Below are 115,343 nucleotides of genomic sequence, written 5' to 3' on the forward strand. Positions count from 1 at the left end.
CGTGACATCATCGACGGCGCGGACATGATCCGCCTTGCCGAACGCGAGCTCATGACCCCGCTCGATCAAGAAGCGCGCCGGCTTATTTCGAGCGCTGCGCAGCGGGTCTCCATCGTCACGGCGGTCAGCCCCGGAGCGATCATCGATGTCCTGTTCGTGCTGGCGGCAGCACTGCGTCTCGTCCGTCAACTCGCCAGGCTTTATGGCGGCCGGCCGGGCACGCTCGGCCTTATTCGCCTGATGCGGCATGTGATCGCGCATCTTGCCGTCACCGGCGGTATGGCAGCCAGCGACAGTCTGATCCAGCAGGTGTTGGGGCATGGCATCGCCGCGAAGCTCTCCGCGCGGCTCGGCGAAGGCCTGCTCAACGGATTGCTCACAGCGCGGCTCGGCCTCGCCGCCGTGGATGTAACGCGCCCCCTGCCATTCGCGGTCCTCCCGCGCCCAATGCTGTCGGATCTCGCGAAGGACCTGCTCCGCCGCGTTGGCGACGACGAGACAAAATCCTGAACTTCCTGACGAACGTCGTTCGGCAGAGTGCTCCAAGGCTCTCCGCAGACGTGAACCCATGCCGATGGCAGCGCGACCAATTTGCGGTGGTGGATATCGGCAATTCAGCGCGGCCAGCGCATCGTTCAGGAGAAGACCATGCTTCGCACACTCGCTCTTGCCCTTGCCGCCTCCGCTTCCCTTGGAGCGGCCGCTCTGTCCCCGACCGCGGCTTCAGCTCACGGCTGGCACGGCGGCCACTGGGGACATGGCTGGGGCCATCACTATCAAGGAGTGGGATTTGGCTTCGGCCCGGTCTACGTAGATCCCCAATATGTTGATAACGGCTGTTATGTGACCCGCCGCGTCCGCACCGCTCGCGGCATTCGCCTGCGTACAATCAACGTCTGCGATTGATTCCTCGCCTCCCTGCAGACCTTAAATCGCCGGTCGTGGCCATGACCGGCGATTTGCTTTGGCCCGTCAGGCTGCTCACTGAACGCCCATGACGGCTGCGGCTCCTGTCCGCGGGCGAGCCATTTATCAGGTCGAAAGCACCACATTATGAGCCTGACCCAAGGTTTCGCGGCTGCAACAGCCTCAGCGCGGCAATCTGCACAATTAAATCACGTGATTTAGACTACCAAGGCGCAAATATACCGCGTAGCTTATTCTGCGTTGGATACGCCATCTGCGGAGCCGACTGTTTAAAACCGTTCTTATTTCTGGAGACTCATTAATGGCTAAAGGCACTGTGAAATGGTTCAACCCGACCAAGGGGTACGGATTTATCCAACCCAGCTCCGGCGGGAAAGACGTCTTTGTTCATATTTCCGCAGTGGAGAAAACAGGGCGTACGACACTGAATGAGGGACAGGCCGTCGAGTATGAAGAGATTGCCAATCGCGGCAGGACTTCTGCAGAAAATCTCAAACTTTAATTATTAAAACTCTCATCATATTGCGAAGCTCTCAGGCGCGTTTGTATCAAGCTTCGATAAGTGTCCCGGCGGCCGCAAGGTCGCCGTTTTTTTCGCTTTCCCAAATCTTGCCCTTTCCAGACGGCATCATTGAAAAAGGTGCAAGGCTCGTAATACCCACACGCCTTCGCGGATCACGCCGATTTCTATCGCAACCCGAGACGGTGTCGCGCGTCCGTGATCGCGATCCATCAGATGACGCTTGAGCTCGCCGCCTGAATCGCGCTTCAATTCGTCTGCTTAATCGCAACGACAAGAATCAATATCGGGAGGCTATCATGAGGACGCTCGCAGCGGTGCTGTGCGCTTTAACGCTGTTCGCAACCGGCGCGCAGGCGCAAACCGTCAAGGACTTTCTGGCGCAGGTCACCAAGAAGTGGACCACGCCCTTCGAGCCGTTCCACATGATCGGCAACATCTACTACGTCGGCACCGACGGCATTGCCGTGTACATCATCAAGACGTCGCAAGGCCTGATCCTCATGGACACAGCGCTTCCGCAGTCCACCGGCATGATCAAGGACAACATCGCCAAGCTCGGCTTCAAGCTGAGCGACATCAAGTACATCCTGAACACCCATGCTCACTTCGATCACACCGGCGGCTTGGCCGAGATCAAGAAGGAAACCGGCGCTCAGCTGGTTGCCGGCGAACGGGACAAGCCGCTGCTCGAAGGCGGATATTATCCGGGCGATGAGAAAAACTCGGATCTCGCTTTTCCGGCCGTCAAAGTCGACCGCGCCGTTAAAGAGGGCGACAAGGTCAACCTCGGCGACACAACGCTGATCGCGCATGCGACACCCGGCCATTCTCCCGGCTGCACAAGTTGGGAGATGACCGTCAAAGACGGCAATCAGAATCGCGATGTGCTGTTCTTCTGCAGCGGAACGGTTGCGCTGAACAAGCTGGTCGGCCATCCGACCTACGCCGGCATTGTCGACGACTATCGGTCAACCTACGCAAAGGTTAAGGCGATGAAGATCGACGTGCTGCTTGGGCCGCATCCGGAAGTATACGGCATGCAGGCGAAGCGGGCGCAAATGAAGGACGGCGCGCCGAACCCATTCGTCAAGCCGGACGAACTTGCAAGCTATGTGGCAACGCTCGAACAGGATTTCGACAAGCAGCTCGCCAAGCAAACAGCTGCCCTGCAAAAGAGCAATTAGCCGCGAATGTTTGATTTGCGACGCGCGCCGAACGCGCGCGTCGTAAACGACTGGTGGTCCGATCTAACCCCAAGGACCACGCGGCCTGCTGCCGGCGGCTTGGGCCTGAGTGTTCGGAAAACCACCGCGCGATCCGAACTCACCCGCAAGGCGCTGCAACTCGCGGACACGGTTTTCCGTCGAAGGGTGGGTCGAGAACAAATTGTCCACGCCATGGCCCGAAAGCGGGTTGATGATGAACATGTGCGCGGTCGCGGGGCTTCGTTCAGCCTCCATGTTGGGGATCTGGTGCGCGGCATTATCGATTTTGACCAACGCTGACGCCAGCCACATCGGCTGACCGCAAATCCGCGCACCGAGGTTGTCCGCGGAATATTCCCGCGTCCGGCTGATCGCCATCTGCACGATCATCGCAGCCAGCGGCGCCAGAATCATCATCGCCAACGAGCCGACGATACCCGGACCGCCGTTGTTACCGCGATGACCGCCGAAAAACATCCCGAATTGCGTGACCATGGAAATCGCGCCCGCGATGGTCGCGGTCAGCGTCATGATCAGCGTATCGTGGTTTTTGATATGCGCGAGCTCGTGCGCGATCACGCCGGCCAATTCCTCCCTGCTCAGCATTTGCACGAGGCCAGTGGTCGCCGCCACCGCAGCGTTCCGCGGATTCCGTCCCGTCGCGAAAGCGTTGGGCTGCGGATTGTCCATGAGATACACCTTCGGCATCGGCAGGTTCGCGCGCGCGGCCAGCTCAGCCACCAGACGCACCAACTCCGGGGCCGACCGTTCATCGACCTCCTGCGCGCCGTACATCGACAGCACCATCCGGTCGGAATTCCAGTACGCAAACAGGTTCGTCGCCGCAGCAACGACCAATGCGATCATGGCGCCGCTTGAACCGCCGATGAGATAGCCAACGCCCATGAACAGCGCTGTCAGACCTGCGAGCAAAATCGCCGTTTTGAAGTAGCTCAAAGCCGCCTCCTGCCACCCTCAGACCAGGGAATACACCCTTAAATGGTGAGCATGCCCCGGGCGGTTCAAGACCGAATGCTGCGTCGCGGCGTCGCGTCAAACACGCGTTGCGACAGGAGGCTTGACCTGTCTGACGTCAAAAGGCCGTCGGCAAAGCCTTCAACAGCGGCCAACATTTGTTTGATTGTATGATACTCGTCATATAAAAGGTCATCCGAGAGGGCTTTTCAATGACGATCCAGAATCTGAGCCGGAACGAAACACAGGCGCGGCGGACCCCGGCAATCTCGACGCGGATCGTGGTGCTTGCCGCGCTTGCCTCGGTCGGGTCGTTCGCGACAAGCATTTTGCTGCCATCGCTGTCATCAATGGCAAAAAGCCTGAACGTCTCTACTGCTGACGTTGCCTCCGCAATCAGCATCTATCTTGCGGTGTTTGCAGTGGGGCAACTGATTGTCGGTCCGTTGTCCGACCGCTACGGCCGATGGAAGCCGGTCATTGTCGGACTGCTGATCTTCGTTGCAGGCAGTCTCTGGTGTGAATTCGCCACCGACCTGCCCATGCTATTGGTCGGCCGGGTCATCCAGGCATTCGGCGCATGTGCCGCGTCCGTCCTGTCGCGGGCCATCGCCCGCGATCTGCTGAGCGGCGAAGACCTCACGCGGGCGCTGGCCTTCATCATGGTGGCGATGTCCGCCGCGCCCGGTTTTTCGCCGCTGATCGGCGGCATGCTTGAATCAACCTTCGGATGGCGCTCCGAATTTTTCGTCGTCGGCATCTTCGGCGCGATCGTTGCCCTCTGCTTCTTGAAATATGTCGGCGAAACCCACCGTCCGGACGGCAGGGTCTCGATTCAACCAACCGCTATTCTCAAGGCCTATGCCGGCTTGCTGACGGACATGCGCTTTCTCGCGCCGGCCGGCACCATTGGGCTTTTCATGGGCGCGTTGTTCGCGATGTTTTCAGGAACACCGCGTGTGCTGATCGATGGCCTCGGACTGTCGCCGATCCAGCTCGGCCTGTTCTTCGCCGGCACCGTGTTCGTGGTCTTCGCGTCCGGCATGTTGGCGCCGCGTCTCGCGATCAAGATCGGACATGGGCCAGCAACCGTCATCGGTATCGTCATCGCGACGGCCGGCGGCACTGCCCTCTTGGCGGCCCATTGGGCCGATCACTCCGTCTGGAGTTATCTCCTGCCGGTCATCGTGTTTCTGGCGGGTTTCGGATTGGTGAGCCCATTGGCAACCGCGACCAGCCTGCAGCCTTTCGGCGACAGGGCTGGTCTTGCATCGGCGCTTCTCGGATTTTTGCAGATGGCCGGCGCCGCGGTCGGCACCATGATGGCGGCTTCCATCGCCAGCGCAACGCTGGCGGTCGGCGTTGTCCAGGCATCGTTAACGATACTTGGGCTTCTTCTCTACCTCATGGGCAGGCGCTCGGCAGAGGCACGCTGACGGATTGTCAGCAGGACGCCTCCCAGCCTTTTGGAAACGGGATCATCGGCCAGGCTGCAGATCCGGAACAATCGGACGCCCTGTCACCCGGTTCCAGCACGCCACCGCAATACGGACAGGGGTTGTCGTTGGCCGCGCGCGGGAAATCGCTGGAGGTCTCGGCGACCTCGTGAGCGAAAAAGTTAACGACATTGCGACGCGGTTTCAGTCGATCAACGGGCATGCTCAATCCTCTTCATCAGAGATTGCATCATGCCAGCGAGATCATGCTGGTCCGTTCAACTGAACGCTCAAATTTTAGCATTAGATCACGCGGTTCCGAATGTCCGGCCGCGCGAAATTGTTAACGTGCGACGATCAGTCCGCGGCTGGTGACGACAACCCAGCGGCCATCCTGGCGGCGGATCGCATCGACCCGGCCAACACCGGGAAGCGGATCACCGGGAATAACCTCGAAGATGCCCTGGCGGCCCTGCACCGTGGCGGCGCCATCCAGAACCTGGCGCAGCACCCAGCCATCGACGATCGGAAGCCGGTTCGGCTGGGCCGCGGGCGCTGGGGCCGGCGTTGGCGCAACCGAGGCCGTGGCTTCCGCCGCGCGGAGCTTATCAACCGCCTCACTCAATTTTGCCAGCTTCGCGGCCGGTTCGGCCTGCGCCTTCTCGACCTTTTCGACGCGGTCGGTCAGCTTTTCAATGCGATCGGCAAGCTTTCCGGCCTGCGTGCTGTTACCGGAGTTACCGGACTTGAGCGACGATATGTCGGCGTTGAGCTTGGCGATCGCGTTTTCGATCGTTTTGCTATGCTCCGCAGCGGCGCTCGCAACAGCGACCTGCTTCTGGTCATCCTTCAGGAATTGGCCGACGCCGACGGTCGCCAGGGCGCCACCGACCGCACCGACCGAAGCAGCAATCGCGACCACTGCGGCCATTGACAGCGAACGACGCGCTGGAGCCGCTGCGGCTGGTGCAGGTTCCGCATCAAAGGTTTTCTCGCGCTCAGATTCGTTATAGACGAAATCTTCCCATGAGCTGTTTGACGACAACCGCTGCAGCACGATGTCCTTGGGCAGACGAACTGCATCAGCCTTATGGTCTGCCGACGGCTTGTCGGCGCTACCTTTTGACGGATGCAAAACCATGTCCGTCGAATCCGGAACCAACGATGCTTCATTCGCATCATTGTTGTGGGCACTGATCTCGCCGTCGGCGTTGTGGTCGGTCATGGCACTGGTTCCAAAGGGAGTTTGACCATTTGGTAACCACGATTGCTTGAGAAATCGTTACTGTTTCATGATCGGTGCGGCCCCTGGCGGGGCACCGTCCACCAAAACTCTCTGCTCGCTGTTACAATATTCACCCGTGACGTATTGCCCTCCCTGCCCTGTCTTTGGTTGGCGAGCCTACTGACAGTCTGGTAAGGGACGGTCTTGAAAATGCCGGATGACCAGCCTTCACTGACAGCGATATGACGCAAGAGCCTTCATACAGCACTGGTTACGCGAGACGACGGCGCAGGTTACCGCTTGTGGCCACGCTCGTGTTGGGACTGCTGCTGTCACTGTTTCATTGCGCCAACTGCGATCTCGCTTTTGCCGGCTCCGGCTCCGCAACGATCATCGCAAATCTTGATACCACGACATCCCACGATGGACCTGCCGAGCAACAATTGCCCGCACATAGCGGCCATTGTCTGAGCCACGTCTCAGCACAGCCATCTGCGGTGACGCTCATCCCGACCGATCTCGGCCACCGAGCATTCGCCATCGGCTGTGATCAAACCCCGGCGTCCCTCGCAGGCCTGCCGCTTTTCAAGCCCCCGCGCGCCTGATCATCCGCGGCCCCTTGCGGCCCGCTCCCTGTCCGTAGCCTGCAGAGCTACGCGACAGCTTCACGCGTTTAGTTTGACGAGCGAAAGCACGAGCCCATGCGGCTTGTTGCGGGACATTTCAATGAACAGGATTGGCCTATTTGCAGCTAGCGCCGTGGTGTGCGCTGCTATCTTCTGTCCGCCGTTGGCGTCCAGCCACGACGCGACAGCTCCATCGGAAGCCGAACATCATGATGCGCGCATTCAGCTGAGCGATCGACAGATTGAAGCCGGCAATTTTTCCGTTCAGCACGTTGGTCGCGGTGCATTGAGCCAACGCATCACGGTATCAGGCGCCATTGTGCCGAGCGGCGATCACATTGCCAAAGTCTCGGTCAGGTTGCTCGGTACCGTCGCCGAATTGCGCAAACGCCTCGGCGATCCAGTTAAGGAAGGCGAGGTCGTCGCGGTCATCGAAAGTCGCGAGGTAGCCGATGCCAAAAGCGAATACCTCGCAGCACGGCTGGCGTTTGATCTCCAACAGACCTTGTTCACGCGATCGAAGAGCCTGTTCGACTCCAAGGTGCTGAGCGAAAATGATTACCTGCGTGCCCGCACTGCATTCGAGGACGTGCGGATCAAGCTCGAGGTCGCGCGGCAGAAGCTGTTCGCACTTGGCCTTGCCGAGGATCAGATCGCAGCCCTGCCCCAGCAGCCGGTCGCAACGCTGCGACTGCAGGAGCTCCGCGCGCCGATTACGGGCCGCATTGCCGAACGCCGGGTTGATCTCGGATCTCTGGTCGGGCGCGAGGGGCAGGAAAGCGAATTGTTCGTTATCGTGGACCTCGATGTCGTCTGGGCCGATCTTTCCATTCCGGTCGCCGATCTCAACGCCGTCCGCGAAGGACAATCCATTACGTTGAGATCCGGCAACGATGCCGAACCGATCCCGGCTACGATCAAGTTTGTCAGCCCGCTGCTGGACAAGGAAACGCGCCTTGCCCGCGTGATTGCGTCCATCGACAATTCGTCTCACGCCTTGCGGCCCGGCTCTTTCGTCACCGCGGAAATACCCCTGCGCACAACGGCGGCCTCCGTCAAGGTGCCCAAGACAGCCCTTCAGACCATCAAAGATAATGCCGTTGTTTTCGTACGGACGGCAGAGGGCTTCGAGCCACGCCAAATCACAACCGATCGAGAGGATCAGCAATCGATTGAGGTGGTATCCGGCTTATCGGCTGGCGAGCGGATTGCAACAGCCAACACATTCATCCTCAAGGCGGAGCTCGGCAAGAGCGACGCCCAGCATCAGCATTAAGGGCTGACCATGATCAGCCGTATTCTCGCTTTTTCCATTGAGCGCCGATGGACCGTCGTGCTCCTGAGTGCCGTGTTGATGGCATTTGGCGCATGGTCACTGCTGCGTCTTCCGATCGACGCCGTGCCTGACATCACCAACAAGCAGGTTCAAATCAACACGACGGCCTTTGCGCTCTCGCCCATCGACATCGAAAAACAAGTTACATTCCGCATCGAAACCGCGATTGCGGGCATCGCAGGACTCGAAAGCACACGGTCGATCTCACGCAATGGCTTCTCCCAGATCACGGCCGTCTTCAGTGAAGCAACCGACATCTATTTCGCACGTCAGCAGATCAGTGAGCGGTTGACCGAACTGCGCAGCACGCTGCCACCCGGCGCCGAGCCGAGATTGGGGCCCATTTCAACCGGCCTTGGTGAAATTTACATGTGGTCGGTCGCCTTTGCGCCGCCAGCGAACGCGACGCGAACAACCGGTGGCAAGCCGGGTTGGCAGCCGGACGGAACGTACCGCACCCCCGAAGGCGGAATCTTACGGTCGGATGTTGAACGTCAGGCCTATTTACGCACCGTGCAGGATTGGATCATTCGTCCGCAGATCAAGAGCGTCCCCGGGGTTGCAGGTGTCGATTCCATCGGCGGCTACGTCAAGCAATTTCACGTCCAGCCAGATCCCGCCAAACTGATTTCCCTTGGCTTGTCGTTCGGGGATGTCGCCCGCGCAATCGAAGCCAACAATGTCAGCCGGGGTGCAAGCACCGTCGAACGCAATGGCGAAGGCGTCGTGGTTCGTACTGGTGGCCGCCTGGAGACCATCGCCGATATTCTCGATGTGCCGGTTAGTACGCGAGGCGCCATCCCGGTTCGCGTGCGCGACATCGCAGAGGTCACCATCGGCGGCGAGATACGAACGGGCAGCGCAAGCAAGGATGGTCGCGAAGTCGTCATCGGCACCGCGCTGATGCTGATCGGCAGTAACAGCCGCACCGTCGCTGCCGCCGTCGATGCGCGAATGCAGGATATCCGCCGCGCTTTGCCGGCGGATATCGTGGTGAAAACCGTGCTCGACCGCACGCAACTGGTGGACGCCACCATTCACACTGTCGCCAAGAATCTCGGCGAAGGCGCATTGCTCGTGATCGCCGTCCTGTTTCTCATGTTGGGAAACATTCGCGCCGCCTTCATCACTGCGCTGGTGATTCCGGTTGCCATGTTGATGACAGCCGCCGGCATGGTCCAGAGCCGGATCAGCGCAAACCTCATGAGCCTGGGCGCGCTCGATTTCGGTTTGATTGTCGATGGGGCGGTGATTATCACCGAAAATGCCCTGCGCCATCTTGCAGAACGGCAGATCGCTCTGGGCCGGTCGCTGTCGCTTGCTGAGCGTTTAACCACCGTTCGCGAATCCGCAGAAGAAATGATCGCGCCGAGCGTTTACGGTCAGGCCATCATCATCCTCGTTTATGTTCCGCTCCTCACCTTCAGTGGGGTCGAAGGCAAGATGTTCGAGCCGATGGCGCTGACTGTCATCTTCGCTCTGCTCGCGGCATTCATCCTGTCTCTGACGCTGGTGCCGGCATTGATCGCCATCTGCGTGACCGGGCGCGTCACGGAGGCAGACAACGTTGCCGTCCGACGCCTCAAATCAGGATATGCACCCTTGCTCGCGCGAGTGCTGAAAAGTCCAAAGCCGATCCTGACAGGCGCTTTCGCGCTATTTTTGGCCGCGCTGGCGTTGCTGTCCCAGCTCGGGCAGGAATTCATCCCGACGCTCGACGAGAAAAACGTCGCGATGCATGCGCTGCGCATTCCCAGCACCAGTCTTGTGCAATCGCAGGCCATGCAGCTCAAGGTCGAGAAGGCAATCGGCGCACTGCCGCAGGTCGATTTTGTATTTTCCAAGACCGGTACGGCTGAGGTCGCATCCGATCCGATGCCCCCCAACGCATCCGATACCTTCGTGATCCTGAAACCGCGGAAACAGTGGCCGGATCCAGATCTCAGCAAGGAGGACCTGCTTCGACAGATGGAGCAAGCCGTCGAGGAACTGCCGGGCAACAATTACGAATTCACGCAGCCGATTCAGATGCGGTTCAATGAACTGCTCGCCGGCGTGCGTGGCGATCTCGCCGTCAAAATATTCGGTGACGACTTCGATGCATTGATGCGTAACGCCAATCAGGTCGCAGTCATCCTGCGTTCGACAAAGGGAGCTGCCGACGTCAAGGTCGAACAAGCCGAAGGTCTCGCAACCCTCGAAATCAATGTCGACAAGGCAGAGGCCGCCCGGCGCGGATTAAGCCTCGCAGCTGTTCAGGACGTGATCGGGGCAGCGATCGGAGGACGCGAATCCGGCGTTGTCTACGAGGGCGATCGCCATTTTGAAATCGTGGTACGACTGCCCGAGACCATTCGCAACGATCTTGCTGCCCTCAAAAACTTGCCGGTATCGCTGCCGACGACCGGGGCCACGTCTCTCACCGTTCCACTCGGCCAACTGGCGGCCTTCAAATTCCGCGAAGGGCCGAACCAGATCAGCCGCGAGAACGGCAAGCGTCGGATTGTGGTCACAGCCAATGTGCGGGACCGGGACATTGCCTCGGTCGTCAGAGACGCCCGCGCCGAGATCGAGGCCAAGGTTGTGCTGCCACCCGGCTACTGGATGTCATGGGGCGGCCAATTCGAGAATTTGGCTACAGCGCGCGAGAGACTGCTGGTCGTCATACCGATCTGCTTTGCGCTGATCTTCTTCCTGCTGATGGGTGCACTTGGATCAGCGCGCGACGCCCTGCTCGTGTTCAGCGCGGTGCCGCTGGCCTTGACCGGAGGCGTCCTGGCACTCTGGCTGCGGGGACTGCCATTCTCGATCTCGGCGGCCGTGGGCTTCATCGCCCTTTCAGGCATCGCAGTGCTCAACGGCCTCGTGATGCTCACCTACATCAAGCAACTGATCGCGCAAGGCAGCGATCGCATGGATGCGATTTATGAGGGCGCGCTTGTCAGGTTGCGTCCCGTCGCGATGACCGCGCTCGTTGCTTCCCTGGGCTTCCTGCCGATGGCCCTGGCGACCGGAACCGGCGCGGAGGTGCAAAGACCGATCGCAACCGTGGTCATCGGTGGCCTGATCAGCGCCACGTTGCTGACACTGGTGGTCTTGCCAGCCCTCTATGCGCTGTTTGGAAGCGCGCAAACAGCAAGCGCTCAACTTCCAGAAGCGCTGTGCGACGCAGCCGAGTAACGTCCCGGCAACAAAAAGCCCGCGGAAGCTGTGACTTCCGCGGGCTTTAAACGAACGAACTGCCTGTTATCGCGACTTGGCTTTGCCGCCGCTTTTCTCGGCGGCGCGGCGCAAGGCTTCAGCGAGTGCACCGCCGCCCGAATTGTTGTCCGGACGCGCGCTTGTCCGCGGCTCGTTACGGCGCGTCGACGACGTCCGTTGGTTGCCGTCGGCGCGCGCCGCGCCTGCGGCCATACGATCGGACTTGCTGCCGACCTCGTCGTCGAGACGCAACGTCAGCGAGATGCGCTTGCGCGGCTTGTCGACCTCGAGAACCTTGACGCGCACGATGTCGCCTGGCTTCACCACCTCTCGGGGATCCTTGATGAACGAGTGCGACATCGCGGAGACGTGCACGAGGCCGTCCTGGTGGACGCCGATATCGACAAAGGCACCGAAAGCCGCGACGTTAGTCACCGCACCCTCGAGGATCATGCCGGGCTGGAGGTCGTTGAGAGTCTCAACACCTTCCTTGAAAACCGCCGCCTTGAAGGCCGGACGCGGATCGCGCCCGGGCTTTTCAAGCTCGCGCAGAATATCGGTGACCGTCGGCAAGCCGAACGTCTCATCGACAAATGTCTGCGGCTTCAACTGCCGCAACACGTTGGCGTTGCCGATCACCGCCTTGATGTCGCTCTTGGTGGCTTCGAGAATCCTGCGCACCACTGGGTAAGCTTCCGGATGCACGCCCGATGCGTCGAGCGGATCATCGCCATTGGGAATGCGCAAGAATCCCGCGCACTGTTCGAAGGCCTTCGGCCCCAGACGCGGAACATCCTTCAATGCCTTGCGGGAGCGGAATGGACCATTTGCATCGCGATGCTGTACAATGCTTTGCGCCAGCCCCGGACCAATCCCGGACACGCGCGCCAGCAACGGCGCGGATGCCGTGTTGGCATCGACGCCAACGGCGTTCACGCAATCTTCGACCACCGCATCAAGCGAACGCGACAGCTTGGCTTCGCCTAGATCGTGCTGGTATTGCCCGACGCCGATCGATTTCGGATCGATCTTGACCAGCTCCGCCAACGGATCCTGGAGCCTGCGCGCAATCGACACGGCGCCACGCAAGGTCACGTCGAGTTCGGGGAGCTCTTCCGATGCAAACGCAGACGCCGAATAAACCGATGCGCCTGCTTCCGACACCACGATCTTCGACATCTTGAGATCCGGCAGCAGCTTGACCAGTTCGGTAGCCAGCTTGTCGGTCTCGCGCGATGCAGTGCCGTTGCCAATCGCGATCAGTTCAACATTGTGCTGCTTGGCGAGCTTGCCGAGAATGGCCAGCGCCTCATCCCAGCGCCGTTGCGGTTCATGTGGAAAGATCGCGGTCGTCGCCACGACCTTGCCGGTCGCATCCACGACCGCCACCTTGACGCCGGTGCGGTAGCCGGGATCAAGCCCCATCGTCGCACGCGTGCCGGCGGGAGCCGCAAGCAGCAGGTCGCGCAGGTTCGAGGCGAAGACGCGCACGCCTTCCTCTTCCGCGGCGGTCCACAATTTCAGGCGCATATCGATGTTGAGGTGAATCTGAACCTTGGTGCGCCATGCCCAGCGCACGGTATCCATCAGCCAGCGGTCGGCGGGCCGCCCACGATCCGCGATCGCGAAACGCTGCGCGATACGAAGCTCGTAGGAGTTGGCACTTGTCGAAGGGGCGGCCGAGGCTTCCGGCTCGATATGCAGATCGAGCACCTCCTCCTTCTCGCCGCGGAACAGCGCGAGAATACGGTGCGAGGGCAGCTTCACCAGCGGCTCATTGAATTCGAAATAGTCGCTGAACTTGGCGCCGGCTTCCTGCTTGCCCTCGCGAATGCGCGAGGTGACCACTCCGTTCGACCACAGCTGCTCACGAAGCGCGCCGATCAGGTCGGCGTCTTCCGCAAAACGTTCCACGAGGATTGCGCGTGCGCCGTCGAGCGCCGCGGCGGCATCAGCCACCTGCTTCTCGGCGTTGACGAAGGAGGCAGCCGCTGTTTGAGGATCGCTGTCCGGCTTCGACAGCAACAAATCAGCGAGCGGTTCAAGTCCCGCTTCCTTGGCAATCTCCGCCTTGGTACGGCGCTTCGGTTTATAGGGCAGGTAGATATCCTCGAGACGGCCCTTGCTGTCTGCGGCCATGATCGAGGCCTCCAGGGCCGCATCGAGCTTACCTTGTTCGCGGATCGAATTGAGGATGACGGTACGGCGGTCTTCGAGTTCGCGCAGATAGGTCAGGCGCTCTTCCAGCATACGCAACTGCGCATCGTCGAGCGCACCGGTGGCTTCCTTGCGGTAACGCGCGATGAACGGAACTGTGGCTCCTCCGTCGAGCAGCGCCACAGTGGCATCAATCTGCTCTTCCCGAACGCCCAGCTCTTCAGCGATTTTCTGATGAATGGTTTTTGCCACGCCCGCACCTACTTCTCAAACCGCGACTCACAAACCCGGCCGCCAAGGGAGGGGCATATGGGCTACAAGGAATCGATTCTTCAACCCCTGTATGACAGCATTCACCTGCTGTGCACGGCGAAAGTTTGTCGTGGACCGGTCGCTGCCGCCACCCTCCACGAGCGGGCGTAAACATCTGATAATATGGGAGAATTTAATCCTCCACCCCACCGAGCGGCTCGCAACGCGTTGTTCTCAGGGTCTATCCCAGAAACGTGCGACCGCGATACCAATTGAACCGCCTGCCAGTTTAACCAGCAGATCCGAAAATCGGGCATGACGGTCAGGCGTAAGCAGCTGGGAAAGCTCAAGAATGGTGGCACTGCCGAGCACAAGGATTGCGACGATCAACGAATGGCGTGGGTAAGCGAGCGCGAACAGCACGCCGGTAACCGCAAATGCGGCGACATGTTCAAAACCAACACCTGCAACATGAGGGCGGACGCCGAGAGGCGACAGCGTTGCAAAGGCAATAAAGCCCAGACTGAGCCAGGCTGCTGTGGCGGCAAGTCTGCGGTAGATGGTCACATCGCAACTCGCATGAATAAATAAAATCCCCAGTATTTAATGATCTTAAATGTCGGCTCGCAGCTCAGGCAAGGTCCAAAACTTAAGCCCGCGTTAACGCTCCAAAAGGGAGCATCCCTGTAAGGTTTCGAGCCGGAGCGCCTGGCAGCTGCCGGTGCAGCCATACGGGCGAAATCATCGGGATATCGAACCGACATTAACAGCGCGGACCAGATGGTTTGGAAATTACTTTCACGAACTGACCGTCGCGCCTCAAGCGTTCCTGAGGGCGTGCGCATTTATGCGGTTGGAGATATTCACGGCCGCGCCGATCTGCTGGCGCCATTGCTCGCCCAGATCGAGATCGACATCACTCTCCATCCGATTTCCCGGCCGATTGTTATTTTTCTCGGCGACTATATTGACCGCGGACCGTCCTCACGGGCCGTGCTGGAACTTCTCACCGGCAAAAACCTCCACTTCGAGACCGTTTTTCTCAAAGGAAATCACGAGGCATTTCTTCTCAAATTCCTGGACAGTTCAGAAGTCCTGGATGACTGGCGACAGTGTGGCGGCCTGGAGACTCTGATTTCCTTTGGAATAAAGCCGCCGATAAATCCCGCTCCCTATGAACGCGCCCAACTGTCGCGCAGCCTGAGCAGCGCGCTCCCCGCAACTCATCGCCATTTTCTCGAAACTCTTAAACCTACATTCGTTTGTGGCGACTTCATCTTTGTTCATGCGGGCCTGCGACCGCTCGTTCCAATCGAGCAGCAGAACGAGGGCGATCTGCTCTGGATTCGTGATGACTTTCTGCTGTGGGACCGGGAATTTGAAAAAATTGTCGTTCACGGTCATACGCCTGTTGGCGAACCGGATATCCGGTTCAACCGCATCAATATAGACACCGGCGCCTTCGCAACGGGGCGACTGACCTGCCTGACAATTGAAGGTGCGGAGATCGCCACGCTCATCGACGTCCGGGAATGGACGCAGAACCTGCCTCGTCTCGCTCAGCTGCCTGAACTTGAGCGGACTGGGGCCGGGAAGGATACTACGCTCGCAAGCATTCACGTGAGAGCCATGGCTGCCGAACTCAAGGCTCAGGTCCCTCACCTCGCGGCAGCTATTCACGCCAAACAGCTCAGGGAATCCTTGTCTTTCTATGACAAGGATTCCCTGGCGCGCCTTGATCCGCGCAAGCCGAGGCCTGGCTCTAGTTCTCCTTGAACGCTCTCGATGCCTGGTCGCGCAAAGGCTTCATCAAATAAGACAGCGCAGTTCGGCCGCCCGTCTGGATGAATGCATCAACCGGCATGCCAGGAAGTAACTTTGCACCATTCAATTTCTCGACTTCATCCGGCTTGAGCATGATGCGGGCCATGTAATAACTGGTGCCCGTACGCTGCTCCTGCGTCAAATCCGGAGACACGAGACTGACCTCGCCCTTGATCTCCGGCGTCGTGCGCTGATTGAAGGCTGCAAAACGCAGGATGGCTGACTGCCCGAGGTGGACATGGTCGATATCCTGCGGTTGAATCTTAACCTCGACAGCGAGCGCGTCGGCATCCGGAACGATCAGCATGATCTGTTCACCCGGCCCGATCACGCCGCCGATGGTGTGCACGGAGAGCTGATGCACCCGTCCATTCTGCGGCGCCCGGATATCGACACGGTTCAATTGATCGACGGCTGCGATCTTGCGTTCGGCAAGTTCGGCCAGCTTTGATCGCACTTCGACGAGATCCTTACCCACTTCGCTTCGCAGATCCTGCTCAATCTGAATGATCTGAAGTGCGATTTCGGCCATCTTTCCCTTCGACTGGGCAATCATGCCGCCCAATTGACTGCGCTCGCCCTCGATCCGGGCCGCGTCACGCTCCAGAGCTGTTAGACGGGTGATCGGAACCAGGTTTTTTTCCCGGAGGGTCCGCACGCCTTCAAGTTCCGTCTGAATGAAGTCGACTTCTTTCTTCTTCGCTTCGACCTGGCCGAGATAGCCCTTGATCTCATCCTGAAGCTGCGCGCTGCGTTCCCTAAGCTGTGACTTTTGCCCTTCACGCGCCTGCCGGCGCAACTCGAACAGGCTGCGTTCGGACGAGACTGCGTGTGCAGCGTCGGTGTTCGGTTGACGAGCGCGCTCCAGCAGCGAGGCAGGAAACACCACCTCGCCGAGACCGTCGCGCTCGGTCTCCAAGCGAGCCTGCCGCGCCATGAACTCATCGACGTTCTTGGTGATGATCGATGCGGCTGCCTTGGTTTGCGTCTCATCGAGACGAACCAGGATGTCGCCGGCGCGAACCCGGTCCCCGTCGCGAACCCGCAGTTCACCGACAACACCGCCGGTCGGGTGCTGCACCTTCTTGACGCTCGAGTCGACCACGAGCGTACCTTGCGCGATCACTGCGCCGGACAACTCGGTCGTCGTGGCCCATCCACCGATGCCAAACGTGACCATCATCACAAGGACGACGCCGACGATCAGATAGCGTTGAATGGAATGCTGAGCAGAGTCGGCCATCCTGTGGTTTGCTGACTCGATCATCTGCTGGTTCATCGGATCCTCCCGCGATCGGTCGCCATTCTGAGCGGCACGGGCGTAGGCTGACGCAGAACCTTATTGAGCACGTGTTCCTTCTCCCCGAACGCCTGCGACGTGCCGTCGGCAATGACCAGAACGTGGTCGACACCATCGAGGGATTTCGGCCGGTGCGTGACGACGATCACGATCCCCCCGCGCTCACGCACATTGAGAATGGCCTTGGTCAACGCTGCTTCGCCCTCGGAATCGAGATTTGAACTCGGCTCGTCGAGCACCACCAGGAACGGATTGCCATAGAACGCTCGCGCAAGCGCAATGCGTTGCCGCTGCCCGGCGGAGAGGGCCATGCCTCCCTCACCGATCTTGGTCCCGTATCCATCAGGGAACGACAGGATCAGTTCATGCGCTCCGGCCGCACGCGCCGCCTCCAGCACCGCCGCCGGTGTCGCCTTCGGATCAAAGCGTGCAATGTTGACCGCGACGCTGCCATCGAACAGTTCGACATCCTGCGGAAGATATCCGAAATGCCGGCCAAGTCCTTCGGGCGACCACTGGTCAAACGTAGCGCCATCGATCCTGATCTTGCCGTGTAGTTGGGGCCACACGCCAACAAGCGCGCGCGCGAGGGATGATTTGCCCGATCCGCTTGGACCGATGATTCCGAGGCCCTGACCGCTGCTCAGCGAGAATGAGACATTACTCAGTACGGCCCGCTCACCGCCCGGCGGCACAACGTGAATCCGGTCGACGGTCAACGATTGCTCCGGCGCAGGGAGCTCCATCGGCTCTTCTTCTTTGGGCAGCAGCGTCAGAAGCTGGTCCAGCCTCCGCGCGGACTGACGCGCCGACACAAAGCCTTTCCAGTTGGCAATCGCGAGCTCAACGGGAGCCAATGCGCGCGATGTCAGAATCGAACTGGCAATGATAATGCCTGCCGTCGACTCGCCATGAACGACCAAATAAGCGCCAACCGCAAGTACGCCGGACTGCAGGATCATGCGGAAGACCTTCGACATTCCACCAAGGCCGCTTGCGACATCATTGGCCGCTTCATTTGCAGCCATGTAGTTCCTGTTGACTTCGAGCCAGCGTGCCGCCGCCCGATGCCTCATTCCCATGGCGCGCAACACTTCGGCATTGCGGCGCCCCTCTACCGCAAGTGCGTTGCGTGACATCGCGAATTTCGCGGATGCCTTGGTGGCAGTCCGCGTGCGGAGCTCCGTCAGGAACGTGAAGCCGACCAGCACAAAGGCGCCCGCGGTCGCCACTGTCCCGATCCAGAAGTGGAAATAGAAGCAGATGCCGAGATAAAGCGGAATCCACGGAAGATCGAACAACGCGGTCGGGCCACCGCTGGCGAGGAAGCTGCGGACCTGATCAATATCGCGGAGCGGCTGCAGACCGTCACCGTCCCCACGCGTCTTGAGTGGCAGACGAACAACAGCATCGTACACCCTGTGGCCGAGCGTTTCCTCGAGGAAGCGCCCGATGCGGCCGCTGATGCGAGTGCGGACCAGATCGAGTGCGCCCTGAAAGACGTACAAAATGATGGCCAGAGCCAGCAACGCGATCAGCGTCGGTACGCTTCTGCTGGGCAACACACGATCATAGACCTGCAGCATGAAAAACGAGCCGGTCAGCATCAAGAGGTTGCTCAGGCCGCTGAAAGTGGCCAGGCCCCAGAACGCGTGCCGACACGAGGCCAGAAAATTGATGACCTCCGATCGCTGCTGACTGAACGCTACAACCGAGCGCCGCGGCCGACCGGAAAATATAAGTGGCCTGACGCGTTCAACCGCAGTTCGCAATTCATGGCGCGAACGGGACGAAAAAGCCCTCGCGCGTTCGAACGCCGTGGAGACTTTATGAGAGGTCCTCGCAAACCCGGGCGAGCGCACAAAGTCCCTTAAAGCAGCCGCAGACGCCGTGATCTGCGGAGCCCATTTCGAACCGGCCCCGGGTGCAGCTGTTTTTTCAGATTGCATTCCATTGTGCGGAGGATTTGTCCCCCGTCGACCAGACTCGATCATCGTAGGTGCCCCACGAGTTATCTATTGAATTATTCCCAAGAGCGGTTGTCACACCGCTCTTGGGTTCACGTTTGTATCGGACGTGCCGACTTCGACTTAGCGTATTACGCGAAGTGGAAGTCGTACTTGTCCAACGAAGCCAGCTTCGTGTCCTTCAACGTCAGCGTGTGACCGCTCCCCGCGTTGATGACCACGTCATGGCCGCTTTGCGATGCATGAGACAAAACGTCCGCGAAATTGTCGAACACGCTCTTGCTGAACTGCACCGTATCGTGGCTGCGACCGGCCTCCTGGAAGTCAGTGATGACATCCTTGCCGAAGTTCGGCGCAAACACGAAGGTGTCACGACCGCCATTGCCGCTGAGCACGTCGTTGCCTGACGTTCCCTTCAGCGTATCGCCATGGTTGGTGCCAAGAATGGCGCTGCCGTCACTCATGCTGCTGTGACCAGCACTATCCACGACCTTTGTCGTGAAGTTATGGACAGCATCCGACACCGCGGACTTGGTGGTCATGCTCCACGAGCCATCGCTGGCCGCCTTCACGGTCCCGACAGATCCCTTGCCATTATCGTAGATCGTGATCTGGCTGTAAGGATCGGCCTGTCCCTTGAACGTCACCGTGTCATTCCATTTCTGGTGAAGACCGGTGAACGCGGAATCGGCTGTATGGCCGTCATTGTGCGTATCGACGTTCAGGCTGACAGCCGCGGACGCCTTGCTGAGGTTGCCGGCAGCATCACTGGCCGTCGACGTGAGGCTGTGTTTCCCATCTGCGAGATGATCCGCAGCGTAGGTCCACGCTCCCTTGTCATTGGTCGTCGCGGTCCCGATCTGCTTCGTACCGTCAAACACCTTCACGACGCTGTTCGCTTCGGCTGTTCCCGTCAGTGTCACGTGATCCGTATGGACCGCATCACCGCTGACAGCCTTTCCATCCGACGTGAACGAAGCGATCTTCGGTGCATCAGGCGCATGGGTGTCGATCTTCACCGCCAGAGCCGCAGAAGCTGCGCTGGTACCCACCTTTGCCGTGAGATTATGGGCGCCATCGTCCAGAGCGGCCGTGGTGTAGTTCCACGCTCCGCTGCTGTTCGCAGTGGCAGTCCCAATCTGCTTACCACCGTCAAACACCGCAACCTTGCTGTTCGCGGCGGCAGTGCCTGTCAGCGTCAGCGTGTTGTCGCTGGTGATACCGTCGCCAGCCTTACCCGTATCGTTCGAGAACGAAGCGATCTTCGGGGCATTCGGAGTGGTCGGCGTGCCAGTTCCGCCGCCCGGATTGGTCGGTGACGTCGGCGTCGACGGAATGTTCACGGTCACGGCCTTCGAGGCAGTCCCCGTGTTGCCCGCAGCGTCCATCGCCTTTGACGTCAGGCTATGGTTGCCGCTTGCCAATGCGCCGCTGGTGTAGGTCCAGGCACCGCTGTTGTTGGCCGTCGCCGTCCCGATCTGTGTCGAGCCGTCGAACACCTTGACTGTGCTGTTCGCCTCGGCCGTCCCGGTCAAGGTCACGGTATTGGCCGTTCCTGCGGCCTTGGCTGCCGTCGAAGCGGACGTAGCCGAAGCAGAGGTGGCCATGGTCGGAGCCGTCGGCGCCGTGGTGTCAATCTTCAGAGACAATGCCGAAGACGCAGCACTGGTCGCACCGGACGCATTGGTCGCCTTCGCGGTCAAGCTGTGGCTACCGTCCTTTAATGCAGCAGTCGTGTAGGACCACGCGCCACTGCTGTTGGTCGTGGCCGTTCCGATCTGGGTCGTGCCATCGAACACCTTGACGGTGCTGTTGGCAGCGGCCTTACCGGTCAGCGTCACCGTGCTGTCGTTGGTGATGTGATCACCAGCAACACCGCTGTCGTTGGAGAACGCATCGATCTTCGGAATATCGGGTGTCGTTGGCTGGGTAGGTGTCGTCGGCGCCGTCCCGCCTCCACCGGTGTTCCCACCCGTGGTGACCAGCCCCTTGGCGACCGTCAGACCGTCGCTGGTGTTTCCGGACATGGTCGGATTATGGCCGAGCTGGGCCTGCAGATTGAGATCACCCCAATAACCGCCGCCAACGTGGTTGTTGGTGTACTGAACATTCGTAACAGGACCGCCTTGGCCCTGCATCTCATTGATATAAACGGTGTAGCCGCCGCCGATCAGCAGGTTGCTGTCGATCTTAACGGTGTCGATCGGTCCCCAGTAATTATCCAGCATAATCGCCGAAGTCTGGGTATTCTCGTTCATGATCGTGTTGTGGACGATGCTCAGATTCTTATATCCACCGTCGGCCTGGATGCCGTCGAAATGCGAGCCGGATGTGCCCTTCATGTCGTGGATATAGTTGTCCTGGATGACGGTGTTGTCGCCATCGACGCCGATGCCATCCGCGGCATTCGAGATGTTGTTGGCAATGAATTTGCCTGCGCCCGTGATGCCCTGTCCGCCAGAACTCTGGTTATCAATGGTGCAGTTCTGAACAGTCACGCCGGTTACGCCCGTCCCGACCTTCACCGTAGAGGAACCACCACCGGTAATTTTACAATTGATCAACGTAACGTTCGGCGCGTTGATGGTCACCGTTCCTTTGATATCAAGACCGGAAATCACAGCACCGGGCGTATTGATAACAATACTACCCGACTGCTTCAGAACCACTCCCGCAGATACACCCGTGTTTGACGCATCGGGAAATCCAGAAGTTGATGTGGCCAATGTTACTCTCCTTCAAGTTCGACGGTATTTACAGCTCAACCAACCATTCTGTGATGCAATCTGTGATGCGATTGGTCGAGCAGCTCACCGGTGTCGTATTGGTCGAGTGCGAGCGGCTTTTTTGGGACGACATAGCGGCTCGTCGGAGATGGTTATCAATTTGTTAATCTAGCCTGCAGCGGAATATATACTTATCGAGCCTATCCTCCTGATTTGTTTGAAATTCCGCCCATTAGAAACTGCGGGGCGATACTGAACCTGTGACGATTTGATCACACGCAACGCAAATTCAGCTTTTCAATATATTCCTTATTCGGCCAAATATTCCCAACACCATCTTTTACTCACACGCTGGAGATTTGACGTCACACAATGCAACCCGGAATTCGTCTTAATCTGGGCACTCGCCCTGCAATTTAAATTTGGAACAAGCCGTCGCTCAGCCGGCGAGATGTCGGATCCACAGATTAATCGATGGAAATTCCCCCACCCGAATCACCTTAAAATAGCATCGAAACGAAATAACGCCTGAAATAACTGGCACCCGCGGAGCAAACGGCATTTTACCCGGACCTTCAAATGGATAAATTCGCCCGATAATTATATGTTTTTAAATGAGAATATTTCTGCAGCGAGCCGAGAAACCAGATGATTGTCTGTATCGCGGAAGATCGAAAGTCTTTTGAAGTCCCGGTGAAACTTCTGATCTTGAGCTTGGCCAGGCATTGTGCCGGCCTTCCAATTGAGCTCTTTTTCCCAACCCCGAGCCCAAGTTTCTCGGACTGGCTCGCGAAGTTCCCGAATGTAAGGCTCAATCGAACCCAGCTTGCGAAAGACGACGGCTGGAACATCAAACCTCAAGCACTTCTCACCCTTCTCCGCGATGGGCACGATGAAGTTGTCTGGGTAGATTCGGACATCATTGTCACACGCGATTTTCGCGGCGCCTTCAACCGGCTGCCTGCGCACGCGATAGGGCTGACCGAGGAAGCTCTTTGGGGCAGCTACTCCGATGCAAATGCTTGGCGCGCCGCCCAATGGGGATTGGAAATTGGCAGGTCGCTACCCTTCACCGTGAATACGGGCGTTATCCGCGTTACAAAGGACCACATCCCGCTTCTCGCAAGATGGCAGGACCTGCTTGGAAGCAAGGACTACCGGGACGCTCAACGGCTCGAGACGGCCCAACGGCCCGGTCACCTGTTCGGAGACCAAGACGTCCTCACCGCGCTTTTAAGCAGCACAGAATTCGCCGGAATAGACATCAAGTTTCTGAGGCGCGGATCGGAAATCATCCAGTATTTCGGCCTCAGCGGCTACACCTGCGCCGAACGCATCACGAATGCGGTCAACGGACCGCCGTGCTTCGTTCACTCCCAGGTTTTCAAGCCGTGGGTCAAATTCGACAAGCCACGCAACATCGAAAATTTGCGCGACTTATTTGATACGCTTTATCTGGATCTGTCCCCCTACACACTGGCGGCTGCGAAGTACGCGAAGCAATTGGACGAGCCGTGTCCGTGGATCGCGCCGCAATCTTCGATCGCCGCCCTGATGAGAGCATTAGGCCTTTGGTATCCTCCGCTGGTCGGCCTGCCGATCGCGGCCGTCGCTGATTTCGTGCGCGTCACGAATCTGCAATTCGCCAAGCGATTCTATTTTCGCCGCGCATCGCTGCGCTGAAGCAGATATCAATTCTGCCTCAGCGATCCGCCGACTGCTGGCCGGAAAAGATCAGCCCGGTAACGTGGTTTTTGTTTCCTGAGATAACAGGCTTATTGCCGAGTTGCGTTCGCAGATCGAGGCTTGCCCAATAGCCCCCAAACAGTCGGTTATTGATAAAACGTACGTTGGTCACGGGACCACCGCCCGGCTGCCCCGCTCCCATTTCGTTGATGTAGACCGTGTAGCCGCCGCCGATGAGGAGATTTTCCTCGATCAAGACATTATCGATCGGCCCCCAGTAATTATCCAACATGAGGGCCGACGTCTGAGTATTCTCGTTGATGACGGTGTTTCGCCTGATCGTCAGGTTGGAAAACTTCCCATCCGCCTGGATGCCGTCGAAATGCGAATCCCGCGTGCCGCGCATGGTGTGGATATAATTCCCCTCGATGAGCGTGTTATCTCCGCGAACGTCGATACCATCCGCACAATCGTGAATGTTGTTACGGAGAAACGTTCCCTGTCCGGCGATGCCTTGTCCCCCGACACCCTGGTTGTCGATCTCACAGTCCTGAATGGTGACCCCGGTCCTGCCGGGCTTGACGAGAACGACGTCGAATCCGTTGTCCGTGACTTTGCAGTTTTTCAGCGTCACGTCGGGCGCATCGATGATCACAGATCCTTTGATATCGAGCCCCTCGACGACCGCTCCGGGGGTCGTGATCACCAGCGCGCCCGATGGTTTGAGCACCACACCAGCGGGCACCCCTGTATTCGTCGCACTGGGGAATCCGCTCAGATCCAGTTTGGCAAACCGATCTTTAGCAGGCGGAGTCTGCGCCATTGCCGCGTCAAGCCCGATCGACAGAACAAGCAGAATAAAAGCTACCGCGCCGCACCGCTGAAATTTTCGAAGATTGACGAATCGAGCCATCATGCGATTCCTCATCCAATTGACACATGACGACCAGCCGGTGTTGCGGCTCTATATGGTGAGGCGGTCCAGCATCTGCTGACGACGCCGGCGCGCCACGACATCCCAATGAAAAGTCTTTGCTCGCTCCGCCGCCTTCCAGGCCATGATCCGTCGGCGCTCATGGTCCTGTGCCAGGGTCCGGAGCGCTGCAATCCATCCCTCACCATCATACGGATCGACAACGAACCCCTCTTCGCCGCCGCGAACGATCCGCCCGGCGCCCATCGGCGTCGTAATCACCGGCACGCCACATCCGCAGGCTTCGTATGTCACTTGAGGTCCCCCCTCTTCTAATGAAGGAAAGACGAAGATGTCGGCTGACCGGTACAGCGCGCCGACATCAGCCACATAATCGAGGACAACGACGTCATCCCTCGCGAGCAAATCGGCGCAATGGGTCTTGATGGTCTCGTCCAGGACGCCGGCAAGGACCAGTCTTCCGCGCACCCCGCTGCGTGCCCAGTAATCCAGCAGCAGGTGACATCCCTTACGAACGCAAATGAGGCCGGCAAAAACCGCCGTAATCCCCTCGATCGGTTGCAGCAGCTTGGCCGAGCCGACAAATCTGCCGGGATCCCAACCGTAGCTCGCCTTCATGATTTTGGACTGCGAGACGCCGTTAGCGGTCAGTGACTCTTCCACCATCGGGTTCGGGCAGAAAATGTAGTCGACCTCGGCGAGTAGTTCCTTCTCCAGCACGACCGACGCGTCGGTGATTGTGTGCGCCGGCGGGAGGCCGATCCGCCGGTACGCGTCATCAAGAATGATCTTCGCCGAGCCGCGATGGCAATTGATCATCTCGCGAAACACTTTGATGTTTGCGCGCTTCAACTGTCTGATCGTGTCCAACGATGCATCGGGCCAGATGTAAGCTCCGCGCGTGCCTGAAACGTTCATATCAATTCTCGACAGGAACGCCGCCTCGATATTGGTTTCGGCCATCGACCTGATCCAGCGGAACGGCACGTACCTGGCCCAGTGCGGAAGCGTCTGAACGACCTTAGCGGGCGACACGGGATAAGCGCGGGCACGCGGCGTGACGATCGTCACATCGAAATCCGGATCGGCCATCCCTTTGGCGAGCATTCCGCATGTGTAACTCGGCCCGCGCCTTGTGAGTGGTAACGGCATGAACACGTCTAACTGAGCGGTCATCAGCATCTCCGGCGCAAGCGCCCTTAAAACTACTTTGCTTGATTCCGGTGCCAGCTCGGTTGTCCGACCTCGCCCATCAGGCCCGCGGCCATTCCATGAATGGCCGCAAGGGAGTTGCCCGGTGCGTTGCGCAGCAGAAAACGCAAGGAATAAAGACATGACGCAGCAACGCGCAGGGGCAGCGCCCACGGAAAGTGGCGACGGACAAAATGAATGCCGTTGCGATGTTCGAGATAAACCGTGAGCTTGGGTATTTCTCCGGGAGCTTTTGCCGATCCGGTCGTCGTGCCGCGCTTATGAGCGACGATGGATGCACTTGCGTAACCCAGCCCGAACTGCTTCGCCCGCACGCCCCAGTCCAAGTCTTCGAAGAACAAAAAATATCGCTCGTCCATGGGACCGATAGCTTCGATGCAGGCGCGCGTCACATACATCGATGCGCCCGAGGGGCTATCCATCTCCCGTTCAATGAGCTGCACATCATGCAATGCATCAGCCCTGTCTCCGAGCCCGATCGCCACGCTTCGTGCCCTGAGCTTCTGCCAGTGAACGCCTCCGCGAAAGCGTACGGACCGGGATCCATCGCCGTCGAGAATGGTGCTTCCCACCATGGCCTTGCCGGTCGCTTCGGCATGCTCAACCAATGCCGCGAGCGCGCCGCGCTCGGGTTCGGTGTCCGGATTGAGAATCCAAACTCCCTTCCAGCCGTCGCGCTCCGCGAGCGGACCAAGCCATGCGTTGATCCCGCCTGCATATCCGAGATTGCCCGAAGCACATCCGATCCAGACATCGCAGCCAGGCCGTTCGCGCAAGCGCAGACGGTGAACGTCCACAAAAGTGGCCGACTGGAATTGATCGGAACACTCAAAATCAGTCGCGGGAGCGCACGGGCCATCGGCTTGCAGCAATTCATCGAGCAGCTGCTCGAAGGCTGGTCGCCCCCCGTTCTCGCAAATGAAAATGTCGAAGCCTGGAGACGGCAAGGAAGCGGAAAGCGCGGTCAGGCAGCCGGCGATATCGTCCGCATTCTTGAACCCCACGATAACAACAGCAACTGCGGCCACGCGCTGCGCCGTCTGCGTGCTCTCGGCCTCTTTTATAGACCCGTCCACGTCAAGGCCCTCGCCTTGTTTAATCTACGCAACCATATTTAATATTATAAATTGGCTCCCGGCACAGTATTATTGTATGCTTGCACGAATAAAAACGCCTTTAACACGTTAACTTTATTGAACTTCCTTAAGCCGGCATCTCGCCATGAAATTAAAGGCCTTCGCACGGTATATTTACGCCAGCGTTCCGGGGGCAGCAGCCGCTCGCTTCGCCGCGAAGGACTTCACGGCAGCCTATGTGAACAAGCCGGAATTCGGCGGGGTGCCATGGCTCGATGTTGGTAAGGGCCTGATCATCGATGTCGGCGCAAATCGCGGGCAGAGCATTGCCGCCTTCCGAAAGGCGGCGCCCGGCGCACATATCATCGCTTTCGAACCGGAGCCTCGGTCAGCCAAGCGGCTGGCTGCCCACTATCATGGGGACAGAACCGTTGAGATCGACCCATGCGCCCTCGGTGCAAACGCCGGGATGATCGCATTCTTTGTGCCGACCTACGGTCATTGGGACTGCGATGGAATGTCGGCGCTGTCGCATGAAACCGCGACCGAATGGCTGCGCGATCCCGGCAGAATGTATCTGTTCGACGAAACAAAACTCACCGTTGAGGAACATCCCGTTATCTGCAAGACGCTCGACTCTCTCGAACTCTGCCCTCGCCTCATGAAGCTGCATGCGCAAGGCGCGGAGAGAAGCATATTAGAAGGCGCGCAGCAGACCCTTTTGCGACACAAGCCGGCGCTGATGTGCGCCTTCCCGCCGGATTCTCTCAGCCACTTTCTAAGCGGGTTTGGATATCGACCCTACATCTATCGGCAGGGGCACTTCATTCCCGGCGTCGCCAAACGCCCGGTCACATTCACCTGGTATCTGATCGACGAGGACGCACAGCGGGTGCCGCTGGCGGTGTCGTGACGACGTCCTGGTTTCTAGCGCGCCTCACGAAGCGCCATCTCCCGAAGTGACGCGGCGATGCCAAGGCAGACACCCCAGAATATCCAGCTGTAATTCCAGAAATAGACCGTGATCCCGGTAAACATGTAGAGCACGAGCACAATCGTGAAGGCGAGATGCATGTCTTCGATATAAGCGCCATTCGACGACCGGTTTCGAATACTCTTGGTCGGCAAACATGCCGCTATATTGAGAAGGATGATCAGAACCACGGCCGGCATGCCGAACCGCAGCGCATCCACCAGCCACACGCTGTCGATCGTGGCATCAAGAATATCTTCGTCGAAGGACTCGACCGTGTAACCGAAGATCGGGCTTTCCGCGATCCTGACCAGTGCCGAGTCCCAAATCAAAATGCGATAGTAGCCGCTCACAGGATCTAAGGTCAGGTGTGAGATCAGCCACCCGATCGGATGATTTGTGATCAGAAATACAGCGACCAGACCGACCGAGAATACGCTCCAGAACACCAGCCAACGCTTGGCGAAGCCCTGCAACAACTTCTCGTAAAAATAGGCAAAGAGCGTCAGCGTAAAGCACATCAGTGCAGCGGACGATTGGGACAGGAAGCAGCCCAGAAAGCAGACGCCCGCATAGAATATTCTTTTGACGGGATTTTTCTCCCAGAACAGGAAGATCGCCAGAACGGTCCCACAGAACGAGCCGAATAGGATCGGATGGTCAAACGTCGATGTCGCCCTAATCATGTTTCCGCGAAACACCGGCGACAACACCGGGCTCTGGAATATCGCGGCTGCAATGTCGTGAGAGATCCAGCGTCCGCTCACGGCATCAAGAACAGCGAGCAACACTGCGGCAATCGTCAGTATTTTCAACACGCGAACGAAGCTGTCGAGCGCCGCTGGACTTAAGATAAACGCCCGCGCAGCCCAATACCCTGCAATGAATTCAAGGCTCGTCGCTCCCGCGGAAAAGATGCCCCTGAAGCCTGCGGCCGAACCGGCGGCGATCATCATCCAAAAGACCGTGCAGAACGCCAGAAAATCGGCCGTCTGCAAACGACGGCCGGGTCGCAACATCACGAGAAAGGCGGGGAAGAACAGCAGCGTGACGCCCATGCGGCCAGCCGTGAACTTCGAACCCGCAATGAAGATGTGCATCTCCCAGGCGGGTAATATCAATCCCACCAGGATCAACCACGCAGCAAGATAATCAGGACGGCCGCGATCCGCGCGGGCCGGCGCCATCTTGAAGGGGCGCTGGTACGCTCTGCTGCCGACGTCCGTACCCAACCCGACCGTGCCGGTGGTCACGCTGCCGCTCCTGCTGAATAACCTAAATCCACTCGCCGCTTCAAACGGCGCATCTTGCCTACTGTACGTTCCACACGAGAGACATTCGCACGAAGATCCCGCGGACCTGCGATCCTTGCGTCAGTTTCTCGTCGCAACGCTGATAATCTCCGGTGCAAGGGGAAGCCCCATCGTACTGGAAGCTAACCCGCTCAGAGAGGCCACACGACGATGCAGAAGGCCCTCTGTCCGAGCGATTGAGTATCCCGCACGCTCGCACCACCTGCGAATATTGTTCTTCGAACTGAAGTGCACTCCGGACGCCGGAAAATTGAGCGGCCTGTTGAGCTGACCGTTCCGCAGTTTTTCCCACAATTCGGGTAGACTGCGCATATTCGGACTTTGCACGATGATCGGTGATCCCGGTTTGCCGAAATCCTTGAAGAAATTAAGTACCTCGGCCGGGTCTCGCACCAGATGAAGGATGTTCAGATAAAGAATGCAATCGAACTGCATTCCTTCAAGCTGCGCGCGCGCTCCTTCCAGTCCGCCGTAGACCACCTCGACGCCCTTGGTGGACGCGCGGCTGCAAATGACCGGATCGAGGGGGACAGCAACCACACGCATGCCATTCTCAACCAATGACATTTCGGTTGCGCCCCAACCGCACCCGACAGAGAGAATGTTTCGCGCAGACGCCGGGATCCGCGCAATCGCCTCGCGATGAACCGCCTCATAGTACAATTTCGAGTACATCCCGCGCCACAGGCTAGTCTCACCATTGAGAAGCGTGTCGCCCTGAATCTCATTCGCGGCTATTCTCTTCAGCGTCTCGATTTGTCCATCAAGCTCGTTGCCGTCGACTCCCATTCGGCCGATATACTTGTTTGGCAAGTGATGGAGAGAAAACTCCTCCAGATGCGAAACCGGCACCAGTTCGGTGAAGCCGCATTGGGTGTAGGGATCTGTTGCGGCGCTGCAAAGAAGATCGTATTTGCCCTCATGCGGAGCAACAACGAATCCCCCGGATTGAATTGCTTTCGCAAGTTGCTTCCGCGTTATCAGATAGCAGGCCGCATGCTGGTTGGTGAAATGCGCGAGCGTGAATTCGTCGCGAACCCGCACCGACTCACAATCCCAATGGAAGAAGCCGTGAACCTGAGGATAGCTGACGTTCCCTTCCGTGCCCTTCTCGACAAGCAGAAAGCCGGGAATCTCATCCTCTCTCAGAGCGTAGCTTGCGTCAAGAAACGCCCTGATATTCTTCTCTGTGACGAGGATGTCGTCTTCCGAATAAATGAAGAGATCGTACCGATCGAGACGATCGGCGAACAAGCGTTTATGAGAAAACGGCAGTGACCACGGATTCTTGTTCGGCAACCCGACCAAGCATTCGATTTCGGGGCTGGGCCGCTTTTCGATATTTGAGAGAATGACGATATCGACGCTGAACGGCATCGCGCGGTATTCCGCGAGCAGCTGATGCAGATACTTGTCGTTTCCGTGTCCGTAGCTCGCAATCGCAACCAGCACCCGCAGTTGCTCGGGTGCGGGCGCACTTCGGACCAGGTTCTGCACCGTCGCTGTCACCCGCACAGCTCCTTCTTCAAGGCATCTGCGACAATCTCGACATCGCCATCCTGCATCTGGGCGTAGATGGGCAGAAGAATTGCGTGATCCTGCGCGAGTTCGGACTGGCGCAGATCCTGGTGCTTCTGATCGCGATACGGCGCTTCGCGATGTGAGCACATAATGCCGCGCCGCGTTGCAATCCCCTGGTCGAGGAGGCTCTGCATAACAGCCTTCTGATCCAGCCGATCCGGCAGCCGGACACAGTAGCTCTGCCAGTTTGACATCGCCCAGTTCGGCTCGGTCGGTAAGCGCAACCCGTCGATGTTTCCCAGCAACTCGTCATAGCGTGCCGCGATCGACCGGCGGCGGGCGACCAGCTCAGGCAGGCGCTGCAGTTGCTTGCGCCCAACGGCCGCCTGAACATCGGTCATGCGATAGTTATATCCGACAAACAAGTAATCTTCGAAGATCACCTGCTGAGCGCCATGCCTGACCGTGTCCGGGACACTCATGGCGTGCTGGCGACTGAGCCTGAACCTCCGATCAACATCCGGATCGGATGTGGTGAGCATGCCGCCCTCGCCCGTCGTAATCACCTTTCGCGGATGAAAGGAGAAACATGCGATGGCGCCATGGGGCTTTCCGATGATCTCCCATTGTCCATTGACTTTGATCTGACTTCCGGCGGCGCAGGCCGCGTCCTCGATCAGGACAATGTTGTGGCGGTCCGCGAGCGTCGACAAGGACGCCACATCGCACGGCATACCCATCTGGTGAATGACAAGAATTGCACGCGTTCGGTCCGTGATCGCAGCCTCGACGCTCACCGGATCCAGATTGTATGTTTCGGGATCGATGTCCGCAAAGACAGGAACAGCGCCGCAGTATCGAATGCTGTTTGCGCTCGCGATGAACGAGTGGCTTGCAGTGATGACTTCGTCGCCTGGAGCAAGGTCCAAAGAGAGCAAGGCCAGATGAAGTGCGGTCGTACAATTTGAGACCGCACAGGCATGCCGCGCGCCAACTAGGTTTGCGAATTCCCTCTCGAAGGCGGCGACTTGCGGTCCCTGCGAAACCCAACCCGACAGCACGGCGTCGCGGGCAGCATCGGCTTCCGTTGCATCGAGCAGAGGTAAAGCAATCGGAATCACGAGCCCAGTACCTGTTGTTTGCTTGGCGTTGCCAAATAATCTCGTTCCGAGCGCCACCATTCGACAAGTTCGGCCAATCCCTCCTGCAGTGAGATGGTCGCGCGGAAATTGAGCATCTTTTCCGCCTTCGCCGTCGACGCGAGACGGCGAGGCACTGGATTCACAGACCGCTCGGGTGCGAATTCAGGAGTCAGGTGCGTCTTGCCCATCACCAATGCGAGCATCTCAGCCAGCTCAACGAGGCTGGTCTCGGTGCCGCTGGCCACGTTGAACACCTCGTCAGTAGCCTTCGTCCTGGCCCCCGCGATATTGGCCTGCGCAACGTCGCGGACATGCACGAAATCCATGGTTTGCTGGCCGTTTCCGAAGATGACCGGAGGCAGATCACTTTCGATCCGCTCCATCCAGCGGATGAGCACCTCGGTATAGCGGCCATGAATATCCATTCGATCGCCATACACGTTGAAATATCTGAACGCGACGTAATCGAGACCGTGCATGTCATAGAAGGTTCGCAGCAGGCCTTCGTTGAAGGCCTTCGCGGCGCCGTACAATGTCCGATTGTCGTAAGGATTCTGGTGCTCAGTCGTCGGAAACTGATCGGCCATCCCGTACACCGAGGCAGAGGAGGCGGCGATGACTTTCTCGACGTCGTGCTTGACGCACCGTTCGAGAAGATCATACGTCGCCTGCACCATCACCTCCATCGCCAGCCGAGGTTCGGCAGCACAATGCGTGATGCGCAAAGCCGCCTGATGAAAGACGATATCTGCCGACTTCACGAGGGCTGTCATCAACCGGTCGTCGCGAATATCGCCGTGAACCAGGCGAACCGGCCCATGCGAAAGTGCGCGGGTGAGGTTTTCCGGACGCCCTCGCACCATGTTGTCGAGGGCTACGATCTCGATGCAACCTTCATCGCAGAGCAGGTCGACAATATTCGATCCGATGAAGCCGGCGCCGCCTGTTACCAGAACCCGTTTGCCTTTTAAATCCGCCACGATACTTCCCCTTGCCGGTTACCCATTCGCGTTGCCAACAACGCGGGGGCGAACACAAATCACGCCGCCTCTATCAGCAATGCGTTCTTCAATTCGGAGGTCACCATCGAAATCTGACCAGTCTGGAGCTCCGGATAAATCGGAAGCGAAAGGAACTGGCGAGCCAACATTTCCGTGACCGGAAAATCACCCGCGCGATAGCCCAACTGCGCGTACGCCTTCTGCAGATGAACAGGTACCGGATAGTGAATTCCTGTGGCGACGCCGGCCGCCTGGAGCGCGGCCTGAACATGATCGCGTTGCGCGAGCTGGACGGAGTAGACGTGATAGACGTGCCGCATGTAGGGGGCAGCGGATGGACGCTTGACCGAGAGGCCTTCGAGAAGACGGTCGTAGCGAGCAGCTGCAGCTCTCCGCGCCTCCGTCCAATCTTCGATATATTTCATCTTTACATTCAATATCGCGCCTTGGATGCCATCCATGCGATAATTGTACCCGGCGACAACGTGATTGTATTTCGACTCCTGTCCCCAATCCCTCAAGAGCGCGACACGTTGCGCCAGCTCGGGATCGTTACAAACGACAGCACCGCCTTCACCGTATGCACCTAGATTCTTGCCGGGATAAAAGCTGAAACAGCCCAGACTGCCGATCGAACCTGCTCGGCGGCCTTTGTATTCCGCACCATGAGCCTGAGCGGCGTCTTCAATGACAATCAACTGATGGCGCCGGGCGATCGCAGTAATCGCATCCATATCGGCCATCAGCCCATGCAGATGCACGGGCAAGATCGCCTTGGTTCGCGGCGTGATGGCGGCTTCAATCAACGCCGGATCCATCGTCCAGGTATCAGGGTGAACGTCCACGAAGACAGGCTTCGCGCCGGAATAAAGAATGGCCGCTGTGGTGGCGACGAATGTCATGGGCACGGTGATCACTTCATCACCGGGACCCACTCCCGCCGCCAAAAGCGCCAGATGCAGCGCGGATGTGCCGCTGCTGACTGCCTTGCAATGCGCGGCTCCGCAGTACGAAGCAAATCGCTCCTCGAATGAAGTGACTTCTGGACCGAGCACGAACTGTGCGCTTTCAAGCGCCCGGCTGATGGCCTCATCGATTTCCGGCTTGAGTTGACGGTACTGCGCTTTCAAATCGAGAAACGGTATCAAGGGCTATCCCCCGTCTCCATCGACCCGATGCAAGCTGAGACGCTCTTATCGCGCGCACGCATCCTGCCCATGGACGATCACAATTTTTGCTGGACCATCCAGCGCCTAAATTAAATATATTTTCACGCTAGAATAATACGATTTAATTCGCAACTAGAAATAAATATTGCATTATTTAATACTAACGGGACATTCTTTCAGGCCAGACGCCGGGGATAAGGGTCTGCGCTTCAGCCTCCTCACCCGATTCTGACCTCATAGGCCGTGCCGGGCATCCAGCGACGGTCATGTTGGGCGCGACGTCATGGGTCACCACAGCTCCCGCACCGATCACGGCGCCCTCCCCGATGATAACACCGCACAGGATCGTCGCATTTGATCCAATGGACGCGCGCCGGCCAACCCGCGTGGTCTCCACCTTCCAATCCTCAGGTCCCTGCAATTCGCCTGTCGACGTTGTCGCTCTGGGAAATTTGTCGTTGATGAACATGACCCCATGCCCGACGAAAACCTCGTCTTCGATGGTCACCCCCTCACAAATGAAGGAATGCGAGGAAATCTTGCAGCGGGCACCTACTTTTGCTCCCGCCTGAATTTCAACGAAAGTCCCAATTTTGGTTTCATCGCCGATCAGGCAGCCATACAGGTTGACTAGGTCCGGGTGAAAGATTTTGACGTCTTTGCCCAGTTGCACGTCCTTTGCGATCGGCATGAACTATTCCTTCAGCTTGAGTGACGCCGTAATTGTCGAAAGCCGGCCCGGCCGAGCGGCAGTATACCGCGGATGGCCATCCTTATCTGAGGGAGCAACGGGTGACGGGTCAGAACCAGGCCGACAAACCATCCTGCCGCCGCAAGAATACTTCCCGACAACAGACCAATAATCGGCCCCGCACCACCGTATTTGCAACACAGAATGCTCAGCAGGACACCGGCTACCATCCAGGCGGTGACGACAACGCTCTTCAATACGGCGTGCAAAAAATCTGAGGCCGTGAACGACAGCTGCCTGCCGACAAAATAGATCGCGATCAGTGCCTGGAATGGCAGCGTCAACAGAGCGGATGCGGCAACAGCCTGCACACCGAAGAAAGCGGCCGCGAAGATGACAGCCAACGATGGCGGCAGTGAAATCAACGACGCCAGCAACGTGTCGCGTACCCTGCCAACAGCAACAAGGACCGGATATGTCAGGCACGCGGCGAACATCGAAAGTGAGGCGATGCACAGCACTTGCACGAGTGGGACAATGTCAACCCACGTGGGCCCAAGCCAAACCAGGATGATGTGGTTGGCTTGCAAAGCAATAAAAATAAGGCAAGGCCAGTGCAGGACGCTGACAAGCGTGACGGCGTCGAGGTAGGCCTTCTTTAAATCTCCGCCGGCGCGCGCATGCGCTGCAATCGCCGGCATGATCACCGGATTGACGACCTGCAGAACAAGCCGGTCGAAGACCTGGGTGATGCTCACGGCACGGCTGTAAAGGCCGACAGCGGTGAAATCGAGGATACGTCCGAGGATCAGCTGCGGGGACCATTGGTAAAACACATTGACGATCACCACGGCACTGGAATAAGCGCCAAATTCGAACACATCGCGATAGCCCACAAGCGATGGCTTGAAGATCCTCCAGTTGCGTTGGCACATCAGTAAAAGGGTCGTCGCAATCAGCGTGCCGATGATCGTGCCAAGGATCGGCGCCATGAAACTGTAGCCGGCCGCCGCCAGAACAATAGAGCTTAAGGAAGATCCAAAGTTTGCGGCCAGATTACACCGCGCAAGCGCGCCGAATGCCATCTGTCGACGCAACAGAGCAGAAATCGTCACGGGAACCGGCGTGAGGACGAAATTCAGCGCACACAGCGCGATTCCAATCCGTACGCCATCCTGTCCGAAAAACTGCGCTGCCAGATCTCGCAATCCGAAAAGAACCAGAGCAATGGACAAGGATAGCAACAAGGTAACGGTAAACGCCGTCCTGATGTTTTGCTCCGACAGCGAAGGTCTTTGAATGAGGTAGTTTGAACCTCCGAACTCCTGGAAGTACGCCACGATAACGCTCGTCAGGGCGCTGACCAGGGCGAATATGCCGTATTCTTCGGGAGACAGCAGCCGGGCGAGAATGGCTGCGGAAACCACAAAGAACAGGAAGCTGCCGTACCGTTCGAGTGCAGAGAACAGGAGAGGTTTGTGGACTTCGGTCATGATTTCCGGGCAGCCTACCTCAATAGAGCGATGGCGATTCCGCGTTAATCGTGTTTCCAACACGGGCCGTCCGGCCGACTATTTACAACAATCTTGCATATAATAATATTTAAATCTCGCTATATTTAATGGTGCGAATATTTAAATAGTTAACTCATTGACGGGGCTGATGATAGGTCCCAAGAATCGCGACATCGGACCAAAAGGTCCGAGATGGCTCGCCGTTCAGAATATCTAAGTCGAGAATTGAGAGGCGGAACAGATCACATGAGAGTGCTTGTTTATCCGCATGCCATGGAAATCGGCGGATCGCAGCTCAATGCCGTACAATTGGCCGGAGCGGTGAGAGACCTTGGACACGAGGTCATCGTGCTCTCCGAACCCGGCCCCATGGTGGATCGCGTCCACGCCCTTGATCTGGAGCACATCGAGATCCCGATGCTTCGCGGCTGGCCGTCCGCGAGAATTGCCCGCACGCTTGTCCGCGTCGTACGCGACCGTCGCATTGATCTCGTGCACGGTTATGAATGGGGCCCTGTCATGGAGGCCTTTTTCGGTCCCAAGCTTCGGTGTGGCACGCCCGTGGTGGGAACGATTATGGCGATGACCGTGGAGTGGTCCTTTCCCCGCGCCATTCATCTCATTGTTGGAACTGAAGAGCTTCGCGAAACTGCCATCGCCGGCGGCCGCAGCAAGATCACGCTGCTCGAGCCCCCCGTCGACACGGACAGTGACGATCCCGCTTTGGTTGATGGCCGTGAATTCCGCAAGACCCACGGCATTCGCGACGATGAACTGCTTGTCGTCATTGTGTCGCGGCTGGCGTCGGCTCTTAAGCTCGAGGGATTGTTAACCGCCTGTGACGCTGTCGGTGAGTTGGCGCGCTCGCAGCGCGTTCGCCTGGTGATTGTTGGAGGCGGCCCCATGCACGACCAGGTCGCGGCCCAAGCCGCCGCCGCAAACGCGACCGCAGGCAGGCAAGCCGTCCTATTGGCCGGCGAAATGGCGGATCCGCGCACGGCCTATGCCGCTGCGGACATCGTTATTGGAATGGGTGGCTCGGCGTTGCGCGCGCTGGCTTTCGGCAAGCCCCTGATCGTCATCGGCGAGGACGGTTTCAGCGAAATCCTCACGCCCGCGAGCGTATCTCGCTTCTTGAAGCAAGGGTGGTACGGAACAGGTCCGGGATCGCTTGGCGCCGGCGCACCGGCACTAGGAATGGCTCTGCAGCAGTTGACCAACTCAGCTGACTTGCGGCGCGACCTCAGCGCATCGGCGCGGCAACTGGTGATCGATCGTTTCAGCCTGCATCGTGCCGCAAAATTACAGGAGCATATTTATCTGTCTGCGATTGACGATCGCACATCGCTCTTCGAGCAGGCCAAGGATTTTGCCTATACTGCGACCGGCGTATCAGGCCGCATTCTCCGCCGGCAATACCCTTCCTTTGCAAAAACACCGCCCCCTCTTCACTGATATTTCTCACGTCACGGCTATGGCATGACAGCTCGACCATTACTGTTGCTCGGCGCCGGAGGACTGGCCAGGGAAACCCTGGTGGCAGTCCGCGCCCAACCCGATCTTTGGCGCCCCATTGGATTTCTGGACGATAACCCGAAGCGGCACGGCGAAGAGGTCGACGGCCTTCCAGTGCTTGGCGCAACGGATCGGGCGCACGATTATCCCGATGCGGCGCTCGTCCCGTGTGTTGCGTCGGCGCAGCGTCCGACTGCCCGGCTGCAATTGACCGAACGGCTCGCTGTGCCGTTAGACCGCTGGGCGACCATCGTACATCCCGCGGCCTCGATCGCACCAGGCACCATCATTGGCGAAGGCTCGATCGTGTTGGCCGGCGCAGTGGTCACCGCTCCCATCACCATCGGGCCATATTTCGTGGCAATGCCGCATGTCTTGCTCACCCATGACGACGCGCTTGGATCTGGCGTAACGATGGCTGGTCGGGCCACGCTCGGCGGCGGCGTACGTGTCGGTGATGGCGCCTATCTCGGTCAAGGTTGCCTGATACGCGAAAATCTCTCAATTGGCGCATACGCGATCATCGGCATGGGGTCGGTTGTGCTGACCGATGTTCCCGAACGACAGACATGGGCAGGTGCGCCAGCCCGAAGGCTGAGGTAATCACACCGCCGCCTCTTTCAACCTGGCGTTTGATTTCAGACGAACCGGCTTGCCTTGTGCGGCAATTGACCGGGATGCGGCCTCCAGAATCTCGATGACGCGAAGCCCGCTCGTTCCGTTTGAAATCGGCGTCTTCCCGTTGCACAGGCAATCGATGAAGTGCTCCGCTTCGGTCTGCAACGCCTCCTTCGCGGCAAGATGCGGCGCCCACATGTCGCCCGCGCGATATCCAATGCGCAGCTGACGGGCTTTTTCCGCAGATCCGTTGACGGTGATGCCCTTATCGTAGACCTTGATCTTCTCGGTCGGCTCGAGATCGTCATACACGATCATCTTGCGGCTGCCGCCCACGAGGGTCTGCCGAATCTTGACCGGTGAGAGCCAGTTGACGCTGATGTGCGCGACGCAGTTGTTCTGAAAGAACAGCGCGACGTGCGCCATATTTTCAGGCGTTCCGGCCACATGGCATGTGCCCGTCGCGGAAACCGCGATCGGCTGTTGATCGAAAATGTGCTGGATGATGGAAATGTCATGAACGGCGAGATCCCAGATCACGTTCACGTCGCTCTGAAACAGACCTAAGCTCGCCCGGATGCCATTGTAGTAATAGATGTCACCCAGGGCTTGCTCTTCCACGAGCTGGCGGATCTTCTGAACAGCCGGCGTATAAAGGAAGGTGTGATCGACCATCAACGTCAGCTTCCGCCGGTCTGCTTCCTCGATCAGGTGAAGAACTTGTTCGGACGTTTCCGCCAGGGGCTTCTCCACGAAGACGTGCTTTCCCGCCTTCAGTGCGGCGAGCGCAAGCTCATAGTGCGTGTGGACCGGCGTCGCGATCGCAACCGCGTCGACAGCTGGATTCTTGAGCAGGTCGCGGAAGTTGGTTGTCGTCTCCAATCCGGGATAAAGCCGCTTGCTGGCGGTAAGTTTGGCCGGATCGAGATCGCTGACGGCGATCACACGCGCTACGTCACCGTTCATGAAATTACGTACGAGGTTCGGACCCCAATAGCCGTATCCGATAACCCCGATGCCTATCAATCCGTTTTGCATCTGATACTCACATGCTCAAATATGAATGAAAACTTGGCGATACGAACATCACGTTCTGATCGGCATGTCCTGCCAGATGCCGCGGGTATCGATCACGTCGAGATGCCGACGCTCGGCGATCGGCGTCATCTTGAATTCGTCGTGATCGACCAGAAGGAGAGCGATCTCGCAAGACCGCAAGGCTTCATCGACGCCCATCATTTCAGCGCCGTGTTTCGCCAAGTCCTGAGGAAGACGACGGATATTGGGTTCAACGACCTTGATACGTGAACCGTACTTTTCCGCCAGATGCAGCGCGATTTCGAGCGCGGGGCTTTCCCGCAGATCGTCGACATTCGCTTTGAAGGCCAAGCCGCAACACGCAACATTTGCGTAAGGGTGATCGTCGATCAACGCGACGGCACGCTCAACGATTGTGGCCGTCTTCTGATTGTTGACCTCCCTGCTGGTCCTCATCACCCGCGCAAGGTCCGGCGCGGAATCGATGATGAACCACGGATCAACCGCGATACAGTGGCCGCCGACCCCCGGCCCCGGCCGCAGCACGTTCACCCTGGGATGCCGGTTGGCGAGATCGATGACCTCCCAGACATTGATGTCGTGGCGGTCGCAAATCATGGACAGTTCATTGGCGAAGGCAATGTTGGTGTCCCGATAGGCATTTTCCGTCAGCTTCACCAGCTCGGCCGTGCGTGCCGTCGTCGCAACGCAAGCCCCTCTGACGAACATCTTGTAAAACCGTTGAGCACGTCGCGCGCATGCAGAGCTGATGCCGCCGATGCAGCGATCGTTGTTCACGAGTTCCGAAAGAATTCGTCCCGGCAAAACGCGCTCAGGACAATACGCCACATGAATGCCGGAGCCGCCGTTCGTCGCACCGACACTGAGGTCTGGCCGCTTCTCTAAAATCTTCTTCGCAATCTTTTCGGTTGTCCCAATCGGCGACGTCGATTCCAGGATCAGCAGATTGCCTGGGACGAGAATATCGGCAATGCGATCGACCGCGGCCATCACGCAGGAGAGATCAGGATGGTTCTCCTCATCGATGGGGGTCGGCACCGCGATCATGAAGACATCGGCCGGCACCAGCTCATTGGTCGTCGTCAGCGATCCGTTTGACACGACTTTCTGAACGAGACCATCGAGATCCGGCTCGATGATATGGATAGCGCCGGACGCCACCGTCTTGACGATATCCGGATTGGTATCGACGCCAATAACCTTGAAGCCGCGGCTGGCAATCAACGCGGCCGTCGGCAAACCGATATAACCAAGACCGACGACGGCGACTTTTTCAAATTCAGACATCGATACGCGCCCCTACAACACACCTTGCTTCTGCACGCCCTACCCCCTCGACCGGGTCGTAGAACTGACTGGCGCACTTCGCTGCCCCAGAACTCCATGCAGGCTGTGTTCAACAACCGCGCGTGCGAGAATTCCGGCGAATACCGTGTTGGTCTTCGCATAGCGCCACCACATCCGCCGTGGTTCCTGATAGATGCGATAGAGCCACTCAAGCCCTGCGTTCTGCATATGAACCGGAGCGCGCTGCGTTTGGCCGGACAGGATGTCGAACGAGCCCCCGACGCCCATGATGAAGGGGACGTTCAACTCATCCCGATGTGCCGCGAGAAATCTTTCCTTCCGCGGCGTCGGCATTCCAATAAACAGACAGTCTGCTCCGCTGGCTCGAATCCCGTCGACGATCTCGGGCTCCTGTTCCGGTGAGAAATAGCCGTCTCTCAACCCCGCAAACTGGAGGGTCGGATACTGATCGAGGACCCGCGCTGCGGACCGCTGCAAAACCTCATGCGTCGCACCGAGAAAGTAAGGCCTGAATCCTTCCTTCGCGCAGACACCGAGCAATTCGTTCAGCAGGTCCACGCCGGAAACACGTTCCTTGACGGGCAACCCGACAAGTCGAGCCGCCCATACAATTCCCATTCCGTCGATTCCGATCACATCGCTCTCGGCAACATCCGCCGAAAGCACGGGGTCCCAACGCGCATTCACAAGTTTCGCGACATTCAGCGCGACGTGTTGCAACCTGATACGGCTGCGCATCGCATCGCGAGCAAGATCGACGGTTTCGGCCATCGACAGAATATCAACTGGACACCCCAAGAGATTTTCCCGCATTTTTCACTCCGAAAACACGAGCAATGAAAACAATATACAAATCAGGTGGTTATCTAATATTTACGGCAATTAACCGCACTGCGGAAAACAGGCTATACCTTTAATTATTTAATTACAAGAAATCCGGATTTAATTTGATATATAAAACGGAAAATAATCGAAACTCGTGAATCAGCGTTAATGCGGAAGCTCACGATCGTCTTGACCACGCACGGATGAACGAACGCGGTGTGCAGCGAAGATCTCGGCAGGAACCCGTATGGAAATGGATAGACCGCTATTTTCAGTCATCATCCCGCATCTAAATCAGAGCGGTGAACTCGAGGCCTGTCTGGCCAGCCTCGATGCGCAGCGGCTCGATCGAACATGTTTCGAGATTATCGTGGTCGACAATGGATCGGCTTCGCCGCCGCACGAGGTGATCGCCCGTCACTCCGGTGTACGTCTGTTGAGTGAATCTCAGCCAGGTCCGGGGCCAGCGCGCAATACCGGCGCCCGCGAAGCATCCGGTGAATTCCTCGCATTCATTGACGCCGATTGCCGCGCGCATCCGGATTGGCTTCTCAGCGCAGAGCGGGCGTTTCGAACCTCTCCAGATCGGACCATTCTCGGTGGCGACGTCAGGATCTGGCGAGAAGACAAGGCCTACACCGCAATCGAAGCCTATGAGGGCGTCTTCGCCTATCGCTTCAAGCTCTATATCGAACAGCACGGCTTTTCCGGAACCGGCAATCTGGTGGTTCGCCGATCCGATTTTGACAAGGTTGGTCCGTTCGCAGGCATTCACGTCGCAGAAGACATGGACTGGGGACGCCGCGCATTGAGCACCGGCCTGCAGTTTCGCTATGTGCCGGAGATGATCGTCTTCCATCCGGCGCGGCGATCGCTTCAGGAACTCTGCGTGAAGTGGGATCGCCAGATTCAACATTACTTGAACATGGCTCAGGAGAAGCCGGGCTGGAAACTGCGCTGGACCGCCCGCGCGCTGGCTGTGTTGGCATCTCCGATGATTGACTTCACAAAAGTCATCGCGAGCGATCGGATCGAGGGCATAGCCGCGCGCAGCAAAGCGATCCTGGTCCTTGTGGCCATTCGCGCTCACCGCGCGCGAAAAATGCTCAGCCTTCTGCGAGAGAGCAAAACCGTGGTCTGGAATCGCGAAGCGGGGGTTTGATCGCCCATTTCAATAGCGATGCGCTCAAGCTGCGCCGGATCAGGATTTCGTGAACTCCTGCGCGTGAGTCAGCTCGGTCAAATCCACTCGTTGGCCAAATGACCACAGAATCCAACCTAGTTCGTAGCTCCGGCATTCCATGCGCAAGGCCACGTTTGCGGAATCGATCAGGCGAGCCGGCCGGGGTAAATATGCGTGCTGCACCGCGCGTATCATCCGCAGTTTGTTGGTGCGCAGTTCACCGCCGCGGACCTGCGAGCGAATGGACAAGTGCAGCTCAGGCACCAACATCGATCGCTGCAGTTGATTGTGTCCCAACACCCATCGGAAGCCCTTGATCAAGGCTGCCTTCGCAACGGGCACATCGTGCCGTTCCGCCAATTCGAGAAATGCGGGCGCCATTCCATATTGATGGACCGAGTAAACCTCGTAAAAATCGAGAACCTGCCCCTGCGCGGCATCGAAGAACCAGGGCCATTCGCCGCGCGGGCCCTGCAGACTGATCAGGTCACGCGTACATGACCTCGCCATAGCAATTGCAGTCCTGTCCCCCGTAAACTCGCCATAATGAAAACACGCCAGCGTCAGGTAGGTCTGTGTCGCGAAGGACGCAAATCGGCGCCGATAGCCGACGGACGCATCGAAGAATAATCCGGACTTGCTGTGATATCGTTCCGCAAGAAAAGAAAACAACGGCTGAGCAAACTTCCGCCAACGTTCTTCGCCCGCCTTCAGCTGAGCAATGACTCCCGTCAGCAGCATCCCGAGATCTTGCGCCTTAAATCGGCGCCAATTGTCTCTGTCCGAGAGCAATTTATCGATATGACGCGCAATGTCGCCGGGGATTTCAAATCCCGATTCCGCTGCCGTCCACAGCGCCATGCCATAAGCATAGTCCCTGACGGGTAAGTTCGGCAGCAGCGATACATTCTGCTCAAAAATCGCCGCCCGGTCGATTTGTTCCGGAACGTGCTTCACCCGCGATAGTCCCAGAAGCACGTTGAGTGTGTAGAACACATCACTGTGCGGCACGGATTCGTTCGGCTGAGGCCGCCCATCAAGGTGATAGATGTGCGACCAGCGGCCAAGGTCTGGCATCCAGCATTGCTGGAGCCCGTGCAAGGCATAATCGATCAGCGGTGAATTGCGACCGGGCCTTTCTGGACAACGTTTCCCGTTAAACTCAGGGCTGATGTTCATCGGGCATCACCGCATCTGTATGCTTCGACAATACCGGCCAGGTAATTGCCATAACCGCTTTTCTCGAGTGACTTTGCGAGGCTCAGGACCTGACCGCGATCGATAAATCCCTGCCGAAACGCGATCTCTTCCAGACAGGCGACCTTCATCCCCTGCCTGGTCTCAAGGGTCTGAACAAAGCTTGCAGCGTCGATCAACGATTCGAACGTTCCGGTATCGAGCCACGCAAACCCACGACCCATTCTTTCAACATGGAGCGCACCGGTCGAAAGGTAGCGCAGCTGAAGATCCGTGATTTCAAGCTCGCCACGTGCTGACGGCTTCACGTCCTTGGCGAAGCGCACCACATCGTTGTCGAAAAAATACAAACCCGTGACCGCCCAGTTCGAACGCGGCTGCAGCGGTTTCTCCTCGATGCTGATGGGCCTGTCATCGCCGTCAAATGTCACAACGCCATAGCGGGCCGGATCACGGACGTGATAGGCGAAGACCGTTGCGCCCTCCTCCCGCCGAACAGCCGCCTTCAACATGTCCGGCAGTCCATGGCCAAAAAAAATGTTGTCGCCGAGCACCATGGCGACCCGGTCATCGCCGATAAAATCCGCTCCAATGATAAACGCTTCCGCCAGCCCGGCGGGCTTTGACTGCTCCGCATAACACAGGTGAATGCCCCATTGACTGCCGTCTCCGAGCAGGCGCTCGAACTGACAATGATCTTCCGGCGTCGTGATGATAAGAATATCGCGAATGCCTGCAAGCATAAGGGTCGACAGCGGATAATAGATCATCGGCTTGTCATAGACGGGCAATAGCTGCTTGCTCACGCCGCGCGTGATTGGATAAAGCCGCGTTCCACTGCCGCCTGCGAGAACGATTCCTTTCAGCATGCCGGGGATTCCACTTCGTGCAGGCAATGCGCCAGCTGTCCGCTCTTGCCGGCAACAAAGATTGGGCGGTCAGCCCATGGACGTTCAGAGCGATGCTTCGGCAAGGCCAAGACGCTCTCCCTTGTAGACCGTCTGTCGCGACGGTCCCCACCATGCGTTGTTCTCGAGATACCAGTGTACGGTTTTCTCAATTCCATCATCGAATGTCTGACGCGGTCTCCAGCCGAGTTCGCGGTGCGCTTTGGAGGCGTCGATCGCGTAGCGCAGATCGTGCCCTGGCCGGTCAGCGACGAATTTGATGAGGGATCGTCTCGGCTGCGGGCCGGGGCTCACGTCATCGAGGGTCGAACAGATCCGCTCGACGACCTCGAGGTTGGTCCGTTCGCTGTCGCCGCCAAAGTTGTATTTTTCTCCTGGCCGTCCATTGGAGAGCAGAGTGATCAGCCCCTCCGCATGATCTTCGACATAGAGCCAGTCGCGAACATTGGTGCCCTGCCCATAGACCGGCAACGGCTTCCCTTCGATCGCATTGAGAATAATCAGCGGAATGAGCTTCTCGGGGAATTGGTAGGGTCCATAGTTGTTGGAACAGTTGGAAACAATGACGGGCAAATCGTAGGTCTTGAACCAGGCATGCGCGAGGTGATCCGAAGCAGCCTTGCTGGCCGAATAGGGAGAGCTCGGACGATATGGCGTGTCTTCGCAAAAGCGCCCTTCAGCGCCGAGCGAGCCATAGACCTCGTCAGTCGAGACATGCACAAATCGAAATTCCTTGCGACGGTCCGGCGTCAACGTCGCGTAATAATGCCGTGCGGCTTCCAAGAGCTGATACGTTCCGACGAAATTCGTATCGATGAACGCCGCGGCTCCCGTGATCGAGCGGTCGACGTGGCTTTCGGCGGCGAGATGAATCACCGCGGTCGGGCAATACTTCGTAAAAATCGCATCCAGCGCCGAGCGGTCGCAGACGTCGGCGCGCTCGAAAACATATCTCCGATCTGCGGCAATCAAATCGAGAGAACAGGGATTCGCGGCATATGTCAGCTTGTCGAGATTAACGACCGATATCCCATACCGGCTCACCAGCAGCCGGCAAACAGCCGACCCGATAAATCCTGCTCCGCCTGTTACCAATACACGCACGCGAACACTCCACCGGTCTAATCAAACACAGGCGTTAGTTCATCAAGCATCGGCAATTTACGATCCTTGTCCGAGAGGACCGCGTTTTCCATCGTGACCGGCCATTTGATTGCAAGTTTGGGATCGGCCCAATTGAGGCCCCGATCATGAGCTGCCGAATAGACTGCATCGACTTTGTAAAGAACGATAGTATTCGGCTCTAATGTGCAGAAGCCGTGCGCAAACCCTGCCGGTACAAGAAGCTGATCGTCGTCAGTATCACTCAACTCGACCGCAACATGCTGTCCATAGCTCGCGGACGACCGACGAAGATCAACAACCACGTCGAGAATTCGGCCGTTGAGCACACGAACAAGCTTTGCCTGCGCAAATGGCGGTTGCTGAAAATGGAGACCTCGAATGGTTCCGGCTCGTGCAGAGCTCGACTGATTATCCTGGATAAAATCGTAATCGAGATCGTGCTCGAAAAACGCCGGCCGGACATAGGTCTCGCAAAAATAGCCGCGGACGTCGGCGATGCGAGACGTTCGTATCAATTTCACGTCAGGAATTGGCAGGGTCTGGATGTCTAGCCGCATGGGACGCCCCCTTGCGACAGCTCGCGCAGAACACAGATGACGGCCGCTTTTTGACCAAGGAACGCGAGACCCGGCAAGACCCCAACCTCAATTAATCGTAAAACAATTAAATTCCGCGAGCATTATTTGAATTATTGGATATAAATAAATTAAATGCAATACTCACGGTAGATAATGACTTTAATGGTAAAGGCGCTACTCAGAGCCACTTACGCGATCCCCGAAATTGCCAGGTAAATGGACCATTTAAATGCTTCATATGCTTCAAGCCGACCGATCGCGCTCACTGGCGGGAAATGAACCCGCGTGGGATCAAGGCGAACAGGGAAGCCTCGGCGACCTCGTGAGTTACGCCTTCGGCTTCCTGAGACGGCAATACCTGCTGATTTTATTCGTCACAGCGCTCGCGGTCGCGCTGAGTGTGATCTACCTGCGGATCACTCCTCCGACCTATACCGGTCAGGCCAAGGTTCTGTTTGCGAACCCGAAGGCCGAGTATTTCCAACAGCAAACCATTCTCGCGGATTCGCCACTCGATCGAGCCCAGTTCGAGAATCAGCTTCAGATCCTCAAATCCAAGGCGATTGCCATTGCGGTGATCAACCAGCTCAAACTGGCAGAAGACCCTGATTTTGATGGATCGGCACAACCTGTGCCCAAACTGTTTGCGCGCATCAGAGGTCTGTTTGCCTCGCCAAAGCCGCCGGTTCCAAAACGCGAAGTCCGACCGGACCAAGGGCCTGATGATGGATTGATTGACGCGTTCGAGGCGAGGCTCAAAGCCGACCGCATGGGGTACAGCTCCGTTATTGAGATCAGTTTCAATTCGAGTAGCCCGGAGCGTGCGGCCGAGATAGCCAATGCCGTGGCCAACACCTACATCGCCGACCAGCTCAACGCCAAATTTGAAGCCAACCGGCAGGCCACCACGTGGCTGCAGGGACGTCTGCGTGAACTGGGGCAACAGGCCCTGACCGCAGAGCAAGCCGTCAATGCGTTTAAATCGCAGAACAATATTATTGCCGCCGGCGGCAAGCTGATGGACGACCAGCAGGTCTCCGACTTCAACAGCCGATTGGTGGCCGCCCGCGCCCAAACGTCCGACGCATTGGCCCGGCTGAACAGGTTTCAAACCACGCTGCGCATGAGTGACGCGGATGGTGACGGCACCAGCGCCAGCCTGGATGCGGCCGTTTCAGATACGCTGAACAGCTCCATCATCACGAACCTTCGCCAGCAGTATCTCGAGTACGCAAGACGAGAGGGCGAATGGGCGACCCGTTTTGGGCGGGACCATCTCGCGGTGGTGAATCTGCGAACAAGAATGCGCGATATCCGCAAGTCCATTATCGAGGAAGTCCGGCGCCTCGCGGAAACAAGCAGGAGCGACTATGAAGTCGCCAAACAGCGTCAAGACGAGATAGAGAAACAGCTTGCGCAAGCCGTATCGCAGGCACGGACGACGAACTCAGCCGAATCGACCATGCGCGAACTCGAAACCAGCGCGAAGGGCTATCGAAGCCTCTACGAGAGTTTCCTTCAACGCTACATGGGCGCGGTCCAGCAGGAAACGTTTCCGATTACGGAGGCTCGGGTGATTTCAGCGGCATCTCCGCCGCTCACCAAGAGCAAGCCGAAGTCGAAACTTATCCTTTTACTTGGACTTTTCGGCGGACTGGGGCTCGGTACAGCGCTCGGATTCCTCCGCGACATCATGGACCGGGTTTTCCGCACGGCAGCTCAGGTGGAGAGCACGCTGCACTTGCCGTGCATCTCCCTGGTTCCACTTTTGAAAGAACCCAAACCGAAGCAAGTGACCCGCGAACAGCAGTCCGACAAGGCGTTTGAGCAGAGGGCCATCGTGCGGCGCTCGGGGGTTTTCTGGGCTGCGACCGAAATGCCGCTGTCGCGTTTCGCGGAATCGATCCGCTCCATTAAACTGGCCGTCGATCTGAACGCGAGCAATGCCTCGAATAAGGTGGTCGGGATCACCTCGTCGCTTCCCAATGAAGGGAAATCGACGGTTGCGGCTGCACTGGCTCAGTTGATGGCTCACGCCGGGGCGCGCGTCATTCTCGTCGACTGCGACCTTAGAAATCCATCGCTCTCCCGCAGCCTTTCACCCGTCGCGGGCGCCGGCATCATCGAGGTCATTTCCGGGAGATGCACTTTAGACGAAGCCGTCTGGAGGGATCCGAAGACCAATCTCACCTTCCTGCCGACCGTCAAAAAGAAGCCGATCCTCCACACCAGCGAGGTGCTCTCGGCCGCGCCGACCAAGAAGCTGTTTGACGCCTTGCGAACGGCTTACGACTATGTCGTCGTCGACCTTCCACCCCTCGCGCCGATCATCGACGTCCGTGCGACGGCGCCGCTAATCGATTGTTTTGTTTTGGCAATTGAATGGGGGGCAACGAAGATAGATGTCGTCCAGCATGCGCTGCATACCGCGCCCAATCTGCATGAAGCGTTGATCGGCGCCGTCCTCACCAAAACCGACATGCAGGCAATTAAACGCTACGACAATTATCATAACGATTATTACAGCAATAAGCATTATACCCGGTACGGCTACACGTCTTGAACGGACGACGGTCGAAGTATTATTTTACCGGATAATCGTGCTGCGCCGCACCTGCCATGTTGCAGGTAAGCCACAAGGGGAAGCTCTCGTAAGCGGCGGCTGCAAGAGCACTAGCCTGAATCGCGACATAGTGCGAACCTGCTGCTGGCTTGGGACTTAGATTTGGGGATTTAATTCTGTTCCGCGCGGTGCATCACAAGGTAACGGTAGGCTTCATCGTCGCTTCTGCTTTATGTGGCGGTTGCACAATCATGCCGACAAGCGGCCCGCAGAGCATGGATGTTCTGATGAGCCGGCCTACGGAGCCCGACAGCCTTCCGTACGGGCTCGTTAAGCTGACCCCCGAGACGGTCCGGATCCTGGGGCAATATACCCCAAGGCTTTCAAGCGCATTCGCAAATCGAACACCGCCCAAGGCATTCCGCTTTGGCCTTGGCGATACTGTCAGTGTGACGATCTTCGAGGCTGCCGCAGGCGGATTGTTCATTCCCGCAGAAGCTGGCGTACGCCCCGGGAATTTCGTCACCATTCCGAACCAAGCCGTTGATAACAACGGCAATATCACGGTCCCTTATGCAGGCGCGATCGCCGCGAAGGGACGAACGCCCGTTGAAATCCAGCAATCGATCGTCGCCGCGCTCAAAAACCGAGCGATCGAACCGCAGGCGGTGGTTTCGCTGGTCGATCAGAAGGCCTCACTCATCAGCGTCTTGGGTGATGTCCGCTCCGCCGGTCGATTCCCGGCGGCACCCTCCGGAGAACGAATTCTGGACGCGATCACGCGTGCTGGCGGCCCAGCCTCACAAGGCTACGACGTCTGGGTGACCATGGAGCGCGGGGGACATCGTGCGAGCGTTCCGTTCGGCGCATTGGTCTACGAGCCATCGAACAACATCTTCGTTATCCCGAACGACACGATCTACCTCTACAGCCAGCCCCAGACCTTCGTCGCGTTTGGAGCTGCGGGCACCCAGGGACAGTATAAGTTTGATGCCTGGCGGATTTCGCTTGCCGAGGCTGCTGGAAAACACGGCGGCCTCAACGACGCCCTCGCAGACCCCGCCTCCGTATTCCTTTATCGCGGCGAACCGCGCGAAGTTGCCGAGCGCCTTGGCGTCGATTGCTCCAAATTCCAGGGGCCGATTATTCCGATTATCTATCACGTGAATTTCAGAGATCCGTCGGGCTACTTCCTGGCGCAGTCGTTCGAAATCCGGAACAAGGACGTGATCTACATCTCGAACGCGTCGTCGGTCGAGACCACGAAGTTCCTGAACTTCCTGCGAACAATTATGGCAACAGCCAACGATCCAATTATTTATGCAACCAACGCTTATACCTTGAGCGCCGTGGCCAAGGGAGGCTCGGCGGCCATCATCAATACGCCAACTCCCATTACGACCCCGGGGCCTTGAAATCTCGGCGACTTTCGAGCAAAGGCCCGCCGGACCGTCTCGCGATTGAAAGTATAAAGTGTTTGATTAATTGATGATTGGCAGACCAAGGCCGCGATTTTGACCACTGCCATTACGGTGGGAATGCACGGTGACTGCAGTCTTCACGATTCTTGCCTCGTTGATCGTGATCACGCCGGTGCTCACAATCATCGATAGTATGTTTGTCTACGGGCTGATCCTGGCAAACGCCGCCACGGCGACTGCACTCATCGCCCTCACCTTTCACGCCGGCGATCTTCGGCGGCTCGCTCAACTGGTCGAGCCCATTGCACCGCTTCTCTTGATCCCATGCGCTTGGATGCTCGTTCAGATCATGCCGATTCCCAGTCGATCGCTTGCCCATTCTGCCTGGGCGAGCGCGTCCGGGGCCCTTGGCAAGCCGCTTGTCGGCGCAATAAGTCTGGATATCGGCACCACCCTGCTGAGTCTTTCGCAATACGCCCTGGTGTTATCCGTTGCGATGATTGCAACAGCCGTTGCTCTCGATCGCCACCGAGCGGAAGTCATCCTGCTTCTCCTCACGGCGTCGACGATCGCGATAGCCGCGGGACTGCTCTGTCTGGATCTTGGCTATTTTCACACAGCGTCAGCGGATCTCTCTTCCCTGCGTTCGCAAGCGATGAACGTCGCTGCGATCGGTACGATCCTATCGGCGACCAACATCATTCATATCTCCGAACGTGCTCGAACGCACCCGGCAAACCGCGAGACCGCCGCCAATCCAACGAACTACGCGCGGATCATTCCCATTGCTGGCCTAGCCATTTGCCTATTGGCCCTCATGGTCGATGCCGACGCCATGATGCTGTTCGCGACTGCGTGCGGGCTCGGCGTTCTGATGAGTGTCGTCGCCATTCGAAAGTGGCGCTTGGGCTTGTGGGGCCAATGCGGCCTCGCCGCCGCTATCGTCATAGGGCTGGTGGGCTTCTTCTCGGCCAATCCTAATCACCAAGGCGTTGATCCCACGCTATGGTTCTCAACTCAGCCTGCACCGATGGTCGCCACCGCGGACCGCATCCTGGCGGATGCCGGCTTGAGTGGAACAGGCGCCGGAACTTTTGAGGCGGTCTTACCCATCTATCGTGACACGGATAGCCTGCAGACGATACTCGCTCCTGCCACGACGGCGCTGGTGGCTACCGAGATGGGGCGCCCATTTTTATACGGACTGATCATCGTGACCGTATTCGGCGCGTACCTTCTGTTCAGAAGAGCCTTGTTGCGCGGTCGCGACTATTACTACGCCGGATGCGGCGCGGGCTGCATTGTCGCAATGCTGGTGGCCTCATTCGCAAATGCGGGCCTTTTTTATCTTTCAGCGTCCATCCTCCTTGCTTGCGTGCTGGGGATGGCATTCGCTCAAAGCAAACGTTCGGGCAATGCAGACGGGATGGACATTCCGGCACAACCTGTCGCGCTTTCGGTCGAGCGGACGAGATACGCAGCGGGTCACCCGACGCCCACCCAAGCGTGGTTTCGCACAGCACTGTTGGTCTTCAGTGCCATCCTGGCTTCGCTATCGGCGTGGATCATTGTCGCCGAATATTATCGACCAGCTCGCGTTCAACTCCTGGCCGACCGGCAGATAAATCCTTCTCCCGGCGATCCCGCTGACCAGCGGAATGCAAAGCGCAGTGCTTCGATCGCCCGAGTTCGCGGAGACCTGTGGGCGGAGAGTGCATTCACCCACTCGAACCTGCTCTGGCGAGAGCCGGCTCCGGGGACTGGTGACGGCGTCAGCAATGACACACGCTCGGATCTGGAAAACGCGATCCGCTATGCTCCGCATCGTGGAGATGTCTGGTTGATGCTGGCGGCCATGGCCGATCGGTACCATTGGCAAGGGCTTCAACCGGCCGCCTTGCTGAAGATGTCCTATTATACGGCGCCGAATGAACTCGTGCTGTTCCCGCTTCGCTTTCAGGCCTCGCTCCAGCCCAATAACCTGAAGGACCCTGAAATCCAGGATCTGATCAAACGAGACATACGCCTCGTTGTTACCAAGGTACCTGCCCTGAAGCCCGCGCTGATTGCGGCTTACAGGGCAGCTCCGCCCGCGAGTAGAACGACAGTGGAACGGCTGGTCTCGGAGATCGACCCGACCTATCTTGCGGCAATGCGGGCCGGCCTGCAGTAGAGGTTAGCGTTCTTCGGGCGATCGCCTATGTCACGTGTGATGAACGCGTGTGCCGGACTCGGCAAGGCCGGCCTTCTCGAGAAGGCCGCGGACACAGACCCCCCCGAGATATCCGATCTGGATCGCCGCCAAATTCACCAACGACCATAGTCCCGCTGGCAGGCCAAACAGGGCGGCCATGGCAATGCTTTCAAGCGTCGTGAGAGCCATCAAGCCTAGCAGGGCCTGGATTGGAAAAATCCCACCCGTCACTGCTCCCACAACGCCATGACCGACAGCAAAATAAAACAGGGCGTGAGCTCCACCAAAACCGCAACACATTCATCCTATTGGCGATTTTGTTAACAAGAACTCAATGCCTCGTTGCATTTTAAATACCATGCATTTAATTATTAAAAACTTGCTAATTTTAAATATCTTGGCATATTTAAAATATTAAATGTGGGGTTCGGCCCATCACAGGCCAGCAATGAATTTCATCAAACGTGACATCGATCTAGCGCGAAGCGTCGCCGTCACTGGCTTGCGGGAGCCGTCGCCACCGGCGCGCAAGTGGCCCATCACCTATGATTCCGTCGAAATCATCACGGTCTTGGCTGACGCGGCTGTTATCCTGTCTACGAGCATTGTCGCAGGCATTTGCTATCATCTCTATACATTCGGCGCCCCCGGCGACATTCTGGAATACGTCGGCTCGGCCGCCATCGTCGCCGCCCTCTTCATTTCACTGATGAAAAGCCGGGAGATGTATAAACCGGCGGAGTTGCTCATTCTGCGCACCCAAGTGCGCGCCATCAGCGTTCTCTGGATAGCTGTATTTTTTTTGCTCGCGGGCGCGATCTTCGCGTTAAAGACGGGCAATGAAATTTCACGGGGCGCAAATCTGCTGTTCGCGTTGTTCGGTTACAGCGCACTGATCGCTCAGCGCTTTTTGTGGCGTCGCCTGCTCACCGAAGGGATGATAAAGAAGCGGTTTTCGGGTCGCAAAATCGTTCTCATCACGGACCACAGCCACTCCGCAGAATCCAATCTGCCCCATGTTCTGACAAGCCTCGGCTTCCGTTTGGAACGCCATTTTACACTGCCGCCGCCCGAGCATGGCAGCCGCCGGCGCGAGAAAATCATCTCCAGCGCGATCGCTTATGTTCGGGGATCCGAGGTTGAAGAAATCGTAGTGGGCGCGGACCTAAATCGCTGGCCCGAACTACGCAGCCTGATTACCGAGCTCCGCATACTGCCATTTCCGGTCAACCTCATCCCGCTTGGCGCAGTGTCCGAAATCTTCAAGCAACCTTCCCACACCCTCGGCAATGCAACCTGCATCGAAGTGCAGCGTGGACCGCTCACTCCGTTCGAATACACGGCCAAGCGATGCATTGATATCGTGCTGTCAGGAATGGGCGTACTGACTCTGCTTCCATTGCTGATCATCGTCGCCATTGCCATCAAGCTGGATTCACCAGGGCCTGTTTTATTCAAGCAGCGCCGATGCGGATTCAACGGAAGGTGCTTCCAGATATTGAAATTCCGGACGATGACGGTCCTCGAGGACGGTGCAGTGGTGACCCAAGCCGAGCGCGGAGACAACAGGGTGACCCCGCTCGGAAAATGGCTCCGTAGAACCAGCATCGATGAACTGCCTCAGTTGTTCAATGTTCTGGAAGGCAGCATGTCACTGGTCGGCCCACGGCCTCATGCGGAGGCTCACGATACGCAGTTCGACAAAATTGTCCGAAACTATGCGCTGCGACATCGCGTCAAGCCTGGCCTGACAGGCTGGGCGCAGGTCAACGGATGCCGAGGGGCGACTCCGACCTCAACAGATATCGAACGCCGCGTTGAGTTCGACCTCTGGTACATCGATAACTGGAGTTTCAGGCTCGATTTCGCAATCCTGCTCCAAACATTCACGGAAGTCTTGCGCTGCCGGAACGCTTATTGAGAAGCATCGCGCAGGAGGTTTAGAACACCCCGCGCCACTCCGACAATACACGATCCCGGATTGGAATAGATTCAGGCCCTGCGCCGGCCTTTGGCAGCCCCGCCCGCGCCAATCTTGAAATCATCGATCTTACGGCCGGACTTAAGCGCGGCAACCAGCCAGCGCGGCTGCTTGCCCCGCCCGGACCATGTCTCGGACGGCATCAACGGATTCCGATATTTCGGAAGAACCGCTGGATACTTGCGGCGAGGCTTGTCTTCACCATTACGGGACGCCAGTTCGGCACCCTGCGTAATCGCGTCCTTTCCGCCATTGAGATAAGCTAATCGCTTCTCTAGTTCGCGCTTTTCTGATGCGATACGGACAGAAAGAATCTTGCTGACCGTCTCATGGAGATTCCAAAGGGCGTCAATCGACATACCTTCCAGATCAATCTTCTTCATCATCGGCGCAAACCCGCATTCCTGATTCCAGCCCCACATGTAGGCCATAAGCTGTTCCCGTTCAACGTGCTCCTTATACCGGAGAGTTAAAGCGACAAGCCGGGATCTTCCCAGTCCCGACAACTCCATCAGTAAACGATTGACATCGTTGTGTGATTGCCAGCGTCCTTCGAACTTCACGCCCAAAGGAATTATCAAGCTGAGGGTTATTTCAGGCCCTCGACAGCGGCATCACCTAGGCGGCTGTGCGCTCAGCGGTATCCAGCGAGCGGTTCAATAGATCGCCATCGCGAAATGATAATCATCGAACACGAAATCCCAAGTGTTCGGACGACGGCAAACACATTAAATTTAGCAACCCATCAGATAGCGGAAGAAAATACCGCTATCGGATATAAATATTTAAAATTTTGAATTCGTTCGCCATGCTCTTCGCACAACAAAATGCCCCTATTTTGACATTGCCACGGCCCGATTCAAATTATCATTACCTTGAATATTCTAAGGGTTACGTTTTTTTCTGGGGAATGCCTGAAGATTTGTAAAATTAATTTTATATTTCGCGCCCAAATCTGGTTAAATAACTCGCTCTTGAGTCGCAGATTAAAGAGTCGGCAATCACCGATAAAAACAATCGAGGAATTGAGTCGAATATAAACAACGATCGCGAGAGCCCCATGCGAAATACAGATCTGGATGAAATGCAGTTCAATGAACTCTGGCTTCTCCACGAAGAGATCACAGAGATCCTGACGGACAGAATCGTCGCAGAAAAGCGGGAGTTGGAAAAACGCCTGGCCCAGCTCAATCGTAGTCAAATCACTCGCGACACGCCGTCAAAGGCACCATCACGCACCGGTAGTCGGCCGCGACGAAAATACCCCAGAGTATTACCCAAATACCGCAATCCATCGTCTCCCTCTGAAACGTGGTCTGGCCGCGGCAAGTTGCCTCGTTGGCTCGTTGTTGCCCTCGATCGAGGACACAAGATGGATGATTTCAGGATCGTCCACAACAATGCCAACACGGAATAGGCCGGGCTGCCAGTTGATGCGAGATTGACATTCGACGTTTCGACGATCGGATTCCCGGGCCTTGTCATTCGCAATTTGGGCGATGCCGGCCGGAACCGGTCTTGTTTTTCAGACGGAAATGATATCCGTCCCTTCGATCTCAGAATTCCATCTTCCGGCCGTTGTCCGGCCTTGCAGGCCGTCTCCGCGAAATGTCCATTCGCTTGCGACAACGCCCCTTATACCTTTCCGGCACGTTGCTCCCGCGAAAGCCCCAGCAAAAAACGGGCTGTGTCGAGTCGGGGCAAGACACGCCTCGTCAACGAAAAGCCCGGCATGACCTCACCTGAGACGCCCAAGACCGCACGATAGTTGCGATAATCGAGCAACGCTGTCAGTAAAAATGTGCGGCTTAAAGCCGGAAGCCGAATCTGCAACATGCGGCGTCGATGCTGAATGCGAGGGACCACTCCCGAGCGCAATTCTGGAGGCACATCCACGCCCAACAATGAGGACAACGCGATCAATTGCGTCTCCATCGCATGTCTCGCGAGCTTTCCTGGAGCAAGGAAGGCGAGATGTTTCCAATCGATACCATCCGGCTCACGCGCAAAATCCCGCAGATCGAGGAGATGCCGAAGATCAATCTTGCCCACCCAGTAGTCCGCGTCCTGAAACTGGTCGTGAACGATCAGCATTAAAGCGTGATACGTCGAGGACGGGATATAAACCGACGTCCCCCTCCAGGACAGCAACCGACAGTTTTGTGTAACGTCGCCGGAAAGCTCGTAAAAGAAACCATGACCGGGAGGTTTTTGATGCAGGTCAATCATGCCTGCGTCTCCTGGACGCTTGAGATCGGCATACCACTTGGCCGCGCCGACCTGAGCTTGATAATGGATGTCGTAGCCCAATTTGCGGAGGCAGTTCGAAGCAACCTCGGCTTCCGCCGGTGAAACCAGGAGGTCCAGATCGGATATAAGACGCGCGCCTGTTCGATGGAGAAGCGATGAAACAAGCATCGCGCTTCCTTTCAAAAGGACAGGCGTAATTTTTTCCTGGTTTAAAGCTGTGAGAGCTTCTGCGAGCTGCGCAGAAAGACGGTTGTTGCGATCGGCGTTGCGCTCGAAGATCTCGCGGACATAAAGGCAGACATCCTGCGGGATACTTTCAGGATACCGTTCAACGATATCCATCAAAGCGGGCGTCGTTAATGTCTGATTGGCCAGACTGATCAGGGACATCCAATCGGCATTATCCGGAACTCCCCCCCGGAAGCACTGACACAGACGCAGGAATGATGTGTACTGGCTAACCATCGCAAAGACGGATGATCGCGTCTCGCGCTTCTGCCGAATCCGAGTAACTCAGTTCAAAGCAATCTGCGCCGTTTATCGCCTGCTTTAAGGCATTGCACATAGCCAGAGTCATTTTTTCTCCGGGAGAATACGACCCGTCCATCAGTCTGCGCATCACTTCAATACGGTCCAACTGCGTGAATTTTGCAGGGCCACGCCCGCGTCGAATGAAGAGAATCCAGCCCACAGGCCCATAAGAACCATCGATCCGTTCCGGACGGACGTAGCGCACGCGCTTGCCATCGGGGCGCCGATGGATGACAGCCTCGTCGAGATCAGGGCGGAATTGACTCACGATCTCCCAGGCCCCTGGCTTGATCGCCGGTGCAAACGGCACTCCGGCAGCCGTGCCATCGGGCGCGACCAACGTAATATCGTCGCCACCATACGTAAATCCGGCCTCCGCCAACCGCAGCGAGAGCGTTGTCTTGCCTGCTCCCGGTCGACCGCTGATCAGCAGATTTTTTCCGCCTCGCCGCAGACAAGCTGCATGGACCACCACGTTCGGTGGACTCGCCGCGACAAGCTGGTCGGTGATGTAAGCCTTCAGCGTCGGAGCAAGCTCGTTGGGATCACAACAAAAGGCACCATGATTGTTATGAAAGACCTGAATGAAGTTATCCGCTTCGACAACATCGATGATATGGCGTCCGTCCTGCATCGGGACGCTCTGATGATCGAATAACGTCAGGAGATCGGCTAGGCGTTCAGTTGCAATTCGCATTGTCGCAGTGAAGCCCGCAATGTGAATATTGAACGAACGCACGAATGGGATGACTTCGTGATCGAACTGCCAATCTGGTCTTAACAAGCCAACTTTGTGCCACATGCGCATCGCTTGCGAGACGTATTTGTCCGCAAGATTCGCCGCCACTCCCGACCTGACCAATCCATCGCGAATTCCATGAAGGGTCTCGCCTTCCTCGAGTTGGCACCAGATGTAAGCCGCGATGTGATTGAGCGCATAAATCTTCTGCGAAGCTTCCGAAAAGACTGCGCTTTGATCGCCCAGCAACAAAAACGAGGCGCCGTCGACCGGACGCAAGACATATGGAGGATTGAGACCGCTCTTGGCCTCCATCGGATCTGCGGGCGAAATACTGTTCATGAGACTTCCGTGTCCTCGATGACATTACCGGCAAAACGGACGGTCCGCCCATATGGAACTTTGAAAATCCGATGGAACCAAAGTAAATAACAACTGGGGCAATTTGCCTATGAATTAAATGTTACTGCAAGTTGATTGACATAGGGAAATTCGAATTATTAAATAATAGTTACTAAACCCGACCTATTTATTGCGACCCAAACTTACATCTGAAATCAAATATCAGAGGTGATCGAATGACACCCGAACAGACAGGTTCCACACCTCCTTCAGACGAAGCCAATGAAGATCGGCGAAAATTCCTCGCCTCTTGCGGAAAGTTCGCCCTGGTTACGCCGCCGGCAATTACGATGTTATTGTCAACGTCCCTGAATTCAACCGCCGTTGCCCATTCGGGTGGTGGCGGCGGCGGTAATGGCGGTGGCCGAGGTCACGACCACGACTTCTGGGATTGGCTTGATTGGTTGTGGGACAACAAGCCCTGGCGCCGGTAAGCTTTTGTAAATTCGCGCCACGGGTTCCAGGTAAACGATTTAATGTGGCAGCAACCGTGCTGCCACATAGCGCTATTACAAGACTCGACTGAAAATCTCACCGAGACTGGCAGACTAACCGGCGTTCCGCCTATCGTTGTTCGCCAATTCCGGACACTCGTAAAAATTCGAAGACCGCAAGCGATTGCGCGGAGTAGCTGTGGTGAGTGATATCAAGCGTCCGGACTCGTCCCTTGAAGCGCAGAATGCTCCGGATGGTCGAGCTAATTTAGCCAGCCTCGGGGCGCGCGGTCACCCATCCGATCCTGAAACAGAGCCTCTTCCGCTCGCGCCCTCGCCGGACGAATTAGCCTTATCGATCCAGGCCAGCGTGTCAGAGATCGCGGTCGTCTGGATGCTTCATAGATGGTCGCTCACGCAAAAAATGCAGAGCGAACCCCTCCATCAGCAAATCAGGGATTTTAGCCCTGCCGCTTTTAACGTCATTATCTCGCGCTTCCCCGCGCTGAAGAGCGCCAAGCAAGAACATCTCTGGTTGATCTATTTCAAAGGACTCCTCACAGCCGGCACCCACCCACGCGAGGAGATGACAAAAGCGATCCAAACCGTCGGGGCGCAGGACTGGATTCGTGTGTCGCCCATCCTGCCCGATGCGCCAGCCGTCGAGCCCGCACATATCGGCCCGAAACCCCAGTCACCTCGTAAAGACCTGTCCGATGCAGATGCCTTGGAGCAGATCGGCCGTGCTCTGGGATATTCAGAGTCCCAGCTGAACTGAATGATGCAGTATTTGACGATTTTAAGTGCCGTTGTCGTACGAATGTAATTTCAAAGTTCCAGAATTAATCTTGTACTCACCCATTAAGCTTGATGCTTCAGTATAACAAAAGTGTTTCATTGAATGCCGAATAGAAAGGGATGACTGTTTATCTGCTGAGATCGCCGAGATATTTTTTTTCAAAATCATTGAACCTGAACGATCCGAATCCTCGTAGCTCTTATTTTAAGACATTGACGCCGGAATCTAATTGGAGATTGCCGTGGTTTCTCATGACAGAGGCGAGCGCCGAATGCCTCGCTCAAAACGTCCAACTGCTCAAATCGACCCGCGATCGGGCGAGACATCCCTCCATCGAGAGAGAAGCGAGATCAAAGCGCGCCTAAAAGAGTTAGACGTCTTCCTCGCGTCGCTCACAAATCGACCGTCTCATTCCCCAGCTTCTCGCCGAAACTATTTTCTGAATTCGTTGCCGAAGCGCAAAGAAGCACGCGCGCCATGTCGGAAACCGGACACACGCTGACTAACGGGAATAGTTCAGGCATCGCGGGGTTATTTACCAGGATCAATTTTTAATCAGCAGCATCACATGAGGCACAAACTGTTCATGATAGGATTCGCAACCGCATCGATCGTTGCATTGTGCGGTTGGCTTGTCGGCCTTGGTTGGGCCGCCACAAAATTGATCGGGTTGCTATGAAAGGTTGCTTTTTAGAACGTCTTTGGCCTCGCTTTAATTGACCGACGAAGCTGGAAAGATGGAAGTCTTCGTGGATATTTTATGAATCAGAATTTTAACGTGCTTGCAGATAATATTACTCATGAATACCCCGTTCGGGTGATGGATGAGTAATTGCTCTTTTGTTAGTTTGATGACGGCGCTTTTTTTGGAGCGGTTCGATGTCGAATAGTATTCGCGTATTGCCTCCGCAAAGACGTCAGGCTCTTGGTCGCCGCGCCTTTGGTTCTCATCCTCACACAAGCCTCCGGCAACGCCTTCTCGAACTGGCCCGATTGCGGGAGCTGGTGCGAAGCGCTGAACTCCGAGCCAGGAGCCGGGATCCAGCACGTTAGGACCCTTGATATTTAAAGCCGTTGATTGAGCAGCAGCTTCTTTGCCGCCAACTTGTGCCACAGATTCTTGCCGCCATCTCAAGGGGCATCGGGAACGGAGCGAATATCCCTCGCCTCCGATGCGCGGAGGTGAAGCAGAGCGGATCAGCGCGCCGCTGACGCCCTTTCTCCATCGATTTGACGGCCCATGAGCGCCAGGGCCCGCTGGTAGACCGACGCGGCATTCCACGCCTGGATAGCCGCGAAATTGGCTTCGCCCGGCTGGTATCCCGCGCCGGCACGCCAGCCGTGAGCCTTGAGAAAATTCGCCGTCGCGTTTAGCGCGTTGGCTGCAACGTCAAGATTACCGGTGCCGTAGGCCAAGATGTTCTTTGGCAGAAACTGTGTCTGACCAACCTCGCCATGCATGGAGCCTCGCGTGCTCGCCGAGAGCACACCGCGATCGATCAACTTCAGAGCGGCATAGAGCTGGTCGGTGAAGTATTCGGGCCGGCGACAGTCATAGGCGAGCGTCGCAATAGACGACAGCATGTTCTGATTGCCACGTTGACTGCCGAAGCCGGTTTCCATTCCCCATATGGCGAGAAGCGGACCGGGTGGAACGCCATAGCGTTGCTGAATGGATGCGAAGAGGGCGGCCTGTGATTGCTTGAGGGCACGACCGCGCGCGACGATCGTCGAAGCGCCACGCTTGGCGAGAAACTGATCAAGAGAGAGACCAAAGCTTCTCTGACCACGATCCGCATTGATGGTTGCTGTCGCATAGTGAGCTTGCATGAGGGCCGCGATCCCCGAGGCACCGATGCCTTTTGCCCTCGCCTCTTCGGCAAATTCTCTCTTCCAATTTTCAAAGCCTGCCGCCGTGTTGCCGCATCGCGCGGCCTCCGCCCCGGTGCCCATCCACGCGAGCATCGTAAGAGCCATCAAGGTAGCCGTCGCAACCTGCTTGCCTCGGGTCATTCAAATTCTCCTTGCTCCGCTTTCGTCGCGGCGCTGTCTTCACTGGCTTGTCAGGTCAGGCCGGCGCTCAGCACCGTGATGTCAAAGTCACCGTGCCGGAAAGAGTGGAAAGTTGTCTGGGCATTGCTAAGGCCGGGCCAGAGTCCAGCGCCGGCAAGACTCGCTGCGCCGATCATCAGGTCTCGCCGATTAAAGGCAAACCGAAACGGCATTGGCTGCTCGCGTTCCGACATCACCGTCCTCCTGCGCGCGCGTCCTTTTACATCCGCATCGGAGCACATCTGCCACCGTTCGCGCCAGTGGATATTTTGCCGACGTTGCCGCAGCAAATCGGTTCGCGGCCTTGATCCGCAAGACATCGCTCGCCATGGGCCTGGCGTCGCGAGTGACCATGGTAACGAGAAAGAGCTTCACCACCAACGCATCAGTACCTCGCGCAGACGAAGGCCTCTCGACACATCGGTTCAAGCAGATCGCGAACGGATGTCACATCCAGCATTCGCGGGATGGCGCAAATTTGAATTCCCATTTGATTAAAAAGACTATGGCCGGGAAATTACGCTTCTTTCTCATAGCCGAGATGAACCGGCAGGAAGCGGTTGCGCGCCATCGCGACGTCGATCCGCTGGGCGTCTGATGCTGGGCGCCTCAAAGTAACCGCATCCTTGCCAGGAATAAGCCCGATTAGATTACCCTCCATCCCGGCACCTCGCTCTGGGTTGAAGGGGGTGGAGCTTCGAACGACGTTGGCATGATGTCAGAAAATAGGTGTAGGCTGCGTGGGTGTCTCGATAGGTGCAGGCGGCAACTGTAAATCGCTAGGGAGGCATCCGTTGGCGGACGAGACAGAAGTTGGTGCAAAGATAGACCGACGCGCCTCTCCATCCGGCCTGTCGCTCATCGAGCAGCCTGCCTTGCAGCTAATCTATGATACAGCGCCAATCGGACTTGCGTTCCTGTCTCCCGACTGCCGCTATCTGCAGATCAACCAGCGTCTCACCGAAATATGCGGCATTTCTGTCGAGGGGCATCTGGGGCGAACGGTGCGGGAGTGCGTCCCGGCGTTGGCTGAATCGGTCGAAGCGATCGTCCGCTCCATCATGGCAAGCGGCGAGCCCGTGACTGGGATAGAAGTCGCCGGGCAGCGACCCGATCAAAATGAAGACCGCGCGTGGATCACCTACTGGCACCCGGTCCGCGGTCCGGGTCGCGAGATCGTGGGTGTCAATGTCGCAGCCGAGGAGATCACCGAACGCAAGCGCGCTGAAGCCGCGCTTCGGGCAAGCGAGCGGCAATTTCACACGTTGGCCGATTCCATTCCGCAATTGGTTTGGATGGCTGAAGCCGACGGCCGGATCTTCTGGGTCAACAGCCACTGGCATGATTACACAGGCGTGCCGTCCGATCATGCCAACCTCAAAGATTGGCAATCCCTTCTCGCCCCTGCTTCACTGCCGGACGCCAGGCGCCGTTGGGCACAGTCGCTTCGGGCCGAAACACCACTCGAGATGGAGTTATCGCTGCTCGGAAAGGACGGACAATACCGTCCATTCCCGACGAGAGCGATCCCGCTGCGCGATACCACCTCGACCGTTTATCGATGGATTGGAACGCACGTCGATATCAGCGAGCAGAGACGCCGCGAAGAGCATATACGCTTCATCATCGACGAGCTTTCACATCGCACCAAGAACCTCCTTGCGGTTGTCATGGCGGTGGCGAACCAGACTGCGCAACATGCGGGCGACGTGAAGCAGTACCAAATCCGCTTTTCGGAGCGGCTGCAGGCGCTGGCCCATTGTCATGATCTGCTCGTGAAGGACAGTTGGCAGGGTGCCTCCTTCCACGATCTCGTCTCGGCGCAGATGCGACCATTCGGCGAGACCAACGCAGGCAGGATCGACGCCGCCGGGCCTTCGGTGGTCCTGAAGCCCGATGCTGTACAACATCTGGGCTTGGCTTTGCACGAACTGGCGACCAACGCTTCAAAGCATGGCGCGTTATCGGGGCCGCATGGCGAGGTCTTGATCCGCTGGCAGGTCGGCGAGGCCGACGACATGATTCGCGTTCATTGGTGCGAAAAGGGCGGACCACCTGTTACGCCGCCACAACGGCGTGGCTTCGGCCGCGTCGTGATCGAACAAATCGTCACGCGCGCCCTCAACGGCAGCGGTCTGCTGGATTTTTCCCCTGCGGGCGTGAACTGGACGTTCGAATTTCTCCAACGCATCGAAAGATGACCGCTGCGTTTGGGGCGCGGGTGAATTTTCCTTGGGGAAATGTGTGTCGGGTGCCGCTCCCCCATCAAGCCGGTCCTGCGGCGCTCGACGCGCCGTAATCAGGTTGATAAGCCCTCTCGGCAGAGAGGGGCGTTGAGTCGAGACATGACCGTTGCGATTGAGATGGGACAGACGGCGGCGGGAAGCTCGGCGGCACTGGATCTCGAGGAACTGCTGGCCACCCGCCTGCTGGTGCAGGGCAATTCGGGCTCGGGTAAATCCCATCTACTGCGCCGGCTGCTGGAACAGAGTGCGCCCTGGGTGCAGCAGACCATCATCGACCCCGAAGGCGACTTCGTGACACTCGCCGAGCATTTCGGCCACCTCGTGATCGACGCCGAGGACCATACCGAGCGCGCCCTGCAGGTCGCCGGCGAGCGCGCGCGCATCCATCGCGTTTCCACAGTGCTCAATCTCGAGGGGCTCGACGCCGAAAACCAGATGCGGCGCGCCGCGGCCTTCCTTGGCGGAATTTTCGAGGTCGGCCGCGACCACTGGTACCCGATGCTGGTGGTGGTGGATGAGGCGCAGCTGTTCGCGCCGGCTGTCGCCGGGGAGGTTTCGGACGAAGCCCGCAAACTCTCTCTCAGCGCTATGACGAACCTGATGTGCCGCGGCCGTAAACGCGGGCTCGCGGGGGTCATCGCAACCCAGCGACTGGCGAAGCTCGCCAAAAACGTCGCAGCCGAGGCTTCCAATTTCTTCATGGGCCGCACCTTTCTGGATATCGACATGGCGCGCGCGGCCGACCTGCTCGGCATGGAGCGGCGGCAGGCGGAATCCTTCCGCGACCTGGAACGCGGGCAATTCATGGCGCTGGGCCCGGCCCTCTCCCGCCGCCCTCTGGGGCTGCGCATCGGTCCGACGGATACCCGGCCACACAATGCAACCCCGCGGCTGATGCCACTGCCGGAAGCGGCACTGGAGGACGCACGAGCCGTTATCCTGGCGGCGCCGCCGCCTGAGAATATCCGGCCTCAGCGCAGGCCGTCGCCGGACCTCCTCAACCAGCTCATGGCGGCAAAGTCCGCGGCGCTGGAAGTCCGTCCCGAAGCGGTGGACCAGCCACTCAGCGCTGCAGAGCTGACGGAGCGGCGTGAGCGACTGGACCGTATCCTGCGCGCCATCCTCTCGGAACCCGACGCGGGATTTCGCGCCATCGGCATCCTCTATCAGGAATTCGTGGTCCGCTGCCGCATCGAGGGCCTCGGGGCGGCCGTGCCAGACCTGGGCGACTTCCAGCGAATGCTGACCCACGCCCGCGCCGGGCTCGGCACCGATATGGCAGAGGATGACGCCTGGCAGGATGTCTCGGTTCGCGCCGCCATTCTCCCCCAGGATATGCAAGGCATCTTCATGATGCTTGCCCGCGCAGCGAAGGAGGGTTGGCCCTGCCCGGGCGATGCAGCGATTGCCCGCGCCTACGGCACGCACTCGTTGCGCCGCGCGCGGGGCCTGCTGACCTATATCGAGGATCAGGGCCTCATTGTTTGCCAGATGGACGGTGCCGGTCGGCGCATCGTGACGCTGGTCGAACTGGCCTGGGCCACGGCACCGGGCGACCCCAATGCCGAAGAACTACCGGCGGATGAAGGCTGCAGCAGCGCGGCTTCGTGATAGGGCGATCGAGCCCCTACGGAGACAATGCCACTTATTGAGCGCTGCTGTCAGCAAGCTGATGGCAAACAATGCGGGTCTCGGCCGAGACTGAAGAATTGGAGCGTGACCGGCAACCCGTCGTAGACCAGTGCGACGGGATACTCATTGCCGGCCATGAAGCTGCTGATGTGCCACGATGGATGGACCCCTGCGAGAAAGCGCGCGGGATTGCCCGGCTCCAAACTCACATCGAAGCTATCGAGAGGAATTTGCAGGCCGCCGCCGCATGCCTTGATGTAAGCCTCCTTGCGGGTCCAGCACAGGAAAAACCCTTCGGCTCGCTGCTGCCGTGGAAGCCTTGCCAGCGATTGTATCTCTCCGGCGGAAAAATAATCGTGTGCAATGGTCTCGCATTCGACATCGGGACGAACTCTCTCGACATCGATCCCTATGTTTCGATTCCAGCCGAAGGCGAACACCGCAACATCCTGCGAATGAGACAGGTTGAAACTCAGTGTCGCTCCCGCTGACTGGGGCACGAGCGCCGGCTTCCCCTCTTGTCCAAACAAGAACTGCACATCTTGAGGCCGCTTTTGCAGATACCGCGCCAGAAGTGTTCGCAACGTCCCGCGCGCTGTGATGAAGCGATCCCGATCGCGATCGAATCGGAAGCGCGCCGCTCGTTTGTTCTCGTCTTCGCTCAGATGCGAACGCAGCAACGATTCAGCGGGTACATCGACGATAAGATGACTCTGCCAGACGTGAATCTCATCGGGCCTTAACAGTGGAAGAGACGGTGCATCCGTCCATACAACTGAGCCGAGCAAAAAGCTGTCTCCTGGGTGCGTTGCCAGATCAGCACCGCGAAATTGTGGTTCCGCACGATCACGGCCAATGAGCCCGCTCAAGTCGTCAGCGACGCAACTGCTTTCGAAAGAAGCGAAGCCGGTTATCTGCTTCGCCCTTGGATGCTGAATTCTCAAGCTCACCGAACGTCTCGTACCCGTTCTTCTCGTAAAACCCAGGGGCCTGGAACGCATAGGAGTTCAGCCAGACACCAACACATCCTTGCTCCCGCGCAACATTTTCGACAGCAGTCAGAAGACGGGAACCGAGACCCTGGTGACGATCGGATTCAGCCACGTAGAGCAGTTCGACGAAGATCCATCCATAGAGAATATGCCCCCATACACCGCTGGAGACGTCACCACTTTTGTGATCCCTGACGATGATGGCAACATTTCGATAGCCGCTCGGTCCACCACGAGTTGTGTTGTCGCGCACCAAAGACTGCAGCAGGGCTGCATGATCGCGCGAATCCGGTGACCAATCGACGAACAGTTCGTGGCTCATACTCTCACTCACTTATCGATGCGTTCGCCCAAAGGGTCTTCGCCGGCTCAAGAATGTCAAATTTCTATGAGACGCACCAAGTCTTGCAATGAGCGGGGGGTTCCATTCGGTTGTCGGAAAAGCATATGGCTCTCGCAGCGTCGTCGGCGTCCGAGCACGCTGCAGCGCTGCTCAACACCGAACCTGCATCCGCATCACAGCGCCGGACGTGGTTCATGGAGCTTGTTGCTCCGGACATTCCGCAACATCACCTTCCGTTCGCCCTCGAAGTTTTCGGAGAGGTCGACATTGCAGCACTTCAGCTCAGTCTGGATTTTCTTGTCGAGCGGCACGAGGCTCTCAGAACCCTGTTCGTGGATAATGGCGGAACGCTACACCAAGTTATCGGTGACCCCCGCCCTGTGGCGACGCTCGTTGCTGCACCGTCTGGTCCCACGCCTGACCTCAGGACAATCCTTCACGAGCAGGTTGCCGCTCCGTTTGACCTTGATCGCGGTCCTCTCGTTCGTCTGATTGTCGTCAAACGCGCGCCAAACGTGCACGTGCTGGTGTTCGTCCTCCACCATATCATTGCCGATAACCTCTCGCTCGGCCTGTTCGTGCGAGAGATGGCCGAGGCCTACCCATCATTTTGCGCGCGCAGACTTCCCGTGCTTCCACCACTGCCCTGGCAATACGTCGACTTCGCGATTGCCGAAGCACGTTGGCTGGCCACGCAAAAATTCCGCGTTCGCCTGCAACGTTATGCGCAGAAACTTGGCCCGACGCTGGCGCAGTTGGACTTTGGCGCCGACCGAGCCGTTCCTTCAGGACAGATTGGCGCAAATGACGTCCTGCCTGTCGATGCTGAAACACTCGGTCGCCTCAAGGAGGTCGCGCAACAGACCGGCGTCACCCTGTTCACGGTGCTACTCGCCGCGCTTCAGGCGGTGCTTGCACCCTACGCGATCGGACCGGACTTTGTCGTCGCCGTGCCAATAGCCGGTCGCGGCAGCGAGGGAGCGGAAGGCGTCATTGGTCCGTTCGCCAATGTTCTTGCTCTAAAGGCCAGCACGCGCGCCTCGCGGACCATGGCCGAACTTGTCGTCGACGTCGGGCGTCAGCTTGTCGACACGCTCGAATATGAAAACGTGCCGTGGGATGCTCTGGTGCGCGCCACCAACCCGTCACGCTCTTCTGATGCGGCCCCACTGAGCCAGGTGATGTTTTCGTCCGTCGCGGTGCCGGTGCCGTTCCAGCGCTTTGGAGATTTACCGTGCCGGCCGACGTGGCTTCCATCGCCCGCGCCAACCGCAGACCTTTTCGTAACAGCTTCCGAGACGCCGGACGGCCTGTTGTGGATCGGCTTTGACAGCCGGCCGGACAAGGTGCCGCTGCGGACCGTCTCCCATCTGTCGAACACAATGCGAACCCTGCTGCTGCAGATGGCGTATGGCGACATCACAACGCTTGAGGCCTGTCCGCAACGGATTCCAGATCAATCGAACTTGTCGCGAGATTCCGTTGCTGTCGCCATTGGCATCAACCCGCCTCATCAACTCGCTCGCAACGCTTCTGAATTCCCAGAGCATCGTGAAGCCTTAGAGCAACTCGTTGCAGAGCTGTGGCAGCAATTCCTTGGCTCGCCGCAGACCGACATGCGCGAGGACTTCTTCGCTGCCGGCGGCGATTCGCTCATGGCGGTGCGGCTGATGTCCGCGCTGTCCCGCCGCCTGGACCGAAAGCTGCCGGTGGCGCTGTTCTTCCAGGATCCCACCGTTGCCGGACTTGTGGGCGGCCTGATGGAAAGCAGTTCTGACAGCGGATCGGACCGTGCCGTCACCAAGATTGTCGAAGGCAGTGACGGACGACGGCTTTTCATTTGCAGCTCACAGCGCAATAGCATCGAGCTGGCAAAGGCGCTCGGGCCGGGTCCGACGGTCTACAAGCTGGACGTTTACAATCTTCAGGAGCATCGGCTGCTCACTGACCAGCCGATGTTCGACAGTGTCGAAGCCATAGCCACCGAATTCAGATCCAGGATGAAAGCCATTCAACCGGCGGGGCCCTATCTGCTGGCAGGCGGTTGCGAGGGCGGCATCGTCGCGCTCGAAACGGCGCTCCAACTGCAACAGGCAGGTGAAGAGATCCTCCTGCTTGGACAGCTTGATACACCGGTGCACGGATACTTCGAATCGAAGCCGGCCCTCTTGCGCCCGATCCGAATTGCCAAGCGATGGCTCTATGTTCGGACCCGCCTCATGCTTTCGTCGACGGCGCACGAATACGAATGGCATCTCCGCATTTGGGGAGCGATCTGGTCTGCGGTTCGGGCGTACGACCCTGAGCGTGTGTTCGACGGAGATGTACATCTCTTCAAGGCCGCCCCCACTTTTGGCATGGCGGATGTCACCTCCGGCTGGGACCGAAGGATCAGCGGCCGGGTTGCTGTCCATGAAGTACCCGGTGGCCATCACACCTGGATGGATGATCCGCGCAGCGCTGCCATCTTCCGCACCGCTTTGGATGAGATCGTGCCCCCTGTTGCGACAGTTTCGAGGAACGAACTCATTGTCTGAGAGAACCGTCACCTTCATCCGGAGTACAGTTCCGGCCTTAAGTCGTGTCCCCGGCGGACTCCGTCAGCTTGTGGCCTATCGCGAACTGCTGGGATTCATGACGATCAATCGTCTGCGGGTCCGTTATCAGAGCAGTTGGCTCGGCTGGGCCTGGGCGGTCCTGCAGCCTCTCGCATTCCTGGCATTTCTGACGGTGGTTGGTTCCGCCGTCGGTGGCCGTTCGAACTTGGGTGTCCCCTATCCGCTCTTCATTCTCGCCAGCCTCTCGCCATGGACATTCTTCGCAACGTCACTGAGCACGGCGGCGGCCGGTGTGCTGAGCAGCAGATCCCTGATCGCCAAGGTGTATTTCCCCCGCGAGATCGTACCGCTGTCCTTCGTCTTTGCCGCACTCGCCGATCTTGCCATCGCCACCGCGCTGACGATGGTGGCGCTCGTCTGCAGCGGCCACAACATTCCGGTGACTGTGGTCCAGCTCGTGCCCATTAGTCTGATCCTGATCGTCTATGCGGCCGCCTTTTCATTGGCGCTCTCGATTGCGCAGATAGGATTTCGTGACATCGCGATCGGATTGCCTCTGCTGCTGCAGGGAATGCTGTTCACGACACCCGTGCTGTATCCCTTGAATGCCGTTCCCCCACAATGGCGCGCGATCTATGAACTCAATCCCCTGGCCCTGCTGGTCGAGGCATTCCGCGGCGCGTTGATCGGCAAACAGATCATCAGCGCCGAACAGCTGATTTATGCCGCCGTCGTTGGACTGATCCTGTTCGGCGCCGCTTATTTCATGTTCAAGACGGCCGAACCGGACATGGTCGACGAAATCTAGCCATGGTTGCTGTCGATATCGCCGTTCATAACGTGTCAAAATCCTACCGCGTTCACCGCAACGGTGGACGCAACCTGTTCAGATTCAAGCGTGCGGAGCGCACTTGGGCTCTGAGAGACGTCAGCTTCAACGTTCAGCGCGGCGAAGCACTGGGTATTGTCGGAGCGAACGGCTCTGGCAAGACCACCTTGATCAAACTGCTCGCCCGCATCACGTCGCCCGACGGCGGCGATATCGCCATCACTGGCCGGCTCATGTCGCTCGTCGAGGTCGGAGCGGGCTTTCACCCTGAACTCAGCGGCCGTGACAATGTCTTCTTGAACGCGGCGATCTTTGGGGTTCCAGTCGCCGAGGTGCAAAAGCGCTTCGACCGCATCCTGGAATTCTCAGGACTGGCCGACTTTATCGATGCCCCGGTCAAGACCTATTCGTCAGGAATGTTCGTCAGGCTGGGCTTCGCGGTGGCTTCGCAGCTCGACGCCGATATCCTGCTGCTGGACGAAGTGTTGGCCGTTGGCGATCTGGCTTTCCAGGCCCGCTGCATGGATCGGATCGAAGAGATCCGGCGCTCGGGGCGTACGATCCTGCTTGTATCGCACGATCTCGCGGCGGTGGAGCGGCTCTGCGATCGAGTCCTTCTGCTCACGTCGGGTGAAATGGCCGGCGAAGGCAGCCCGCGCGACATGATCGAAAAATATCAAACCAGTGCAACCAAGTGCCTCCCGGGTTCGAATTTGAACTTCGATAACGGTGGCATCGCCCTGCACGGCGTCAGCTTTGCCGGTCATGATGGCGCCCGCCCCACGACAGGCGCCCCTCTTTCCGTTCGTGTCAGCTATGAGACGGAAGTGCCCGTTGATGATGTCGTGTTCACCGTCAGCTTCATCTGGCCCAGCGGCTATATCTGCACCGAACTGACGTCGGCCTCTGCCACTCTCGCTGCCGGACGGGGACATGTCGTTTTCGATTGTCCAATCCTCGCGATCCAGCGGGGACTGTATACCGTCGATCTCACAGTCACGACCGCATCCGGACGTGTTCTTGCCAAGCGCATACGCGCCGCGCCATTTCGTGTCGATCCGGGTCTTATCGTGCAGGGCGATTTCTACATGACGCACAGTGCGAAGCTGGAGCGGGACGAGACCTGAAACATTTCAGGTCGTGCCCTGCTTGACGCTTCGTATCAGCGCATCCAGCTCTTTGGGCGGCAGACTGGCGAGGCGCCTTCGCAAGTCACTTAGTGGCAAGTCACTCACTGCCGGTTTGGAGCGCGCCCGGGGCCTGATCTCCGTCAATTCTTCATCTTCGGCCGGAGGTGCATCTTCTACAGCTCGCGAGAAAGCTGCCAGCGTTGGATTATCGAACAGCGCCCGGATGGGGATGTCGATGGCGAAGCGACGCCGCACACGCACGATGACTTGCATGGCAAGCAGCGAATTGCCCCCGAGGTCAAAGAAATCGTCGGTGGCTTGAATGTCGTCCTCACGCAGCACCGTTCGCCAGAGCTCCGCCACGTCGCCATTCACCGGCATGGCGCTGAGACCCACCTCCTGGCGCACCGGCGCATCAGCGAGCGATTTGAGCGCCATCTGATCGACCTTGCCGCTCGGCAACAGCGGGAGTGCATCGACCAGGAACAGTTTGGCTGGGACTGCGGCCGACGGCAAACGCTCCTGCAGATACGCACGCAATTCGCTCGGAACGGGCGCGTTCTGCTCCGGGTGTCCGACAACGAAAGCGACCAGCCGTTGCTGATCGGCGTCGCCGATGATCATCGCCGCGGCGTCCTTCACCGTGGCTTGGCTGCGGAGCGCTGTCAAAATCTCATCGAGCTCCAGCCTGACGCCCCGCAATTTGACCTGGTTGTCGTTGCGGCCGAGATAAAGGATCGTGCCATCCGCCTGCCAAACGCCACGGTCGCCGGTATTGAACAGGATCGGCGAAGGCGCACCTGCAATCGGATTGGGCCTGAAACGCTCGGCAGTCAGATCAGGTTTGCTCCAATAGCCCAGCGCCAGGCAAGCGCCGCCCGCGTGGATCACCCCAGGCATGCCCACCGGAGCAGGCTGGCCCATGCAATCGAGAACATAGACCTGCGTATTGGCAATGGGTTTGCCGATCGGCACGGGCCCGTCGGCGTCTGCGTCCCCAACCTCATGCACAAGCACGTCGGCCGCGACCTCGGATGACCCGTAGAGATTGATGAGTTTTCGGCCCGGGCAAGCGAGCTTGAAACGTCTGACGAGATCCGCCGTGAGAAGTTCGCCGCTCACCGACCACATCGCAAGCGCCGGCAGACGCCGTCCCAGGTCGGGGGCGTGGTCGAGCAGCACGCGCAACAGCGTCGGCACCAGCACGATCCTGCTGACACGATGCTGTCCAAGCAATGCGATGAATTTTTCCGGATCGAGGACGACCTCATCCGGAACGATCACTGTCGGCACGCCGGCCAACAGCGGTCCGAGCATTTCCCAGACGGAATCGACAAAGCCGATCGACGTCTTGCAGCAGGCGACCTCGCCCTGCGCGAAGGGGTAAGCCTCATGCATCCAGTCGATACGGTTCATCAAGGCTTTGGTCGCGCCCATAACGCCTTTCGGCACGCCGGTCGAACCGGACGTGAACAGGACATAGGCGACATCACCTGCTCCTGCATCGATCCTCTCGATCGGCGTGCTCCAAAGCGACGCATCCCGATCCATCACGACTGTTGAAAGTCCGGCAGGCAGGCGGTTGGACAGGGCGCGAAGGGTCAGCACAGTACGGCAGCCGGCCAGTTCGACGAGTTGTTCGAGGCGCTTATCCGGTTGCGCAGTATCGAGGGGAACCCACGGTATCCCGGCGACGAGGCAACCCAGGATCGCCGCAAAGGCATCCACCGAGCGAGGTAGGAAGATGCCGACCGGCCCGCCGGCATGGCCACGCAGCGCCACAGCGACCTGCCCTGCGCGCTGAGAAAGCTCGCCAAAGCTGATCTGCTGATCACCGGAAATGAGTGCGACGTCGCCCGGCCGTTGGGCCGTAATCGCCGCGAACGCCTCAGCCGGCGTGTGCTGGAGATATTCCCGTGCGGTGGAATTCCACCCCAACACCGCTTGTTGCCACTCATCCTTCCCAAGCAGATTGATGCGGCTGATTGCTCGCTCGGGATCGCCAACGACCGTCTCCAGGACACGCCGGAATTGGTCGGCCATTCGCGCCATCATCGATGGATCGAAGAGTTCGCTGTTAAATTCGAATGAACAAGCGAGTCCGTCACTCTCGATGATCTCGAGCGAAAGATCCAGTTTGGACACACCAGGATCGATGTCCATGTCCTGAACCTCGAGACCGGCCAGCTTCGGCACTTGATGTCGGAAGTTCTGAAGCACGAACATGACCTGAAAAATCGGAGAATGGTCTGGTGTCCGCGAGCTCCCTATCTCGGCAACGACCCGCTCGAACGGAACGTGCTGGTGCTCAAACGCGTCGAGCAAGATCGATCGATTGCGGGCGATCATTGCAACGAAGGTGGGATCGCCTGACAGATCCCCGCGCAGCGCCAATGTGTTCACGAAGCAACCGATCACGTGCGCGAAGTCTTCGTCGCGGCTTCCGGACACCGGCGTCCCGATCACGACATCGTCCGTGTCGGCCCAGCGCTGCAGCAGAATTTGAAATGCCGATAGCAGCCCCATGTAGAGAGTGGACACGTGACGCGAGCACAATGCGCGCAGCGCTTCGGTGAGACGTTCGTCGATGTCGAACCCAAGACGCTTGCCGCGGTGGCCTTGTTGGGCGGAACGCGGGTGAACAGTCGGCAGCGCAAGGAGAGGTGGCGCGTCGGCAAGTGCGTTGCGCCAGAACGCGACATCTTGTTCGAATGCAGACCGCGCGTACAGCCGGTCCTGCCGTTCGGAGAAATCGCTGTATTGAAACGAGAGTTTCGGCAGGAGTGCCGGCTTGTCGTTTTGCTGCGCCTCGTAGAGAGCAGCGAGGTCATCAAAGAAAGTTCCCATCGACGACCCGTCGATGATGACATGGTGAAACACGATCACGAGCACATGCTCGTTGTCCGATATCCGCGCGACGGCAACTCTCAGGTGCGGCGGCACAGCAAGATCAAAGGCACTCTGAGACATCCGCACCGCGAGTGCGTCCACCTGCAATCGGCATTCATCTTCCGAGAGTGAGCTGAAGTCGTGCTCTTCGACGGCGAACGCAACGTTGTCGTGCACATGCTGCACAACCACGCCGTTCCGCTCAACAAGCCCCGTCCGCAAAACTTCGTGCCGCGCGATAAGATCGTCAAATGCACGTGCGAGGATAGGCCTGTGAACGATCCCTTTGAGCTGCAGCACTCTCAACAGATTGAAGACGGGCGTTCCCGGGTCAATTTCATTCGTGAACCAGAATGCGCGTTGCTGCGCAGAGGCTGCAAATTCCTGCAAAAGAAAGCTCCATTCTCGATAGGGAACCAACGACTGTTTTCTCGAAATCCTGCTTGTGAACTATGCGCAAGTTGCGGCAACGCACGTCGATTTCGAATGTTCGGTCCACTTCGCGAAAAACATCCTGCAAAGGCGAGCAACCAAGACTCGGCTTTGTTCCCGCTGGCGCGGAGTCTGCTGCTGTATCCAGAGCAGCGTCGCATCGTTTGCGAGATTGACGGTGCTGTTCGGCGGATCGCGACGAAGGCGCGCTGCCGGACATTTCAACCGTCCCCGAATCCAGAAGCCGGTTAATTCCTATCAAGCTCGGAAAACGAATGAGGCGACCGGGCGCGACGGCAGAACTTGCCGCAAGCCATGAGGCCTCAAGCCATGGGGCCTCAAGCCATGGGGCCTCAGGAGTCTTTTTTTGTGGGCTGAACTCCCTGTAACCATCTTTGGTCACCGAAGTGTCACGCAACCCAGCAAGAGATCATTGCTGAAACAGATTTGGTGCGCACATGGACTACTTCCGACGCTTCACGTTCCTCTTCGCGATGCCGACCTTTGATGCCGACGATCTCGAAGGCATCCGCCTCAATCAAATCGTCGACGAGATCGAGCGTTCCGGTTTCGAGGTGGTCAAGGCGCGCAAGATCGAGGATGCCGAGATCGCGGTTCAGACCGATGCTGCCATCGGCTGCATGGTGGTCGATTGGGGCAAGAAGGGCTTGGAGGGCAAGACAGCGGCGCTGATCAACCTGATGCGCCGCCGTGGCCTCGACTTTCCGATCATCTTGTTGATCCGGCGCAAGCGCTTTGAAGACCTGCCGGTCGAAGTGCTCGACTTCATCGACGGCTATGTTTTCCTCTCCGAAGAAACCCCGCCATTCATCGCCAAGAACCTCATCAGCCGCCTGAAGCAATATGCCGAAACACTGAAAACGCCGTTCTTCGGCGCACTGGTCGATTATGCCGAGGAAGGCAACCAGTTATGGACCTGCCCCGGTCACAACGGCGGTGTGTTCTACAGCCGCAGTCCGATCGGACGCGTATTCATGGAACACCTCGGCGAAGCCGTGTTCCGCGACGACCTCGACAATTCGGTTCTCGACCTCGGCGACCTTCTGACCCATGAAGGCCCGGCGCTGCAGGCGCAGAAAGAAGCCGCGCAGATCTTCGGTGCGGAGAAAACCTATTTCGTGCTCAACGGCACCTCGACTTCAAACAAGGTTGCGCTCTCGGCGCTGGTGACCGACGGCGATCTGGTGCTGTTCGATCGCAACAACCACAAGGCCGCGCTGCACGGCGCCCTGATGATCAGCGGCGGCATTCCGATTTACGTTCCGACCGTGCGCAATCCCTGGGGCCTGATTGGCCCGATGGTGTGGGACGACTTCGATGAGGAGGCGCTGCGCCAGCGCATCCGCACCAACCCGTTGGTCACGGATCCGGAGGCCTGGCGCCGAGAGCGTCCCTTCCGCGTCGCTGTGATCGAGCAATGCACCTATGACGGCACCATTCACAACGCCGAAATGATTCTCAAGCGCATCGGCCACCTTTGCGACTACGTCTTGTTTGATGAGGCCTGGGCCGGCTTCATGAAGTTTCATCCGCTCTATGCCGGCCGTTTCGCCATGGGCCTCTCCGACCTTGGTCCCGATGCGCCGGGCATCATCGCGACCCAGTCGACGCACAAGCAACTGGCGAGCTTTTCGCAAGCCTCGCAAATTCACATCAAGGACCGCCATATCCGCGGCCAGAAACGCCGGGTGGAGCACCGGCGCTTCAACGAGAGCTTTATGCAGCACGCGTCGACATCGCCGTTTTATCCGCTGTTCGCCTCGCTCGACGTTGGCGCGCAGATGATGAAGGGCCGCTCCGGCGAAGTGCTGTGGGATGACACGATCAGGCTTGGCATCGAACTGCGCAAGAAGATGCGCGCCGTCCGCCGCGAATTCGAGGAAAAGGAAACGCGTCCGGAACGGCGCTGGTTCTTCGAGCCCTTCGTGCCCGAGCGCGTCGAAATTCCTGACGCATCGCGCGAAGGTGCTGTGCACAGCGTCGCCTGGGAGAGCATGAGCACCGATCAGCTCGCCACCAACGCGGCCTATTGGCAGCTCGGGCCTGATACGAGCTGGCATGGTTTCCCTGGCATGGCGGCTGGCTTCGCCATGACCGATCCGAACAAGCTCACGGTGCTGACACCGGGCTTCGACCGCACCTCCGGCGGCTATGCCGACCATGGCATCCCGGCCCCCGTGGTCGCGCAGTTTCTGCGCGAGAACCGCATTGTGCCGGAGAAGAACGATCTGAACTCGCTGCTGTTTCTGCTGACGCCGGGCGTCGAGGCCAGCAAGGCCGGCACGCTGGTCAGCGGTCTTGTGGCGTTCAAGAAACTGCATGACGACAACGCCCTGCTCGAAGAGGCCATCCCCGAATTCGCGCGACGCCGACCTGCACGCTATGCCGGCACGCGCCTGCGCGATCTGTGTGCGGACATGCATCGCTTCTTCCGCAATGCCGATGTCAGCAGTTTGCAATCGAAGCAGTTCGCGTCCGGGCACTTGCCGGAGATCGCCCTATCGCCTCACGCCGCGGCCCGCTGCCTGGTGCGCAATGACGTGGAGTATCTTCCCATCGACGAGATCGCCGGCCGGATCGCGACGACACCGTTCGTCGTCTACCCGCCGGGCATCGCCACGATCGTGCCAGGTGAACGGCTCACCGCGCGGGCCCAGCCGATGATCGACTATCTCAAGATGTTCGAAACCTGCTTCAATACGTTCCCGGGCTTCGACGTCGAGATCCAGGGCGTCTATCGCAAGATCGGCGCCGATGGCCGCATCCGGCTCTATACGTACGTCGTTTCCGAATAGCGGAGCACGTATGGAAGGGGGAACGCCAAGCGAGCACGAGCGGCCGATCATCGTGCGGCCCTCGCGCGATACCGATGTCGAGGCGATGCTGGCGATTTATCGTCGTCATATCCGCCACGGCATCGAAGAGGGCGTCAGCGACACTGAAACGCCGCAGCCCGATGATCTGCGCGACCGGCGCAAGAACCTGCGCAATCGCCGTTTCCCGCATCTCGTGGCGACGCGGGGCGGAGAGATTTTGGGCTACGCCTATGTGGTGCTGTTCCGGAAGCGGCCGGCCTATCGCTACACGGTCAAACACTCGATCTATGTCCACCATGACCACGTGGGCCAAGGCATTGGACGACTCTTGATGCAGGAGCTGATCGACGTCTGCGCAGCCGCAGGCTTCCGGCAGATCATCGGCTATATCGATGCCGACAACGCGGCTTCCCTCGGCATCCACGAGAAGTTCGGCTTTTCCCGCGTTGGCTTGCTGCCTGGCGTGGCGTACCGGCACGGCCGCTGGGCCGATACGATCATGGTTCAGCGCTCGCTGGCGACCGGGGCGACGACTGTGCCATCGCCTGTGACATCTACAGAGCGGTGAGCGGGTCCAGCCGGGGAAGAGACGTCAGCATACAGCAGATGCTCAAAGTCAGACTGTGACGGGACTTGATGCTCAGAGATCATCTTAACAAGCGCGTTGCGGAGAATGACCCAACTTTCTATCATTACACTGCGGTCAATCTCCTTGGTCGTATGTGCAGCGGCTGAGCGGGCATTATAAAGCTTCATGATTTGCTTATAGGTCACGAGACGCTCAGGTCCGCGCGGTTCAAGGTAGGCTGCGATATTGGCAGCTACTCGGTGCCGTAACTCGCCAGACGAAGGCGCAAAAAGGTGTTCAAGGGCGCCCCAAATGGTCAATACTAATTGAGAGATGCGGGTACGAACCCGGCATGAGTCCCACGCTAGAACAGCCGTTAGTAGCTGGGGGTGTGCCTGCGCAAGCTCAGCCGAAGAGTGCCACGTGGCTTTCAACCAATCGAGTTCGCCGAGAGGGATCTCGTCAGAGCGTTCTTCGCTTCTGAAAAAGTTACGATCCTGGATTTCAAGCGGTGTGATCGTAGGTTCGACCCCACTTTGGGCTGCATCCGAGAACGGCATATCAATCGTAACTGGCGCTGTAAGGTACGGAGCAAAGCCCAAGCGGAGTAGTGCAACGATCCACGATGCCGTTTCAACCGCATCGAATCCTCCGGGTTTCCGGCCGTCGTCAATGCGTAGCTCGATCGTGATGTCAAACGAGAGGCCGCCCCGTGCCGCTCGCCATGGTGCAGGATGGGGCTTTCCTTCCTGTGCAGATGCGAACGCCATCAAGCATGGTGACATCAAGTGCGCATAGGTTCGGCGCATCGATACTCCATGGCCGAGATCGAACCGTTCGACTGGAAGCGTACTCCCGGAAATGCCTACATAGTGAACGACAGTATCCATTTGTCCCCGCCTGCTCTGCGCATGTGTTACTCGCCAACGTCGGCGAATCCGGCGAAGCTGCGGTTCGCGATTGGCCTGTTCATGCCTCGTTCCTTAGCCAGATCATCCGAGCTTGTTACAACAACACTTGACCTCAATGATTATTCGAGCATTAGCCCGCGATTGAGAGGGTCCGAACGTGAGTGAAAAACAGGTAGATCCGTTTGACATTGCAGCCTTAGAGAAATCAGTTACTGAGGCTTCCGGACGTGTTTCCACGGTCTGGGTGAGCTTCATATTGTTCGCTTTATACGTGCTGATTGCAGCTGGCTCGGTCACTCATCGACAATTGTTTCTCGAAGACTCCGTAAAGATGCCCGTCTTAAACGTTGACCTTCCGCTCCAAGGGTTCTTCGTAGTCGCGCCAATTCTCCTAGTAATTTTCCAATGGTATGTTCTGATACAAGTATTGCTCCTAGCTCAGACGACCACGGCTTACGATGAAGCTCTCGATACGGTCGTCAAAGTGAGCCATGACAACGAAGCCATACGAGAGCGCATAACGAATTCGCTTTTCATTTACCTACTTGTTGGTTCTCGAACCGAGAAGAGAATTTGGCTTGGATGGATAATACGAACTATTGTCTTCAGTACACTATTCGCTGGTCCATTGATTGTGCTGTTAGAGATACAACTGAAGTTCCTCAGCTATCATAGTCATTTCATAACGTGGACCCATCGAATAATTATCGCTGTCGACATCATCACGATGTCGCTCTTGCTTCGGCCAATACTTGCGAAGAACGGCTATTCAGAACATCGGCCCATCGCCCGTTGGGCGGTAGGACTAGCTATCATGTGTTACGTCGCATTATGCTTCGCGGCGCTCTCATTCCCAGGAGAACCGCATGTCAATTTGGCGGCTTGGCGACCGTGGAATGCCGTCCGATGCGACCGCTGGCAGTCATTCGAGCGGCTTTCGTTAGTCAGGGCAGACTTTGTCGATGACCAAAAATTGGAAAGATTGGTAAGTAACAACAGAGCTAGAGGGCTCCGGACGTTCGAAGGAGAACGCACTCAATCGCTTAGAGACAGAGATTTCAATTGCGCCGACTTATCGGAGACGGATCTGCGTCGGGTAGACCTGACCGGAGCGCATCTCAACGGCGCGAATCTATCCTTTGCCGACCTAACAGCCGCGACCCTAAATGGCGTCGAGGCACGCGAAGCCACGTTCGTCTCGGCACGTTTGGAGGGCTCTTCCCTAAACGAAATGCAAGCTCAGATGGCGCATTTCGATGCCGCACTTTTGCGGGGCGCGACCATCTCGGAAGCGTCGATGCAGGGGACTTCATTCATTGGAGCCCAGCTTGGCGGTGCGGATCTCGATAAGAGCAACCTACAGGGCGCGATACTTGATTATGCCGAATTTACCGGCGCGGTCCTATCAACCGGACAGCTTCAGGGAACAAGCCTGAATATGGCACTTTTGGAAGGTGCGGAATTGTCAAAAGCCAATCTGGGCGGTTCACAGCTCGTCCGCACCCAATTGCAGGGGACAAATCTCAAGAGTGCGGAGCTCGCTCACGCGGCGGCTTATGGCATATGGATCTGGAATTCTCGGGATGCCGTTTGCGCCCATTCGAAGGTATTGGGCCACGCAGACGAACCTCTGATCGCTCTTGTGGAACGATGGCGATACAGTGACAGCAAGAATCTGTATAGCGCGACCAATCTTGAGCAAATCAAGGTGGACGAGGCCGCAGTTGATCGGCTGTTGGCGCCCATAATCGCAAGCATTGATGATGATCAGAAGCAGCTAGTCATCAAGAGGGTTCGAGAAAACCTGCTCGGCAACAGTCCTGACGGGATTGCTGCGGTCGCAGAGAACTGGACCCGCTGCGAGAATAATTCACTAAAGATGAACCAAGGCGACTTCGATGCAGGACATATCACCTTCCTCCACAATCTAGTCTGCCAAGCCGGGGTGGAGAAAAAAGCCTTGGCTAAGGGAATTCTAAGAAATTGGGTATTCTATAATAGAAGCCTTCTCCCAGACTTCATCCAAGAAAGCCGTAGATCGTTCGCGGAGAGACTTGCGCAAAAATTTCTCCAGACGCAGAACGACAACTGCTCTGTCAAAGATTTCCTTGATCAGTCGGAGATTGCCTCGCTTAACTCGGTAGTAGGTCTGCCCAAGAAAGCAAGCCGAAACTAGGGACTTTCATTGCGAGCTTGCAAGGATGCCTCCGCGCGTGCGTCCTTCTGTTAGCGGCTTCGACCTTGCCGTCACTGAGCAACACCCCCGGGCGGAGCGAATCCGGCCGCCAATTCCACGTCGGTCGGTGGCGTTTAGCGAGGCTTCCGCTGCTGCGTCGAACCAGCGTTCGGATTGTCCTTCGGAAACACCATCCCGGAGAACGGATGCTTGAGAACATTCAAGTGGCGCTCCCTAGGGGAAACACCGAGATGCAGTAAAACACATTGAATTTGCTGGGTTTTTCAGGCCGCCAACAGATTATTGTGTAGCACGATCTCCCATTACAAACTAGTGAACTAGTGTAGCTTTCCTCAATTTTCCATCGGTAATCCCATGCGCTACGAATGCAAAATAATCGCATCTTTGAGGAAACACTAGGAACATGTCTCTACATGCTGCGCTTGCACAGGTGATGACGGAATGGGCCCGTGCCCGCTCGCAACCCTATGCTGAACATCCCCTCGCTGCACACATTCGCGGAGATGCAATTCGCGAGATGCAGAGCGCCGTGGGGAGACCCAAAGGACTCTCGTTCAAAGGCAGCGCGGGCTCAGGCCAATGGGCCGCAGTTCCGTGGCTTGCGGCGTTCGATGATATTGTGACCGAGAGCGCGACGGAAGGTCACTACGTAGTTTACCTGTTTCATACGACGGACCCAATTGTTCATCTCTCGCTGAACCAAGGCACCACTGGCACACGAGCTGAATTCAAGAGCGCAACGCACGATGTGCTCAAGGAACGTGCCCAGCTGATGAGACGACGGCTTCCCGACTTTTCCGCGCGACTTCCCGTAGTCTCGATTGATCTGGGCTCCAACGTTGGGCTACCCGCTGACTACGCCGCCGGCCATGCGCTGGGTGTTTCCTACTCATTAAAGACCCTGCCCTCGGACGTCGAGCTTGCCGCGGACCTAAATGCAGTGGTGACAGCTTATCGGGCTCTCACATTCCGTGGCGGATTGGACCCAATAGCCGATAGCACCGACGACGAAGCACCAGAGGGGACAGCATCGGTAACGGAACGGCGACGGTATAAGATGCACCGCCGCATCGAGCGCAATCCGAAGGCCTCAAAAGCGGCCAAGAAACACCACGGAACCAAATGTCAGGGATGTGATCTGGAGTTTCACGAACGGTACGGAGAGATCGGCCGCGGGTTCATTGAAGCGCACCACCTCAAGCCGATCGGATCATTGGAAGAAGGGGCCGAAGTAGCCTACGATGTTGCGAGCGACTTCGCCGTGTTGTGTGCTAACTGCCACCGCATGATTCACCGCACCGTGGACCCGTCCGATCTAAGTTTTTTCCGAACACTGCTGAAACTTTGATTCTCTTAATCGGCGGATCTGATTGGGGGCCACCGAAATAGCGAAGCAGCTCGGTTGCTCTCGTGGCGCATCTGCAAGACGCTAGGCACAGGCGAGCGAACGACCGTATTGGAGCGAAGGGCCTACCGAACGATTGCTCTTATCAGCCGTTCCAAGCCGATTGACAAGGCAGGCTCCGGGGATCGAGGCAACTTTTGGTCAAGGTCCACCCTCACACGCTACGCCCCGCTTTCGGATCGCACTGGCCAACCGCCACACGCGAGCCTCGCAAGCCTATCTGGGCCACAAGAAAACCCAGCAACAGTATGGTATACTGAACTATCGGCCACGAGGTTCGATTCAATTAGGATTGCCAGTATTTCTTCGCCGTCAAAAGCAAATCTTTATAAGCGTCCTTCGGAATTCCAGTGTCAGCGCCAACCTGCCGCGACCACAGGTCTTCGACCATTTTCGCCTTTCTTTGATAATATGCGCTTAGACCTTGCAGCGTTTGGAACCTGGACTGCAAGTATTTCCTAGAGGATTCACTACGCATTTCCGCGCGGTCCATCTCAAGAATGATGACGCCTGCAACGAAATACTCATTGGCGTCCTGATTTCCATCCAGCTTTGAAATTTCCTTGGCGGTTCTTTCGAGGAGCGGAGACGTTTTATCGAGGCGCAATAAGCCGATGACCATCGACTTAGCCCGTTCCCGAGTTTGAACTACAGAGAGTTTTCTAGCGAAAAATTTCAACATAACTGCGCCTGACCAGGTTATTCTGGATTCCGTTGAGACCCAAGTGCACTTCAACCCTTGCGTTTCCTTCCTCAGCCAACGGACGAGAAAGTGAAGCGCGTCCGCGTAACCCGCTCGCTCATACGCGCCTTAGCGAACGAACCCTATGGAGTGGTAAGCATTCCATTTTTGTTGAGGGTCACTGAGATACCCTTGGCTTTAAGGGCCTCCATCAACCGGGGTGTTGGTGAAACTTCCCATTGACGGTGAAAGGGTTGCTTGCAGGCGTGACACAACAACACGTCCCATCCTGGAACATTATCGCCGCGATAGACATGTGGCCCGCGTCGAAACTCCATCCCGCAGCAGGCACAGTCGTCAAAGTACTGACTCTCCCCACCGTCGACACGCATTCGCATGATCAAGCCCCGTTACCATTTCGCTTTGGACAGGAACTGTACTTGATTCGTTAAGACCATTTGCAAGGGGCACACACGCAACACGTGACCTCATGGGGCTGCTCGCAATTTTTCGCCGCCAAGATCTAGATAGGCTCAGCCCCGGGGTACCTTCACTCGGCCCCTCAAGCCGACCCAATAAATTCGCTACCGACGACGGATGCCAACGCCCTCGCACGGAGTGACCATCTCCCGGCTGTTCAAGTGTAATCGCGCCACCAGCACGAATACCTGCGACGATGGAGCTTCGCTTAAGCGACGACAGCTAACACACAGATCGTAAGATCATTAGCTTCCGGCGTATCGTAGCAGACGAACCGCGCTGCACTGTCTCGCAATGTAGACCTATTTCCCCTCTTCGAGCGCGGCAGCGACATATGCCCGAAAGCTGTATTTCTTCAGGAGTCCGCGGTCGCAATAGTCGCAGCAGAGGTGCGCCTTGGAAGCCTTTACTTTAGTGCCGAATACCAAATCGAGAATGATCTTCGCGAGACTCCGCTTGGGTGCGACGATTCTGTCCCCGAAGTAACTGCGGATGGCCCGGCGGAAGCAGCTATCCGCCTTGAGCATTGCAGCAACCTGATCGATCTGGCGGTAGCGCTGGGCACGCATCTGCGCCTTCCCGCGCTCGTCGAGGTCGGCCTTTTCCACGGTCTTGTCCGCCATGAATTTGAGGCGGCCGGTGTCGCTATTCCCGGCTCCCTCGTGGAAGATGACCGACACGGACGGTTTGCGATCCCGCCCGGCGCGGCCGAATTCCTGCAACAAGTCCTCGACTGATGCCGATTGCTGCCAATGGATGACAAGCCGGACGTTGGGGATGTCCAAGCCCATGCCGAACGCGTTGGTGCAGATGATGTGGTCAACCGCGGGCAAGCTTTCGCCTTGGAAGCGCTTTTGCAGTTCCTGTCGCTTAAACGGCGTGCCAAGCCGCGAGTGGTAAAACGGGATGTCCAAGCCAAACTCAGCGAGCTTCCCTTTGAGTTCTTCGCCAGCCTTTGCCGATGGAACGAAGATCATCACCTTCTCTCGCTGTACCCGGGGAAGGCGGAGCAGTGCGGCGATCTCCTCGGCACGCTTCTCGGCAGGGCAGCGCCGTCGCAAAAGCGCAATGTTCGGCCGATCTACGTCCCGCACGAAGACGGTCGCATCTGGAATGCCGAGCGACGTAAGGATGCGGTCCTGCATCTCTCTGCCAGCGGTGGCGGTGAAGGCCAAAATCGGAGGCGAGCCAAGGTCTGTCCGCACCTGTGCTAGCTTTCCATACTCGGGGCGGAAGTCGTTGCCCCACTGATCGACGCAGTGCGCCTCGTCAACCACAAGGAAGGACGGTGCGGTTTTAGAGAGCCCATCACGCTCTTCCTTGCTGCGGACGAAGAACCGCTCCGGTGCCACATAGAGGAGCTTGAACGCCGCCCGCGCGAGCATGGAATAGCGGGTTTCCTTTTCCTCCTTGGAGAGATCGCTGTTGATGAAGGTTGCCGGAATCTTCTTGCGCAGAAGAGCCGAGACTTGATCGGTCATAAGGGTCTTCAAGGGCGAGATCACTACGGACACATTGCTGCGCAACACAGCGGGAAGCTGAAAGCAGAGCGTCTTACCAGAGCCAGTAGGACTCACCACGAGGACGGATTTCCCCGACAGCGCCGCGAGTACGATCGGCAGTTGGCCCTGGCGGAAGCGCTCCACGCCGAAAAGGCGCAGCGCCGGACCGAAGCTCTCGGTGCGCTGGACGACGATGCCCTCATGATCGAGCCACTTTGCGAGGCGGATCGCCCATTTCTCTAATGCACGCCGTGCCAAGCCGCCTTGGAGCATGGGATGGTGAGCAGCGTGGCAACCATCGCAGAGAGTCACGAGGTTGGAAAACTCATCGGAGCCGCCCATTGAACGCGGCAGGAGATGGTGAATGTCTGCCTCAGCAGAACGCAATTCCACGCCACAGGACATGCAACGAAAATTATCCCGCTCCAAGACCTGCTGCCGTATGGTCTGCCACTGCGAAACCGCGACGTCCAATGTACCCCCACAGTGCCGCCGATTTAAAGAAGCGCACGACGCTAACCACTAGCGTGGCTCCGGCGTGGCCCAACCATGGTTACACCTCCGTCAGCCTCTGTGAGCATAGCACCACTTCTAACTAGGGGGATGCTTCGAATGTCGGTGCGGCCAGCTTGATCACCCCGAATCACAGTCTGCGACCTTAATCATCGTCGCAATGATTCTAAAGGTTACGCATCAAGGAACTAAGAAAAAGCATTTTATGTCTCGCGCGACACATCCTCCGGCAAAAGAAACCTCACCTTAAACGTCGACAGTCACCAACCGGCAATCTCTTTGCTCAAAACAAACTTGATAGATTCTGCCGTCATCTCAAACACCGCGATATAATCGAGGATAACGTCTACTGCATAACCTGTGACGCCGCTCAACGAGTGGACAATTTCGTTGCGCCGCTCATAAAATTCGTCGAGCTTGGCCTTTAGTTTTTCGTACGATTCATTTTTCTTCGATACACCAAAATAGCTTTTAATACGGCCACTATCAGCCGCATTCCTGATAAGATTTTTTATCCCGAGTCTTGCACCAACTTCATCCACGACATGCGGGCGGAAGTTATTTGAGTGGCGATAAAAAACCGCTCGATTCAATTGCAACGCATCATCGTCGACGACAAACCCTCGCGCCGAATCTAACAAGCTTCTTATCTTGCCGATTGATACTGGATTCGGCGCCTTCGGCTCGCTTACCGTAAGAATAGAACCGCTGAAGCGCAAAGATTCGAGGCAGCCTTTCCAATACGCTGCTCTGATCGAATGCCTCACATTATCCTGAAAGCCAGTGTATTTTCCGGTGAGATAATCCGCACATTGGCCAATTTCTTCTCGAACAAACTCCTCGAAGCTTGAAGCGAGCAAGACTATTGACATTGCGTTGGCTGTGTTGGACGCGCGGAAGATACCAACTCTTGATAAGCCGCTTGCAGAGCCACTTTGTTCGCGAGGAGTTTTTCGCGATCGTCCCATAGTTTATCGATTGCAAGCATCACACCGTCATAGATACCTGCGACAGGACGGTGGCTTGAAGGCGACACTCCCAAACTAAATGGATGACCATCAAATAGCCGATCTGCAAAAGTTAGCCTGCTTATATAGCGCTCACCTAGGGCTACTGCCTGATCGGACGTGCAATCAACATTTCGCTCCATGCAGCGATCCAACATCGCCTTCATCGAACCCTGTATATGCTCATCCTTGTCCAGCGCAAAGAAACGCAAAACGAGTTGACAATCCCCCATAGAACGATAGAGCGCGTTCTTTTGTCGGGCTGGCTCCTCATAGTATTCGTTTGGATCAGCATTTTGGTATGGAGGAATCCCCCAAATTCTGGTGAAGACACTATTGCGCGATAGCTTTACAATTAGGTCGTTGAAAGCACCGCCGTAAATAGCATTCCGAACTTCTTGAGCGGTTAAGCGACGTCCACCTGTATTCAACCGCTCGAAAACAAATCTCCTCACTTCATAATATCTTTCAGAGCCAGCTTTTTTCAGCTTTACCTGGGATTCCTGAAGAAGAACAATCGCCGATATTGAGGCACGATCCAGACTCCGTTTTACTCTTGGAGGAAGCTTTGCGTATCTTCGGCCATTCAAACTGGAAAGTATTTGGAGCCCCACAAGAGAGAATTCATTACTCAGAAATTCTTTGATCGCGTTAAGTCGTTGCTGACCGTCCATAACTTCATATCGCGCGAGGTCATTCTCATAAAAAAACACCGGTGGCACAGGAACATTAAGCAACAGCGATTCAATCAATCGCGACTTTTGAGTGTTCGACCATCGCAACCGACGTTGATATTCAGGGCGCAGGTTTACGTCATCGCCCAGTGCAATTAGATCTTTTATTTGCGGCAACAAAAAATTGTTTGTCTGATAGACAATGCGGAAAGGTTGCTTCGCGAACTGTTGCTCTATTGCGGCATCAGACCCTTCCTCCACGGGAGACGGCGATTCGTTTTCTTCTGATTCGTCCAATTCCGCTAGGAGTTCGTCTTCATCAGGCATTATAGCCTCACCTTAATTCGGGTTATTTTAATGATCGTCCGAGAGCAACCAAGCACGGTCGCCTTGATATTGGCAAGGAGAAGATTTCGCGAAATGCCATCCGGGATGAAGACAAGTTAACGTCCGCGCGACCGCCCGCCAACAGCGTCGAAAATGCTCGGTGAGTTTCAATAAATGAGCTTGTAAATCGAAGACCACAAACGAAATGCACAATCCTCTTAGTCGATCCAACTCTGGTGGGGCCAAGTCAAGCGTTCGGCTTCCACCAGCAGCCCCATCAGGCTAAGTCAGCCCGCCTCCTCTCGAAGTTGGTCTTCGTCGTCTTCATTATCTTCGTCGGAATCATCCCAATAGACCCCCGTCTTAGAAGGCCAATATCCTTGCCAACGCGGCGCATAGTCACGGGTCTTCAGGCTTTCCATCCCTGACGCAATTCCTAGCGCCGTACCACGAACGATGACGGAGCCTGCCTCGCGTGCAACGTCCTTAACCTGAAGCACAGATGCAGCTGACGTTGTTCCGCTCAGCCAAATATTCTTGGCAGATGATGACGTCGCTTCCCATCTATCAAAGATATACTCCACCGCAACACGGTTCGCACGGCGGACTCCCCGACAGTCTTGCCCTTTCCCTTCTCGTCTTTCGTTAAGTGGCGAAAAAACATGCTTGCCGACGACGATGACGACATCTCCTGGCACGAGAATTGGCAAGACCAGGTCCGTGTCAAAATGATCCGACAAATTAATAATCGTCAATTTGGCCAAAGCGGCATTCAGCAATTGAGACATATAGAAGTATCGTTGCAGGATAGTTGAGCCATCGTAGAGATAGAACCCGCTGCCATCGGTCGGTCGGGGAGTACCATCAAGATCAATCAAGCCAGCTGAAACCGCACCGCGATATTTGCTCAGATCCTTCGGCTGAATTCCAAGCGATTTAGCAATCTCCAACACCCTAAGCTCGTTGATATAATTCCAATTCACTTGCTCCAATCGCGTTGCTGCAAGGACAGCCTGTGTATCAACCGACCTAACCTTTTCTTCCCATGAAACCTTGGAAGATTTCACCCGGGAAAGCGATAGATTTCTTTCAAGAGTACCTGTTGTGTGTGCTCTTGCGTGGTGTTCGACGCAAAGCACTGCCAGATTGCTTTCATCATGAGATTTGCTCTTTGACCATTCGACTATGTGGTGAACGATGATCGGCTTTGACGGGTCTCTGCAAACACAACATTGATATCGATTAGCGTGCAGCACCTTAACGAGCACAGGCTCTGGAATTGCAGGCCGGGATTTCTGCAAGATGGCCGCGACGGCGGTCTGCTGTAGACCAAGTTGTTCAAGCTGCTGCTGACGCTCGCTCTGTAGCTTGCCTATCGTCCATCCATCACGCGCCAATTTTTCCGCGAGCGCTGAGTCAACTCCGCGCGACATAAGAGCTTTAATTACTCGCTTCACAACAAGCCCCCCTTAGCGCCTCCGTCGCTGTGCGAGGTTGCTTGGCGAACAGCTTGGCGAGCTTCTCGAAATCGATGGCCGAGAGATCGACTCGCCCGCCCGCCGCGTCCCCCTCGATGATCGGAGCCGTGATCGCCACGCCCTCGATCTTCTCGTCTAGCAGCGCCTCGATCTTGGTCGCGACCGCCGAGATGTCCACCGGGCCGAGCTTGCCGCGAACCGCCTCAGCTAAAACATGCAGCGCAGCCACCGGCTTCAGATAAGGAGCGGCCCGCTCGTCCGGCAGCAACGCCTTGTAGGCCCGCTCTGCGGCGCTCACCACGCGGAAGAAGCCGCGCCTGCGGTCATCCGGCGCAATGACACATTCTACCGCCTGCCCGATGAGTGCCAACCGTTGAAGCTTCTGAGCCTTGTAGATGGCGTCCACGTCTACTCCCACGCCGGAGCAGAACTCGCGAGCCGTCTTCAGCGCGGCCTCCAGGGCATCCACCAGTGCCTGCTTGTCCTTGATCGGCGAGTCTCCGCCGCTGCCGCTGGTGGCGTAGGTTGCCAGTGCTTTTTGTAGGCGCTGAAAGACGCCCACATAATCGACGATGACGCCCGCACTTTTACCCGGAGCTCGCCGATTGGCTCCCTATGGTGCCTTTCCGGACAGTAGTCCAATCAGTGGAAACCAAAACGCAGCCTCACCGCCACCACCGGCAGGCCGCTCTTGGTCCGCATAAACCGGCGACGTGAAGATGGCCTTGATCTCTCCAAGTCGCAGATCACCATGAAGCTCCTTGAAGTACCGGACAGCCTGCTCCGCCTCGGTCACCGTGTTGGCATTTGGTTTCTTGGCATTATGGGCCGAACCACCGGCAGCCCATGACGCCAGCGCTTCTGAGAGCTTTGGCCCTAGCTCACCAGTAGGCTGTTTGGTCACCACCGGGGTCGGAATGATGTCGCCCCGCTGCCTCTTGTTTATCGCGTCATAGGCTCGCACGTGAGCTTCAAGGACTACGAGGGCTGCCTGCTGAAACTCTGGCGTTGATCTATCCCAATGGATGCCGCGTTTCCTTAGTTCGATACTGGTTTCTGGATAAACGATCGTCGGGTCACGCCGGGCGTAGGCTTCACGGTAATCGTTTTGAAATTCCAGAGCGGCCTCGCCATAAACGTGCCAATGATCAGCGGACATTCCCATTTGAGTACTGGGCGGCACCTTCACGAGATCGGGCCATTGCGCTCGTTCTTCCGGCGTTTGCAAATGCCTGCGATCATCGCCGTCCATCCGTTCGGCATCGTCGTCAGCGAGGAGACCCGCAAAGACATCATCGCCCAACTGCTTAAAGTCGAGAGCCCCGGACTGCACCGCGACGGTGCTGGTGCGTGGCGTGAGGGCTTTCACAGCCGCATCGAACAACTCGGTCGCCTTTAATGCCTCGTGATGATCGCGCCGTTTCGCTTCCTTCAGTTCCTTCGTTGCGAGTGAGCGAACGAGCTCGCGCTTGAAGCAGTGCGTTTTAGGGTTGATGAGATCAGGGAAAGCATCACGCATGTGAGCGGGCACGGGCTTCCCGGCTAGCGCCTCAGGCAGCCTTTTGCGAAACTCGTAGGTGCCAGACGCACGCCGCTGCATATAACTCAAAGCCGCCATTGTGGACCACCTTTGTGGGCTACGTTTGTGTAGCAAGGCGGCCTCTCTAAGCTTATGATTGCTTAGAGTTTTCAGCTTTTCAATGGCTTAGATGATGCTGGCGCTCCCTAGGGGACTGCCCCGGCGCTGTCGATTCAATCTCTTAGCGGGAAGTGGGACCCGCTTCTTTTCCACCCAATTGTTAGGCTTTTCGGCCATTGTGTCCCACCGGCCATCGTACAAATTCGAAGTTCTAGGTGAGGCAGCGCCCAGCGAGAGCTGATTGAGCGCAGATATTGCGGCGGGTCTATTTGATGACTGTCCCCGCCGCCGTCTGCAGCTCGCAATATGCCTCTCCTGAGCCGCAGGCGCGATGAGTTGTCAGGGATGCCGGTCCCAACAAAACCGGAGAGCACCGCCGGAGCTTCACCTTCCGACGGCCCGACTGCCCGAGCGCGGGCTGAGGGATAGCGAGGACCTCGAACCCCAGTGTTTGTCACGTGTATGCGTGGCGGGGAGCGGCCGGCCACCGATAAAAGGCAGTCCTCGGAAAACGGTGCTGGGAAGCGCTCCCTTCACTCCGCTCCTCTCCTCAGATTCTGGGGAGGGGGAGGTCGCGGAAGGCGGACTGTTGGCTTGGAGAACCGAAATGCCGAGAAATCGAGAACGAGTTTGTTTGCAGGACGGACTTAAGCTGAACCTTTGCCAGCTAATACGGCAGGGACTGGTCCAACGCGGGCGTTACAGTGCTCCTGTCGGCGTTCGGTGGACACACAGCTATTGGGGCGAAGTCGCCTCTGGGACCATTTCTGCGGATTTAACCGGCCATCAGGGTTGGCTACAAATCTGTATTGGGAATTTGAACCAGCGCATCAGACTCGCATGTGAGCCACGGCATTTCGGCGGCGTTCAATGGTACTTTGTTTGCCCGGCACGAAACCGATTGGCTTCCGTACTCTGGAAGCCTTCGGGAGCGACCAAGTTCTGTAGCCGTCAGACATGGCAGCGGCAGGTCGCATATCAATCGCAATTCAGCGATGCCACCGGCCGGGCGCATTTAGGGCAGGCGCGCATAAAAGCACGCCTCATCCGGGATTTGGACCCTGACGATTGGGACTTGCCGCCTAAACCGAAATGGATGCGGTGGCGCACTTATGACCGCTACACCGAACGCCATGACCACTACGCCGCCATCCTCGATTATGGCTGTGCCGCTCTGGTAGCAAAATGGATGAATAGATAATCGACAATGAAATCAATGGATCAATCAAAGTTAGCCTACAGATTTCGATTCCCACAGCCTAGAGGTTATGCACACTCCCAGCCGAGTCATCCAGGACGTCGATTCCCAGAGTGACCGCTGCTGGTCGGCGTTGCATGGTGGCGCGGCGGCTGATTCTATGTCGGTCTGGGTGAGTTGGGGGCAAGCGACGTGACGGAACTGAACTTCAAAGGCAAGGAATTCGTGTACAACCATCATCTGGCGGTGCCCTTCCGTCCCCTCGTACCTCATCCGAAGAAAGGCATCGGGCCGGTCGCGCTCGACGGCAACCTGATCATCCACGGCGACAACCTGCACGCCCTGAAGGCGCTGTTGCCGATATACGCCGGGAAAGTGGACTGCATTTTCATCGACCCACCCTACAACACCGGGAACGAGGGCTGGGCTTACAACGACAACGTCAACGCCCCGATGATCAAGGAATGGCTCAATGCCAATCCCGTCGGCATCGAGGACGGCCTGCGCCATGACAAGTGGTGCGCGATGATGTGGCCGCGCCTCCGGATGCTGCATGAGCTACTGACCGACGAAGGTAGCTTCTGGATGACGCTGGATGACAATGAAGTTCAGCACGGACGAGCAATTCTCGATGAGATATTTGGAGCGGATAAATTCATTGCTTGTTGTGTTTGGCAAAAGCGTTACTCACGAGAGAATCGCGAAGCCATAGGGGACGTTCACGACTACGTGTTGGTCTACTCAAAAGCGCCGGGCGCATTCAAGGCTCTTCGGAACAAGGTGTCGCCAACGGAAGATCAACTCCAAGTTTATGGGAATCCAAACAACGATCCGCGAGGCCGATGGCGTGGCATTCCGATGACGGCGCAAGGTTTTCGGAAGAATCAGATGTATCCAATCACTACGGATACTGGCGTCGTGCATCGTCCCCCAGAAGGTCGTTGTTGGAGTATGGTGGAATCCGAGTTCAATCTACTTCGCGCACAAGGTCGAATTTGGTTTGGCAAAGATGGAAACAGCCAGCCAAGCGTAATCCGCTACCTCGATGAGGTTGGAGGCTTTGTTCCTTGGACTTGGTGGCCCAGCACCGAGGTTGGGCACACAGACGAAGCAAAGAAGGAAATGCATGCGATCTTTGGGCGCGAAGATGCATTCCCAACCCCCAAGCCTCTTCGCCTCCTTTCACGTATTGTCGAAATTGCCACAAAGAAAGATGCGGTTGTTTTGGATTCTTTTGCTGGGTCTGGTACGACCGCCCATGCTGTCCGCGAAGCTAACAAGCGTGATGGTGGTAATCGGCGTTTCATCCTCGTGGAAATGGAGGATTATGCCGACAAGCTGACCGCCGAGCGGGTCCGACGCGTCATCAAGGGTTATAAATCCGAGGGGACACAAAAGACCGAATTGCTCCGTGAAAGCCTGAACTGGCGGGCGATTGAGCGAGCCGACGATCTTGTCCAGCGGGTCAAGGGTATCGAGAATCTGGAAGGCCCAGACTTCGACCGCATCACCAAGCAGGTGAAGGACGGCGAACTGGTCGTCACAGGCGAAAAGACGGTGACGGAGCGCGCCGAGGGTCTTGGGGGCGAATTCACTTATTGCACGCTCGGCGATCCCGTCGAGCTCGACAAGGTTTTGAGCGGAAAATCGTTGCCGCCCTATCCGGCCATCGGTGCCGCGCTGTTCCACATGGCGACCAATCAAGCGCTCGATCCGCAGGCGATCCGCCAGAAGGATTTCTATCTCGGCGAAACCGAAAGCCAGCATGTCTGGCTGATCTACAAGCCCGACCTCGACTGGCTGAAGACTCCAGACGCGGCGCTGACGCTGGCCCGCGCCAAGGCATTCGCAGAGGCCAAGCCGGGCAAACGGCATCTTGTCTTTGCCCCCGCCCGGTTCGTCAGCCAGAAGATGCTGACCGAGCAGAACGTGCCCGTGGAGTTCGTGCCACTGCCGTTCGCGCTTTACCGCATTGACCGGAGCTGACGGCATGTTCCGGGATCTCGATTATCAGAGCCGGGTGATCTCGACGCTCGACGCCTACCTCGATGTCCTGAAGGACAAGAAAAAGGAAGCGGACGAAATCGAGGAGCTTGGTGCGACCAAGCCGCATCTGAAGTTACCAATCCCCGACTTCGCCAAAGAGACATGGGACACGCTGAAGGAGGGCGGCAAGTTGCCTGCTTCACGTGCCAGTATTCCGTTCTCGCCCCGGATAGACGGACGCCAGCGGCCGGTGCCCAACGTCGTGCTCAAGGTACCGACCGGTGGCGGCAAGACATGGCTTGCGGTGTCCGCCGTGTCGCGCGTCATGGGTAAATACCTCGACCGCAATACCGGGTTCGTCCTGTGGATCGTGCCGAACGAGGCGATTTACACCCAGACCTTGAAGCATCTGAAGGATCGCCAGCATCCCTATCGGCAGGCGCTCGAACGTGCCGCCGCCGGCCGTGTCCGGATCATGGAAAAGACGGATCGGCTCGACGCCCGCGACGTCGAAACCAATCTCTGCGTCATGCTGCTGATGCTGCAATCTGCGAACCGCGAGACGCAGGATTCCCTGAAGATGTTCCGGGACCGGGGTGACGTCCACGGCTTCTTCCCGCCGGAGGGTGAGCAGCAAGCCCATCAGGCCGCACTCGTTCAGACGCCGAACCTCGACGCCTATGACGGCATGTTCCCGATGGTGAAGGATTCGCTTGGCAATGCTCTGCGGATTATTCGGCCGATGGTGGTGCTCGACGAGGGCCACCGCGCGATTTCTGATCTCGCATTCCGGACGCTCTACGGTTTCAATCCTTGCTTCGTGCTGGAACTGACAGCCACCCCATTGGATGTGCAGCCGCGCGGCGGCAAGAATCCGCGCGAAGCCCGTTACGCCAATGTCCTCGTCGAAATCACGGGACGCGATCTCGATCGCGAAGGCATGATCAAGATGCCGCTCAACCTCGACCCACGGCAGGGGACCGACTGGAAGGCGACATTGAGTGCGGCAATGGATCGGCTGAAAAGCCTCGACCGTGACGCGCGGAAACTGAAAGCTAATACTGGACGCTATATGCGCCCGATCATGCTGATTCAGGTGGAGCGCACTGGGACTGATCAACGCTCCAGCAAGCACATCCATGCAGAAGACGTGAAGGACTGGCTTCTCACGGCCGGTTTCGACGCCGCCGAAATCGCCATCAAGACGGCTGAGCAGAACGACCTGAACCAGCCTGAAAATCAGGACCTGTTGTCGCCGACCAACCGTATCCGGGCGATCATCACCAAGCAGGCCTTGCAGGAAGGGTGGGACTGCCCGTTCGCCTATGTCCTATGCGCGCTTGCCGCTAGTTCCAACCTCAACGCGATGACCCAGTTGATCGGCCGCATCCTTCGCCAACCCGGCGCACTGAAAACAGGGGTCGGCGCGCTGGACGAATGCCACGTCATCACCCACCACGCCAAGACCGCCGACGTCGTTGATGCGATTAAGGACGGCCTCGAACAGGACGGCCTTGGCGACCTCGTGCTGCAAGTGTCCCAGGAGGACTCAAAAAAGTCGGGCAAGGGATCCCGGAAGATCAAACGTCGCCCGGCTTTTTCATCGCACCAGATTTATCTACCCAAGGTTCTGTTGGTCGATGCCGACGAGGTCCGCGACCTCGACTACGAAACCGACGTGCTGTCCTGTATCGACTGGCGCGGATTCGATCCGAAGGACGTCGCCGAGCGCATTCCGGAGAATGCGCAGGCGGCGGAAAGCCAGCTTCAGCGGATTCGTCTCACCGACGATGGCGACGAATTATTCGTCGGCGAAACCGTGGCGGCGAATTCGGAAGTGTTGGCTTTCGATCCCGCCCACGCCGTTCGGATGATCTCCGACCTCGTGCCGAATCCCTTCGTCGGCCGCGAAATCGTTGGCCGCCTGCTGGCCGCGCTGCGCAAGCGGGGCTTCGATGACACCAAGCTCGGCGCCGTTGCGAGCCTCATCGTCGAAGAATTCCGGAAGGGGTTGGACAAGGAACAGACCGCACGGGCCGAAGCCCTGTTCAAGACCGATGTCGCGACGGGACGCATTCAGTTTCGGCTACGCCTCGATGGTCGAAACTGGCAAATGCCGTTCGAAAGCGAGACCAATCAACCAGAGGGTGCGCGCGTGCTTGTCGGCAAGGACGGCAACCCCGTCCAGCGAAGCCTGTTCTCTCCGGTCTATGAAGATGACTACAATGGCGAGGAACGCGACGTCGCGGTTTATCTCGATGGCGACGCCGCCCTCAGTTGGTGGCATCGGAACGTGGCCCGGTCGCAATATGCGGTGCAGGGCTGGCGCAAGGCGAAAATCTATCCCGACTTCATCTTCGCGGTCAGCCGCAAGGACGGATCATCGCGGATTACCGTTCTCGAAACCAAGGGTGACCAACTCGACAACCTCGATACGGCCTACAAGCGCGACGTCTTGAGCTTTATGTCGAAGAACTTCAGTTGGGACAGCACCGTCCCGGCCGGCACGTTGGAGTTGGTCAAGAACACCGGCGAGACGGTCGATATGACGCTGGCTTTGATGAGCGAATGGGAATCGAAGTTGCCGAATTATCTGAAGCCATAGGGCGAGCGCCGCGCCCTCCCGTCCTCAGAGGGCCATCCGGCAAGCTTTCCATGTCGTGCGGGAACGTCGGAATGCCAGAGCGGATGAAGCCTGTTGTGATGGGCACGCCTTCACACCCTTGTGCCCGAAACTGATCCCGTGGGAATTAAGAGATGCGTCTTTAACTTACGCGAATTTACCATCTGACGTGGCATGTGCCGATCTGATCCTACTCAGCACTCGCAAGACAGTTTGAGCGTGCCAAGCGCCACCCGACACAGTAGGCGTCTTTCTGGCTGTTAACGCTGCTGCCATTTGCCGTGCCGACAAACCCGCAGCTTGCATATCGCAGACCAACGGTGCGAGCTCCATTGCTCGTTTGCGCGCTGCTTCTCGGTACGCAGGGGCTAAGCATTCTGCGCCATAACGGCCCAGCTTGACTCCCTTTCGCTTGGCTGCCTGCAACGCCGCCCTTGTTCTCTCCCCGATCATCTCCCGCTCATGTTGCGCCACCGCTGCCAGAATGTGGATTGTGAGTTTATTTGCATGCGGGTTATCGACAGCAACAAATTCAACGCCAGCGTCCATGAGTTGGGCAATAAACGCTAGGTTTCGCGATAAGCGGTCCAATTTAGCGATTACCAGCTTGGCCTTGTGCTTCCGGCATGCCGCAAGGGCCTTTGCCAATTGCGGGCGTTCATTACGTTTGCCCGTTTCAACTTCGGTAAATTCGAGCCCGGCCCCCAATGCTGAGCCATTTAGGAACTCTTGGACTGCCTTTCGCTGAGCCTCTAAGCCTAAACCCGAACGCCCCTGACGATCCGTCGAAACGCGATAATAGGCAACGAATCCCCCCATCTGCCCCCTCCCCTGTCACACGCAAACCAACGATTGCCTGTTGCATCCATCCGTGTTTTACACAAATGAGCCTTGCGGGCAACTAGCCATTCGTGCTAAGCACAAATGGCGAACGCGGCAGAGGTGCCATGGCTACACCCGGCGAATTGGTGAAATGCGTTGCAGAAGCTCTGGGAATTCCAGAGCCGACGGTGGTGCTTTACGACCGCGTGCTTGCGGAAAACGGACTACGGTCGAAAGGCGGGCGCGGAACGAGCGCCGCGAAAGTCACTTCGGGCGATGCCGCCAACCTGCTAATTGCGATTCTCGCCTCGCCGGTCTCGGGCAGCTCGATCAAAGCTGCGACGGAAGTGTGCAAGATTTACGGGCAGCTCCCCCTAAAGCTGGGACACGACACCGACAATCGGGAAACCTGCAGCAAACTAGGATTTCCGACGCTCGCACGGATGCCACGCTCTCACACGTTCCGCGAGGCTGTAGCTACGCTTATCGAGGGGGCCATTCTCGGTGAAGAGCTATTCGTTCCTAATGAAGAGGACGAAAGCGACCCGCTGACCGGACCTGACATGGATTGGTTCGTCGGGATTGAAATCGACGGTCCCGATCCTTGGACGCAAATAATTGCTGACGGATCAATGGGCACTCGCGATGTCTTTGCTCGGTTCGTCTTTCACAACCACAAGAAAGTGCCTCCGAGCAAGAGGAGGCTAAGGCCAAGGTCGCAACGCCCTGGTGGCGATATGAGCCAGAACCGACGCATCTCGTATAAGACTATTCGCAGAGTTGGCCAGCTTCTAGCGGAGACGGTCCATGAACGATAATCGAACCGAGGCTAGATTAAGTTCGACGGTGCCCCCTCGCGGTCTCTCACGATCCGAAGCCGCGTCTTATATCGGGATTTCTCCCTCGTTATTCGACCAAATGGTTCATGACGGAAGGATGCCACCTCCGAAGCGCATCAACAGCAGGACCGTATGGGATCGCGTGAGACTCGATCAAGCCTTCGATTGTCTGCCTGAAGGCGACAACGAAAATCCTTGGGATGTTATAGGGTCGCGTCATGGTTAGGGTCCGCTTCCGCTTTGTTGTCGAGGATGTTGATCGCCACGGCAACGTCCGTTTGTACTTTCGGCGGCGCGGCGAGCCTAAGGTTCGACTTCCCGGCCTGCCCGGCTCAGAAGAATTTATGGCGGCCTATCAAGAAGCGCTCAGCCGAACCGCCACGACCAATGCAATCAAGCGGCGACTAGATGCCGGAAGCTTTGGTTATCTCTGCAGGCAATATTTTACGAGCCAAACCTTTAAGGCGCTTGATGAAAGCACCCGCAAATGGCGGCGGCGAGCGCTAGACGAAATCGCGATTGAGCATGGGGACAAGCCGGTTGCGAAGATGCAGGCCAAGCATGTTCGTCAATTGCGCGACGAAAAGGCCGATAAGCCGGGAGCCGCGAGGAACCGATTGAAGGCACTTCGAGCGCTGTTCCGGTGGGCAATCGAGAACGATCAGGCTCCGCACGATCCGACGCGGGACATCAAACCTGTGCCGCATCCCACCGTCGGTCACCACACTTGGACGTTGGAGGAAATAACGGCCTTCGAAGATCGCCACGCAATCGGTTCAAAGGCACGGCTGGCAATGTGTCTGCTGCTCTATACAGCCTGCCGCCGCGAGGACGTGGTTAGGCTCGGTCCTCAACACATTCGCAACGGGCGCATTCAATACCGGCAGGCAAAGAACGAGCATCGCAATCCAATCGACTTGGATATTCCCGTTCACGCAGACCTCGCTAAGACCATCGCCGCAACCCCGACGCGACACCTGACCTTCCTTGTTACAGAATATGCAAAACCGTTTTCGGTCGCTGGGTTCGGAACCAAATTCCGCGACTGGTGCAATCAAGCGGGGCTTCCGCATTGCTCGGCGCACGGCCTGCGAAAGGCGACAGCCGCTCGCTTGGCGGAGCGTGGCGCGTCACCCCACGAGATCATGGCGGTTACCGGCCATCGCTCATTGGAAGAGGTGGAGAGGTACACACGCGCCGCTCGGAAGACCGAGCTAGCAAATTCCGCAATGTCGAAGCTCAAATGAGGAACATCATGTGTCCCACTCAGAGCACCCGGTGGGACCTTTAGGAGAAAAAACGATGAAAGATCAAAGCGGATTCGAAAGGCTGGCGCTCCCTAGGGGAATCGAACCCCTGTTTCAGCCTTGAGAGGGCCGCGTCCTAACCGCTAGACGAAGGGAGCAAGCGCGAAGGGCTAGGGAATAACCTTGAAACGCCGCTGCCGCAAGGTGCGTCGCGACATCTCCTGCATTCCCCGCGGCTTTTTGGCCGGACTGGTTACTTGCCGGCTTGAAGGGCCAGTTCCCGCGCACCAAGGGAGCCTTGCCCCCGCAAATCAGCGCCTTACGGCTCGTTCGCAAATCTGAGCCGGCCGGCCGGCTTCAGCGTTTTGGCGTCAAAGGTGCGGATTTCGGTCACGCCGCCGATATCGACCGTCACCGCCAGCCGGTCGCCGGCGGCAGCCGTCGCCACGATCCGGGCGCCCTTCGGCAGGGTGGCCGTGATGTCGACGATCGAGGCACTTCCATCCGTCTTGAAAAGACGGTAGCCGATGACAACCAGCAGCGCGCCGACGCCGACCGCGGTGGTCAGGCCGGCAATCAGCATCATCCGGCGCACCCGCGCGATCAGGGCAGCTTGCTCAGGGGTCGGATCGGGCGCAACAGTTTCAGTCATGCAAGACTCTTTTGAAAACGAGACGAACCGCCATGAAGTGACGGTGGCGGGCGATGAAGGATCCCGGCGGCTGGATCGCGTGCTGGCGCTGCGCAGCCCGGATCTGTCCCGCTCGCGCCTGAAGGCGCTGATCCTCGCCGGCCAGGTGAGCATCGGGGCCAATCCGGTGCGGGACCCCGCTTATCATGTCAATGCCGGGGATACGATCACAATCGACGTGCCCCCTGCCGCGGCCGCCGAGCCCGAGGGCGAGGATATCCCGCTCGACATCGTCTTCGAGGACGACGACATCATCGTCATCAACAAGCCGAGCGGGCTCGTGGTCCATCCCGCCGCGGGACATGACAGCGGCACCCTGGTGAACGCGCTGATTGCCCACTGCGGCGCCAGCCTTTCGGGCATCGGCGGCGTCAAGCGGCCCGGCATCGTGCACCGCCTCGACAAGGACACCACCGGCCTGATGGTGGTCGCCAAGAACGACCGCGCCCATCAGTCGCTGTCGGCGCAATTCGCGGACCACGGCCGCACCGGTGAAATGCGCCGCGGCTACATGGCCTTCGCCTGGGGCTCGCCCGGTCGGCAGCGCGGCACCATCGACCAGCCGATTGACCGGCATCCTTATAACCGCGAGAAAATGGCGGTCCGCCAGGGCGGCCGCGACGCCGTGACCCATTGGGAGGTCTTGGAGACCTTTGCGGGCAAGGACGGCAAGCCGGTCGCCTCCCTGCTCGCCTGCCAACTCGAGACCGGCCGCACCCACCAGATCCGCGTCCACCTCGCCCACCTCGGCCATCCCCTGATGGGAGACGAGGTGTACGGCTCGGGATTCAAAACCAAAGCCGGTCAACTCGGCCCGCAAAGCCAGGCGGCGCTGGCATCATTGGGCCGGCAGGCGCTCCATGCATATTTGCTGGTCCTGGAACATCCGGCGAGCGGAGAAATTCTTCATTGGGAGTCGCCGCTGCCGGAGGATTTGGTTCTTCTCGAGGCCGCACTCCGTAGCACAAGCTAATCGCAAGCCAATTCGGGCGCGCCAAAAAGCCGCATGGTTACATAGATTTAACCAGCGTCACAAGAACGTGACCCCTATTTGTTCTTCCCCCGGCGGCCTCGTTTAGTGTATGTTGCACCTGCGCTCGGGATTGGCCCGGGCGGAACATTGCAGCGCCGCTGGCTTTGACACAGCAGCAGGCTTGCCTGGCTCGCCGCTACCGGGGGCCTGAACAATGGAGGGCGCAATATGGCCCGTGCCGCCACACTTCCGGTTCTCAATGGAGAATCCGGCCTCGCTCATTACCTCGCCGAAATTCGCAAATTCCCGATGCTTGAGCCGCAAGAGGAATACATGCTGGCCAAGCGTTGGCGCGAGCATGATGATCGCGATGCGGCGCATAAGCTCGTCACCAGCCACCTGCGACTCGTGGCCAAGATTGCCATGGGCTATCGCGGCTACGGCCTGCCGATTTCCGAGGTCGTCTCTGAAGGCAACGTCGGCCTGATGCAGGCGGTGAAACGCTTCGAGCCCGAAAAGGGCTTCCGTCTTGCCACCTACGCAATGTGGTGGATCAAAGCGTCGATACAAGAGTACATCCTGCGTTCGTGGTCGCTCGTCAAAATGGGCACCACCGCGAACCAGAAGAAGCTGTTCTTCAACCTGCGCAAGGCGAAGAGCAAGATCTCCGCGCTTGAAGAGGGCGATATGCACCCCGATCAGGTGAAGCAGATCGCGACCCGCCTCGGCGTTGCGGAGCAGGACGTCATCGACATGAACCGCCGCCTGGGTGGTGACGCGTCGCTGAACGCGCCGATCCGTGACGACGGCGAACCGGGTGAATGGCAGGATTGGCTGGTCGATACCTCGCCCAACCAGGAAGCCATCATGGCGGAAAGCGAGGAGTTCGATCATCGCCGCAACGCGCTGACCGGCGCGATGGGCGTGCTCAACGCGCGCGAACGCCGCATCTTCGAGGCGCGCCGCCTCGCTGATGATCCGATGACGCTGGAAGATCTGGCCGCCGAGTTCGGCGTGTCACGCGAACGCGTGCGTCAGATCGAGGTCCGCGCCTTCGAGAAGGTGCAGGCTGCGGTCAAGAACGCGATCGCCAAGCAGGAACGCGAACTGGAGCCGGCGTATTAATCGCACGCTTCTGACAAATCAAAAGCCGGCCCTTTGGGCCGGCTTTTTTATTGGTGAGAGCACTATCTTGGTTGCGCGAGAACTTTATTTGCCAGAGCACCATCGCCGCGCTCATCGGCTGCGGCCGCACCACAAGTTGCTCTCTAGAGATAATCCCTGAAGTAGGCAGCCAGGCTGTCATCATTATCAACTGCGCCGAAATAAACCGGCTCGTCCATCAGCAGCGCGCTGGCCTGCGACTTGTAATCCGGCGACACATCGTCGACGCCCGGCAGCGGTTGCGCCAGGATATCGCGGTAATTCTTGTAGGCATCGAGGTCGCCGCTGAAGATGCAATTGCAGTGGCCAGGATCCGCATAGACATACCGCGTCACGCCGCCCGCCTTGTGCATGACGAAACGATGCGGCGGTAACGCGTTGAGCGCGCGGCGGCTCGCGTCATCATTGGCGAACCGCACCCGAAACCCTGCGGACTCCAGATAGAATCCGTTCTTCTCCAGAAACGCTTTCGTCGGGGCGACATACTGCGCCGCAAGCGGCCATGCCAGCAACGCGAGAAGCAATGTCAATCCGGGCGTTGTTACGAAACGTCGAGATGCGCACCACCGGGCAATCATGAAGACCTTCGCAATCAATTCGAAATGAAATGGGAAATGGAAAATGTCTTGAGCTTCGGCATATTGCCACAGCTCGGAGCAAACGCGAGGCAATATCTGCAACACAGCCGGCGGCTTCGCCGCCAAAGTCTTCCCGCCTTGAGGACGGTTCAAATAAGGAACCGTTCACGCGCCGATCGCAACTCCTTGAAATCAGGTTATGCGCATGACGCAGCCGAACAGCCTCACCGCTTCATGAGAGCTTCGCGTTGAGCAGTGCCGTCAGCACGGCCCGCGATCAATTTACCTTGCCTTCGGGCTTTTTGGCCGCTGTCCCCATCAGAAGCGCGTTGTTCAACGTATCCCGTAAATTGACCGCAGCCGCGGCGGTCATGCGCAAATGTGCGACGGCTTTCACGCGACTCTTGACCTTGCCATGCGGTGCGGCCTCGATGAGTCCGGTTGCCAACATAACGTTGATCAAGCCGCCATTGTTGCCGTAGGTCGGACAGATCTCGCAGAAGATAATCGGCGCATCCATCGTGCCTTCGACGGGAAGGTAATCGGGATCGACAGACACAGAGGGATCTTCAGCCATTGCGACTCCTCGAATTTGTTCTGATGAGAAAAAAAGATGTGAATGAGAAAGGTGCGCGTTCGAGATTTTTTTGGCGGCTTTTCCCGAGCGCATCCCGATTCTGACAGCTGTATGAAGTCATGCACGGTCACGCACAAAATGTCGATGCGACGTCACTAGATGAGATCGGTTCCACGAACAATCACCAAGATTTTCGCCGTCGGCACCTGTCTGAATAAGATGTGAATAGAGCAATTCCACAGTCACATCATCGTATACGGTCCCCGTTTCACGCAGGTGACTCACATCCGCCCTAATACGAAAGCATAGTCCGCACGCTCAATGAGCGAGTGCGATTGGGAATAGTGAAATTCGATTTTCTCATCGTGCTCTCGTTTTTGGAATATCGAAAGTCCGCACGATCCCACGTCAACGTTCGCCGGTGGATCGTGCAAAGATCAGGAGACGAAGATGGTCAACCAGTCGTCGGAAAAATTCGATCCCGATTACGTTGCGACCCTCAGGAAAATCCTGGACGTCGCCGTGGAGCAGATCGCGGCCGAGAATCGCACACCCGCCACCAAGGCGAAGATGGCGCAAACGATCGTACGGGAAGCTGCGGAAGGCGTGACCGACGCCGGGGTCCTGGTGTCGCGGGCTGTCCGCGTCGGCGAGACGCCCGCGGCGTAGACGTCATCTTCCGCTTGCGCGGGGCAGGCGATCAACGACGCCAAGGGGCGTTCGTCATACTGCTCTTAAATTGGAAACAGCTTCGCGTCCCCGCTCCAGCGGGGAAGCCGCGTAAGAATTATCCCAACGATTTACGAGTGCGATGACGCGACCCGCTTCGGTGCGGCGTGCGCAGCACCCGCGTCGAACCGGGGAGCATTCGTCGCGAACTGCTCATCCTGAGGTTTGGCAGGCAATGCACCGTTGGCTTTGGCATGATCGATCACCTGTGCGAGCAGCCTGAGCCCCAGCGGTGCGAGAGCCCTCTCCCACAATTCGCGAGCCGTCTCGCCTTTCTTGACGAAACACCAGTCCTGCATCGCGATGGCGCCGGCATCGAGCCGGTCGGACAGATGATAGATCGTGCCACCTGCAATCGGATCACCTTCCTTGATGGTCCATTCGACCGCGGCGATACCACGGTGCCGCGGCAGCAATGACGGATGATACCCAATGCCGCCATGCTTCGCGACTTTAAGGGCATCGTGGCTGACGCGCGCATGGCTGTGCGCGGTGACAATGAGATCGGTACCGGGTGCAATCTCCGAGGGGACAATGGTTTTCGGCTCAGCCTGCACCACGACCTCGATACCGGCATCGCGTGCGGCAGCGGCAAGCCTGTCCTCTCCATCGGCGACCACGACGCGGATGACATCAACGCCGTGACCGCGCAACATCTTCAATGTCTCGACGCCAAAGTGGCGCGAGCCGGCGAGCGTGATCTTCATGTCATAGCCCCAATATGTTTCTGCGCATGATCTGCCTGGCGAACCGGATCACGCTTATTCACCCCAGGCGGTGAAGGCCTCGTTGAATGCCCGCTCGCCGGGCGCGCCCTTTTCAATGGCAATAATCGATCGGCGCTGGTTCGAGTAGACCAGCGGGATATCAAACCACGAGCGTTCCTTGAGAAGCTGAAGATTACGCGACTTGTCAGCTTCGACATTCGACAATCCGACAAGGAAGAAGCCATCGGTCACCTTGACTGCCAGTCCGGCCAAAGGCGTTCCGCGAGCCTGCTCGTTCGACTTCATCAGGATCCCCGGGACGTTGGCAACCGTGGCCCCGAAATCAGGCGGCAGTTGGAATGTCAGCTCAGCCGTATGGCTCGCCGGGAGCGACGCATCGTTGTTGCGGCGGATCGACAGCGACATCTTGAACTTACGTTCCGGAATTTCGATGTCCGCGCGCACACCGATGTCAGGCGGCTGACCGGCCTGACCCTTGACGGGCTCGGTGCGCCATACCACGGTACCGACGTACTGCTTGCCCTGGGGCGAGGATGGATCTTCGTCGTAAAGCACGACGCGTTGCGCGACCGGCGCAATCTGCGTCGAACCGGGTTGACCGACACGATCCGCGATCTTCGGACGAACGCCATTGTCCTTTGGCGCCTCCGCGACAGGGGTTGGTTTGAGCATCGCCCGAAGCGACGGATAAACCTTCTGGTAGAATAAAAATCCGCCGCCGATCAGAGCGAGCAGCACGAGGACAGCGATAACGGCTTTAACCGGGAAGCGCCGGGCCGGCTTTTCATCCTCATGGACGGCAGCCTGCCCGCGTGGACGGCCGGTCTGCGGCTGGTAGTGCCCCGCCTCTTCAACCGACTCGTCGTAACTGTAAGGTGCCCCTGCGCCGCCGTGCGGATCGCGATCATCCGCCGGCGGAGAGACATTCGAGTAAGTCCGCCGCGCCGAACGATTCGCTTGTGAGGTGGCCCGACCGAGGTCATCGGCATCTGCGACGACATCGCGCATTCGCGGCCCGGAGGGCCCGCCGCCCCCGCGGAAATCCTGCGCGGAATCTGACGCCCGTGCTTCATCGCCTCTTGACCGAGGGCCAAGCGGCGGAGGCACCTGAGGGCGCAATGGCGGCGGCGGAGGATCGGCTCGCAGATTGCGTGGAGGCCGCGACTCCGGCCCCTCGGGGCCGGGACGCGACGACCGCTGGCTCGGTGGAGCCGGGGGCCGCGCGGTGCGTGCGCTTTCCCTCAACGCATCGCCGGGACGCGAACCTTCGCGGCGTGGCGGTGGCGGGGGTAACTCGGCGGGCGGTTCAGCCCCCCGCGAGGATGGACTTTCCGGGCGACTGCGCGGCTGCTCCGGGCGAGCGCCCTCTGCCACCGCGCGCTTGGCTGCATCGGCCTCGACCCTGCGTACGGCATCTTCAAGCGCGAGCCGCTCACGGGTGATTTCGGCTTCGCTCAAGGCCGGCTCAACGCTACGCAGCTGAGCAATCAGCGCCGAGCGAGCCCGCTCATAAAGCGCACGCCGGCTTTCGCCGGGAGCACTGGGGTCCAGTCCGGCGATGGCACGGGCAATCAGCGGGTAGTAGTCAGCCATCCTTGTCCAGTCTGCAGGATTCGGTGAAAATCCTGTTACCTAAAAAACATGATCGTGTCGGAAAACCGAGTCTCCGCCACCACCATTACGCCTCAAACGGATTCTGCACGAGGATAGTATCCTCGCGTTCGGGGCTTGTGGAAAGCAGTGCGATCGGACAACCGACAAGTTCTTCGACCCGGCGCACATATTTGATCGCCTGCGCCGGCAGATCTGCCCATGAGCGGGCATTTGCGGTCGGTTCTTTCCAACCCTCGATCGTCTCATAAATCGGGGTTACGCGGGCCTGAGCCCCCTCGCCGGCGGGGAGATGGTCGATCTCCTTGCCGTCCAGCATGTAGCCTGTGCACACCTGAATTTCATCGAAACCGTCGAGGATATCGAGCTTAGTCAGCGCCAGTCCGCTGATTCCGCTGGTTCGCGCCGTCTGCCGGACCAGCACCGCGTCGAACCATCCGCAGCGGCGCTTGCGGCCGGTGTTGACGCCGAATTCCTTGCCGCGGCGGCCGATCTCGTCTCCGATCGCATCCGTAAGTTCGGTCGGGAAAGGCCCCTGCCCGACGCGCGTCGTGTACGCTTTGCAGATGCCGAGCACATAATCGATCGCGTTCGGCCCCATGCCCGTTCCGGTCGCGGCCTGGGCCGCCACGGTGTTGGAAGAGGTGACGTAAGGGTAAGTCCCGTGGTCGACGTCGAGCAGAGCGCCCTGCGCCCCCTCGAACAGGATGCGCCTGCCCTCGCGCCGCTTGTGATCGAGCAGGTTCCAGACCGAATCCGCAAACGGCAGCACGCGAGGCGCGATTTCGGTCAACTCCTTCAGCAACTCGCCGGCATTGACCTCAGGCAGGCTCAATCCGCGCCGCAGCGCGTTGTGATGCGTCAGGAGACGGTCGATCTTGTGCGGCAGCGTTTGCGGATCGGCGAGATCCATCAGCCGAATCGCACGGCGACCCACCTTGTCTTCATAGGCCGGGCCGATGCCACGCTGCGTCGTGCCGATGGCCGTGGCCTTGTTGGCATTTTCACGAACGGCATCGAGTTCGCGATGCAGCGGCAAAATCAGTGTCACGTTCTCGGCGACGCGCAGGTTGTCCGGCGAGACCGCGACGCCCTGGCTCTTCAGCTTGTCGAGCTCGGTCAGAAACGCCTGGGCGTCGAACACCACGCCGTTGCCGATCACCGACAATTTCGAAGGCCGCAGCACACCGGACGGAAGCAGCGCCAGCTTGTAGGTATTGCCATTGATGACGAGCGTATGGCCCGCATTGTGACCGCCCTGGAAGCGAACGACGATGTCAGCCTGCTCCGACAACCAGTCGACGATCTTGCCTTTTCCTTCGTCGCCCCACTGGGCGCCGACGACGACAACATTGGCCATTTCGAGATGTTCTCCTGCAACCCGCAAATCCGCCGGGGACCCGGCGCCTTGCAGCCAGGGCCGCTCGCATGCGAGGCATGTCACCGGATAACGGATGCGCGCATGGGACGCAAGCAAGAACGGCTGTTGACGCCCCCGCGAGATATAACGCAAATCATTGATATCCCCAATAAAATCCGGGTAACTGGATCGCCTGCAACGCTCGCCCCAATCCCGCCGGAAACATGAACGCTCCCGCCCCCCGAACGGACGCTCCGTGGCTTATGCAACGGCCGTACCTCCTGCTGACCCTTTCCTCCCTGTTCTGGGCCGGCAACATCGTACTCGGCCGGTTTGTGTCATCGAGTTTCCCCCCGATGGCGTTGTCCTTTCTGCGCTGGGGGCTGGCCTGCCTGATCACCTTGCCCTTTGCGTGGTCCGGCCTTCGGGCAGATTGGCCCGTCATCGTCAGGAATGTGCCACTCCTTGCGTTTCTGTCGTTGACCGGTCTCGCCGGTTACAACGCACTCGCCTACCTTGGACTGCAGTCGACCCAGGCCCTCAACGCCCTGCTGATCCAGTCGTCCGGTCCCCTGTTCGTAGCCCTGTGGTCGCTGCTCTTGCTCGGGGTTCGGATCACGTGGTCCCAGGCTGCTGGCATTGTGATCTCGCTCGCAGGCGTTCTCACCATCCTGTCGCGCGGCGATCCGTTCGCTCTGGCATCTATTCACCTGAATACGGGCGACCTGTTCTTCACGCTGGCACTGATCATTTTCGGCCTTTACTCGGTACTGAGCATCAAGCGGCCGAAGATCAATCCTCTTGCCTTCTTCTGCTTTCTGTCGGGCTTTGGCGCGCTGCTCCTGATTCCTGCCGTTGCCATCGAAATCGCCTCCGGCAAAACGCCCGCTCTCACGATCGATAACGGATTGGCTTTGGCCTACGTCGCCGTCTTCCCGTCGACTCTCGCCTATCTGTTTTTCAATCGCGGCGTCGAATTGATCGGCGCAAATCGAGCCGCACCGTTTTTCCATCTCATGCCGGTCTTCGGATCAATCCTCGCCATCATCTTCCTCGGCGAGCGACCGCAGCCGTTTCATGGCGTCGGCTACGCACTGGTGCTCGCCGGCGTGTTCATCGCGGCGCGCCGCCGGGCCATTGCAAAGCGCACCGAAGCACCGGCCAGCACAAACTAGATAAACAAACCGCGTGCTCCGCGATTCCGCATTCTAGCAATCCGGTATTGTCACTTGTCCCGCGGTGAAAAACCGGCAGAACTCAATGGTGATTTCACACAAGAACAATAATGACAGCCGCAGATCCGCCTTCGCTCCAGCCAACTTTCGCCGCGCGGCTGGGTAACCAGCCTTATCTGCTGCTGAGCCTGATGGCGCTGTTCTGGGCCGGGAATATCGTTCTCGGTCGCTATGTCGCGGGGCATGTTCCTCCGTTTGCGCTGACATTCGTTCGTTGGGCCGGTACCTTCCTTGTCGTGATCCCTTTCGCGTGGCCGCATCTGCGGCGTGACTGGCCGACGATGCGGCTCAGTCTGCCGTTGCTGGTGACGTTGTCCGCAACAGGTTTCGCGGTGAACAACGCTTTGTCCTATTGGGGCTTGCAGCACACGCAGGCGCTGAACGCACTGTTGATCCAGTCGTCCGGACCGTTGTTCGTTGCTCTCTGGTCGCTGATCCTGTTCGGGGTTCGGTTGTCCTGGGCGCAGGGCATCGGCATCGTCATCTCGCTGGCCGGCGTGATGGTCATCATTTTACGCGGCAACATTGCCACGCTGGGTGAGATCGAATTCAACGCCGGCGACGTCATGTTCGCGGGAGCGTTGTCCGTTTTCGGGCTTTATTCCGCGCTGATGCCGCGACGGCCAGCGACCAATCCTTTGTCGCTGATCGCCTTCACCACGGGCTGCGGCGCGGTCATGCTGCTGCCACTGGTCGGCTGGGAGATTTCCACCGGCGACACGCTGCACTTCGATGCCTTGACGCTGTCCACCATTGTCTTCGTGGTGATCTTCCCCTCAACGCTCGCCTACCTGTTCTTCAACCGCGGCATTGAATTGATCGGCCCCAATCGCGCAGCGCCGTTTTTTCATCTGGTGCCGGTATTCGGCTCCGTCATGGCGATCGTCTTCCTTGGCGAGAAGCCGGAACTGTTTCACCTGATCGGCTACATCATGGTGGTCGCTGGCATCGTGATTGCCTCCCGCCGGAAAACGACCACACCGCGCTGAACCGCGGGCTGCGACAACGCATCCCGTTTGGTGCACCGCAACGACCCTTGACCCACTCGCAATTTGAGCCGCAATGAACCTGCGATGTCTCTCCCCGCTTGCGGGGAGAGACCAGAGCAAGTTCGGTTCCGATTGAATCCAGAACCACTTGGCTCGAAAACGCTCTCTAAATCACGCTGCGCGAACCTTGCCGAGGAATTCATCCACGGCAGATCGCAGCATCCCGGACTGATTGTCGAGTTCACGCGCACTCGAGAGAACGTCGGATGCTGCTGTGCCGGTGGCCGCAGCTGCAGAACTGACGCCGCCGATGTGATCGCTGATCTCGTTTGATCCGGCTGCGACCGACTGGATATTGCGCGCGATTTCGCGGGTCGCTGCGCCCTGCTCTTCCACTGCGCTCGAGATATTCATCGTAATCTCGCTCATCCGCGAGATCGTCTCGGTGATGCCGCCGATGGCTTGAACTGCCTCGCCGGTCGTCGCCTGCATGGTTGCAACCTGAGCGGAGATTTCCTCGGTGGCCTTGGCGGTCTGGTTCGCGAGCGCCTTCACCTCGGAAGCCACCACCGCGAAACCACGGCCGGCTTCACCGGCGCGCGCAGCTTCAATCGTCGCGTTCAGCGCGAGGAGATTGGTCTGCGCAGCGATGCTGTGGATCAGTTGCACCACCTCGCCGATCTTTTCCGCACCTGCCGACAAAACCTGCACGGTGGCATTGGTGCGCTCGGCGTCACCAACAGCCTTGCTGGCGATCTCATTGGACTGATTGACCTGCCGCGAGATTTCCGCGACCGAGCTCGACAGCTCTTCGGCCGCTGCCGCAACGGTGCTGACGTTGCTGGACGCTTTCTCGGACGCCGAACCGACTGTTGCCGCGCGGGCGCTGGCATCGCTTGCGGTCGACGTCATGGATTGTGCGGTGGTCTGCATTCCGGCCGCTGATGCCGCCACCGAACGGACAATGCCGTTGACGCTGCGCTCAAATTCGCCTGCAAGGCTTTCCATCGCTGCGCGGCGCTCCGCTGCAACCCGTTGCTGTGTTGCCTCTTCGGCCTTTTCCAATTCATTCATGCGCACAGCGTTGTCTTTGAAGACCTGCACAGTCGTCGCCATCTTGCCGATTTCATCGCGGCGGTCGATGCCGGGAATAGGCTGTTCGAGCTGGCCCTCAGCCAGCGTTTTCATGCGGCTTCCAAGGAGTCCCAACGGAAGAGTGATGCTCCGCCCGATCAGCCAGGCCACCGCGCCCGCAAACAGACCGATGATCAGGACAGCAAGGCCCAGGGTCCAGACCACGGGCATCAGCTTCGCGTCGAGATCATCGAGGTAGGCACCCGTTCCGACGAAAAGATTCCAGCCGGGGATCGCAACCGCATAGGACATCTTGCGGATCGGTTCCTTCTCGCCCGGCTTCATGTATTCGTATTTCAGGGTGACATAGCCCTTGGCGGCAACGCCATCGCGCAACTCACGAGTCAATGCACGGCCATTGGTTTTGACATCAATGCGGTTGGTGCCGATTACCTTCGAATCGGGCGCCGAGACGGTCACGCCGTCCATCGTGTACGAAAAGAGATAGCCGTTGCCGTCATCGTACGTCATCGACCGGACGCGATTTGCAAATTCGGCAATCGCGGCATCCTTGGTCAACTGACCCGCGTCAACCTGCTTCTGCAATCCAAGCGCCATATTGCGGGCTGTTTCGACGATGGCATGGGTTTGCTCAACCCGCCCATCCAGCATCAATTTCTGCATGGTATTGGCTGCAAAAGCGCCTGCAGCGAGAAGGCCCAGCAAGGTGACACCCACAAGAACGCCGAGCTTGGCATTGATGGGCAGATTATTGATGAACTTCACGTGACGGCTCCGGAGACATCGGCGCGAATGCACCATGGCGGGTTTCGTCACAAAATAACCAGATTGTCTTTAGGCTTTGTTACCCAAACGCGCATTCGCCTTTTGGATGTCCGGATCGGCTGTCCTGAAAAGAGAAACAGGCCGGAGCTTTTGCCCCGGCCTGTTTGGTTCATGAGAACGATCGCACACAGCTACGATCAGAAAACCAGCGCCTTGGCCTGCTTGACCTGCGGCAGTGTCGCGACTTTGGCCAATACATCCGGCGGGACGGTCCCGTCGACCTCGACCAGCGCAATGGCGTCACCGCCCTGCTTGTTGCGGCCGAGATGGAAGGTCGCGATGTTGACCTTGGCATCTCCGAGCAGAGAGGCAAACTTGCCAATGAAGCCCGGCTTGTCCTCGTTCGTCACATAGATCATCGACTTGCCGAACTCTGCGTCCATACGGATGCCCTTGATATCGACCAGACGTGGGGCGCCGTCCGCATAGACGGTGCCCGATACCGAGCGTTCCTGCCTCTCAGTGGTGACCGTGACCGTGATCAAGCTTTCATAATCGCTCTGGGCGGCGCGGGTCACTTCATCGACCACCATGCCGCGTTCCTTGGCGACAACCGGTGCAGACACGACGTTGACATCCCCCAGCATCGGCCGGAGCAGACCGGTCAATGCGGCCGACGTTAGCGCCTTGATCTTCATCTCGGCGACATGCCCTTCGTAAGTGATCTGCACCTTCGCGATGCCCGTCTCTGTCAACTGACCGGCGAACGATCCAAGCTTCTCCGCGAGGTCGATGAACGGCTTCAGCTTCGGAGCTTCTTCGGCCGTAATGGAGGGGAAGTTCACGGCATTGGAGATCGCGCCGGTCAGCAGATAGTCCGACATCTGCTCGGCAACCTGAAGCGCCACGTTCTCCTGGGCTTCAGTCGTGGAAGCGCCGAGATGCGGCGTGCAGATGACGTTGGCACGGCCGAACAGAATATTGGTCTTGGCGGGCTCTTCAATGAAGACGTCGAAGGCGGCGCCGGCTACGTGACCGGAGTCAAGTGCGGCCGCAAGCGCAGCTTCGTCCACCAGTCCGCCGCGCGCGCAATTGACGATGCGCACGCCCTTCTTCATCTTCGCGATCGCATTGGCATCGATGATGTTCTTGGTCTTGTCGGTGAGCGGCGTGTGCAGCGTGATGAAATCCGCACGCTTCAACAGATCCTCGAGCTCGACCTTTTCCACGCCGATGTCCTTCGCCCGCTCTGGCGACAGGAACGGATCGAACGCGATCACCTTCATCTTCAGACCCAGCGCGCGGTCGGCGACGATGGCGCCGATGTTACCGCATCCGATCACGCCCAGCGTCTTGGCCGTGATTTCGACGCCCATGAACCGGTTCTTCTCCCACTTGCCCGCCTGGGTCGAAGCGTCGGCCTGCGGAATTTCACGGGCAAGCGCGAGCATCAGGGTGACCGCATGCTCGGCTGTGGTGATCGAGTTGCCGAACGGCGTGTTCATCACGATGACGCCCTTGGCCGTCGCCGCAGGAATCTCGACATTGTCGACGCCGATGCCCGCGCGGCCAATGACCTTCAGCTTCGTTGCTTTTTCCAGGACCTTCGCAGTGGCTTTGGTGGCGGAGCGGATGGCAAGGCCGTCATAGTTGCCGATGATCTCGGCGAGCTTCTCTTTATCCTTACCAAGTTCCGGCTGGAAATCGACGTCGACGCCGCGATCCTTGAAGATCTGGACAGCCGCAGGCGACAGCGCGTCGGAAATGAGAACCTTGGGTTTCGTCATGGAAGACTCCAATGAAAGACGATGAATGGCTGTGTTTCAGTTCTGGCGCGCTTCGATGATCTCAAAGTGCTGTGAGACTGCATCGAAACGCGAGAGCACGGCGCGTGCCTTGGGCGGCACAACACCTTCTTCGTAATTGGGGCCAGCGAAAGCGATCACGGCCTCGAGCGAGTCGAAATTCATGATGGTGATGAACTCGACCTCGCCGCCGTCATCACGGCGCAAAAGCTGGATGTCGCGGAAACCCTCGATCTTTCGTGCGAGGATGCCGGGAAAGATTTCAGTCCGCAGCAGACGCTCGTAAGCGTCTGCATTTGCGGGCGTGGTCCAGCCGTGCCAGATGCGTGCGATCATGAGTGCCTCCGCGTGACGCGGTGGACGTTATGCCGCCTTGGCGAGCGAGGCCTTAGCCTCGGCGAAAGCCCAGTCGAGCCATTGCGTCAGCACAGCGACGTCGCTGGCTTCCACCGTCGCACCGCACCAGATGCGCAAACCCGGAGGTGCATCGCGATACGCACCGAGATCGTAACCGCCGCCTTCCTTCTCGACGGCCGCGACGAGCTTCTTCGCGAAATCCGCCTGAGCATCAGCTGGCAGCGACGTAATAGCGGGATCGACCACCTTCATGCACACAGACGTATTGGAGCGAATGGCCGGGTCTTTTGCCAGGAAATCGACCCACGGCGTCTTCGCCTGCCAATCCGCCAACACCTTCGTATTGGCGTCGGCGCGGGCAATCAGCGCCTTCAGACCACCAGCGGACTTCGCCCAGTTGAGTGCATCAAGATAATCTTCAACACAGAGCATCGACGGCGTGTTGATGGTCTCGCCCTCGAAGATTCCGGCATTCAGCTTGCCGCCCTTCGTCATGCGGAAGATCTTCGGCAGCGGCCACGGCGGCACGTAGCTTTCCAGCCGCGCGACAGCGCGCGGCGAGAGAATGAGCATGCCGTGCGCGGCCTCACCGCCCAGCGCCTTCTGCCAGGAGAACGTGACCACATCGAGCTTCGGCCAGTCGAGCGGCTGTGCGAATGCGGCCGACGTGGCATCACAAATGGTCAAGCCTTCGCGGTCGGCGCGAATCCAGTTTGCATTCGGCACGCGCACACCGGAGGTGGTGCCATTCCAGGTGAACACGATGTCGGAGTTCGGATCAGCCTTGCTGAGATCCGGGATTTCGCCATAGCCCGCATTGAGCTTGACGACATCCTTCAGCTTCAATTCCTTGACGATATCGCTGACCCAACCTTCGCCGAAGGATTCCCAGGCGATGGTGGTGACGGGGCGTGGTCCGAGCAGCGACCACAGGGCCATTTCGACGGCGCCGGTGTCGGACGCAGGCACAATACCGATCTTGTAGTCGGCCGGAACTTCAAGCACCTCGCGCGTCAGATCGATCGCGAGCTTGAGTTTCGCCTTACCGACCTTCGCGCGATGCGAGCGGCCAAGGGTTGCGTCTTTGAGATTTTGCGGGTTCCAGC

Annotated in this window: 94 protein-coding genes and 1 tRNA gene (2 of these 95 cut by a window edge); 41 read left to right on the top strand and 54 right to left on the bottom strand. The window is 58.0% G+C overall.

The window, feature by feature from the left end:
• The 4 genes from ACP0KA_RS05815 to blaBJP all read left to right on the top strand — a co-directional run.
• A protein-coding gene (locus ACP0KA_RS05815) for a YcjF family protein (RefSeq protein WP_424627891.1) crosses the window boundary here: on the top strand, positions 1-510 show its 3' end. Its footprint begins 534 nt before the window's first position; 510 of the gene's 1,044 nt are visible here — the last part of the coding sequence; its start codon lies beyond the left edge, outside the window; the stop codon is at positions 508-510.
• A 138-nt stretch (positions 511-648) separates the two neighbouring features.
• Positions 649-906 (top strand): hypothetical protein, encoded by a 258-nt coding sequence (locus ACP0KA_RS05820; protein WP_424627892.1) that lies wholly within the window; start codon positions 649-651, stop codon positions 904-906.
• Between the two features lie 322 nt (positions 907-1,228).
• Complete coding sequence (locus ACP0KA_RS05825; protein WP_424627893.1) at positions 1,229-1,429, top strand: cold-shock protein; 201 nt, start codon at positions 1,229-1,231, stop codon at positions 1,427-1,429.
• Between the two features lie 317 nt (positions 1,430-1,746).
• A complete protein-coding gene (gene blaBJP, locus ACP0KA_RS05830) occupies positions 1,747-2,634 on the top strand; it encodes a BJP family subclass B3 metallo-beta-lactamase (RefSeq protein ID WP_424627894.1) in 888 nt (295 codons plus the stop codon).
• A 63-nt stretch (positions 2,635-2,697) separates the two neighbouring features.
• Here blaBJP and htpX read toward each other — a convergent pair whose 3' ends face one another.
• Complete coding sequence (htpX, locus tag ACP0KA_RS05835; protein ID WP_424627895.1) at positions 2,698-3,612, bottom strand: zinc metalloprotease HtpX; 915 nt, start codon at positions 3,610-3,612, stop codon at positions 2,698-2,700.
• Between the two features lie 230 nt (positions 3,613-3,842).
• Between htpX and ACP0KA_RS05840 the strand changes: the two genes are divergently transcribed.
• Complete coding sequence (locus tag ACP0KA_RS05840) at positions 3,843-5,066, top strand: multidrug effflux MFS transporter (RefSeq protein WP_424627896.1); 1,224 nt, start codon at positions 3,843-3,845, stop codon at positions 5,064-5,066.
• A 343-nt stretch (positions 5,067-5,409) separates the two neighbouring features.
• Here ACP0KA_RS05840 and ACP0KA_RS05845 read toward each other — a convergent pair whose 3' ends face one another.
• Positions 5,410-6,291 carry a hypothetical protein gene (locus ACP0KA_RS05845; RefSeq protein ID WP_424627897.1) on the bottom strand — a complete coding sequence of 294 codons (882 nt, stop codon included), beginning with the start codon at positions 6,289-6,291 and terminating at the stop codon, positions 5,410-5,412.
• 302 nt (positions 6,292-6,593) lie between these two features.
• Between ACP0KA_RS05845 and ACP0KA_RS05850 the strand changes: the two genes are divergently transcribed.
• The 3 genes from ACP0KA_RS05850 to ACP0KA_RS05860 all read left to right on the top strand — a co-directional run bounded on the left by ACP0KA_RS05850 (position 6,594) and on the right by ACP0KA_RS05860 (position 11,433).
• The gene (locus ACP0KA_RS05850; protein WP_424627898.1) at positions 6,594-6,896 is read left to right on the top strand and encodes a ferrichrome ABC transporter substrate-binding protein; all 303 of its coding nucleotides are present in this window, start codon (positions 6,594-6,596) and stop codon (positions 6,894-6,896) included.
• A 121-nt stretch (positions 6,897-7,017) separates the two neighbouring features.
• Positions 7,018-8,193, top strand: coding sequence for an efflux RND transporter periplasmic adaptor subunit (locus tag ACP0KA_RS05855; protein WP_424627899.1), 1,176 nt, complete (start codon positions 7,018-7,020; stop codon positions 8,191-8,193).
• Between the two features lie 9 nt (positions 8,194-8,202).
• Positions 8,203-11,433, top strand: a complete 3,231-nt coding sequence (locus ACP0KA_RS05860; RefSeq protein ID WP_424627900.1) for an efflux RND transporter permease subunit — start codon at positions 8,203-8,205, stop codon at positions 11,431-11,433.
• 66 nt (positions 11,434-11,499) lie between these two features.
• Here ACP0KA_RS05860 and ACP0KA_RS05865 read toward each other — a convergent pair whose 3' ends face one another.
• Positions 11,500-13,863, bottom strand: a complete 2,364-nt coding sequence (locus ACP0KA_RS05865) for a Tex family protein (RefSeq protein ID WP_424627901.1) — start codon at positions 13,861-13,863, stop codon at positions 11,500-11,502.
• 234 nt (positions 13,864-14,097) lie between these two features.
• Positions 14,098-14,430: a VanZ family protein gene (locus ACP0KA_RS05870; RefSeq protein ID WP_424627902.1), complete on the bottom strand. Its 333-nt coding sequence runs from the start codon at positions 14,428-14,430 to the stop codon at positions 14,098-14,100.
• A gap of 213 nt (positions 14,431-14,643) precedes the next feature.
• Between ACP0KA_RS05870 and ACP0KA_RS05875 the strand changes: the two genes are divergently transcribed.
• A complete protein-coding gene (locus ACP0KA_RS05875) occupies positions 14,644-15,639 on the top strand; it encodes a metallophosphoesterase (protein WP_424627903.1) in 996 nt (331 codons plus the stop codon).
• Here the strand turns inward: ACP0KA_RS05875 and ACP0KA_RS05880 are convergent.
• The 3 genes from ACP0KA_RS05880 to ACP0KA_RS05890 form a co-directional block, all read right to left on the bottom strand.
• Complete coding sequence (locus ACP0KA_RS05880; protein ID WP_424627904.1) at positions 15,626-16,966, bottom strand: HlyD family type I secretion periplasmic adaptor subunit; 1,341 nt, start codon at positions 16,964-16,966, stop codon at positions 15,626-15,628. The genes ACP0KA_RS05875 and ACP0KA_RS05880 overlap by 14 nt on opposite strands.
• Positions 16,963-18,666, bottom strand: a complete 1,704-nt coding sequence (locus ACP0KA_RS05885; protein WP_424631493.1) for a type I secretion system permease/ATPase — start codon at positions 18,664-18,666, stop codon at positions 16,963-16,965. The genes ACP0KA_RS05880 and ACP0KA_RS05885 overlap by 4 nt, the downstream gene beginning before the upstream one ends.
• Before the next feature lie 419 nt (positions 18,667-19,085).
• Positions 19,086-21,680, bottom strand: a complete 2,595-nt coding sequence (locus tag ACP0KA_RS05890) for an Ig-like domain-containing protein (RefSeq protein ID WP_424627905.1) — start codon at positions 21,678-21,680, stop codon at positions 19,086-19,088.
• Positions 21,681-22,328: 648 nt separating this feature from the next.
• Here ACP0KA_RS05890 and ACP0KA_RS05895 point away from each other — a divergent pair.
• The gene (locus tag ACP0KA_RS05895) at positions 22,329-23,363 is read left to right on the top strand and encodes a hypothetical protein (protein WP_424627906.1); all 1,035 of its coding nucleotides are present in this window, start codon (positions 22,329-22,331) and stop codon (positions 23,361-23,363) included.
• 19 nt (positions 23,364-23,382) lie between these two features.
• On the opposite strand, the gene ACP0KA_RS05900 is transcribed toward ACP0KA_RS05895, so the two are convergent.
• Genes ACP0KA_RS05900 through ACP0KA_RS05910 form a run of 3 tightly spaced genes read right to left on the bottom strand, consistent with a single transcriptional unit; the run spans position 23,383 to position 26,588 of the window.
• Positions 23,383-24,282 (bottom strand): right-handed parallel beta-helix repeat-containing protein, encoded by a 900-nt coding sequence (locus ACP0KA_RS05900; RefSeq protein ID WP_424627907.1) that lies wholly within the window; start codon positions 24,280-24,282, stop codon positions 23,383-23,385.
• Between the two features lie 48 nt (positions 24,283-24,330).
• Complete coding sequence (locus ACP0KA_RS05905) at positions 24,331-25,476, bottom strand: glycosyltransferase family 4 protein (RefSeq protein WP_424627908.1); 1,146 nt, start codon at positions 25,474-25,476, stop codon at positions 24,331-24,333.
• A 29-nt stretch (positions 25,477-25,505) separates the two neighbouring features.
• A complete protein-coding gene (locus ACP0KA_RS05910) occupies positions 25,506-26,588 on the bottom strand; it encodes a glycosyltransferase family 2 protein (protein ID WP_424627909.1) in 1,083 nt (360 codons plus the stop codon).
• Positions 26,589-26,733: 145 nt separating this feature from the next.
• Here ACP0KA_RS05910 and ACP0KA_RS05915 point away from each other — a divergent pair, with 145 nt between their 5' ends.
• On the top strand, positions 26,734-27,501 hold the full coding sequence (locus tag ACP0KA_RS05915; protein ID WP_424627910.1) for an FkbM family methyltransferase: 768 nt from the start codon (positions 26,734-26,736) through the stop codon (positions 27,499-27,501).
• A 14-nt stretch (positions 27,502-27,515) separates the two neighbouring features.
• Here the strand turns inward: ACP0KA_RS05915 and ACP0KA_RS05920 are convergent, their stop codons facing one another.
• The 7 genes from ACP0KA_RS05920 to ACP0KA_RS05950 all read right to left on the bottom strand — a co-directional run bounded on the left by ACP0KA_RS05920 (position 27,516) and on the right by ACP0KA_RS05950 (position 35,891).
• Positions 27,516-28,814: an O-antigen ligase family protein gene (locus ACP0KA_RS05920; protein WP_424627911.1), complete on the bottom strand. Its 1,299-nt coding sequence runs from the start codon at positions 28,812-28,814 to the stop codon at positions 27,516-27,518.
• Positions 28,815-28,934: 120 nt separating this feature from the next.
• Positions 28,935-30,383, bottom strand: a complete 1,449-nt coding sequence (locus ACP0KA_RS05925) for a class I SAM-dependent methyltransferase (RefSeq protein ID WP_424627912.1) — start codon at positions 30,381-30,383, stop codon at positions 28,935-28,937.
• Positions 30,380-31,516 (bottom strand): DegT/DnrJ/EryC1/StrS family aminotransferase, encoded by a 1,137-nt coding sequence (locus ACP0KA_RS05930; protein ID WP_424627913.1) that lies wholly within the window; start codon positions 31,514-31,516, stop codon positions 30,380-30,382. The genes ACP0KA_RS05925 and ACP0KA_RS05930 overlap by 4 nt, the downstream gene beginning before the upstream one ends.
• Complete coding sequence (locus ACP0KA_RS05935; protein ID WP_424627914.1) at positions 31,513-32,517, bottom strand: NAD-dependent epimerase/dehydratase family protein; 1,005 nt, start codon at positions 32,515-32,517, stop codon at positions 31,513-31,515. Before ACP0KA_RS05935 ends, ACP0KA_RS05930 begins: the two co-directional genes overlap by 4 nt.
• 59 nt (positions 32,518-32,576) lie before the next feature.
• A complete protein-coding gene (locus tag ACP0KA_RS05940) occupies positions 32,577-33,686 on the bottom strand; it encodes a DegT/DnrJ/EryC1/StrS family aminotransferase (RefSeq protein ID WP_424627915.1) in 1,110 nt (369 codons plus the stop codon).
• Positions 33,687-33,867: 181 nt separating this feature from the next.
• Entirely contained in the window at positions 33,868-34,398 is a 531-nt protein-coding gene (locus tag ACP0KA_RS05945; protein WP_424627916.1) for an acyltransferase, read from the bottom strand.
• 11 nt (positions 34,399-34,409) lie between these two features.
• Complete coding sequence (locus tag ACP0KA_RS05950; protein WP_424627917.1) at positions 34,410-35,891, bottom strand: oligosaccharide flippase family protein; 1,482 nt, start codon at positions 35,889-35,891, stop codon at positions 34,410-34,412.
• A 267-nt stretch (positions 35,892-36,158) separates the two neighbouring features.
• On the opposite strand from ACP0KA_RS05950, the gene ACP0KA_RS05955 reads away from it, so the two are divergent.
• Entirely contained in the window at positions 36,159-37,367 is a 1,209-nt protein-coding gene (locus ACP0KA_RS05955; RefSeq protein ID WP_424627918.1) for a glycosyltransferase, read from the top strand.
• A gap of 24 nt (positions 37,368-37,391) precedes the next feature.
• Positions 37,392-38,030, top strand: a complete 639-nt coding sequence (locus tag ACP0KA_RS05960) for a NeuD/PglB/VioB family sugar acetyltransferase (protein ID WP_424627919.1) — start codon at positions 37,392-37,394, stop codon at positions 38,028-38,030.
• On the opposite strand, the gene ACP0KA_RS05965 is transcribed toward ACP0KA_RS05960, so the two are convergent.
• From ACP0KA_RS05965 to ACP0KA_RS05975, 3 genes are read right to left on the bottom strand one after another with little or no spacing between them, the layout of a single operon-like run.
• Positions 38,031-39,071, bottom strand: a complete 1,041-nt coding sequence (locus ACP0KA_RS05965; protein ID WP_424631494.1) for a Gfo/Idh/MocA family protein — start codon at positions 39,069-39,071, stop codon at positions 38,031-38,033.
• A 60-nt stretch (positions 39,072-39,131) separates the two neighbouring features.
• The gene (gene wecC / locus ACP0KA_RS05970; RefSeq protein WP_424627920.1) at positions 39,132-40,391 is read right to left on the bottom strand and encodes a UDP-N-acetyl-D-mannosamine dehydrogenase; all 1,260 of its coding nucleotides are present in this window, start codon (positions 40,389-40,391) and stop codon (positions 39,132-39,134) included.
• Positions 40,392-40,430: 39 nt separating this feature from the next.
• Positions 40,431-41,225 carry a WecB/TagA/CpsF family glycosyltransferase gene (locus ACP0KA_RS05975; protein ID WP_424627921.1) on the bottom strand — a complete coding sequence of 265 codons (795 nt, stop codon included), beginning with the start codon at positions 41,223-41,225 and terminating at the stop codon, positions 40,431-40,433.
• A 259-nt stretch (positions 41,226-41,484) separates the two neighbouring features.
• On the opposite strand from ACP0KA_RS05975, the gene ACP0KA_RS05980 reads away from it, so the two are divergent.
• Complete coding sequence (locus ACP0KA_RS05980; protein ID WP_424627922.1) at positions 41,485-42,399, top strand: glycosyltransferase; 915 nt, start codon at positions 41,485-41,487, stop codon at positions 42,397-42,399.
• Positions 42,400-42,438: 39 nt separating this feature from the next.
• Here ACP0KA_RS05980 and ACP0KA_RS05985 read toward each other — a convergent pair whose 3' ends face one another.
• The 4 genes from ACP0KA_RS05985 to rfbC form a co-directional block, all read right to left on the bottom strand.
• The gene (locus tag ACP0KA_RS05985; protein WP_424627923.1) at positions 42,439-43,599 is read right to left on the bottom strand and encodes a hypothetical protein; all 1,161 of its coding nucleotides are present in this window, start codon (positions 43,597-43,599) and stop codon (positions 42,439-42,441) included.
• Complete coding sequence (gene rfbA / locus ACP0KA_RS05990) at positions 43,596-44,486, bottom strand: glucose-1-phosphate thymidylyltransferase RfbA (protein ID WP_424627924.1); 891 nt, start codon at positions 44,484-44,486, stop codon at positions 43,596-43,598. Before rfbA ends, ACP0KA_RS05985 begins: the two co-directional genes overlap by 4 nt.
• Before the next feature lie 84 nt (positions 44,487-44,570).
• On the bottom strand, positions 44,571-45,629 hold the full coding sequence (rfbB, locus tag ACP0KA_RS05995; protein WP_424627925.1) for a dTDP-glucose 4,6-dehydratase: 1,059 nt from the start codon (positions 45,627-45,629) through the stop codon (positions 44,571-44,573).
• Between the two features lie 17 nt (positions 45,630-45,646).
• Positions 45,647-46,207 (bottom strand): dTDP-4-dehydrorhamnose 3,5-epimerase, encoded by a 561-nt coding sequence (gene rfbC, locus ACP0KA_RS06000; RefSeq protein WP_424627926.1) that lies wholly within the window; start codon positions 46,205-46,207, stop codon positions 45,647-45,649.
• A 259-nt stretch (positions 46,208-46,466) separates the two neighbouring features.
• Between rfbC and ACP0KA_RS06005 the strand changes: the two genes are divergently transcribed.
• From ACP0KA_RS06005 to ACP0KA_RS06015, 3 genes are all read left to right on the top strand, one after another.
• Entirely contained in the window at positions 46,467-48,791 is a 2,325-nt protein-coding gene (locus ACP0KA_RS06005; protein ID WP_424631495.1) for a Wzz/FepE/Etk N-terminal domain-containing protein, read from the top strand.
• A 287-nt stretch (positions 48,792-49,078) separates the two neighbouring features.
• A complete protein-coding gene (locus tag ACP0KA_RS06010) occupies positions 49,079-50,206 on the top strand; it encodes a polysaccharide biosynthesis/export family protein (protein WP_424627927.1) in 1,128 nt (375 codons plus the stop codon).
• Between the two features lie 130 nt (positions 50,207-50,336).
• The gene (locus ACP0KA_RS06015; protein WP_424627928.1) at positions 50,337-52,385 is read left to right on the top strand and encodes an O-antigen ligase family protein; all 2,049 of its coding nucleotides are present in this window, start codon (positions 50,337-50,339) and stop codon (positions 52,383-52,385) included.
• 30 nt (positions 52,386-52,415) lie between these two features.
• Here ACP0KA_RS06015 and ACP0KA_RS06020 read toward each other — a convergent pair whose 3' ends face one another.
• Complete coding sequence (locus ACP0KA_RS06020; protein WP_424627929.1) at positions 52,416-52,595, bottom strand: hypothetical protein; 180 nt, start codon at positions 52,593-52,595, stop codon at positions 52,416-52,418.
• A gap of 259 nt (positions 52,596-52,854) precedes the next feature.
• Between ACP0KA_RS06020 and ACP0KA_RS06025 the strand changes: the two genes are divergently transcribed.
• Complete coding sequence (locus ACP0KA_RS06025; protein WP_424627930.1) at positions 52,855-54,327, top strand: undecaprenyl-phosphate glucose phosphotransferase; 1,473 nt, start codon at positions 52,855-52,857, stop codon at positions 54,325-54,327.
• Between the two features lie 71 nt (positions 54,328-54,398).
• Here ACP0KA_RS06025 and ACP0KA_RS06030 read toward each other — a convergent pair whose 3' ends face one another.
• Complete coding sequence (locus tag ACP0KA_RS06030) at positions 54,399-54,773, bottom strand: H-NS family nucleoid-associated regulatory protein (RefSeq protein ID WP_424631496.1); 375 nt, start codon at positions 54,771-54,773, stop codon at positions 54,399-54,401.
• A 674-nt stretch (positions 54,774-55,447) separates the two neighbouring features.
• Here ACP0KA_RS06030 and ACP0KA_RS06035 point away from each other — a divergent pair.
• Positions 55,448-55,804: an H-NS family nucleoid-associated regulatory protein gene (locus tag ACP0KA_RS06035; RefSeq protein ID WP_424627931.1), complete on the top strand. Its 357-nt coding sequence runs from the start codon at positions 55,448-55,450 to the stop codon at positions 55,802-55,804.
• A 218-nt stretch (positions 55,805-56,022) separates the two neighbouring features.
• Here ACP0KA_RS06035 and ACP0KA_RS06040 read toward each other — a convergent pair whose 3' ends face one another.
• Positions 56,023-57,027 (bottom strand): nucleotidyltransferase family protein, encoded by a 1,005-nt coding sequence (locus ACP0KA_RS06040; RefSeq protein ID WP_424627932.1) that lies wholly within the window; start codon positions 57,025-57,027, stop codon positions 56,023-56,025.
• A gap of 67 nt (positions 57,028-57,094) precedes the next feature.
• Positions 57,095-58,249 carry a hypothetical protein gene (locus ACP0KA_RS06045; protein WP_424627933.1) on the bottom strand — a complete coding sequence of 385 codons (1,155 nt, stop codon included), beginning with the start codon at positions 58,247-58,249 and terminating at the stop codon, positions 57,095-57,097.
• Positions 58,250-58,485: 236 nt separating this feature from the next.
• On the opposite strand from ACP0KA_RS06045, the gene ACP0KA_RS06050 reads away from it, so the two are divergent.
• Together ACP0KA_RS06050 and ACP0KA_RS06055 are read left to right on the top strand one after the other, a co-directional pair.
• Positions 58,486-58,743, top strand: a complete 258-nt coding sequence (locus ACP0KA_RS06050; RefSeq protein WP_424627934.1) for a hypothetical protein — start codon at positions 58,486-58,488, stop codon at positions 58,741-58,743.
• A 202-nt stretch (positions 58,744-58,945) separates the two neighbouring features.
• Positions 58,946-59,521: a hypothetical protein gene (locus ACP0KA_RS06055; RefSeq protein ID WP_424627935.1), complete on the top strand. Its 576-nt coding sequence runs from the start codon at positions 58,946-58,948 to the stop codon at positions 59,519-59,521.
• A 733-nt stretch (positions 59,522-60,254) separates the two neighbouring features.
• On the opposite strand, the gene ACP0KA_RS06060 is transcribed toward ACP0KA_RS06055, so the two are convergent.
• The 3 genes from ACP0KA_RS06060 to ACP0KA_RS06070 form a co-directional block, all read right to left on the bottom strand.
• A complete protein-coding gene (locus ACP0KA_RS06060; protein WP_424627936.1) occupies positions 60,255-60,656 on the bottom strand; it encodes a hypothetical protein in 402 nt (133 codons plus the stop codon).
• Between the two features lie 83 nt (positions 60,657-60,739).
• Positions 60,740-61,555 carry a lytic murein transglycosylase gene (locus ACP0KA_RS06065; protein ID WP_424627937.1) on the bottom strand — a complete coding sequence of 272 codons (816 nt, stop codon included), beginning with the start codon at positions 61,553-61,555 and terminating at the stop codon, positions 60,740-60,742.
• 50 nt (positions 61,556-61,605) lie between these two features.
• A complete protein-coding gene (locus ACP0KA_RS06070) occupies positions 61,606-61,788 on the bottom strand; it encodes a hypothetical protein (protein WP_424627938.1) in 183 nt (60 codons plus the stop codon).
• A 110-nt stretch (positions 61,789-61,898) separates the two neighbouring features.
• On the opposite strand from ACP0KA_RS06070, the gene ACP0KA_RS06075 reads away from it, so the two are divergent.
• From ACP0KA_RS06075 to ACP0KA_RS06085, 3 genes are all read left to right on the top strand, one after another.
• Entirely contained in the window at positions 61,899-62,192 is a 294-nt protein-coding gene (locus ACP0KA_RS06075; RefSeq protein WP_424627939.1) for a hypothetical protein, read from the top strand.
• 196 nt (positions 62,193-62,388) lie between these two features.
• Positions 62,389-63,795 carry a PAS domain-containing protein gene (locus ACP0KA_RS06080; protein WP_424627940.1) on the top strand — a complete coding sequence of 469 codons (1,407 nt, stop codon included), beginning with the start codon at positions 62,389-62,391 and terminating at the stop codon, positions 63,793-63,795.
• A gap of 144 nt (positions 63,796-63,939) precedes the next feature.
• Complete coding sequence (locus ACP0KA_RS06085; RefSeq protein ID WP_424627941.1) at positions 63,940-65,451, top strand: helicase HerA domain-containing protein; 1,512 nt, start codon at positions 63,940-63,942, stop codon at positions 65,449-65,451.
• Between the two features lie 50 nt (positions 65,452-65,501).
• Here ACP0KA_RS06085 and ACP0KA_RS06090 read toward each other — a convergent pair whose 3' ends face one another.
• A complete protein-coding gene (locus ACP0KA_RS06090) occupies positions 65,502-66,260 on the bottom strand; it encodes a 4'-phosphopantetheinyl transferase family protein (RefSeq protein WP_424627942.1) in 759 nt (252 codons plus the stop codon).
• Positions 66,261-66,345: 85 nt separating this feature from the next.
• On the bottom strand, positions 66,346-66,786 hold the full coding sequence (locus ACP0KA_RS06095; RefSeq protein WP_424627943.1) for a GNAT family N-acetyltransferase: 441 nt from the start codon (positions 66,784-66,786) through the stop codon (positions 66,346-66,348).
• 125 nt (positions 66,787-66,911) lie between these two features.
• Between ACP0KA_RS06095 and ACP0KA_RS06100 the strand changes: the two genes are divergently transcribed.
• Genes ACP0KA_RS06100 through ACP0KA_RS06110 form a run of 3 tightly spaced genes read left to right on the top strand, consistent with a single transcriptional unit; the run spans position 66,912 to position 71,321 of the window.
• On the top strand, positions 66,912-69,344 hold the full coding sequence (locus ACP0KA_RS06100) for a condensation domain-containing protein (protein WP_424627944.1): 2,433 nt from the start codon (positions 66,912-66,914) through the stop codon (positions 69,342-69,344).
• On the top strand, positions 69,337-70,173 hold the full coding sequence (locus ACP0KA_RS06105; RefSeq protein ID WP_424627945.1) for an ABC transporter permease: 837 nt from the start codon (positions 69,337-69,339) through the stop codon (positions 70,171-70,173). Before ACP0KA_RS06100 ends, ACP0KA_RS06105 begins: the two co-directional genes overlap by 8 nt.
• Positions 70,174-70,175: 2 nt before the next feature.
• The gene (locus tag ACP0KA_RS06110) at positions 70,176-71,321 is read left to right on the top strand and encodes an ABC transporter ATP-binding protein (RefSeq protein ID WP_424627946.1); all 1,146 of its coding nucleotides are present in this window, start codon (positions 70,176-70,178) and stop codon (positions 71,319-71,321) included.
• 6 nt (positions 71,322-71,327) lie between these two features.
• Here ACP0KA_RS06110 and ACP0KA_RS06115 read toward each other — a convergent pair whose 3' ends face one another.
• Positions 71,328-74,603 (bottom strand): non-ribosomal peptide synthetase, encoded by a 3,276-nt coding sequence (locus tag ACP0KA_RS06115; RefSeq protein ID WP_424627947.1) that lies wholly within the window; start codon positions 74,601-74,603, stop codon positions 71,328-71,330.
• 500 nt (positions 74,604-75,103) lie between these two features.
• Between ACP0KA_RS06115 and ACP0KA_RS06120 the strand changes: the two genes are divergently transcribed.
• Both ACP0KA_RS06120 and ACP0KA_RS06125 read left to right on the top strand, forming a co-directional pair.
• Positions 75,104-77,461, top strand: coding sequence for an Orn/Lys/Arg decarboxylase N-terminal domain-containing protein (locus tag ACP0KA_RS06120; RefSeq protein WP_424627948.1), 2,358 nt, complete (start codon positions 75,104-75,106; stop codon positions 77,459-77,461).
• 10 nt (positions 77,462-77,471) lie between these two features.
• Positions 77,472-78,050, top strand: a complete 579-nt coding sequence (locus ACP0KA_RS06125; RefSeq protein ID WP_424627949.1) for an N-acetyltransferase family protein — start codon at positions 77,472-77,474, stop codon at positions 78,048-78,050.
• On the opposite strand, the gene ACP0KA_RS06130 is transcribed toward ACP0KA_RS06125, so the two are convergent.
• Entirely contained in the window at positions 77,987-78,940 is a 954-nt protein-coding gene (locus ACP0KA_RS06130) for a hypothetical protein (RefSeq protein ID WP_424627950.1), read from the bottom strand. The two genes, ACP0KA_RS06125 and ACP0KA_RS06130, sit on opposite strands and share 64 nt — an antisense overlap.
• A 178-nt stretch (positions 78,941-79,118) precedes the next feature.
• Here ACP0KA_RS06130 and ACP0KA_RS06135 point away from each other — a divergent pair, with 178 nt between their 5' ends.
• Together ACP0KA_RS06135 and ACP0KA_RS06140 are read left to right on the top strand one after the other, a co-directional pair.
• A complete protein-coding gene (locus ACP0KA_RS06135; RefSeq protein ID WP_424627951.1) occupies positions 79,119-81,137 on the top strand; it encodes a pentapeptide repeat-containing protein in 2,019 nt (672 codons plus the stop codon).
• A 454-nt stretch (positions 81,138-81,591) separates the two neighbouring features.
• Positions 81,592-82,506, top strand: coding sequence for an MrcB family domain-containing protein (locus ACP0KA_RS06140; RefSeq protein WP_424627952.1), 915 nt, complete (start codon positions 81,592-81,594; stop codon positions 82,504-82,506).
• Between the two features lie 343 nt (positions 82,507-82,849).
• On the opposite strand, the gene ACP0KA_RS06145 is transcribed toward ACP0KA_RS06140, so the two are convergent.
• The 7 genes from ACP0KA_RS06145 to ACP0KA_RS06175 all read right to left on the bottom strand — a co-directional run bounded on the left by ACP0KA_RS06145 (position 82,850) and on the right by ACP0KA_RS06175 (position 90,844).
• On the bottom strand, positions 82,850-83,245 hold the full coding sequence (locus ACP0KA_RS06145) for a hypothetical protein (protein WP_424627953.1): 396 nt from the start codon (positions 83,243-83,245) through the stop codon (positions 82,850-82,852).
• Between the two features lie 782 nt (positions 83,246-84,027).
• On the bottom strand, positions 84,028-85,701 hold the full coding sequence (locus ACP0KA_RS06150; protein ID WP_424627954.1) for a RecQ family ATP-dependent DNA helicase: 1,674 nt from the start codon (positions 85,699-85,701) through the stop codon (positions 84,028-84,030).
• Between the two features lie 299 nt (positions 85,702-86,000).
• Positions 86,001-86,612, bottom strand: coding sequence for a HEPN domain-containing protein (locus tag ACP0KA_RS06155; RefSeq protein WP_424627955.1), 612 nt, complete (start codon positions 86,610-86,612; stop codon positions 86,001-86,003).
• A complete protein-coding gene (locus ACP0KA_RS06160) occupies positions 86,603-87,748 on the bottom strand; it encodes a DUF262 domain-containing protein (RefSeq protein ID WP_424627956.1) in 1,146 nt (381 codons plus the stop codon). The genes ACP0KA_RS06155 and ACP0KA_RS06160 overlap by 10 nt, the downstream gene beginning before the upstream one ends.
• Before the next feature lie 287 nt (positions 87,749-88,035).
• Positions 88,036-89,205, bottom strand: coding sequence for an HNH endonuclease (locus ACP0KA_RS06165; RefSeq protein ID WP_424627957.1), 1,170 nt, complete (start codon positions 89,203-89,205; stop codon positions 88,036-88,038).
• Positions 89,189-89,788 (bottom strand): type I restriction enzyme endonuclease domain-containing protein, encoded by a 600-nt coding sequence (locus ACP0KA_RS06170; RefSeq protein ID WP_424627958.1) that lies wholly within the window; start codon positions 89,786-89,788, stop codon positions 89,189-89,191. The genes ACP0KA_RS06165 and ACP0KA_RS06170 overlap by 17 nt, the downstream gene beginning before the upstream one ends.
• A 51-nt stretch (positions 89,789-89,839) precedes the next feature.
• Positions 89,840-90,844, bottom strand: a complete 1,005-nt coding sequence (locus tag ACP0KA_RS06175; protein WP_424627959.1) for a DUF6538 domain-containing protein — start codon at positions 90,842-90,844, stop codon at positions 89,840-89,842.
• A gap of 1,411 nt (positions 90,845-92,255) precedes the next feature.
• On the opposite strand from ACP0KA_RS06175, the gene ACP0KA_RS06180 reads away from it, so the two are divergent.
• Both ACP0KA_RS06180 and ACP0KA_RS06185 read left to right on the top strand, forming a co-directional pair.
• On the top strand, positions 92,256-94,049 hold the full coding sequence (locus ACP0KA_RS06180; RefSeq protein ID WP_424627960.1) for a site-specific DNA-methyltransferase: 1,794 nt from the start codon (positions 92,256-92,258) through the stop codon (positions 94,047-94,049).
• A gap of 4 nt (positions 94,050-94,053) precedes the next feature.
• Positions 94,054-96,654: a DEAD/DEAH box helicase gene (locus ACP0KA_RS06185; protein WP_424627961.1), complete on the top strand. Its 2,601-nt coding sequence runs from the start codon at positions 94,054-94,056 to the stop codon at positions 96,652-96,654.
• 165 nt (positions 96,655-96,819) lie between these two features.
• On the opposite strand, the gene ACP0KA_RS06190 is transcribed toward ACP0KA_RS06185, so the two are convergent.
• Entirely contained in the window at positions 96,820-97,491 is a 672-nt protein-coding gene (locus ACP0KA_RS06190; protein ID WP_424627962.1) for a recombinase family protein, read from the bottom strand.
• 128 nt (positions 97,492-97,619) lie between these two features.
• On the opposite strand from ACP0KA_RS06190, the gene ACP0KA_RS06195 reads away from it, so the two are divergent.
• From ACP0KA_RS06195 to ACP0KA_RS06205, 3 genes are all read left to right on the top strand, one after another.
• Positions 97,620-98,312 carry a hypothetical protein gene (locus ACP0KA_RS06195; RefSeq protein ID WP_424627963.1) on the top strand — a complete coding sequence of 231 codons (693 nt, stop codon included), beginning with the start codon at positions 97,620-97,622 and terminating at the stop codon, positions 98,310-98,312.
• The gene (locus ACP0KA_RS06200; RefSeq protein ID WP_424627964.1) at positions 98,302-98,559 is read left to right on the top strand and encodes a helix-turn-helix transcriptional regulator; all 258 of its coding nucleotides are present in this window, start codon (positions 98,302-98,304) and stop codon (positions 98,557-98,559) included. Before ACP0KA_RS06195 ends, ACP0KA_RS06200 begins: the two co-directional genes overlap by 11 nt.
• A gap of 118 nt (positions 98,560-98,677) precedes the next feature.
• On the top strand, positions 98,678-99,580 hold the full coding sequence (locus tag ACP0KA_RS06205; protein WP_424627965.1) for a tyrosine-type recombinase/integrase: 903 nt from the start codon (positions 98,678-98,680) through the stop codon (positions 99,578-99,580).
• An 83-nt stretch (positions 99,581-99,663) separates the two neighbouring features.
• On the opposite strand, the gene ACP0KA_RS06210 is transcribed toward ACP0KA_RS06205, so the two are convergent.
• Together ACP0KA_RS06210 and ACP0KA_RS06215 are read right to left on the bottom strand one after the other, a co-directional pair.
• A tRNA-Glu gene (locus tag ACP0KA_RS06210) sits at positions 99,664-99,738 on the bottom strand.
• 161 nt (positions 99,739-99,899) lie between these two features.
• Positions 99,900-100,232 (bottom strand): hypothetical protein, encoded by a 333-nt coding sequence (locus ACP0KA_RS06215; protein WP_424627966.1) that lies wholly within the window; start codon positions 100,230-100,232, stop codon positions 99,900-99,902.
• On the opposite strand from ACP0KA_RS06215, the gene ACP0KA_RS06220 reads away from it, so the two are divergent.
• Together ACP0KA_RS06220 and rpoH are read left to right on the top strand one after the other, a co-directional pair.
• Positions 100,231-101,244, top strand: coding sequence for an RluA family pseudouridine synthase (locus ACP0KA_RS06220; protein WP_424627967.1), 1,014 nt, complete (start codon positions 100,231-100,233; stop codon positions 101,242-101,244). The genes ACP0KA_RS06215 and ACP0KA_RS06220 overlap by 2 nt on opposite strands.
• A 228-nt stretch (positions 101,245-101,472) precedes the next feature.
• Positions 101,473-102,369: an RNA polymerase sigma factor RpoH gene (gene rpoH, locus ACP0KA_RS06225; protein ID WP_424627968.1), complete on the top strand. Its 897-nt coding sequence runs from the start codon at positions 101,473-101,475 to the stop codon at positions 102,367-102,369.
• Between the two features lie 143 nt (positions 102,370-102,512).
• On the opposite strand, the gene ACP0KA_RS06230 is transcribed toward rpoH, so the two are convergent.
• On the bottom strand, positions 102,513-102,938 hold the full coding sequence (locus tag ACP0KA_RS06230; protein WP_424627969.1) for a hypothetical protein: 426 nt from the start codon (positions 102,936-102,938) through the stop codon (positions 102,513-102,515).
• 325 nt (positions 102,939-103,263) lie between these two features.
• Positions 103,264-103,563, bottom strand: a complete 300-nt coding sequence (locus tag ACP0KA_RS06235; RefSeq protein WP_424627970.1) for a hypothetical protein — start codon at positions 103,561-103,563, stop codon at positions 103,264-103,266.
• A gap of 450 nt (positions 103,564-104,013) precedes the next feature.
• Here ACP0KA_RS06235 and ACP0KA_RS06240 point away from each other — a divergent pair, with 450 nt between their 5' ends.
• The gene (locus tag ACP0KA_RS06240) at positions 104,014-104,232 is read left to right on the top strand and encodes a hypothetical protein (protein WP_424627971.1); all 219 of its coding nucleotides are present in this window, start codon (positions 104,014-104,016) and stop codon (positions 104,230-104,232) included.
• A 131-nt stretch (positions 104,233-104,363) separates the two neighbouring features.
• Here the strand turns inward: ACP0KA_RS06240 and ACP0KA_RS06245 are convergent, their stop codons facing one another.
• From ACP0KA_RS06245 to ACP0KA_RS06255, 3 genes are all read right to left on the bottom strand, one after another.
• Entirely contained in the window at positions 104,364-104,999 is a 636-nt protein-coding gene (locus ACP0KA_RS06245; RefSeq protein ID WP_424627972.1) for a formyltransferase family protein, read from the bottom strand.
• Between the two features lie 54 nt (positions 105,000-105,053).
• Positions 105,054-106,613, bottom strand: a complete 1,560-nt coding sequence (locus tag ACP0KA_RS06250) for a hypothetical protein (protein ID WP_424627973.1) — start codon at positions 106,611-106,613, stop codon at positions 105,054-105,056.
• A gap of 85 nt (positions 106,614-106,698) precedes the next feature.
• Positions 106,699-107,991 (bottom strand): adenylosuccinate synthase, encoded by a 1,293-nt coding sequence (locus tag ACP0KA_RS06255; protein ID WP_424627974.1) that lies wholly within the window; start codon positions 107,989-107,991, stop codon positions 106,699-106,701.
• Positions 107,992-108,254: 263 nt separating this feature from the next.
• Here ACP0KA_RS06255 and ACP0KA_RS06260 point away from each other — a divergent pair, with 263 nt between their 5' ends.
• Both ACP0KA_RS06260 and ACP0KA_RS06265 read left to right on the top strand, forming a co-directional pair.
• Positions 108,255-109,166, top strand: coding sequence for a DMT family transporter (locus ACP0KA_RS06260; RefSeq protein ID WP_424627975.1), 912 nt, complete (start codon positions 108,255-108,257; stop codon positions 109,164-109,166).
• Positions 109,167-109,276: 110 nt separating this feature from the next.
• Entirely contained in the window at positions 109,277-110,215 is a 939-nt protein-coding gene (locus tag ACP0KA_RS06265) for a DMT family transporter (RefSeq protein ID WP_424627976.1), read from the top strand.
• A gap of 171 nt (positions 110,216-110,386) precedes the next feature.
• Here the strand turns inward: ACP0KA_RS06265 and ACP0KA_RS06270 are convergent, their stop codons facing one another.
• The 4 genes from ACP0KA_RS06270 to ACP0KA_RS06285 all read right to left on the bottom strand — a co-directional run.
• On the bottom strand, positions 110,387-112,075 hold the full coding sequence (locus tag ACP0KA_RS06270) for a methyl-accepting chemotaxis protein (protein WP_424627977.1): 1,689 nt from the start codon (positions 112,073-112,075) through the stop codon (positions 110,387-110,389).
• Positions 112,076-112,272: 197 nt separating this feature from the next.
• On the bottom strand, positions 112,273-113,862 hold the full coding sequence (gene serA, locus ACP0KA_RS06275) for a phosphoglycerate dehydrogenase (RefSeq protein ID WP_424627978.1): 1,590 nt from the start codon (positions 113,860-113,862) through the stop codon (positions 112,273-112,275).
• 36 nt (positions 113,863-113,898) lie between these two features.
• Positions 113,899-114,216 carry an antibiotic biosynthesis monooxygenase family protein gene (locus ACP0KA_RS06280; protein WP_424627979.1) on the bottom strand — a complete coding sequence of 106 codons (318 nt, stop codon included), beginning with the start codon at positions 114,214-114,216 and terminating at the stop codon, positions 113,899-113,901.
• A 27-nt stretch (positions 114,217-114,243) separates the two neighbouring features.
• Positions 114,244-115,343, bottom strand: the 3' portion of a protein-coding gene (locus tag ACP0KA_RS06285; RefSeq protein ID WP_424627980.1) for a phosphoserine transaminase. It continues 73 nt past the right edge of the window; the window shows 1,100 of its 1,173 coding nt (coding positions 74-1,173); its start codon lies beyond the right edge, outside the window — the gene reads right to left on this strand; the stop codon is at positions 114,244-114,246.

Source organism: Bradyrhizobium sp. SYSU BS000235, assembly GCF_049747295.1.
GTDB lineage: Bacteria > Pseudomonadota > Alphaproteobacteria > Rhizobiales > Xanthobacteraceae > Afipia.

Bases quoted from the DNA above. Each gene is read 5' to 3' on its own strand.
- wecC (WP_424627920.1), bottom strand. From the start codon at position 40,391: ATGTCTGAATTTGAAAAAGTCGCCGTCGTCGGTCTTGGTTATATCGGT.
- serA (WP_424627978.1), bottom strand. From the start codon at position 113,862: ATGACGAAACCCAAGGTTCTCATTTCCGACGCGCTGTCGCCTGCGGCT.
- ACP0KA_RS06235 (WP_424627970.1), bottom strand. From the start codon at position 103,563: ATGGCTGAAGATCCCTCTGTGTCTGTCGATCCCGATTACCTTCCCGTC.
- ACP0KA_RS06045 (WP_424627933.1), bottom strand. From the start codon at position 58,249: ATGAACAGTATTTCGCCCGCAGATCCGATGGAGGCCAAGAGCGGTCTC.
- ACP0KA_RS06155 (WP_424627955.1), bottom strand. From the start codon at position 86,612: ATGTCAATAGTCTTGCTCGCTTCAAGCTTCGAGGAGTTTGTTCGAGAA.
- ACP0KA_RS06095 (WP_424627943.1), bottom strand. From the start codon at position 66,786: ATGAGCCACGAACTGTTCGTCGATTGGTCACCGGATTCGCGCGATCAT.
- ACP0KA_RS06220 (WP_424627967.1), top strand. From the start codon at position 100,231: ATGCAAGACTCTTTTGAAAACGAGACGAACCGCCATGAAGTGACGGTG.
- ACP0KA_RS06025 (WP_424627930.1), top strand. From the start codon at position 52,855: ATGAATTTCATCAAACGTGACATCGATCTAGCGCGAAGCGTCGCCGTC.
- ACP0KA_RS06195 (WP_424627963.1), top strand. From the start codon at position 97,620: ATGGCTACACCCGGCGAATTGGTGAAATGCGTTGCAGAAGCTCTGGGA.
- ACP0KA_RS06085 (WP_424627941.1), top strand. From the start codon at position 63,940: ATGACCGTTGCGATTGAGATGGGACAGACGGCGGCGGGAAGCTCGGCG.
- ACP0KA_RS05945 (WP_424627916.1), bottom strand. From the start codon at position 34,398: ATGCCGATCGCAAAGGACGTGCAACTGGGCAAAGACGTCAAAATCTTT.
- ACP0KA_RS05825 (WP_424627893.1), top strand. From the start codon at position 1,229: ATGGCTAAAGGCACTGTGAAATGGTTCAACCCGACCAAGGGGTACGGA.
- ACP0KA_RS06160 (WP_424627956.1), bottom strand. From the start codon at position 87,748: ATGCCTGATGAAGACGAACTCCTAGCGGAATTGGACGAATCAGAAGAA.
- ACP0KA_RS05900 (WP_424627907.1), bottom strand. From the start codon at position 24,282: ATGATGGCTCGATTCGTCAATCTTCGAAAATTTCAGCGGTGCGGCGCG.
- ACP0KA_RS06250 (WP_424627973.1), bottom strand. From the start codon at position 106,613: ATGGCTGACTACTACCCGCTGATTGCCCGTGCCATCGCCGGACTGGAC.
- ACP0KA_RS06040 (WP_424627932.1), bottom strand. From the start codon at position 57,027: ATGTCCCTGATCAGTCTGGCCAATCAGACATTAACGACGCCCGCTTTG.
- ACP0KA_RS05980 (WP_424627922.1), top strand. From the start codon at position 41,485: ATGGAAATGGATAGACCGCTATTTTCAGTCATCATCCCGCATCTAAAT.
- ACP0KA_RS06020 (WP_424627929.1), bottom strand. From the start codon at position 52,595: ATGGCTCTCACGACGCTTGAAAGCATTGCCATGGCCGCCCTGTTTGGC.
- ACP0KA_RS06140 (WP_424627952.1), top strand. From the start codon at position 81,592: ATGACGGAATGGGCCCGTGCCCGCTCGCAACCCTATGCTGAACATCCC.
- ACP0KA_RS06215 (WP_424627966.1), bottom strand. From the start codon at position 100,232: ATGACTGAAACTGTTGCGCCCGATCCGACCCCTGAGCAAGCTGCCCTG.
- ACP0KA_RS06190 (WP_424627962.1), bottom strand. From the start codon at position 97,491: ATGGGGGGATTCGTTGCCTATTATCGCGTTTCGACGGATCGTCAGGGG.
- ACP0KA_RS05915 (WP_424627910.1), top strand. From the start codon at position 26,734: ATGAAATTAAAGGCCTTCGCACGGTATATTTACGCCAGCGTTCCGGGG.
- ACP0KA_RS05820 (WP_424627892.1), top strand. From the start codon at position 649: ATGCTTCGCACACTCGCTCTTGCCCTTGCCGCCTCCGCTTCCCTTGGA.
- ACP0KA_RS06200 (WP_424627964.1), top strand. From the start codon at position 98,302: ATGAACGATAATCGAACCGAGGCTAGATTAAGTTCGACGGTGCCCCCT.
- ACP0KA_RS05975 (WP_424627921.1), bottom strand. From the start codon at position 41,225: ATGCGGGAAAATCTCTTGGGGTGTCCAGTTGATATTCTGTCGATGGCC.
- ACP0KA_RS06120 (WP_424627948.1), top strand. From the start codon at position 75,104: ATGGACTACTTCCGACGCTTCACGTTCCTCTTCGCGATGCCGACCTTT.
- ACP0KA_RS06245 (WP_424627972.1), bottom strand. From the start codon at position 104,999: ATGAAGATCACGCTCGCCGGCTCGCGCCACTTTGGCGTCGAGACATTG.
- ACP0KA_RS06130 (WP_424627950.1), bottom strand. From the start codon at position 78,940: ATGGATACTGTCGTTCACTATGTAGGCATTTCCGGGAGTACGCTTCCA.
- ACP0KA_RS06030 (WP_424631496.1), bottom strand. From the start codon at position 54,773: ATGATGAAGAAGATTGATCTGGAAGGTATGTCGATTGACGCCCTTTGG.
- ACP0KA_RS05880 (WP_424627904.1), bottom strand. From the start codon at position 16,966: ATGAACCAGCAGATGATCGAGTCAGCAAACCACAGGATGGCCGACTCT.
- ACP0KA_RS06035 (WP_424627931.1), top strand. From the start codon at position 55,448: ATGCGAAATACAGATCTGGATGAAATGCAGTTCAATGAACTCTGGCTT.
- rfbA (WP_424627924.1), bottom strand. From the start codon at position 44,486: ATGCTGAAAGGAATCGTTCTCGCAGGCGGCAGTGGAACGCGGCTTTAT.
- rpoH (WP_424627968.1), top strand. From the start codon at position 101,473: ATGGCCCGTGCCGCCACACTTCCGGTTCTCAATGGAGAATCCGGCCTC.
- ACP0KA_RS05875 (WP_424627903.1), top strand. From the start codon at position 14,644: ATGGTTTGGAAATTACTTTCACGAACTGACCGTCGCGCCTCAAGCGTT.
- ACP0KA_RS05855 (WP_424627899.1), top strand. From the start codon at position 7,018: ATGAACAGGATTGGCCTATTTGCAGCTAGCGCCGTGGTGTGCGCTGCT.
- ACP0KA_RS06125 (WP_424627949.1), top strand. From the start codon at position 77,472: ATGGAAGGGGGAACGCCAAGCGAGCACGAGCGGCCGATCATCGTGCGG.
- ACP0KA_RS05950 (WP_424627917.1), bottom strand. From the start codon at position 35,891: ATGACCGAAGTCCACAAACCTCTCCTGTTCTCTGCACTCGAACGGTAC.
- ACP0KA_RS05905 (WP_424627908.1), bottom strand. From the start codon at position 25,476: ATGACCGCTCAGTTAGACGTGTTCATGCCGTTACCACTCACAAGGCGC.
- ACP0KA_RS05840 (WP_424627896.1), top strand. From the start codon at position 3,843: ATGACGATCCAGAATCTGAGCCGGAACGAAACACAGGCGCGGCGGACC.
- ACP0KA_RS06010 (WP_424627927.1), top strand. From the start codon at position 49,079: ATGAGCCGGCCTACGGAGCCCGACAGCCTTCCGTACGGGCTCGTTAAG.
- ACP0KA_RS05955 (WP_424627918.1), top strand. From the start codon at position 36,159: ATGAGAGTGCTTGTTTATCCGCATGCCATGGAAATCGGCGGATCGCAG.
- ACP0KA_RS06205 (WP_424627965.1), top strand. From the start codon at position 98,678: ATGGCGGCCTATCAAGAAGCGCTCAGCCGAACCGCCACGACCAATGCA.
- ACP0KA_RS05845 (WP_424627897.1), bottom strand. From the start codon at position 6,291: ATGACCGACCACAACGCCGACGGCGAGATCAGTGCCCACAACAATGAT.
- ACP0KA_RS05860 (WP_424627900.1), top strand. From the start codon at position 8,203: ATGATCAGCCGTATTCTCGCTTTTTCCATTGAGCGCCGATGGACCGTC.
- ACP0KA_RS06100 (WP_424627944.1), top strand. From the start codon at position 66,912: ATGGCTCTCGCAGCGTCGTCGGCGTCCGAGCACGCTGCAGCGCTGCTC.
- ACP0KA_RS06260 (WP_424627975.1), top strand. From the start codon at position 108,255: ATGCAACGGCCGTACCTCCTGCTGACCCTTTCCTCCCTGTTCTGGGCC.
- ACP0KA_RS06240 (WP_424627971.1), top strand. From the start codon at position 104,014: ATGGTCAACCAGTCGTCGGAAAAATTCGATCCCGATTACGTTGCGACC.
- ACP0KA_RS06005 (WP_424631495.1), top strand. From the start codon at position 46,467: ATGCTTCAAGCCGACCGATCGCGCTCACTGGCGGGAAATGAACCCGCG.
- rfbC (WP_424627926.1), bottom strand. From the start codon at position 46,207: ATGCGGCTAGACATCCAGACCCTGCCAATTCCTGACGTGAAATTGATA.
- ACP0KA_RS06175 (WP_424627959.1), bottom strand. From the start codon at position 90,844: ATGGCGGCTTTGAGTTATATGCAGCGGCGTGCGTCTGGCACCTACGAG.
- ACP0KA_RS06280 (WP_424627979.1), bottom strand. From the start codon at position 114,216: ATGATCGCACGCATCTGGCACGGCTGGACCACGCCCGCAAATGCAGAC.
- ACP0KA_RS06265 (WP_424627976.1), top strand. From the start codon at position 109,277: ATGACAGCCGCAGATCCGCCTTCGCTCCAGCCAACTTTCGCCGCGCGG.
- ACP0KA_RS06145 (WP_424627953.1), bottom strand. From the start codon at position 83,245: ATGTTGAAATTTTTCGCTAGAAAACTCTCTGTAGTTCAAACTCGGGAA.
- ACP0KA_RS06070 (WP_424627938.1), bottom strand. From the start codon at position 61,788: ATGTCGGAACGCGAGCAGCCAATGCCGTTTCGGTTTGCCTTTAATCGG.
- ACP0KA_RS05895 (WP_424627906.1), top strand. From the start codon at position 22,329: ATGATTGTCTGTATCGCGGAAGATCGAAAGTCTTTTGAAGTCCCGGTG.
- ACP0KA_RS05985 (WP_424627923.1), bottom strand. From the start codon at position 43,599: ATGAACATCAGCCCTGAGTTTAACGGGAAACGTTGTCCAGAAAGGCCC.
- ACP0KA_RS06185 (WP_424627961.1), top strand. From the start codon at position 94,054: ATGTTCCGGGATCTCGATTATCAGAGCCGGGTGATCTCGACGCTCGAC.
- ACP0KA_RS05960 (WP_424627919.1), top strand. From the start codon at position 37,392: ATGACAGCTCGACCATTACTGTTGCTCGGCGCCGGAGGACTGGCCAGG.
- blaBJP (WP_424627894.1), top strand. From the start codon at position 1,747: ATGAGGACGCTCGCAGCGGTGCTGTGCGCTTTAACGCTGTTCGCAACC.
- ACP0KA_RS06110 (WP_424627946.1), top strand. From the start codon at position 70,176: ATGGTTGCTGTCGATATCGCCGTTCATAACGTGTCAAAATCCTACCGC.
- ACP0KA_RS06255 (WP_424627974.1), bottom strand. From the start codon at position 107,991: ATGGCCAATGTTGTCGTCGTCGGCGCCCAGTGGGGCGACGAAGGAAAA.
- ACP0KA_RS06050 (WP_424627934.1), top strand. From the start codon at position 58,486: ATGACACCCGAACAGACAGGTTCCACACCTCCTTCAGACGAAGCCAAT.
- ACP0KA_RS06065 (WP_424627937.1), bottom strand. From the start codon at position 61,555: ATGACCCGAGGCAAGCAGGTTGCGACGGCTACCTTGATGGCTCTTACG.